Raw genomic sequence first — 105,678 nt, forward strand, 5'->3', positions numbered from 1 at the left:
GCTTTCGGAATTGCGGCCTTTGCGGTCCTTGCAATCGGTGCGGCCGGCGGTGCCGCGGCAATGAAATTCACCCGGCCTGGCATCGAGCTTGCGCCCTTGACGCCCACCTCGATCTCCAGCCTCAAGGACGATTGGGGCGTGGTGACGCTTAAAGGCAAAGTCACGGAGATCTACGGTAACAAGTTCATCGTTCAAGACGAAACCGGCAAGGCCTTGATCGAGACCGGTCCGGCCGGCGATGACGGCAAGCTCGTTGCTGTCGGCGAACCTGTCAGCGTCCAGGGCCGCTTCGACGACGGGCTCCTGCATGCGAGCTACGTCGTTCATCAGGATGGTAAGACCGACGCCCTTCGCCCGCCGCCTGGACCTCCCCCGCATGGCGGGCCAGTCGCCGATATGTTGCGCAAGATGAAGCCCTAAGCTTCTAAAAACGACGCCTGGCGCGCCGTTGAACCAAAATCACCGGCGCGCGTTATCTGGCGGATTTCCAGGAGTGGACCGCATGATCAAACCTATTGTTCAATTCCTTGCCTCTCCTGGCAAGTCCGTCTTCTTCACCGCATGCGTGGTTACCGCGGCCTTTCAAGGCGGTTCAACAATCGCAGCCGATGCCGCCGCAGTGCCGGTAACCGCAATCGCTGCGCGGACGGGAACGATCGACCGCGTCATCAATGGCATCGGAACCGTTGCACCCCTGCAGTCTGTGACGGTCAGGCCCAGGATCGACGGGCAAGTCGTCGACATCTCCTTTGCTGAAGGGCAGATGGTGCAAAAAGGCAGTGTTCTTCTCAAGCTGGACGATCGCGAATTGATCTCCGCTCTCGCGTCTGCAAAGGCGAAAAAGGCCCAGGACGAGGCGCAGCTAAACAGTGCCCGGACAGACGCACAGCGGTACGCGGCACTCGCCGAAAAGGGCGTCGCGTCGGCTTCGACGCTTGAGCAAAAGACCGCGTCAAGTCAACAATATGCGGCGGCCGTCCAATATGATGATGCGCTTATCAAAAGCGCGGAAACCCAGCTCGGGTTTGCCACGATCACCGCCCCCCTTGAAGGACGCACCGGATTCAAGCAGGTCGATGTCGGCAGCGTCGTCAACGCGAGCTCCACGACTGGCATCGTGACGATCACACAGATGGATCCGATCGGCGTTTCGTTCGTGGCGCCGGGCGACAAGTTTGGCGAGATCAGAGACGCTCTGAACCAGGGTATAGCAGAGGTCAAACTGACGAGCACGGACGCCAGCCGCACACTTGCCATCGGGAAACTGACCACTCTCGACAACTCGGTCGATGCCTCGAACGGCTCCATCCATCTCAAGGCGACATTCGACAATGCCGAGGCGGTGCTCTGGCCCGGTCTGCCCGTCGCAACGACGCTCACCGTTGAGAAACGCACTGGTGTCATCGTTCCTGACAAGGCGCTCGCCCGCGGTCGTGACGGGCTCTACGCCTACGTCGTCGGCGCCGGCGGAAAAGCGGTTCGCCGCTCGGTCAAGACCGCCTTCGTCACCGATGCGATGGCGCTGGTTACAGAAGGCATCGGTGACGGCGATCAGGTCGTCATGGACGGCCAGTCGCGCATCGGCGACGGCGCTGTGGTTTCGGTCACCCCATGGACCGGCTCCCCGGCAGGTGAGCTCGCAGACAAGGCAACGCCACAATGATCGATCGCGAGCGTAAGCCCGGAGAATCCGGAGGTTTTTTCGATTTCTTTATCGTTCATCCGGTCGCGACCGGGCTGATTATGTGCGGTATCTTCCTTCTCGGGGCCATCTGCTATCCGTTCATGCCGGTCTCAGCTTTGCCGCAGATCGACTTCCCGACAATCCAGATCGCAGCAAACCTTCCCGGCGCCTCGCCTGAGACCATGGCTGCCAGCGTCGCCCAGCCGATCGAAGACGCGTTGTCGCGCGTCAGCGGCATATCCGAAATGACCTCGAACAGTTCGCTCGGCACGACCTCGATCACGGTGCAGTTTGGCCTCGACCAGGATATCCAAACGGCGGCAAGCGACGTTCAGACGGCAATCAGCGAAGCGGCCGGTCAGCTTCCGAAGGACATGACGTCTCTGCCTACGGTTCATAAGGCGAACCCCGCCGACGCCCCCATCATGCAACTGTCGGCAAGCTCCGATGTTCTAACCTTGCCCGAACTGGATGAGTTTATCGAACGCAATGTGGCATCCAAGATCGGTCAGGTATCGGGTGTCGCTTTTGTGAACATCGGCGGCAAGCAGAAGCCCGCGATCCGGATCGCGGTCGATCCCGGCCGGCTGGCGCAGGCGGATATCACACTCGAGGACGTGCGAACGGCGATCGGCAATCTCAGTCTCAGCGCGCCTAAGGGAAACATCGACGATCCGACCAGGACCTTTCCGATCTACACGAATGACCAGATCGGTAACAGCGCACAGTGGAACGACGCAGTCATCGCGTATAGCAGTGGCGGTCCCGTTCGTATCCGCGATATCGGTCAGGCGGTCGATGGTGCCGAAGACAACAAGATGGCGCATTGGACCAATGGCGAGCGCGGTATCGCACTCGACGTCTTCCGTTAGCCGGGCGCAAACGTCATTGCTGTCGTAAACGCCGTGAAGGAACAGCTCCCGGCGCTTCAGGCGTCACTGCCCAAGTCGATCAAGCTCGAGCTCGTTACTGATCGCACGACAACGATCAGGGCATCAGTCAATGATGTTCAGTTCACGCTGATGCTGACGATCGGACTGGTCGTGGTGGTGATTTTCCTTTTCCTGCGAAACCTCCGCGCGACTGTCATTCCGGTGCTTACTCTGCCGATTGCGCTCGTCGGTGCGTTGGCGCCGATGTGGGTGCTCGGTTTCAGTCTCGACAACCTGTCTCTCATGGCGCTCGTCGTGGCTGTCGGATTTGTCGTCGATGATGCGATCGTCATGCTGGAAAACATCACCCGCCATATCGAAGACGGCGTCGATCCCGGTGATGCCGCCCGCCGAGGGGCACGTGAGATCGGTTTTACCATCGTCTCGATCAGCCTGTCGCTGATCGCTGTTCTCATCCCGGTCCTGTTGATGGGCGGCATCGTCGGCCGCCTGTTCCGCGAATTTGCGATCACCTTGACGGTCGCGATCGTCATTTCCGCCATCGTGTCGCTGACGTTGACTCCGATGCTGGCTTCCAAGCTGATCCGCCCGATCGATGAGCGCCAACGGGGGCGGTTCTATCGCCTCGGAGAAGCGTTCTTCGATCGCCTCACCTCGCTTTATATCGCGAGCCTGAGACCGGTGATCCGCCATAGGATATTGACGCTTGGCGTCTTCATCGCGACGATCGCCGGAACAGCCTATCTGTTCGTTGTTATCCCCAAGGGCTTCTTTCCGGAGCAAGACACAGGTTTCATTGGCGGGCTATCGCAAGCCTCTCCGGATATTTCCTTCTCGGAGATGTCAAAACTGCAGGAGCGGGTCAGCGCCATCATCCTGAAGGACCCGGCGGTCTACAGCGTGTTCATGGACATAGGCGGCGGCAATGGCGGCAACGCGCTCAACCAGGGCCACGTGAACATTACACTGAAGCCATTGGAAAGCCGGGACGCGAGCGCCAGGCAAGTAATTGAACGGCTCGGCCAGGCTTTGAATGCGCAGCAAGGCATCAAGCTTTTCATGCAGTCCGCCCAGGATATCAATATCGGCGCGCGGCCTGCCAAGACCCAATATCAGTTTACCCTTCAGGACGCCGATATCCAGGAGCTTGGTACCTGGGCATCGAAGGTTACCAGCCGCCTTCAAGGCGTCTCGCAACTGCGGGATGTTGGCAGCGACCAGCAAGCCGAAGCGCCCAATCTGTCGATCAAGATCGATCGCGCCGCAGCGACGCTTTACGGGGTCTTGCCCTCCGCCATCGACGACACGCTTTACGATGCCTTCGGCCAGCGGCAGGTCGCGTCCTACTCGACGCAAACGGATACGTTCCGGGTGATCCTCGAAGTCCTTCCCAACCTGCAGCGCGACATTGCAACGCTGGACCGGCTTTCCATTCGTGCCAGCAACGGCACCTTGGTTCCGCTTTCGGTGGTGGCGAAGTGGTCGACGGACGGCGTCTCACCCGTCTCCATATCGCACCAAGGTCAGTCGCCTGCAGTCACGATCTCGTTCAACCTTGCCCCAAATGTCGCGCTTGGCGAAGCGACGCAGGCAATCGAAACGGCAGTGGCCGACATGCATCCGCCGGCTTCGCTGCAGACGAGTTTCTCCGGAAGCGCCAAGGCGTTCAAGGATTCGCTCGGAACCGTCCCCTTGCTGATCCTGGCGTCGCTCGTCGTTGTCTACATCATTCTCGGTGTCTTGTATGAGAGCCTCGTCCATCCGTTGACGATCCTGTCGACGCTGCCATCCGCAGGTCTTGGGGCATTGCTTGCACTCAAACTAGCAGGTTTCGACTTCGGCCTCGTCGCAATGATAGGGGTCATCCTGCTGATCGGCATCGTCAAGAAGAATGGCATCATGCTGGTGGATTTCGCGATCCAGGCAGAGCGGGAAGAAGGTCTCGAAAGCGAGGACTCGATCGTCAAGGCAGCACAGATGCGGTTTCGTCCGATCCTGATGACCACGATGGCCGCATTGCTTGGAGGGCTGCCTCTTGCCATCGGCCACGGATCTGGCTCCGAATTGCGGCAGCCGCTCGGCTACGCAATTGTCGGGGGTCTCCTTGTGAGTCAGTTGCTCACCCTCTATACGACCCCCGTCATCTATCTGCTGCTCGACAAGCTGCGCAAAAATCGTACAGAAACGGCGGGCAGTCAGAGCAGCGCCTCAGCCGCGGCATAGCTTCCAAGCACGGGAACAGATATGAACACATCCTTCTACACCTGTGCCATCGCGAGCGTCACAGCCGCCGGTGTCGTTGTCCGGCCGTTTCGCCAGCCTGAGGCAATCTGGGCCCTTGGCGGCGCTTTGCTCATCCTTCTATCCGGCATCCTCAACCCCATGGAGGTCTGGGCCAGGGCGGCAAAGGGTACTGACGTCTATCTGTTTCTGATCGGCATGATGCTGTTATCCGCGCTTGCCCGGAAAGAAGGGCTGTTCGACTGGCTTGCAGCCGTTGCCACGTCCTATGCAAGAGGATCGCCAACGCGGCTCTTCGCTCTTGTCTATGGTGTCGGCATTCTCGTCACTGCATTCCTGTCCAACGACGCGACGGCCGTTGTTCTCACGCCCGCGGTCTACGCCGCATGCCGCGCGGCAAAAGTCAGGGATCCGTTACCTTACCTCCTGATCTGTGCTTTTGTTGCCAATGCCGCAAGTTTCGTCTTGCCGATATCCAATCCTGCAAATCTGGTGATCTTCGCTGGCGGCGACATGCCATCGCTGTCTCGCTGGATGAGTACGTTCATGCTGCCGTCTATCGCTTCTATCGTCGTGACTTATCTGACGCTCTATTGGTCGCAACGCCGGACGCTCGTCGCTGACACCGTGGACACCGCGATCGCGCGCCCGCATCTCAGCATCTCTGCGCAGCTTGCCGGAGCCGGGCTGGTCGTGACCGCTGCCGTTCTCCTGTGGGCCTCAGCGATGCATGTCAGCCTGGGCCTGCCTACGTTTCTGGCCGGCACGATAACGACGCTGGCCGTGCTCGCCGTTATCCGGCAAAACCCAATCAACGTCTTGCGCGACGTCAGTTGGGGCGTCATCCCTTTGGTCGGCGGATTGTTCGTCGTCGTTGAGGCGGTCAATCATACGGGCGTCGCAACCATACTTGCGGACCATCTCAGGACGCTCGGCGCACATTCCGAAGTGCAAGCAACCGCAGTTGCAGGGACCGGTGTCGCCCTGCTTTCTAATCTCATCAATAATCTGCCCGCCGGTCTTTTCGCCGGAAGCGCGGTCCAGGCTGCGGAGGTCTCCGATCGCATAGCCGGCGCCGTGCTGATCGGTGTGGATCTCGGCCCAAACCTTTCGGTGACTGGTTCCCTTGCGACAATCCTTTGGCTGACGTCATTGCGCCGAGAGGGCATCGAAGTCAGCGCGCTATCGTTTCTGAAAATTGGCGGCGTCGTGATGTTTCCCGCACTGTTGCTGTCGCTTGCCGTTCTCTTGGCCTGATCGGGAGGGGTCGAAAACACCGTGCTGCGGTTGTATCTATTAAAAAAGAGTTTGAGTTCAGAGTTCTCCGCTGTCGCCAATCTTCAACCGATGCCGGAACATTTGGTCACCGATTTGATTATCCCTGCTCCACAAAGGAGGAAATAATCATGGATCATACAAACCACGTACGCCTGACGGCATCCGAGCTGACGCCCGCCGTTCTCGAAGGTGCCACGATCTATGGCGTCGATGATCATAAAGTCGGTAAGATCGATCACATCCATGCCTCTGGCGGCGCCGGCGGATCCGCGGTGATCGATGTCGGCGGGTTCCTCGGGATTGGCGCCAAGCCGGTCGCCGTTCCGATTTCGGATCTCGAGTTTATGCGTGACGAGGACGGCGATGTTCACGCCGTCACCAGTTGGACCAAGGATCAGCTCAAGCAAATGCCTGAACACCGAGACTGAGATCGTCTCGAACTGTTCTCCAGCACCGCAATTGGCGGTGCTGGAGAGATCGCACCCCGATCTAACAGTATCTCGTGCCATGCTCGACAGTTCGGCGACTAGCCTCCGGCTTAGTGAGTTCGTATTTTCCTAGCCGGCAAGTGACGGAGGCAAGCGCGAACGGTACGTCGACCGGGTTTTATAGGCCGGGCGGGAGCCTGCCCCTATTGACGACCCTATAGCCGAGTAAACGCAAACCACGGACAAGCGCAAGTGGTCCCTCTTTTTCATCCACTCTAGTCTCTCCGACACCGTCCCAGTGTCGGCGCTGCCAGCTTTTGAACAAGGTCTCGAACGCTGCATAGTCAGTATCGGACATGGGAAATGGCTCCGGAAAATGCGCGACATAAATTTCGCCGGCGTTCAATGGTTCCCATTCGATGACTATCGCTCTCAACGCGTTAATTTCCCGATTTTTGGTTGGGCGGCTAGCTAAGCTCAAGACGCAGATCTTCCAGAATCGGCCGCTCCCCGCTCAATATTTTGCACTTTGTCCTCTCGCGCGAATCCACCCGGTTGACCACGGGAAAACTAGCCATCGCCCGAGACTTGGGTGGCTAACCAATCTCGCGTTTTACACTGTCTACATAGCAAGCTCGAGGGGCCAGTCTGCCTCGATCGTCCACGCCACTGCGCTTGGCGCCTGGTTGCAGGTACCCACCGAGCCAGGCGAAATCGCCCTTGATCGCTATGCCGAGCTCTTCACGGCCCTCCGAAACGGCGGCCTCAAGGGCACCCTCGCCAGCTTCGGCAATGCCTCTGCGGATCGGCCATGCCCTCTGTCGCAACGCGTCCAAAAGGGGCCACCGGGATTAGCACGACTCACCTGAGGTTCTTGATCTGCGTTGCGATATGAGGATCCCCCGCGCTCCGTACCGCCATCGTCGTCACAACTACTTTTGACAGAGTTTGGACACGTTGCGTTGGAGACCCCGAAGCAGCGCTTGAGCGATCTCATCTTTTAAACCTTGGACGATATCGCCGAACGGGCCACTGGTGCGGATGATCTCGAACGAGCTTTCCGTGGTTTTGCAGGTGGATAGATCGAAATGCAGGCTGACATCAGCTGTCGCCGAAAACCCGCCTTGCACCAAAGTATTGTCTGATGTCTTGCAAGCCAAGGTTCCGCGGGCTTTTGCCTCGGCAAGGTCACCGTTCACCGACATGTCAAGCCTCTCGATCTTCACATAATCTAGCTTGTCGACTCCAACTTCAACGCTGATGCCAAAGCTCGATGCGTTCACCTTAAGCGCCCGGCACGGCTGTGCGTCACCGATCGCTCGCTCCAGCACATTCTCTGCTGCGGCAGGACGCTGTGCAACCATCAGCGCAATTGCTGTAAACACTGCAAAGGCGCCCACCCATCCTGGCATCATTCTTTACCTTCCGCGAGGCTCGAGCCGTAGAACCGGACCCGTGAGTTAATTGCTGCTGTAGAGTTCGGAGCGGAAATCCTCATCCGCTCTTTCGGGAAACAAGTGCCGCCGGGTCTGCCACAGGCCGTCAGCTTGGCGTCGATGCTTCTCGACCAAGTGATTTGTCACGTCAATAAGCGGGCCGCCATCTCGCTCAGCAATGCGGACCGTGCCTCCTTGAGAAAGAAAATCGCAAAACGCCTCGACCGATCTGAGGTGGGCCGTGAGCTCGACGTATCGGTGATCGTATTCTTTCATGACATCCTTCAGCGGAAAAGATCACAAGAGACTTCGGCGAGAAAATGGCTACGCGCTGAGATTTGCGGTTAGGGGTTATCCAGCCGTTCAACCGTCTATGCATCCAGTCCTCGAACTTCCACCCGACTGGCTGCCAGCATCTGGAGGAGCTGTCCAGCGTGATTGGCAGGTCGCGTACTCGCTTGCAAGCGCCGACTTAGACCATTCCGATTCCGTCGAAGTGATCGTGTGACGCCGGATGCGTTGGGAGCGGGTGCTCCTTGTGTTTCATCAGCTTTCTCTAGGCAGCGAGTCTCCATCCCAGCTGGGCTCTACGGTGATTGCCGCCGCCTCTCACAGATCTTTATCGCAATTCCTTAGGCTCGCCACGAACCGACAAGTACCATTCCCTGAAAATCCTGAATGTTACGCGCCACAACTGCTAATCCGTGAACGAGCCCGGTGGCGACGGCGATCGCAGCAGCTTCATTGCGGCGATCAGGAATATGTAAGTGGGCCCACCGCGTAGGGATAGCGCCATCGATCGGTATAACTCGCTCTGAAAACTCCTGCCGAACGCGGCTATCCACCCATGCTCGCAAGTGCGGTCCCAATGCGCAGTCTCGGCGTGGCATGCAGAGTATTACACGCTCAAGTTCTAAATAATTTAATAGATTATCAATTCGCACCGGTTTGCTCAATGCCAATGCTCATACTCTGACGCGCTTCAGAAAGCCTGTCTTCGCACTCCGCCTACCCTGCAATCAAGGATTGCCGTCATGTCGCCAACCATCGAGACAATGGTTTCCAGCCGATAGGGTTTCGCGATGAAGGTTGCGCCGCCAGGCAACTCGTCAGGGCGCAGGCAATGACCTCCTGAAGCGATGATCACCGGAACGGGCATGCTGGTCAACGAGATCATCCTCGCCAGATCGAGCCCGCTCAGTCCACCGGGCATATCGATGTCCGTAACGACGGCATCGATCTTCCGCCGAGCGAGAGCCGCGATTGCCTCAAGCACATTTTCGGCTTCGACAACGTCGTAACCCTCATCCCTAAGGGTGTCTGCCAACATCATCCTGATGAGAAATTCGTCTTCAACGATGAGAACTGTGCGCTGATACATGTCAGTTTCGCTCCGTGGTCACGAGATGAACTCGTAGCGACCCGAAAAGATCGTCTTTCGGACACGAGTATTCGCAGACATATTTAATAAAATACGAATGAACCACAGCTCTATGCCGCGAGCCAGATGGTGGAACGTTTATCGTCTGGTTGGTCAGCCTCGGTTGCTTCCAGAAACCTCATCGGCTGTTCAATATGCGGTCTAGTTCCTTCAACCGGGATAAAAGCAGCCCGGCTTCGGAGGCGAAGGCGGGCCATCAGCCCACGGTTGCTCGAACCTCGTTGATGATCTCGTTCGCAATTCGTGCTGGTATCGAAGCTGCCTTGGCGATCAGCCGCGGCATGCCTAGAAATTCGGGCGCATATTCGAAATAGCTTCGCCTCTCGGTGCCGCGTCACGCCAACGTACCGAGCTTGCGCCACCGCCTTTCCAGATCAATCATCACAGCCATTTGTTGACAGGTTCGAATTTCACGGTTTGCGCGCCCTTTTCGTCAATGGTCGGTCGATGACGTCATCGATGGTTCTGGGCGTCTGCGGGGGAACAACTGGCCGAATTCGACTTCGGTACGCAGCACGAAAGTAATCTTGACCAGGGCTTCGAGCGAGATCTTGCCAACCTCCCCGAAAAGGCGCAGGCCGAAAAGGCCGCCGCGGAGCGCATTTATGGCCTGTCACCACTTGGCGACGGCGTGGAGTTTCGGGAATTGTGGGATGAGTTCGAAGCCGGTGACAGTGCCGAAGCTGTGTTCGCCCAAGGTTTGGACCGATTGCAGCCCGGCTCTTGAACATCCTCAATAACGGGGGAACCTGGGACGAGAGCGGCCTCAACGAGCATACCGTGATGGAGCGGTAGGGTCCTGCGATATCAACGGCCATGCCCGATCTTTGGCCTACCACTGGGTGGTGCGAGACCACGTCATGAGAGGCAGGTCACATTCGGCTTGAGCCCGAATGCTGGGCGACGGTCATGCCAGCAGACATATCAGGCCGCGATCAGCAACATCACATAGGCGACTACAGTCACCATCAATCCGCGGAACGCGAGCGTCACGCAGCGGTACTTGCCGCGAGCGATCGCCGAGAGAATATCGGCGTTGTCGAGATACTCGGCAAAGAGGTAACGCTGGTCGTGGCGCGCAGCCGCTTCCCAGAAAAGCTGCCGGTGTTTGCTCCAGCTTCCCCAGAACATCGAAGTCGACTTGTTCACGTGGCGAGGCAACACAACGAGTATCGCCGATAGAATCGAGAAGACCGATGCCGCAGCCAGAAGCCCGGAGAAAAGCAGCGTCTTTGGATCGCCACCGACATAGCGCGTCCATGTAAAGACGGCCCTGACATCACCCGAGCTGACAAGGAATGCAAGCATGAAGGTGAATATATAAGCCGCCTTCTGATCGGATATCTTGATCTGGTCGTAGAATATATCGTTTATCTTCTTGATATGATCGAAATATTCCGATCCTATGTCTTTCGTCGAAGGAACACTTTCCATCAACTCATTAGCACCTTCAAGATCGCTCACCCAAACATCTCCACCGTCAAGTGTCTCCCTGATATTACACTTAGCCGCCAAAGCAAGATGAGCGGTACAACTTCTATTGACTTTTCGCCACGGCGAGGACAAACGCTTTGCTATGAGGGGTAGCTTTACACATTCCATGTCCGCCATGATGGTGTTGACGGTGGCCGCATCCGTTGCTGCGCTGCCGGCCGGTGCCGAGCCGCTGTCTCGTGCCGAGCCGGCTGCCGGATCGGTGATCGACCGGAAGATGGGCGAGGAAGTCCGCTTCGTCGATCTTTCCAACTGGCAGGATGTCGATCTTCACCAGGATCTGCTTGGCGGCGACATGCTGCGCACCAATGCGACCGGCCAGCTTGCCATACTGTTCGCAGATCGCACCCAGGTGCGCCTAGGCCGCAACTCGGCGCTCCAGGTAAAGCAGATGGCCCGGCAGGGCGACACCGTTCTCAACCTGCAATCCGGAACCATGTGGGCCCGCGCCCAGCGCGGCGGCACGGGGTTGACGGTGGAAACGCCGGCGGCGGCCGCCGCCATCCGCGGCACCGACTGGACATTGACGGTCAAGGGCGACCAGACTTCGCTGATCGTGCTCGAGGGCCAGGTCGAGCTGAAGAACGACTATGGCAGCGTGCAGGTAGCCGAAGGCGAAGGCGCGGTGGCGACGATTGGCCAAGCGCCACGCAAGCTCGTCATCGTCACGCCTGACGATCGCGAGCAGATGCTGTTCTACCTGACGCTGCGCAGCGGCTTCACCTTCATGCCGGCCTCGCCCCTGCCGGTGCAAACGATGCGCCGCGAACGCAGCCGTATCGAGGACAAGGCCGAGGAGGCGCGAAACGCCGAAGACTGGCTGACGCTGGCGGAAATACAGATATCGCTCGACGGCCGGCAGAAGGCGCTGAACTCGCTTGCGAGAGCGCGTGCCTTACGCTTGTCCGCAACACAACGCGCCCGTGCCGATCTCATTGAGGCGCTGATTGCAGGCGGCGAAAAGCGCTACAGCGAGGCGGCGAAACTGTTCTTGAGAGCCGAACGCGGCCTCGATCCGCTCCGCCGCAGCATCGCCGCCTATGGCGGCTACTACGCCCGCTCGCTGCAGGATCCATCCCGCAACGAACATCCACCGGCCAATGTCACCGGCCCCTACGCCGCCGTGATGAAAGCTTATACGGCAGGCTTCCTGGAAGATATTCCGGCTGCGATCGCAACGATGAAGGCGGCCGAAGCGCGCTATCCCGATGACTCGACGCTCCCTGCCCTGCGCGCGCAGCTGGCGCTGCTGATCAACGATCGCGTCCAGATGCACGAGGCGATCGACAGGTCGCTTTCGATCGACCCGGACGATCCGAATGCGCTGCAGGCCCGCGCCCGCATGCGCGCCGATTATCAGGGCGATCTCGAGGGAGCACTGAGCGATCTGAATGCCGCGCTCAAGGTGGCCCCCGGCTCCTCCATGGCCTGGAACGACCTCGGCCTGCTGCAGAATGCCCGTGGTGCAGCGCGCGAAGCCGAAGCGGCGCTGAAACGTGCCATCGAACTCGACCGCGACGATCCGATCGGCCACGCCAATCTAGCGATCCTTTATCTCGACCAGTCGCGGATGAAGGAAGCAAAGCGCGAAATCGATCTGGCGCTCGCCGCCGACCCGGCCTTCGACATCGCCCTCCTGGCCCGCGGCCGCTACTATCTGCAGATGGGCGCGATGGACAAGGCGATCGACGACCTGCTGGCCTCCTCGACCGCCAATCCGGCGCATTCCCAGGCGCAGCTCATGCTCGCTGCCGGTCATTACGAAAAGGGCGACCGTGTTCTGTCCGAACAAGCGCTCGACAATGCCGACAGGCTGGACAGGAACGACCCGGTCATTTCCTCCTTCCGCACAGCCGTCGCCATCGACGACTACGACCCCGATGGCGCGCTGGACTACGCCCAGGAGTTCCTGCGGCGGTCGAAGGCGCGCGGCGGCCATTACGGTTCGCTCGGCGCCAATCAGGATGCCGGCTCAACGCTCAATAACGCCTTCCGCCTGCGCGGATTGAATGCCTGGGGCCGATATTACGGCGATGCGGTCTTCGATCCCTTCGCCGGCAGCGGCTACGTTGACCAGTCTATCCGCGGCAATATTCGGCCCTTCGCCAATACCGAGACTTTCGACGACGAGATCGACCTCTACAAGCTAAACTCCAACAGCTTCTCGGCGCTCTTGCAGGGCCTGCTTCTTGACCCGCACATGCTGTCCGGCCGCTCGCGCTCGGCCAATCTGCTACGCCGGCCGTTCCTCGAAGGCTCGATCGGCGGCGGCGTGATCAACTCTGCAGGCGAAACCAAGCCGATTGGCGAGGCTGAACTGCAGGGCTTTGCCAACGAGCCGTTCCCGGTCAGCGGCTATCTGAACCTGAAGTGGGAACAGACGCCTTACGGCGGTGACTATGGTTCATTCCTGACAACCCCTTTCGCTAGCCCCGGCAGCCTTGATGGGGATATCCGCAGCCTTTCCGGCAACGGCTATCTTACGGCAACGCCAAATCCGGACGACCGGTTCGTGCTTTACGCCAACCACGCCGACAGCAAGCTTGACCAGGCAATCGACTTTCCGGCTGCGGGCTATAACGAGAGCGGTGATATCGATACGAAATCCACAGCCGCGGGTATCGGCTGGAGCCATACGTTCGGCTATCGCAACGTCGTCAATGCCGCATTCTTCTACACGAGCACCGAGCAAAACGTAGAGCAGGAAGTCATTGCCCCACCGCCGCGCATCGCAGACAGTCTGCAGCGCAATTACGTCGCGGCAATCAACCATCTTTACGGCGTCGATGATCTGACCTGGCGCTACGGCGTAGAGGGCGGGTTCGCCGATATTAAAGCCGAAGACTCGCTGCTTGGGACATCGGTCGACGAGCGGATAGGAATCGGCAGAGCCTATGTCGATCTGCTTCACGAGATCACACCGAACCTAAAGGCGGAATACGCACTCTTCGGAACGGCCATAGACGGCGGGTCGACGGATGTGAAGCGGCTTGAGCCTCGCCTGGGCGTTGCCTGGGCGCCGCTCGACGGCCAATGGCTGCGCGCCGCTTTCATGCGGCAAAGCTATGATATGGGCTCCCCGACCTTGTCGCCGATCGGCGTCGTTGGCATTCAACCCAATCAACCTTATTCGGGCATCGACGGATACACCGATACGATCGCGCTTCAGTGGGACGCGCAATGGACTGAACGCTTGTTCACCAGTATCGAATATCAGCATCAGGAAATTCGTGACCTCGATTTGGCCTACCCGGTCGGCGGTCCATTTCTCCCCTATCTTCCGGGTGGCCTGACCATCAGCAAAGCAAATGTCGATCGCGTTAGCGCAACCGCAAACGTCGCCCTGCTTTATGGGTTCGGTGTCTCAGCAACCGTGGCCTATTCGCATTCGAAGAACAAGGATGCCGGCAGCATCGGGTTCGGCGAGGCGCTGCCTTACATTCCGGAGACTAGCGGGCAGCTCGCTTTGACCTGGGTCAATGAGGCCAACGTCAAGGCAACGCTTGCTGCGAACTATACCGGAGAGCGTCAAGGTGATGGCGGCATCCTCGGGCCCGAGGGGCTCGACGACTACTGGACCCTTGATGCCAACCTGATTTGGGAGCCGATCGACAAGCGCTTTGCCCTCGAAGCTTCGGCCTTCAATCTTCTTGACGAAGATTTCGAGGTGGCGCCTGGTGTTCCAGGCTGGGGCCGCGCGGTCAAGGGCAGCCTGAAGATCCGCTTCTGATGCCGGGCAGAAAGACACAATCCACCCGCCCAACCGGCTGGCCCGTCTCCAGCCGTCCGGTCAGACTAGCCGTCCTCGTACTGGTGACACTGGTGGCGATTTCGCTGCTCTCGCGTCTGCCGGCATGGTCGCTGCTGGAGCTCAGGAGCTTCGACTATCTCTCGACCGTCGATGATCCGCTGCCACCCGAGGAAGCGCCTGTGATCGTCGCGATCGACGAGCCGGCACTGGCGCAGATCAACGAACAATGGCCGTGGCCACGCAGTCTGCATGCCCGCCTGATCACCGCCCTGCGGGCTGCGGGCGCAAAGGCTGTCGGGCTTGATATCATCATGGCTGAACCCTCGTCGCCTGATAACGACGGAGCAGTGACCGCAGCTGTCGGCCCTGATATCGTGCTGGCCGGCGACGAGACGCTGATCCAGGCGCCGCAGGCAGACCAGCTCATTCGCACCACGCCGCTGCCTCAATTTACCGCTGCCGGCGCAAGAACCGGAATCGCCTCGATTGATCTCGGCGGCGACGGCATCTTCCGCACCATTCCGTCCTATAGGGACGGATTTGCCGCAACGCTGGCTGCTGCAGCTGGCAGGACGCCAATGAAGATGTCAAAAAATGCGATGATCCAATCCTTCGGACCGTCTCGCAGCTATCCCACCGTGTCCTATTATCAGGCGCTTGACCCACAGAATTTTCTGCCTCCGGATTTTTTCAAGGATCGCGTCGTCCTGGTCGGCCTCAGCCTGCAAAATGCGCCTGAGATCGACAAAGGCGGCGCCGATACATTCGCGACACCCTATACAGTACACACCGGCAAGCTGGTCGCCGGTGTCGAAATCCAGGCGACGATCTACGACAACATCGTCCACGGTTTCTTCATCGAAAAAGCCGGACTACCACTCGTCGCCCTAGTGATCCTTGTGGCCGCCGTGCTTGCAGCTGCAAGCGTCCGGCGCTCGACCAGCTGGCTAGCGATGGCGGCGGCCGTTACTGCCGTCTGCCTTTTCTCGGCCGCAAGTTTCGTAGGCATCCGCTTCGGCCATATCTTCGTTTCGCCGCTCGGCCCGTCAATCGCCTATATCGCCGTCGTCTTCGGCCAGGCGGCATTCGACTTCGCCGAGGAGCGGCGCAACAAGCTGCAGATCACCCGCGCCTTTTCGCAATATCTCTCGCCCGACCTCGTCAAGCGCCTCTCTGAAGACCCCTCGCAGCTTAAGCTCGGCGGCGAGCGGCGAACCCTTTCGATCCTGTTCTCCGACGTGCGCGGGTTCACGACCATCGCCGAGACGCTGAAGGACGATCCCGAACAGCTGACCGCGCTGATCAATCGGCTACTGACGCCGCTATCTGAAGTGGTGATGAACCATGGCGGCACGATCGACAAATATATGGGCGACTGCATCATGGCCTTCTGGAACGCGCCGCTCGACGATCCCGATCACGCGATGCATGCCGTTGTCGCGTCGCTGGCCATGCAGGAGGAAATTACCAAACTGAACCTGGAGCTGGAGGCCGAATCCGCAGCCAGTGGAATGCAGCTGCATGTCCTCAAGATGGGCGTTGGCATCAACACTGGCGAATGCGTAGTCGGCAACATGGGCTCCACCCGGCGCTTCGACTATTCCTGCCTCGGCGACAGCGTCAATCTGGCCTCGCGCCTCGAAGGCGCCTCGAAGAATTATGGCGTTGCATTGCTGCTTGGCGAGACTACCGCATCCCTGGTGAGCGGCCGGTATACGATCGCAGAGCTCGACCGTGTCATCGTCAAGGGCAAGACGGTTCCCGCTCCCGTTTTCACCATCCTGCACCGTGCCGAGGACGACGCACTGGCGGCGCACGCCCAGTTTCTCCAGGCGAAATATGCGGGCGAATTGCGGGAAGACGATCCGCGCTTCGATGCAATGGCCGGGATGATACCAGAGCTATCGGGCTATTACACGATCATGCGCCATGAACGCACTGCACGCGACCGGTAGTCCCGCGTGCGCGTTTGATTTATCGGCTAGCGTGCCACAGCGCCCGCATGGTACTGCCGGCGGCAACCTAAACATGCCCTACTGACAGGTTGAGCGCCCCTGACCCGTTTGCGCGTCGGCCCAAAGGGAAAACCCTCACGGCTGCAACCGCAAGGGTTCTGCTGCGGTTGAGGTCACAGCGCGTGGACGCGTCAGGAGGGCAATTCTAACGACGTCCGCTGCTTACAACCACGATTGCATTCGATGGTTCCAACAAAAAAGCGCCACCTTTTACGGTGACGCTATAGTTGAGGATACAGGAAATCACTCGACAAAGACCGAGAGGTCATCACGACTGAGTACACTCGTGTGTCGAGTGATCAGGGTGAGAACAGTCTCACCTTCTGTATGTTCCTAGGGCTTTGAAAATAAATGGGCTTCGTCGCCATCACGTTTTGCTAAGCCGACGAACACCTCCCCAGCTTCCAACATTCCCATATGATGAGGTCGGCCGGTATTGGTGACGGCCAAACTACTTCTTAGCTTTGGCCGGTGGGACTTGGTCGAAGAGAAGGATCCAAGCAAAGCTCCACGCTTCGATCGTACCGGAGCCGTGGAGAAAATGTGCCGCACCGTTCGCATCTTGGTTTTTCTGGAGGTGGTCGATCAGCTCCTTGGGCGAGGAAAGTCCGGGCAGGGTCATGAGAGAAAGGGAATGCTCGATTTCATCAACATCACCCAGCCCGACGATTGGCGACGAACCCGGCGTCATTAAAGTCCAACTGTACTGCTTCATTCCCTGCTCACCAAGACCTACTAAGGCCCGCCCCTCTCACAGTGGCGAGCCTATCGCCAACAGCCGACCGCGTCCGTTATGAAACGATTTACCCACCTCAAACCGTTTGGATGATTTGGCGTTTCCAAAGCCAATCACCCACTTCAGTGTTGGCTGCGATCTCGGCATGGCCACTGACGCAAATCTAATGATTCCGTGGAGGGAAAGCGTTCGCAAACCTGTCCGCCGACCAGACTGCGCCTCCGTCTGCAAAAGCTCGTTCTTCTTCGTCCGACAGCAGGTGTCAAGGTTTGGATCTGAGACTGGCGCCGACACGGTTCAGCGACGGCAGCTCGACCTTAACGCGAAGGTCCTTGTCGCGCCACTCCCGGCTTATTTTGCCACCAAGTTGCTTTTCCAGCACGGCGCCAAGCAAAACAGTGCCGAAGCCTTTCCGCGGCGTAGCGCCGTTCTTGATGCCCTGTTCGCGCCACTCAATAACCAGCCCATTGTCGGAGTGTCGCCAGGTGACAGTCAGGCTGCCCTCAGGATGCGCGAGCGCTCCATGCACCGCAGCGTTTGCGGCAAGCTCATGCATTGCCAGGCCGAGTGGCTGGACCGACGGCGCGGGGATCATGACCGACGGACCGCTGATCTCGATATGCCTATCCCCGTAAACACTGATCTGCAGCGATATGATGTCGTGGAGCGAGGCCTCCTGCCACCCATTCTCGGCGAGCAGCATGTGGGTTCTGGCAAGCGCCTGAACCCGCTGCTGAACGGACGCGGCATAGGCAGCGGCGTTGTCGGAGCGTGTCAGGCGCACTATGCTATCGACGATGGCCAGCACGTTCTTCGTTCTGTGGTCCACCTCCAGCAGCAAACGGTGCTCTGCCTCTTCGAGCGTCTGGACCTTGCGGTATTCGGTGACGTCGATCTGGGACGCAAAATAATAGGCTAGACGACCATCGTCGTCCCTGATGGGGCTGAGATGAAGCTGGTTCCAGAAAGCGCTTCCGTCCTTCCTGTAATTGAGGATTTCGACTGTGCCCTCGCGCTCCGCGCCGATGATGGCCCGTATCTGGGCGATAGACTCTCTCGATGTGTTTTCTCCCTGCAGAAGCCGACAGTTCTGTCCCACGAGATCTTGCGCGTCATACCCGGTGAGGTGAAGGAAAGCTTCGTTTGCGAGAACAAGTGGGTAGTCGGGCTGACGGGCATCCGCGACCACAATAGGCATTCGCGTGCGCTGAAACGCGAAGGCAGCGAGCTCCTTGTGATCGACCATCCCTTGTGTGGACGCCGCGGCCGGCTTGTCCCCATGAATGTCTGACGGCTTGGCTTCAATCACGGCTCACCCTGTGTGCTCACTGGATTGTAACAACGCCGAAGCCAGACGAATGTTTCGCCGAACCCGACATCGGGCAGCGTCTTCAGATCCGAGGCCGCACCACAGATCGGATCACTCGATCTATTTTCCGTGATGTCTTACGGCTTCGAATAGGAAGCCTCGTGACGGGGATGGCCGCAGGTTAGCGGCAATGACGGTCATCATGAGCAAGAGGATCGAGATGGTGACTAACACGATCCTCATCGGATTCTTCTCTTCCGTATGAACTACTGCGCTCGCGGGTTCCACCATCGCGCCTTATCCGCCCATTCACGGAAAGCTTGCTTTGTCACTGGAGTTCGAGCCTTTGAAGAAGAATTCGATCACCACGAATTCGATCGGATCTGTAGTGTCACACACGTCCAGGCAGCAGCGACGTCTCGGAACTGGATCTTTCTCTGGAAGTTAAGTGGCAGGGCCGCCTTACCGACTACTGCGTCGATATCAATCAGGCATAATCATGAAGCTGCGCCGTATCGTCATCATCAGCGACTATCAGGACGGAGCGTTGGGTGATGACGACATTCCGTCCGTAAACGCATATCGCGACCAATGGCTGAGTGGGTCGAGAGGCTGCTTCCCCAAGCCGGTTGCGAACCTTGGAGCCGTGACGGTCGATGGAGGATATCTTGAACGGTTACCCTTGGCCGCACTCAAGGACGGTCTTGTAGATTGCTGTGAAATCTGGACGCACTGGCGTGGCAATGCGCCGCCACCAGACTGGACAACAGGTAGTCGATTTCTTACGCGCCGTGCGTTTCGCATGAACGGACCGGAAGCCCCATTCGCATCGAACGATATGCTCGGGCATATTGCGGCATTTGGGCCACCGGACATTCTGTGCGTGTGGGGCCTTGGTGTCTGCGAAGACATTGTTCTTGCCTGCCAAGACAGCTTCAAGATCTACAATTCTATCGATGCACCGGCGCTTCGGGTGCCCTCGGAGGTGAGCCGTCATTTCGATCTCGTGTTGACCGGCGCCGAATGGCAGTCGGACGTGGTGAAAGCCCGTCATCCAGCAATGCGGACGGAGGTTATGCCGGTCGGTCCGGAATTCGCCTCCGAGGTGACATTCCGCCCATTAAACCTCCCGAAGACGCACGACATAATCTACGTGGCAGCCGCGCAGCACTACAAACGACACGATATCCTGTTCGACGCGCTCGCGCGGCTTCCAAGGTCGCTGCGCGCGTTGTGCGTATCCGGCTATGGCGAACTCGTCCCGGAATTGCGCAACCACGCACAACGGCTGGGCATTGACGTCGAGTTCGTCGGACCGCCCGGAGTTCCCTCCGACGAGGTTAATCGCCTGATGAACCGGGCACGGATCGGCGTTGTCTGTGGTATAGACGACGGAGCGCCGGCAATCCTGACGGAATACATGCTGGCAGGCATTCCGGTTCTGGCCAACAGCGAGCTCTGCTGCGGGCTCCAGTACCTGACCCCGGAAACTGGTCGCACGGCGTCCGCGATGGACTTTCACGAGGGTATTCTCGACTTGCTTGAATGTGCAGACACGTTGCGTCCTCGCGGCGTTGTGCTCGCTCGCTGGACCTGGCCGCATAGTGCGCGCAAACTCAGGCAATTGATCAAAGACACCGAAAACTGACGCCCATTTCGCCCGACGGAACTTTCGCAAGGAACCGAAGTTGGGGTTATGAAGGAACGAGGTGTTTGATGGACGTGTTGAATTCCACATTGCAGACGCCTGAACCCTGCGCTTCCCGTAACCCTCCCCTTGTTTGTTTTTCCCACCTTCGATGGGATTTCGTGCTGCAGAGACCGCAGCATCTGATGCAGAGATTTTCTCGCGACCGCGAGGTCTTCTTCTTCGAAGAATTCATCCCGACCGACCACCATCTTGCCTATCTGGAAATCCACCCTTTCGTGGATACCAACGTCAAGGCTGTCCGGCCGCGGATACCGCATTGGTGGAGCGAGGCTGAGCGGGAAAACGCGCTCGGTGAACTTCTTGACGAGTTGATTGCGCTAGGCGGCGGACGCCGCCCCGTCCTTTGGTTCTACACACCCATGATGTTCAGCTTTGCTGGACATGTGGATGCCGAAGCAGTGATCTACGATTGCATGGACGAACTGGCTAATTTCAAGTTCGCGCCGCCCCGGTTGAAGGAATCGGAGGATGCGCTGATCGCCCGCGCGGATGCCGTGTTCACCGGCGGTATCAGTCTCTACGAGGCGAAGAGGCACCGGCACGACAACATCCATGCCTTCCCCTCCAGCGTCGACGCGCATCATTTCCGCAAGGCCCGCGAGGTACAGGCGGACCCGGCAGATCAGGCCGCGATCCCGCATCCCCGGCTCGGCTATTATGGCGTGATCGACGAGCGGCTCGACCTCGACCTGATCCGCGAGACGGCAAATGCCCGGCCGGATCACTCGTTCGTTTTCCTCGGTCCGGTAGTCAAGATTTTGCCCGAAGATCTGCCAAAGGCAGCGAACATTTATTATCTCGGGCAGAAAGCCTATCAGGATCTCCCGGCCTACCTGTCCGGTTGGCAGGCGGCAATAATGCCTTTTGCGCTGAACGAGGCAACCCGCTTCATCAGTCCCACCAAGACACCCGAATATCTTGCGGCTGGACGGCCGGTGGTGAGCACCCGCATTACAGACGTGGAACGCAGCTACGGCGATGTCAAGGGCGTTTTCCTAGCCGATGGCGCTGTCGCGTTTGCGCGAGCCTGCGACGCCGCGCTGACGCTTTCGCGTTCAGGTGACGCATGGAGGAAGGCAGCGGATGCCACACTTGCCAGTTCGTCCTGGGATGCCACCTTTCGCTCGATGTCACATTTCGTCGAGCAGGCGGTGGCAGCCAGATCCAACCCGCCTGCCGTTTCGAGGGAAGCTTCGTTCGCGTTTCACCGCAGTTCGGTTCGTCGGGGCTACGACTACCTGGTAGTTGGCGCCGGCTTTGCCGGATCGGTGATGGCCGAACGTCTCGCCAGCGACGGCCGTTCGGTCTTTGTCTGCGATCGGCGGCCGCATATCGCTGGAAATGCCTATGATCATCGCGATGAGGCGGGCATACTCGTGCACAAATACGGCCCGCATATTTTCCATACCAACAGCGAGGATGTGTTCGCCTATCTATCCCGGTTCACCGCCTGGCGGGGCTACGAGCATAGAGTGCTGGCGCAGGTTGGCGATCTTAGGCTGCCCATTCCCATCAACCGCACGACGCTGAACGGGCTGTTCGGCCTCAACCTCTCGAACGAGACAGAGGCTGCGCAGTTTCTGGCAAGCCGCGCCGAACCCTGCGACCCGATCCGCACATCGCGAGACGTGGTTGTGTCGCAGGTTGGCGGCGAGCTATACAGGACCTTCTTCGAGGGCTATACGCGCAAGCAATGGGGTCTTGACCCTTCCGAACTCGACCGTTCCGTCACGGCACGGATTTCGACCCGCACCAGCGACGACGACCGTTACTTCCTTGACACGTTTCAAGCGATGCCGCGCGACGGATATACGCGGATGTTCGAGCGCATGCTTGACCACCAGAACATCACGGTCTTGCTCGACACCGACTACGCCGACTTGCGTAACGACGCCTTGGCGAAACACACGATCTTTACCGGTCCGATCGACGAATACTACGATTTCTGCTTCGGGCACCTGCCCTATCGCAGCCTCGAATTTCGGCACGAAACGCATGACGCACGACGACTTTTGCCCGTCGGGGTAGTCAACTATCCTTCTGAAGACGTGCCTTACACTCGCATAACCGAATACAAGCATCTGACCGGTCAGGTTCATCCCAAAACGAGCATCAGCTACGAGTTCGCATGCGCTGAAGGTGATCCCTACTATCCGATCCCTAGATTTGAGAACCAGACGCTTTACCGGCAGTACGAAGCCCTTGCGCGGGTGCAGAGCGACGTCACGTTCGTGGGCAGGCTTGGCACCTACAAATATTACAACATGGATCAGGTTGTTGGACAGGCCCTTGCGACGCACCGGCGCTTGCAGAAGCGGCTGGGACATAGCGTCATGGCGGATTCGCGGCTTGACTAGAAAAGCACACATCGTTCTGGCGACGGATAGTCTCGATCCGTCGGGAATGGGCGAGCACATGCTCGCACTTGCGCGCGGCTGCGCCCCCGAGTGGGATGTGACGATTGCCCTGATCGGGGAGGACCGCAATGGTCTACTGCCCCGCGCCGCGCGTTTCGGCATTAGGATACGGCTTGCCCGCGATGAAGAAGATTTCTCAGACTGGCTCTCTCAGGCCGGTAGCGATCTCCTTCATGTTCATGCTGGAATAGGCTGGGAAGGACTTAAGCTCAGCGCCATTGGCGCGGCAAAGGGCATTCCGGTCATCCGCACCGAACACCTGCCCTATCTTCTGACCGACGATCGGCAACAAGAGGACTATCGCCTTGCGTCGCAAAACATCTCCCATCACATCGTCGTTTCCGACGCTTCGCTGGCCAGCTACGCGGCACACATTGCAACGGACCGATTGACGGTGATCCGCAACGGCATCTATGCGCGTGAGCCAATCGCAGCAGCGATGGAACTGACACGAAACGTCGCATCCGACAATGCAGTTGTTCTGCTGACCGTAGCGCGACTGACCGCGCAAAAGGATCATGCGACCTTGCTGCGCGCCCTGCCGCAAGTCTTGAGGCGGCATCCCTCCACCATGCTTCTGCTGGCAGGAGCGGGCGAGGAACAGGAGACCCTCACGGCGCTTGCTGAAAGTCTCGGCGTAGCCGCCCATATCCGTTTTCTGGGCCAGCGTGCAGATGTTGCCGAGCTCTTTGCATGCAGCGATCTCTTCGTCCTGCCGTCACTGTTCGAAGGGCTGCCGCTCGTCGTGCTGGAAGCGATGTCGCTTGGTACGCCTGTGGTCGCGACGCGTATCGGCGGCACCCTGGAGGCGCTCGGCGAAGAACACCCGTTTTTTGCAGAACCAGGCGATGTCCAGTCGCTGGCCGATACCATCATTTTGGCGCTTGCCGATCCGATTCGGCTGGCTGGCGTCGGCGCCGCCGCGGGAGAACGCTTCCGACAGCTCTTTTCTGCCGATCGGATGGCGGCAGAAACCGGCGCGATTTACGGCCGTTTTGTCGGAAAAACAGGCCCAACGCTAAAGGATCTCTCAATGCAAAAGACACGTCTGGCCTTTATCGGCGTCGGCGGCATCGCGCACCGACACCTCGATATCATCGCCGGCTTCGACGACGTCGAACTGGTCGGCTTCGCGGATCCCGATCTCGGCCGGGCGGATGCGGCCGCGATGCGGTTTGGCGCCAAAGCCTTCTCCCATCATAAGGAAATGCTGGACGCGGTCAGTCCGGACGCCGTGTATGTCTGCGTCCCGCCCTTTGCCCATGGCGAACCGGAGCGCGCGCTCGTCGAGCGGGGAATTCCGTTCTTCGTCGAAAAACCGGTGGCGCTCGATCTGGCAATCGCGGAGGAAATTTCGGCGGCCGTGACCGCCCGGGGTCTGATTACCGGCGTCGGCTATCATTGGCGCTATCTGGACATCGTCGACGAAGCGCGCGGCCTGTTGAAGGAAAATCCCGCGCAACTTTTGTCTGGCTACTGGCTGGATTCCACACCGCCGCCGCAATGGTGGTGGAAGGAAGATAAGTCGGGCGGACAGATGGTGGAGCAGACGACCCATCTTCTCGATCTCGCGCGATTTCTGGTGGGCGAAGTCACCGAAGTTTACGGGCGTGCCGGGCATCTCGACCGGACCGACTTTCCAGATCTCGACGTGCCAACGGTGACGACTGCCAACCTAACCTTCGAAACCGGTGTCGTTGCAAACATTGCCTCCACCTGCCTGCTCGGATGGAACCATCGCGTTGGTCTGCACATCTTCGCAAACCAACTGGCGATCGAGTTGTCCGACCGTGAGATCATGGTGGATGTCGGCCGAGGACGTCCGGTGCGCGGGGCCGATGGCGATCCGGTTTGGCGCGAGGACCGAGATTTTATCGACGCAGTGCGCGGCGGCGAAAACCGGATCCGTTGTCCCTATGCCGAAGCGCTGACGACGCATCGGCTGGCACTTGCCGTGGTTTCCTCGGCAAAATCAGGTCAGGTCGTCAAGCTCCATCCGCCGCGCACGCAAAGACCCAACCCGGCTCCGCTGCAATTCCAGCCTCGCCCAGAACCGCTGCCACCCGAACTGGCGCCGGGGCACAGAAGGATTCGCTCCCTTGGCGTCGAGGCACCGGGCCGCCCGTATTTCTTCGAATATGAGGAAGGGCCGCCGGGGAATGGCGAGGTTCGCCTCGACACCGTCTACACCGGCCTCTCAGCTGGGACAGAATTGACCTTTCTCAAAAACACCAATCCCTATTTTCGATCGCGTTTCGATGGGGAGCGCGGCGCTTTCATCGAGAACGAGGCGGACCTGCACTTCCCGGTGCCATTCCTCGGCTATATGGAAGTTGCGCGCGTATCGGAATCGCGCGCGCACGGCTTCTCAGACGGGGATGTGGTTGCCACGACCTATGCCCACAAGTCCGGGCACACCGCCAACCCGTCCAATGACCTTCTGGTGCCGATGCCGACGGACATCGATCCACTGCTCGGCGTGCTTGTCGCGCAGATGGGTCCAATCTGCGCCAACGGCATATTGCATGCCGACGCTGAGGCTTTCGGAGGCCACGTGCCCTTCCTTGGCGCAGGTGTGAAGGATCGCCCGGTCATCGTTATCGGCGGCGGTACGGTGGGCCTGATGACGGCGCTGTTTGCCCGCGCGCTCGGTGCCTCGGACGTGCTCGTGACGGATCCTTCCGAGTTTCGCCGCGGCAAGGCGGAGGCGATGGGACTGATGGCGATGACGGAGGATCAGGCCTGGCAGCATGCCAAGGCGCGCTGGCATGACGGTGCGATGGGCCGCGGCGCCGACTTGGTATTCCAGACCCGGGCGCAGTCCGCGAGCCTGCATACCGCGCTAAAGGCCCTGCGACCGCAGGGCACCGTGATCGACCTCGCCTTCTACCAACGCGGCGCCGAGTCGCTCCGACTTGGCGAGGAGTTTCACCACAATGGCCTAAACATACGCTGTGCTCAGATCAACCGCGTGCCTCGTGGACTAGCCCCGCTGTGGAACCGCCAACGGCTTGCGCTGGCAACTGTCGATCTTCTCCGACGTGATGGTAGCGCGATCCGTGAGCACATGATCACCCATGTCATTCCGATGACCGACGCGCCGTCCTTTTTAACCGACCTCATCGAAAACCGGCCGGATTTCCTGCAGGTCGTCTTCCAGGTAGGCGAATGACAGAGGAAGCCGCGCCGATCCGCATCCTGTTCGTATTTGCTTGGTTGGTGGTCGGCGGCGAGGAAACCGAGGTGCGACTGCTGGCCGGAAATCTCGACCCGCGGCGCTTTCGCATCGACGTGGTCGCCTGCTTCCGCAAGCCGGGCATGCCGGAGCAGACGCATGAACAACTGGCCGCGCTCGGCGTCGATGTCGATACGACACCCTACGAACTGTCGTTCGATGCTACCGTCGACTACCTGGCGGCCAAGATCCCTTCCTACGATATCGTAGTGTCATGCCAGAACGTCGCCGATATCTATCCGGCCCTGGAACGGCTGCACCTGCGCCCCCCGCTTGTCGAACATGGCGGACTCGTCTCCGAAGCCTTGGCCGGACCAAAACACCTGACGAGCCGATATATCGGCGTCTGCCGTTCGATCCGCGACGCCGCGGCTTCACATATGCCGGGGCGTGAGCATCACGCGCTCGAGATCCCGTCCATGGTCGATCTGGCGGGTTTCGACCCGTCGTTGCGTGGGGCGACCCGGCGGGGGCTTGGCATCACGGAAGACCAGACGCTGATCGGTTGGGTCGGCCGGCTCGACCCCAAGAAGAATGTCGAGGATTTTATCGAGGCGGCCGCCCTTGTCGCCCTGCGTGACGGCCGGGCCCGCTTTGTGATCGTCGGCGGCCCGGACGCCTTCATGCCGGAGCATGCTGACCAACTTAAGGCGCTGGCACAGCAGCGTGGACTAGCAGCGAAATTGATGTTTCTCGGAGACCGGAAGGATGTTCCCGAGCTGCTATCTGCCTTCGACATCTTCGTTTGGCTGTCTCGCGGCGAAGGTATGCCGCATGTGATCGCCGAGGCCGGGGCCGCCTCTCTTCCTGTCATCGCAACGCCCGACAACGGCGCGCTGCAGCAGATCGAAGATGAGATTTCCGGTCTGTTTGTTTCTTACAGCGATCCTGAGGCCGTGGCGAAAAATATCGCCCGGCTGATCGATGACCCTGCGCTGCGGCGGTCGCTTGGCGCTGCACTGCGGGATAGTGTCAAGGAGCGCTACGCCACGGAAGCGGTGGTCCCCCACTGGAGAAAACTGTTTTCCGACGTGCTAGCAGAAAGGGTGCCGTCGGGGCCAACCGGCCTTTTTCAATCCTTCCTGCAGGGCGGATTCGAATGCTCGAGCCACCGGCTTCGTCCCCGAAAGGACGAGCAGGTCGGTCGCCGGCTCGACATGCTTGCGGCCATCGGCCACGACCGCCATGCCGCGCAGGATTATCGTCAGCTAGCGGAGTTTGGCATTCGTACAGTGCGCGACGGCTTTCGCTGGCACCTGATCGACCGGGCCGGTCACTACGACTGGTCAAGCATGAGGCCTATGTTGCAAGCGGCGCAAACAACCGGCACGCAGGTGATCTGGGACTTGCTCCACTATGGCTGGCCCGACGATCTGGACATCTGGTCACCGGGCTTCGCTGACCGTTTCGCAAGGTTTGCGGGCGAATGTGCCAAAATCGTTCGAGAAGAGTGCGACACGGTCCCATTTTATTGTCCCGTCAACGAGATTTCTTTCTTCTCATGGGGCGGTGGCGACGCCGGGTATCTCAATCCCTTCGCGAACGGGCGTGGGTTCGAGCTGAAGGTGCAACTGGCACGCGCCGCGATCGCTGCCATGGAAGCGATCCTCGCCGCAGACGGCCGGGCGCGTTTCGTCCATTGCGATCCGGTGATAAACGTCATCACTGACCCATCTCGTCCATGGGAACGGGGCGTTGCCGAAAGTCATCGGCAATCACAATTTCAGGGATGGGACCTGATCTCAGGCCGCCTCTGGCCGCAGATCGGCGGCCAGGAGCGCTATCTCGATGTCATCGGGGTCAATTACTACTTTAACAACCAGTGGATCCATGGCGGGCCGCCGATCGACATCGGTCATCATCTTTATAAGCCGTTTAGCAATATCCTGATCGAGACCTATGCCCGCTATGGTAGGCCTTTGATAATCGCAGAAACGGGCATCGAGGGTGAACGTCGCGCTGCGTGGTACAGCTATGTTTCTTCACAGGCGCGCTTGGCGATGAGAGCAGGCGTGCCATTGGAAGGGCTATGTCTTTATCCAATCGCCGATCATCCGGGATGGGACGACAATCGTATGTGTCAAAACGGACTGCTGTCTGCAGAGGTGTCGATCGGAGGACGGCAAGCCGATGCGGCGTTGTCTTCAGCGATCCGGCGAGACGGGCCGATTTCGAACCCGATCATAACGCAGGCGGCCAGGTTAACAGGCCTGTAAGCAATCACTCAATGAGAAATGTCTGGGTATAAAATTTGGTCACTGGCGCGGGAATTGTGGCAGGATATCCATGCTCGATGCCAAATCAGTCAGTCTGGGACGCGTGAGACCTTCGCCTTAAGAATCAATCCTCCAATTTCGACTGCGCGATAATGACTTCCAAGGCGGGGCTTTGAACCGAGACGCTTTCAGAAACCGAAAGTTTAGGCCTTGTGCATCGATCTGTTTGGTCCGGCCGCCTCACGAAACTGGAAGCGGGCCGTACGCGGCTAGACACTTAGACAACATCAAACGGCCGCATTAACGAGATACATGATGAGCGAACTGCGATGCCGCGCCGAGGCGGCGATGCCGATGACAAGTTAGCCCGCACTTAGCGGTCGAAGTTCCCCGAAATCATTAAGTTTATGGAGCAAGCCCTGTAAGGGCTTGAATTATTTTTTCGAGATCACCAAGCCGAAACTCCCCTTCGTCGGCCAGCCGACCGGCACGCGCCAGCATGGATGCCACCGCAACAACCAATTCGCAGAGCCTGATGAGGCGATACGAGCAGTATATGCTTCTGGCGCGAGAGGCCGCCCAGACCGGTGACCGGATCGAGGCCGAGAACCTCTCTCAGCACGCAGAACATTTTTATCGCACAGCCGCCCTGCAGAGAGCTGGCCAGCCACAATGAACACGAAATCGATGTACACCGCTCCTGAGACCGGGGATGAAAAGGCGTGGCTTAAAATCCTTGCAAAATATCGCACGTCGCATGCCGGCCGGAGCATGTTTGAGCTGTCGGTCACAGCCATCCCGTTCGCCGCCTTCTGGACGCTGACCTGGTTGGCGGTCCACTACGGCTTCTGGTGGGGCTTGATCCTGACCATGCCTGCAGCGGGATTTCTGCTGCGGCTATTCATGATCCAGCACGATTGCGGCCACGGCTCCTTCTTCGCCCGGCGGCACTTCGATGACTGGACAGGCCGTGTTCTTGGCGTCCTTACACTGACCCCCTATGATTACTGGCGCAGGGCGCACGCTGCGCATCACGCGTCAGCCGGCAATCTCGATGAGCGGGGCGTCGGGGACATCACCACTCTCACTGTGACGGAATATTATGAACGGTCTCGGTGGGGACGGGTCGGCTATCGCCTCTACCGGCATCCACTGGTGATGTTTGGCATAGGCCCGGCTTGGCTCTTCTTGTTTCAGCAACGACTGCCGGTGGGCATGATGCGCAAGGGCATGCTGCCATGGGTGTCGACGATGGCCACCAATGTCGCAGTTGTTGCGATCGCCGCGCTCCTGATCTGGGCGATCGGCCCTGTCTCCTTTCTAATCGTCCACCTACCGATTGTCCTTTTGGCGGGTTCGATTGGCGTCTGGCTATTCTACGTGCAGCATCAATTCGAGGAGACACACTGGTCGAAGGAGCCGGAATGGCAGTTTCCAAAAGCCGCCCTACACGGTGCCTCGTACTATGATCTGCCGCGTCCTCTGCGCTGGCTGACTGGCAACATCGGCATCCACCACGTGCACCATCTCTCAAGCAAGATCCCCTACTATCGCCTGCCGGAGGTCGTACAAAACCACCCGGAACTCGGCGAAATCGGCAGGATCACGCTGGGGCAAAGCATAAGATGCGTAAAGCTCGTCCTGTGGGACGAAAGTAATCGGCGCTTGATCTCCTTTCGTGAGGCAGCCGGTATCGCACGGGTCGCTGAGAAAGCTCACTGAGTTCTGCCCACTACAGATCACGATATCTTTGCAAAAAAAATTGTGCGGCGCAGCATTCGTACCCATATACGAACCAATGTCCAATGGTGGGCAGAGGAGACGGACGTGATCCAGCAGAAGAATTCGCGCCAGCTGATCGAGCTGAAGAACTTCGGTTCGAACCCCGGCTTGCTCAAGTGCTGGCTTTATCTGCCGACCATCCTTGCTCCCAAAACGCCGCTCGTCGTCGTCCTGCACGGATGCACGCAGAATGCGGCGACCTATGACTACGGTTCCGGCTGGTCAAAGCTGGCGGAAGAAAAAGGGTTTGCGGTCCTGTTTCCCGAGCAGCAGCGGGCGAACAATGCCAACCTGTGTTTCAACTGGTTTGAGCCGGGCGATATCCGGCGCGATGCGGGCGAGGCTCTGTCAATCCGTGAGATGATCGGCCACGTCGTTGTGTCGCACGGGATGGATCCTGACAAGGTCTCCATCACCGGACTGTCGGCCGGAGGCGCGATGGCGAACGTCATGCTGGCAGCCTATCCCGAATTGTTTGCGGCGGGCGCGATCATCGGCGGGCTCCCTTATGGGATCGCTTCAGGTGTGGGGCAGGCCTTCGAGCGGATGCGTGGCCATAAAGCCCCGAGCGTCAGCCAGTTGCAATTGGCCTTGACGACTGCGGCAATCAAGCTGGGGGACTACCCACGTATCTCCGTGTGGCACGGTTCACATGACCAGACGGTGAAGCCAGTCAACGCAGAGCAGATCGTCCAACAGTGGGCCGGCGTGCACCACGTCTCCGGCGCACCTGATATGATCGAAACCATCAATGGCCATAGTCGTAAGGTCTGGCTAGATGGACGCGGCAAACAGGTCATCGAGGTCAATCTCATCAACGGCATGGCCCATGGTGTTCCTTTGTCATTTACGGCTGAAGCTCCACTGGGAAATTCCGGGCCGTTTATGCTGGAGGCAGGCATTTCCTCGACCGCACGTATTGCCAGGTCTTGGGGTCTTGCCGATGATGCTGATGTCGCCATCGCGGAAGGCGCATACGAGCCTGGCCTGGAGCACACAGCCGCGCCCTCAGGCATTGAAGCTGTGATCGCCAAGGCAATGGCGTATGCAAAACCCGGCCCGGCTCGCGATGCCGCAGGTCGCGACGAACAAGGTGTCGGCAAGGTGATCAACGATGCGCTTCGTGCAGCCGGGCTGATGCGTTAATTGAACTGGCGCGGCGTGCAGAAGACAAGCTGTTGCCCCAGGTCAAGGGCGGGGGTTTTGCCGTCAACTTTTCAGGGGTTTGCTCTTCATGCCGATGCTTGGTATTCGTCACCGTACTACCTACAATTTTCGACAGACCGTATCGTTGTCGACGCACCGCCTTATGCTCAGGCCGCGCGAGGGCCGCGAGCTCAGGCTGCTGAGCCATGAAATTTCCACTTCCCCCGAGGCTGAGCTAAGCTGGTCGCACGACGTATTCGGCAATATAATCGCTTTAGCGACATTTCAGACGCCCAGCGATAGCCTTGTTGTGGACAGCTCGGCGACCGTGGATTTGAAGGCACCGGCGTGGCCCGTGTTCGACATCGCGGCTTCGGCGATCAACTATCCCTTCCTCTACCCAGAGAGCGATTGGACAGACCTTGGAGCGCTAACCGTTCAGCGCTATGACGATGCCAAGCACCGCCTCGCGACATGGGCGCGCGGCTTCGTCGCCGGCAGGCCTACGGATACACTGTCGCTCCTCAAGGATATCAGTCTGGGTATCGCATCGGCCATTTCCTACCAGAGCCGGGAAGAGGAAGGCACGCAGGCGTCGCTGATCACCCTTGATCGGCGTTGGGGCTCCTGCAGGGACCTTGCCGTGTTATTCGTGGAAACTGTCCGCAGCCTGGGCTTTGGCGCCCGGATCGTCTCAGGCTATCTGTTCGATCCGGACAGCTCCCTCTCCGGTTCGACGGACTATGGATCGACGCACGCCTGGGCAGAGGTCTTCCTTCCAGGCGCTGGCTGGATCACATTCGATCCGACGAACCGCAGTATGGGCAGCGCCAACCTGATCCCGGTCGGCGTGAGTCGCGACATCGCCCAGGCCGTTCCGGTTTCAGGGAGCTTAGCGGGCGCGGCGGACGCGTTCCGGTCGATGGACGTGACCATCGAAGTAAAAGCAATCGTCTCGGCATAGGCCAGGCGGCACGAGAACGATCGTATTGGCTTGGCTGATTTTGAGCCTCGCCCACCCTTCACTCTTGATGGAGACCGAAACCCTGGCCCATCTATTTGCTGACTGTCATGGACTGAGAGGCGGGGGATCAGTGCCTTCGCTTAGAGGAAGCAGCTCCTTTCGCGGTAGCAGCATTGTGATACCATCCAAGCGTTCTAACGCGCGCTCTCCAAGCTCAGACGCTCCAATAGTGAAAGCACATCAATCACCGGCTCGGGCGGCAATTGCGGCGGCACGAAAGCCGGTACTTTATTTAAGCAAGGCGCATTTCATTTAATTAAGCGACGAACTTAAATATTCGCGTTTAATTAATGTGGGGACATCGAAACGTGACCAGCTGCTGGCGGCGTGAAGCACTCGGCCCACACGCGTCCTCCATCGGCCGGTAGGCTTTCTCAGGCGCGATCATAGGTGAACGACGTCAGCAGGGTCGTGACGAAGTTACTTGCCCGTTCCTTGACCAAGACTTCCGTCCATTCATCAGTGCCGCGCAGTCTGAGGTCAGAGTGGATGCTATCCACCGCTGCCTCCTCGATCCGTTTGATAGTGTCTTGAACGCTGCCTCGCCCCCAGAGTGATACATGTCACGGATGACCATCCGCAAAATTTCCTGGATCGCGATCCGCCAGGGACGTGTTGATCGCCTGGAGCTCATTTTTATCCGGTACCATGGATGCTCCTATGATGGTCGTGGTCTCACGTTGCCATCGAGATGAGCAAGGCGAAGGGTCAATCGCTCGATGGCGGCGAAGAATTACGCTCGTCTTGCCTTCCGATTGGCGTAGCGCTGATCGCGTTCGGCCTTTCGCTCCGCTTCGTCATTGACGACCTTCGCTATGCGGTCGGCATCAGCAAGTGCAGCCGCATCCGCCGCAGTCTGCCGATCTACTGCCTCGGTTGCGAGCCGGTCACGTTCTTCCACCTTCAAGCGCTCACGTTCGAGACGGCGCATTTCCCGGGCAGAAGCAATCGCGCTGCCCGTTCTTCCCGTTTGGCGACCCTGGCGGGCGTATCTGTGACCTGTGCGGCACGGTAGGCGTTGAGAAGGGCTTTTCTGGCATCCGCTGCTGCGGTGCGCCGGTCAACAAGGTCAGTGGTTTTAGGCTTCTTCAAATTTCATCCTCATGAGGTTGTTGCCGGTTGATCATTTAGATCTGGCGCGCTTCGCTAGAACAGCGGAGGTCGCGCGCGGCGCGATCTCCCATTTCCTTCGCCAAGCGCGCTTCGCGAAGCCTCAATGTCTTCGCATCGCGGGCCTTATCAATGGACTGAACCTCTTCCACCGCCTTGTGCTTCGCAAAAAATTGCGTCTGGGCGTTGCCAAAGGCGATCTCCGCCTGCTGGCGGGATTTGCTAAATCTCTCTGTCACGTGGTTCCGATCAACGCCCGATGGACGGGCGAAAAAGAAAAGGCCAGGCAGAACGCCTGACCTTGAATTGATAACGTGCCTTCGGCAGTGCCAGTACATCCGTGGTCAAAGGCAAGCAGATATCGATTAAGCGTTCTGCAGATTGCAGGCCGACATCTTGCCCGACTTCATGTCGCGCTCGAGTTCGAAGCCGATTTTCTGGCCTTCGACGAGTTCGCGCATTCCGGCGCGTTCGACGGCAGAAATGTGGACAAAAGCGTCAGCGCCGCCGTTGTCAGGCTGAATGAAGCCGAAGCCCTTGGTGGAATTGAACCTTTTACTCCGCCTGTGGTAATGATGAAACCCTTTCAAAGCATAGAGTGGGACCGCAAAAGCAACGCTTCGCGGACCGTTGTAACGAAAGGAAAATGATTTTCTTGGAGTTATGCGCTTTATTGATCTGCATGCTCTTTCCGAGCGCGCCTGATGGTTTCGATCATACGGTCGAGCTGCTAGTGATCTCTGCTTTGTCTACAGATGTCCGATATGACATTTATTTTGCTAGAGCGGGAACATCGTCTCGTACAGAAAGTTGGCACCCCGACTGGCCCTCAATATTCCTGTATCGCGGGGGACTTTCACTAGGGGCCCGCCTGAACCCTGAGCAGGCTCCTCTTTATCTCCGCGAGGTTGGCCTGTGCGCTACCATTTCCACATCCTGCACCTCGACCACACAATTGAAGACGAAGACGGCAGAGAATTCACGACATTTCTCGAAGCGCGCAATGCCGCCGAGAATAGTCTCAATGGGCTCTTGGTCGATGCGCTGGGCAACGCGCGTCGCTGGACGATCAGCGGCATACAGATATGCGCGGACCGCAGGGAGGTGGGCGTTGTACGGGTCGATGCTGTGATTGCAAAACTGTTTCGTGATAGATGATCAAGCACAGCGGGCAAGTGGGGCTCACCTTGTTCGCCAATCCAAATGAGTTGTTGCGTTCGCAGTAGACAAGCCTAGGGTAGTTCGGTCGGCAGCCACGTAATCGGGCACTGCCGCTTGAGAGCGCAGTGCTCCCGCCCCAACTTGGGGAGAAGGACAATGCTCCTTACTGATCGGCTAGATCACAACGGCAGATTTTCGTCCTATGATCTCGATCGCTTGAAACTCGAGTTCGACAACTGGGAGATCCGGGCCTTTAAGCCAGCTCGGCAACAGCTAAGCGCAGACGGCTGGATGTTGATGTTTTGCGAGCCTGACACGTTTTCTCACCTCGACACCGGCACCTCGCCGCCACACACATTCATCGAGACTTCAGCTAAGCGGGATACGGGCGGTGTCTCTTTGTTTGGTCGCGCGGGGCGGCAACGACGTTGCGAACCGACCAAATTGGTTTGAATGAACATGAAGTGCGTTCGGTACAAACTAAAAAATCTGAGATTTGCGGAGGGCAAAGCCGCGAAAGTGGATGAGTGGCTAACCAAACAGGAAGTGATTGTCGCCAAGTTGCGGGGCAACGGCCAACCCGTTGACCTGGACGAAGAGCTGCTGCTGCGGCTCTACGACCTCAAGCGCCGTACCATCGATCGCTTGAAGCAAATCGAAGCGGCGCTAGACGCCAAGTCATAACGCTAGGGCAACACTGAGGCGACAATCTAACCAAGAGCGGGAGGTTATTATGGACCTGCGACGAATGACCGAAGAGGCGTGTATATCATTTCTCGAAAGGCACGCCTTTGGACATCTCGGATGTCTGGGGGAAGACTACCCATATGTGATCCCTGTTCACTACGCATATGATGCCAACAAGGTTTTTATGTTCTCGATGGCGGGGAGGAAAATGGAATACCTCCGGCGCAGACCGCTTGCGAGCCTGCAAGTTGAAGAATTGGCGAATGACAGAAATTGGACAAGCGTTCTTGTTCAAGGCCACTTCGATGAACTGCCGGACACGCCCGAGCGGCGCAATGAACGTATTCATGCGTGGTCCTTATTGCAAAAACGCCCATTCTGGTGGGAACCCGGGACGTTCGAGCTAAGCGCGGGCAGAGAAACGGCTAGCGGCGGTCCGATCTTCTTTAGCTTGTCGCTCGACGTGGTGTCCGGGCGCCAGTCGAACGCGGCACCTGGGAGTGGGCACGTTGGATAGCGGCGTTTTCAGCCCTGAGTAAGCCGCGCGAAGCCGGCATTAATCCGAAGGCTGGACAGAGCAGTGCTTGAAACATGGCCGCGGTTGGAAACGTGCCATCGGAAGTCTGGCTTCGATGACGTGTCTTGTGCTGATTCAATCTCGAGCGTTTATTCCCGGAACTCTAGGCCAGTGCGCGCAACCGTACCGATGCCAATGAAAATTCCCCGACTTGATCTTGAGCCTGTCGATGTGACCGTGGGAAGGAACATATTGCGTGGAGCGAAAGCCGGCTTCATAGTATCTCGCGGATCCGGACCGTCACCATGGACGAACTGGTCACCGCGGCAGGCCGGCAATCTGAACGCCCCATCCCGATCCGCCAGGACGACCAGATCATTTGAAAAGTGGACAAAAGCAGGAAACGTAAATTCAAACCGAAAAGCCGCCGTATCAAACGGCGGCTCTCTTTCCACGACGAATTCGCATCTGCAGTCCTTCGTTTCAAGTTCCGATGGACGCTTGTCCGCGCCGCGACCGGGTGCCGGTTACCAGTGGGATTGACCTGCAACCGCTACGAAAGCAACAAGACCAGCCAACGGCGAGGGTTCTTGCGAAAGGACGTCATAAGCGCAGGGTGCAGCAAAGATGATAGCCGCCAATGTGCCCAACGGGATATGTCTCATCAAAATCTCCTGGGTGTCGGCTCAAACGACTGTCAGAGTAACGTTGATGTTGCCGCGCGTTGCCTTGGAGTAGGGGCAGGTCTGATGAGCTTCGTCGACGATCGCCCGAGCGAGCTCCGGCTCCAGACCCGGCAGGCTAATATTGAGGCGGGCCTGCAGGAAATAAGCATCGCCCGTCATGCCGAGATCGACTTCCGCATCGACGGCGGTATCGGCGGGAAGACGGAGCTTGCGCTTGCCGGCGGCAAGGCCCATCGCGCCGATGAAGCAGCCCGACCATCCGGCTGCGAAGAGCTGTTCGGGATTGGTTCCCGCATGGACGCTGCCCGGAGGCGATAGCTTCACAACGAGCTGCTCATCGCTGCTGCGGGCTGAGCCATCGCGGCCGCCGGTGGTGCGGGTCTTGCCGGTATAGAGAACATTTTCAATCGTGATCATGGGAGCACTCCTTGGTTTGATGCCGCGACCTGCGACATCTGGTGACGGAGTGGTTTTGACCCTTTGACGTATCCCCTATGTTTCTAAAATCGGCCGGACTGTATCAAAGCGTACCGTCGGCAGATCTCGACATTTTCGCATACAAAGCAGGAAGAAATCAGTTGGCCCGAATGTTGACTTCGGCTGCCAAGCCTCCGCCGTCACGATTGTATATCCGGACGGAACCGCCGATTGCCGCCGCCAGCTGCTGGGCGATGGCCAAGCCGAGCCCTGTGCCGCCAGTCTCGCGATTGCGGGACTGCTCCAGCCGGAAAAACGGCTGCATGGCAGCTTCCAGCATGGCATCCGGGATACCGGGACCACGATCCATCACCGTGATGGCAATCTCACCCTCTTTCTTCCGCTCGACGCTGATTTCGGCGCTACCTGCAAATTTCAGCGCATTGTCGATAAAGTTCGTGAGAATGCGGCGAAGAGCATGCGGTTTGGTCGAGGCAATGCCCTGCACGAGACCGGCAACGCTGACGGCCTTGTCCATGTCCTGGTAGTCGTAGGCGATGCTGTCGATAAAGGACGAGAGATCGATGCGCGAAAATTTCTCGCCATTGCCATGCGCACTGCGGGCGTAGGCGATCCCATCCTGAACGAGCCGCTCGATTTCACCCAGATCACGGACCAGTTTGTCCCTCTCGGGGGAATCGTCGGCCATGTCGGCGCGCAATCGCATACGCGTGATCGGCGTCTGCAGGTCGTGTGATATCGCCGCAAGGATCTGCACCCGCTCTTCGAGGTAGTGGGAAATTCTTTCACGCATGGCATTGAACGCACGTGCCGCATGCGCCACTTCGCTCGGACCCCGCTCGCTGAGCGCTGGTCCCTTCTCGTTGGGATCAAGCGCGTCGGCGGCGGCGGCAAGCGCAGCCAGCGGGCGGATCGCCTGACGCACGGCGACCCATGTGCAAAGCACCAGGAGCACCATCTGGATTGCAAGCACATAGGGCAGCCATGCCGCGAGCGGCATCGGAGGCCGCGGCGTAATATCGATCGTCAGAGGACTTCCGTCGCTCAGTGTCAGATGCGCCTGCAGGCGGCTGATATCGCCGGGGATCGATTCCATGCGGATCGGATAGCTGCCGCCGATCGCCTCCTGGATTCGACCGCCGATTTCCTTACCCTTGCTAGAATCGTCCGGCACGCCCTGTAGTCCCGGCCCAAGCTCAAAACGATAGTTGCCGCGGCTTAGTCGGTCGAGCAGGTCGGCACGCTGATCCGCCGGCAGGCGGTCGAGAACAGCAATTGAGGTTGCGACGTCGCTTTCCAGTGTGCCAAGCATGACAGCCTTGGCCGACATGGAACGCTCGACGAACAGGACCGTGAACGACAGGCCATAGGCAACAGCCAGGCCCAGCAACAAAATAACGAAAAGCCGAGCCCGCAGGGTGCTCGGCCAAAATCCGGAGCGAATAGCAACAGCTGCACTCATGATCTGGCCTCTTCTATCGCCACCGGAACAGCAAAAACATAACCTTCGCTGCGCACCGTCTTGATATAGGTCGGCTCACGCGCATCATCGCCCAGCCGCTGGCGAACGCGGCTGACAAGCAGATCGATCGAGCGGTCGAAGAGTTCGGCATCGCGGCCTTGGGTCAGGTTTAACAGCTGATCGCGGTTAAGCACCCGTTGCGGATGATCGATGAAGACGCGCAGTAGGCGGTATTCGGCGCCGCTCAATGCAATCTCGGTCCCGTCCTTGTCGAGAAGGTGCCTTCCGACCGTGTCGAGGCGCCAGTCGCCGAAACGGAGCCACTGTCCGGCCTCCGAAATCTGCAGGTTCGGCGGTAGCGCACGGGTGCGACGCAGCACAGCTTTGATGCGCGCCAGGAGTTCGCGCGCCGCAAACGGTTTCGGCAGATAGTCGTCGGCGCCCATTTCGAGACCGATGATCCTGTCCATTTCATCGCTGCGAGCCGTCAGCATCAAGATCGGCGTCGCCTTGTGCTTGCCGGCGCGCAACTCGCGGCAAAGCACGAGCCCGTCATCGCCTGGCATCATGACATCGAGCACTATCAGATCGACCGTGTTGCCTTCCAGAAAACTGCGCATCTGGCGTCCATCGGCCGCGACGGACGTACGAAGTCCGCTCTTCGTCAGATAGCTCGAAACCAACTCGTGGATTTCACGATCGTCATCAACGATCAGGATGTGGTCGATATGCTCCATGTTCGAACTTCCGGGTCCTTCTATCGGTCAGGCGAATGGCAGACTCGCCGCTTTCTCTTTTGACTGTGAATCGGCAGCCGCGAAACAGACAATTCTGTACACGGCTGTCAGGACAGGTTTTAGAAACGATCGACGTCCAGAATGGCCTGGGCAAAGGCCTGTGGTGCTTCTTGCGGCAGATTGTGGCCGATGCCGCCCGATATGGTGCGATGCTCGTATCTACCGGTGAACTTTTTGGCGTATGCCACAGGGTCCGGATGCGGCGCGCCGTTAGCGTCGCCCTCCATGGTGATCGTCGGTACCGTGATGACCGGGAAAGCAGCAAGTTTCTTTTCGAGTTCATCATACTTCCGCTCGCCATCGACGAGGCCAAGCCGCCAGCGGTAATTGTGGATGGTGATGGCAACATGGTCGGGATTTTCGAAGGCCTTGGCCGAGCGATCGAAGGTCGCTTCGTCGAAATCCCACTGCGGCGAGGCGAGCTTCCAGATCAGCTTGGCAAAATCGTGCGTATTCGCGGCATAACCTTCGCGGCCACGCTCGGTGGCGAAATAGAATTGATACCACCAGGAAAGCTCGGCCTGTGGTGAGAGTGGCTTCTTGTTGGCCTCCTGGCTGCCGATCAGATAGCCGCTGACAGAAACCAGCGCCTTGCAGCGTTCCGGCCAGATCGCAGCCAGGATATCGGCGGTGCGGCCGCCCCAATCGTAACCGCCGATGACGGCGCGCTCGACCTTCAGCGCATCCATAAAGGCAATGATATCGGTGGCTATTGCGGCCTGCTGGCCGTTGCGCGGTGTATGGGCAGAGATGAATTCGGTCGTGCCATAACCACGCAAATAGGGGATCAGCACCCGGTAGCCGGCATCGGCGAGCACGGGAGCCACATCAACGAAACTGTAGATATCGTAGGGCCAGCCATGCAGCAGCAGCACGACCGCGCCATTGGCGGGACCGACCTCGGCGTAGCCGACATTGAGCTCGCCGGCCTTGATCTGCTTCAACGCCGCGAAAGATTCGTGCGAACCGGCCTTGACGGCCGGTGCGGCTGCCTGGGCGGCAGCAGCACTGCTCAGGCCGAATTCGACCGCTGCCATTGTCATTGCGGCAAGACCAAAGAAGTGACGGCGCTGAAGATTGATTTCGCTGGACATTGTCTCTCTCCGTTTCGAGTTAGTGACATGGAGAAAACAACCGGCATGTATCCCGAGTGTTTCCGATATCCGCTATTATTGCGTACGGATGTAGCCTCCGGCCTGCGGGATACATTCTGATACAGTTGGCTGCCTCCTCAAACGGAATCTGCTCCATCTGCTTCAGCAGGGCTGCAGACAGGCGCTCTTCCTACACTTCGGTACATATTGCCTCCAAACCGGACACATCCGAGATACATCGCCTCGATCAGATTGGCGTAGTTGCTGGTCGGGCCACATCGCCGTCCAGAGCCCGATCACCCGGTTTCAAAGGAAACGATGATGACACTTCTTATCATTGCCTACCTCGGAGGGGTGCTGACCATATTCAGCCCCTGTATCCTTCCCATCCTGCCTTTCGTCTTTGCCCGCGCCGGGCAGCCTTTCGTGCGCAGTACGCTGCCGATGCTGATCGGTATGGCCACCACCTTTGCGTTTGTGGCGACCCTTGCAGCCATCGGCGGAAGCTGGGCAATCAATGCCAATGAGTATGGTCGCTTCGCCGCGCTCATCCTGCTCGCGATCTTAGGCGTAAGCCTGATTTCGCCACGTGTCGCCAGCTTGATGACCCAACCGGTCGTCGGTTTTGGTAACCGCCTGCTAAACGCTTCCGGTAAGCCCGGTGCTGCACCGACCGCCGGAAGCGCGCTAATCCTCGGCGTCGCGACCGGGCTTCTCTGGGCGCCCTGCGCTGGCCCGATTCTCGGTCTCGTGCTGACCGGTGCTGCCCTCCAAGGCGCCAATCTGCAGACAAGCCTCCTGCTGCTCGCCTACGCAACCGGCGCCGCCACTTCGCTGGCAATCGCGCTTTTCGTCGGTGGAAAAATCTTTGCCCGATTGAAGAAATCACTCGTCGTCAGCGAACGTATTCGCCAGGGCCTGGGCGCCGCCGTCATCGCCGGTGTCGCCGTCATCGCAGTTGGCCTCGACACGGGGCTGCTTTCGCGGCTCTCCTATGCCAGCAGCGCGTCTTTCGAACAAGCGGTTCTGGACAGGCTGAATGTTGAGCCGACCGATGGCATTCCGCCAGAGGTTGCGAGCAACGACAAGTCGATCGGTCTTGCCGATGCGACCAAACCGTTCCGCAGTGATTTGCCTGTTGAAGGCGCCGCACCCTCACTGGATGGCGCCGTCGAATGGCTCAACTCGCCGCCGCTAACGACGGAGCAGCTTCGCGGCAAGGTCGTGCTCGTCGATTTCTGGACCTATTCTTGCATCAACTGCATCCGTACCACGCCGTACGTTCGGGCCTGGGCCGACAAGTACAGGGACCAGGGTCTGGTTGTCATCGGCGTACATGCCCCGGAATTCGCCTTCGAGAAGAAAATCGACAATGTCAAAAAGGCCGTCGGCGATTTCCAGATCAACTATCCGGTCGCAATCGACAACGACTACAGAATCTGGCGCGCATTCGCCAACAGCTATTGGCCGGCTCACTACCTGATCGATGCCAAGGGCCAGATCCGGTACCATCACTTCGGCGAAGGCAATTACGGCCAGACCGAACAGGCAATCCAGGGCCTGCTGCGCGAGGCTGGCAGTGAAATGGCCGAAAGCGCGCCGGTTGCACCTGACGCAAAAGGTGTGGAGGCCAGTGCGGACCTGAAACATGTCCGCTCGGGTGAAACCTACATCGGCTATCAACAGGCCACCAGCTTTGCCTCGAACGAGAGAATGCGTGCGGATGCCAGCAGGGACTATTCGGTCACCGAACCGCGTCTCAACCAGTGGGGCCTTTCCGGTGAATGGACCGTCGGCGCCGAAGAGGCGACCCTCGATCGGGCGGGCGGCAGTATCGCCTATCATTTCAGCGCCCGCGACCTGCACCTCGTGCTCGGCCCAGGGGCAGATGGAAAGCCGGTTCGCTTTCGAGTGACGGTCGACGGCAAGGCGCCCGAGGCCAACCGCGGCAGCGATATCGATGCGGATGGAAATGGCACGGTAACCACGACTAAGCTCTACCAACTGGTGCGCCAGACCGGCGAAGTGGAAGCTCGCACCTTCGAGATCCGCTTCCTCGACCCTGGCGTCCAAGCCTACGCCTTCACCTTCGGCTGAATCCCCACCTAGCCTAAAAAGACAGGAGCACCACCATGAAACGCAACTATTTCTCCACCTTCGCCCTTGCTTTCGTCACCAGCGCCATTGCCTTCGTGGCCCAAGCGGCCGAAGTGAAGAACATCGTCATCGTCCACGGCGCTCTCGGCGATGGTTCAGGCTGGCGCCAAGCAACCGAAATCCTCGAAAAGCGCGGCTTCAATGTCACGATAGTGCAGGAGCCGATCACTTCGCTCGCCGATGATATCGCCGCAACCAACCGGGTCCTCGACCTCCAAGACGGCCCGACACTGCTCGTCGGCCACAGCTATGGCGGCATGGTCATCACCGAAGTCGGCAACAGCCCCAATGTCGCAGGTCTCGTCTATATCGCGGCCTTCCAGCCGGACAAGGGCGAAAGCCTTATCAGTCTCGCGAGCTCCAAGCCGGCCGGCGGCATGAATATCCGCGAGACGAAGGACGGCAAATATCTCTTTCTCGATCCAGCCGCCTTCGCCAACGACTTCGCTGCCGACCTGCCGAAGGACGAGACCGCTTTCCTGGCAAAATCACAGGTCTTCGCATCCAAGGACGCCTTCTCCGCAAAGGTCGGCGATCCCGCATGGAAGACCAAGAATAGCTGGACGGTTGTTGCCACCCAAGACCGCTCGATCAATCCTGATCTCCAACGGGACATGGCAAAGCGCGCCGGAAGCGATGTGACGGAGATCCAGGCAAGCCATGCCGTGTTCGCATCGCAGCCTGAAAAGGTTGCCGAGGCTATCGAAGCCGCGGCGCGGCAGATTGGCGGCCAATGAACAACAGCACTCGCGACATCCCCCAACCTTCAACATAATTAAAAAGGAGATAGCCATGAAAAAATTACTTGCAACGGTCGCCGTCCTATTGTTCGCAAGCATTGGAGCGGCATCATCGCCTGCATTCGCCGAAGAGCCCTTGCGACGCACCGATCTTATTAAGAACGACATCGATGTGCCTGGCCACGCGGTCGTGCAGGTTCGTGTCGATTTCTCGCCCGGGGTGTTGGCCGTCAGGCATTCCCATCGCGGTGAAGAAATTGCTTATGTGATCGAAGGAACTCTCGAATACACATTAGACAGGCGCGCGCCGGTCACCCTCTCTGCCGGTCAGTCGCTATTCATCCCGACCGGCGTTGTACATTCAGCTCGAAACGTCGGCACCGGCAAAGCATCAGAGCTCGCAACCTATATTGTGGAATACGGAAAGACCCTTGTGGTTCAGTCGAAGTGATGAAGCAGCGCCGAATGCGTGGGAGCTTTGGCTTCCCGCGCATTCGACGAGATGCGTTGGCTATGTCCGGCAGTTCCAGGAGACTAACAGTCGTTCACCCACTTGCAGTACCTGTTTCAGCGACAAAATCGAATATCGGGTATGCCGACATTCACTCGTACGCTTAATCACACCAATCTCCACGACTTGCGGAAGGTCACGTGTCGCTAAGCGCGGCCTGGTCTAACGGGCAGACGGGGCGCCGGCTTTTAGCCGGTATCTCGGAATACGCCCCATGGCAACTGCTCTGATGGCCTACAGACGAAGTCTTTGGATCGATTATATCCGGGCGCCACCTGTGGCATCAATGATCTGCCCGGTCGTCCAGCGGGCATCGTTCGATGCAAGGAAAGCGATTACATCTGCAATGTCGTCAGGACGGCCGACACGCGAGAAGACCGATAGTGCCTCGGCGCCGGCGCGGGCATCCGGTGACGCCAGCCATTCGGCATTCATGTCGGTTTCGGTAACCCCTGGCATGACCGCATTGACGGTGATCCCACGGACCGCGAAGTCGGGCGCCAGTGCGAGCGTCAGGGTCTCCAGCGCGCCTTTAGAAGCAGCATAGGCCGGGTGGGTGGGTGCTGCGATCCGGGTGAACCCTGTGGAGACGTTGATGATGCGGCCATTGTTGCGAATATGATCCGCTACCGCCTGGATCAGGAAGAATGGCGCCTTGTAGTTGATAGTCATCACCTCGTCGAAGACAACCTCGCTAGTCTGTTTCAACGGGACCGCAGGCGCAATGCCCGCATTGTTGACGAGAATATCGAGCCCGACCGATCCCGTTTGCGCACGCGCCGCGTCGCTGAACTGTGTCCAGAGGCTGTCGGCCGCCTCCTTGCCCTGGCGCAGATCGGCCTTTACCGCGACGGCCTTGACGCCGAGTTCCTCGATCTCCCGCACGGTGGCCTCGGCAGCATCCGGATTGGCAGTGTAGTGCACACCGATCAGCGCGGCACCTTTATTAGCAAAGGCGAGCGCAACCGCCCTTCCGATCCCCCGTGAGCTTCCGGTGATAAGCGCTATCTTGTCTGCGAGTTTCTTGGACATGGTCTACTCCGTTGCCAAATAAAATAGTGATCGCTATATTAAGGTTGCAAACACACCTGTCAAGATTTAAATAGGGACCACTATTTTAATGGAAGAGCCGGTTCGTAAACGAGGAAGGCCCCGCGTGCTCGACCGCGACACCGGGCTCGACATCGCCGCACGCCTGTTCTGGGAACGAGGCTACGAAGGGACGTCGACCGCCGACCTGACCAAAGCAATGGGGATCAACCCGCCGACGCTTTATTCAACCTTCGGTTCGAAAGAGGAATTGTATCGCCAGGCGCTGGATTTCAGCATCGCCCGCGAAAGCGGTTGCCGCGGGGAAATCCTGGCATCCGCCCTGCCCGCTTATGAGGCACTCGGTCGCTACCTTTACAATATTGCCGATGGCGACACCCAGCCGGACAAGCCCGCGGGCTGCATGGTCTCCACCGCAGTTCTGCAGCATGCGGAAGAAAATGCCTCAGTCGCTCGAATGACGGCAGCCCTTCGAGAGGCATCGATGCAGGTTCTAAAAGCCCGCTTCGATCGCGCCGTCAGCGATGGCGAGCTGCCAGCCGGGACTGATACCGACACGCTGGCACGCTTCTATGGAGCGATCATTCAGGGCATGTCGGCCCAAGCCTGCGATGGTGCTTGCAATGCGCTTCTGAAACGGCTGATCGACGTCGCCCTGACAGCCTGGCCCGGAAAACGCACGACCGTCACTGGAAGCTCAGATTGAAGACCCGTCAGCCACTTATTGTCACCGCGAGGATAGCCGAGAGGGATATCGAGCCGTTCGATCGCCTTCGGCAGAGACATTTTCCGCCGGACCGCAATGTTCTCGGCGCGCATCTGACAGTGTTTCACAGGCTGCCAGGCGAGTATCGTGACAGGATCTGTAAAACACTTACTAACGTTGCGGCGCAGGCGAGAGTAACGACAGCGACGGTCAGCAGCCTCCGACACCTCGGCGCAGGCGTCGCCTTCGTCCTCACATGCCCAGAGTTGGAGGACATCCGAGCAGGACTGAAGGCCGAGTTCGTCGCGTGGCTGGGCTCGCAGGACATTCAGACCTGGCGGCCGCATATCACAATCCAGAACAAGGCGCCGAGAGCAACCGCCGACGCGCTCTATCGCGACCTGACCACGAGCTTAGAACCCCACACCATTGAAATCATCGGCCTCGAGCTGTGGAACTATCTTGGCGGACCGTGGGAGCATTTGGAATTTTTGCCTTTCGACACGCGCCCTTTGGGATAAGGGCAAAACGGCATTTTGCCAATCATGCCCGGAACCGGGCGAAAAACTCTTAAATGTCAGGTCGGCGAATGACTCTCCGGCTTCAGTCAACCCGACCGGAATCACTGATCCCTCGGGCGTGTGGGCATCACGGAAGCGATCACGTCAACCGAGTGCCTCAAGTGTTCTCAGCTTCCTCTTGAAGGGATGTGAACCTTCAACCCGTGCTTCCTTGACAAAACTTGGGTGGGGGTTAGGTTCGAAACGCTCGAAATCCCGAGTTATTTGAGACAAGCTAGACAGGGTAACCAGAGGGAACCATGTCAGTCGTTGTCCGCAACAACGTACATATCCAAGGTAACGGCACGCGGACGATTGTCTTCGCCCACGGGTTCGGATGCGATCAGAACATGTGGAGGTTCGTTGCCCCCGCTTTCGAGTCTGGCTTCAAGACCCTACTTTTCGATCATGTCGGGGCGGGTCACTCAGATCTCTCCGCCTACGATCCGGCAAAGTATTCGAGTTTGTCCGGATACGCTGACGACGTCGTCGAGATCGGCCGGGAGATAGGACTTTCCAACGCGGTATTCGTCGGCCATTCCGTGAGTGCGATGATCGGGGTGCTTGCGTCGCTGAAAGCGCCTGACCTTTTCGAGAGCCTCATCCTTGTGGGCCCATCCCCGCGGTACATAGACGACGCCGAATACGTTGGGGGCTTTGGGCCTGCGGAGATCGAAGAGCTATTGGAATTCCTGGATGACAATCACATGGGATGGTCCGCGGCAATGGCGCCTGCGATCATGGGCAATCCAGACCGACCAGAGTTGGGCGAGGAACTGACGAACAGCTTCTGTCGAACCGATCCGGAGATCGCCAAGGCGTTTGCCCGTGTCACCTTCACCTCCGACAATCGCGCCGACCTTCCGGATGTAACGGCCCGGACACTCGTACTTCAAAGCCGCGATGACATCATCGCTTCCGAAGGCGTAGGTCGTTATGTGCATGAGCAGGTACCGGGCAGCCAGATTGTTCTTTTGGACGCGACTGGACACTGCCCAAACCTGAGCGCGCCTCGCGAAGTGATCGCCGCGATCCGTGACTTCCTTTGAGAACCTTGATGGATTCTGACCGCGACACGCAGACGGAAGATCTGGAAGACCTCTACGAGAACGCCCCCTGCGGGTATCTCTCGCTCGGGCCGGACGGCCGTATCATCAAGTCCAACAAGACGTTATCGAGGTGGTTGGGTATTCCGGCGCAAGATCTCCTCGGAAAACGCATGCGCGACCTGCTGAACATAGCCGGCCGCATATTCTACGAAACCCACTTTGCGCCACTTCTTCGACTGCAGGGTCATTTCGACGAGGTCGCGCTCGATCTCAAATTGCAGGATGGGAGCAGGTTTCCCGTCATCGCAAACGCAACGGAAAAGCGCAACGCCGACAACGAGCTTCTCTTCACCCGCGTGATGCTCTTTCGGGCAATCGAGCGGAGGCGCTACGAACGCCAGCTCGTCGATGCCCGTGCGGCGGCGGATGCCGCGGGCGCAGAAATGCAGATAAAACTCGATACTGAGCACAGGAATGCCGAACTCAGAGAACAGTTTATTGCCGTTCTAGGCCACGATCTTCGAAATCCGCTCGCATCGATCAGCGCCGCAAGTCGCCTTCTTCGAAGGGAAACGGCGACGGCAAAGGCAACCACGCTACTCGACCTCATGCAGGGTAGCGTCCAGAGGATGTCCGATCTCATCGACAACGTGCTTGATTTCGCGCGGGGTCGCCTCGGAGACGGAATAGGTCTGCAGATCAGGCTGGAAGAGCTTGCCCCGATCATTCTCCAAGTTATCGACGAACTCCGTTCCAGCGATCCTGATCGCATCATTGATGCCGACATCAATCTCGATCAGCCTGTCGCATGCGATGGAGGACGAATAGGTCAAATGGTATCCAACCTGGTCGGGAACTCAATCACCTATGGGCAGGTTGATGCACCAATCAGGATATCCGCTGGTGTGAGCGGTGAGAACTTTCAGATCTGGGTAGCAAACCAGGGCACGCCGATTCCCGAGGACGTGCAGGCGAGCCTTTTTCAGCCCTTCATCCGTGGGGAGGCTAGCGGCAATCGTCAGGGGCTGGGCCTCGGCCTTCATATCGCATCGGAAATCGCTCGCGCTCACGGTGGGAGGCTGGACGTTGTGTCTGATGCCATCGAGACACGCTTTACCTTCACGATGCCGCTTGCGGAGATCGCAAATTTCGAAGTCCGATAGGACAGCGACCCGCCTGCGCTGGGTTGTGGCTCGGCCGCCCGCAAACGGCCGAGTGTTGGTCAGGCTGCCTTTTCGGCGTTCTGATTGACCACAGCGGTGGCGATCGACGTCAGGGCAAGGTCTGTGGCCTGCTCTTCGTCGAGGGTCGTCTGCAGCAGCTTGGCTGCGTCCTTCATCCCAAGCTCGAGCGCCCATGTGCGCAACGTGCCGTAGCGCGACATCTCGTAATGCTCGACTGCCTGTGCAGCTGCGAGAAGGCCGGCGTCAAGAGCTGGTGTGCCGGCATACTCCTCCATAACCTCAGAACCTTCCTTGACAATGCCCATCATGGCATCGCAGGTCTTCTGTTCCGGCTTCTTTCCGATGATCTTAAAGACCTCCTCGAGACGTTCGATATGAACCTTGGTCTCTCCCAGGTGCTTGACGAAGGCGTCCTTAAGCTGCTTGCTCTGGGCTGACTTCTCCATCTTGGGAAGCGTGGCGACAATCTTGTGTTCGGCGAAATAGACGTCTTTCAGGGTGTCGTGAAAGAGGACGTCAAGCGTTTTGGATTCCTTAGCCATGATATCTCCTTGGGGTTCTGTATCTCTATTGCGGATTCACTGCCTCGTCAGGGTGTCAGTCGAGGCTGTCGATGAGGCTGCGATCGCGCATCGAAGGCGCTGCGGGAACGTCATGCGATCGGTCAGAGAGACTTTCTTCGATCGCGACTATCGCGACCGTGACCTATGAACCGACCCCAAGAGGTTAAGTTCCACGCATGGCAGCATTTATCGGCCTCACCCTGATTAGACCCCGTCCTTCCCGCGCCATCCAGAAGCACGCGCAGACCTTTGGCCGTTGTACATCGGAACCGAGAGGGATTTTTGCCTTTTGACATTCGCCCGCCTCGGCCAGATTGAGGGCGCCTGAAGGCGTTAAAGGCGCCAAGGCGATCACAATCGCGGATGGGATGGTGGAAAAGATCCCAAGGGCTGGCTCGCAATACAGGAGCCCCACCAAGGAGAGGAGCGGCGCACGGCTCGACGGCGGGAAATCATATCCGTTACGCGTCCCGGCGAATGCTCCAGTGAAAGATTCCGGGCACCACGGTCAACAACGCGACAACTCGCTGCTTGAGCATACCCTGAATGGAGGGGATAGATTGATGAGCCTCAATCGACCCGGCGCGGTCGTCATTGACGAGCGGGCAAACAGGGCTCGCTTCCCCTCATGCAGGAATCGTCGCAACGTATGTCATCTATCGTGCGGAGGTGAATGCGTGAGCACTTTATAGAATTATACCGTGCCAATCGAAAAAGGTCATTGGATTCGTTGACTTACCTAACGTAGGTTCCGTCCATATCCATGATACGTTCATGGTAATCCCTTAAATGCATTAGCAACTGCACATTTTGCAGCGCAGTTGCTCTCAACTTCTCGGAACTGAGGCTTTCCCTCCACGCTTTTGTCCGTTACCGTGCATATAGACCGATGGCGACATTTGTTTAGAGGTCATTATGCGCTCTCCAAAAGCCCGATGATGACATCGACCAAGTTTGAAATACGATGAGTGTCACTGCCATCGTATGGGATCGTCCGCTGTTAGCCCTGAACCAACCGAGCCTGCGGCGGGCGGTCCTTTAAAGAAGAGAGCCCCACGACTGTCGCCGCGACAGTTCTCTGATGGGGTCATCACAGGCGGCAGTGGCTTCCCTAATCACCGAATCGCACCGTGCGAACTTAGGCCGCTTTGCGGCTCGCTCGTATTGCTGCATCAATTGCCATTTGGATCAGGTAGACGACAAACGGTTGGTTCGTTAACTGAGCGAGTTTCCTCGCTGCGTTTAAATGATCTACGAGGTGAGTTGCTAACATCGACGCCTCCATGAGTAGGCGTATTACTGTTTGCTCACGAACCTTAACGCGCAATTACGGATAGGGTTTCTGTCCGATAGCGTGCAAAACATTGTAAACGCGGAACTATTCTGTTTGGATTTGCATTCCAACGCGATGAGGTATTATTTTGATATTCGCGAGGGTGATGACCTCGAAGAAGACGTTGAGGGCATAGACTTGCCTTCATCTGATGCCGCCCACAGCGAAGCACTTGCTGCAGCTCGTGACATGGTGGCTGAGTACGTTCGCTATGCAGTGCCGATTGACGGCATGACATTTGTAATCCGCGACGAGCACGGTAAGGTCGTCGGTGAAGTGCCATTAATGTCAGTGGTGAAATGACTACGGCTTACCGAACAGGGCGGCTTTTTGATACGCGGCGCTAGGTAGAGCTTTCCGTCTCCCCTACCCTACCTCGCGAAACCTCCTGCTGCCTCCTTCATTTGAAACAGTCTCAACATTTCAAGGCACTACTGGTCCGTGGAAATTGAGGTTTACTCCCTCAGAGATGAAGAAGCCCATCTATGATTTTATGAGTCCGCCAGATCGGCGGAGCGCTTTCCGTGGCCGGCAGCAGAGCGATATGCGGCGAAGGCTTCGCGGCACGTCCCTTTCGTTACAGCCATCACGATGGGGTCAAGACGCGCGGTAGAGATCCCTGCGAGTTTCTCGTTGCCGGCTGGAAAAAAGCAACACAGCGACGACACAGCATGACGGAATAGCCTCTTACGCGTCGCTGGCCAGAGAAAGTCTCAGGATTTCCTGTCCGCCTGGGGACCGTCTTCCTGGGGAGTGCGCCAGGATCCTTGATCAAGAGATGGAGCAGCTTGGCCGGCCATCTCTTTTATCGCAAGAGCCCAGTGCTCCAGAGCTTTTCCGGTGGGGCACCCCTCGCGCTCCCATATGGCATAGGCGCGAGCTCGAAGCTGATCGTCACGGGAGCGCTGCATGGCGTGTTCCTTATGTTGAACTTGATGAGTCGACTTGCGGAGTACGGCGCGTTCTAGGGCTCATGGGGGCTCATGACATTGGATGCGGCAACATCGACGCGGCCACCTCCACATCGGTGCGCATCGCATCGGGCGATTCTTTGAGCACACGGATGTCGGCGCCTAGAGCGGCCGCCGCATCCTGCCTTCTTCAAGTAAAGCAGCGTGTCATGCCCACCCGCTGTCGCCCCCAGCGATCCCCGCATACGATGCAGGGTTCGCTTGTCCATCGCGCTCACCGTCCGCTTTGACTTACGAACAAGCTCAACGAGGTCCTTATCCTCCGTCCTCCATATTGGCAGCGCAGCTCGGAACATTACGATCTGTTCTTCGATGTCATCCATTTGAGGTTGTTCCATGACGGCCATCTATGCGATACTTGAGGGGAGGTTTCACTGATTTCAAAAGGTACAGGAAAGATCTCTCGGGCCTCAGTTTCGGCGAAGTTCAATTCGGCTGGTTATGACCGGCTTGCCTGTCTTCGAATCCGTATCAATGGTGGTGAGACGCATTCCGGATGAGCCGATTTTTTCGATAGTCATCTGCGCTTTCCTGTCGCCGTTAACCTCCTTCGCCCAGGTGATGCCGAGGTTGATGGTGTCGCCAGAACGTTGCCCACCAAGACCGGCCGTTCCCGTGCCCGCGCCGACATAAGAGCCGGAGTAGCGGCCACCGTTCGCCTTGAGGTCTGCGGATATGACCCGCGAGAAGATGGCAAGGCTGGTGCACTTGCCACCGAGGGCTAATGAATTGGTGCTGGTGTTGGACCTGAAGCGGCAGGTGACATTGATGGTCGGGGCGTTGATACGGACCTTGACGGTTCCTTTGCCGCTCCAGTTTCCAGAAAGAGATTCCAAAAAGGCCGCCTCGTCGGCATGGGCAACACCGCCTGACAAAAGGACGAGCAGTGCGATCGCAGTCGCTAAGGACTGGGTGAGGTGTCGATGCATGGAAATTCTCTTTCGTACCGCGTCCGATGCTAGGTCGGCATGTGCTGGTCACAGAGGAAGGTATGACAGCAAACCTTCTCACCACGTCTTTGTTCCCTGCAGCAGAATCCAACTGCGAATTTTTAAAAGAGCGGGTCTGCATTTCTTTGGGCATCGCACGCGTTCAAGCCGTCGGCTAGCTCCTTCGCATCGACCTTGCTCAGTTGAACGAAATCTCTGCCGTTGCTTGCCGCTGGCAGTCCCGTCGTTGTGTCTACGATCTTCAAAGCCCCAGCGTGATCCTTGCTTACGGCGTAGCGCTCGCTCGTGCGTACGCTCGAATGGAAGAGAGGATCATAGTCATCGTTGTTGAAACTAGAAGACATCCGAGACCACCGTACCGATCAAAATCACTCCCGCCATACCGACGTACATGCTCCATAGGACAGCTATAACCCGTGGATTCGTCTGCGCTCGCAATGTGCGGTCATCTATCGGAGCATGGCGTGCTGAGACGTCTTTGAACCTAGACATTTTACGTTTTCGGCCCGTCTTTCGAAGGTTTTTCTCTGGCGTCGCGAAAGCCTTTTTCTGCCTGATCCTTCAATTTCTCACTGGCTGTTGGGGTCGGTTCGTGCCGCGTCGGTGGTCTGGTCGGGGTTTTTATAGGTCATAGCGTCATCCTCGTTGCACAGCGAACAACCAAGGGGCGGTATAGTTCGCTGAGTTTGATCGCCATTCTGGCACGGCGTCGACAAGGCTGCGCAGGTGTCGCCGGGAGCCACGTGGAGGGGCTGGACGTTCCAGAGTTGAGGGTTCAGGTTCGATGCCGACCATACGCTCATGATTCAGTGCATGACGATGTCATCGCTTCGTACGATAGGACGGGTTGAGTAATGACCGCAGTCTTCCTTCAAACTCCCGCGAGCGTTCAAAGTCCGGTGCTGGACTGGATAGACAGGGCGATTCGTCCGGCCATCGGACAGGTGCCAGTCATCCCGCTGCTTCAGAAATCGCTCCTAAAGCAACCCCATAGAGCGGGGGATCTGGAAAGTCAGTTTTATGCCAATCCGCAAAATTTCCTGGACCGTGACATCAGTTGACACAGTCAGTTCGCAATGGCACGTACGGCCATGATCAATCGTCAATCCCGCAACGTTTCACTTACGCCCGAACTTGAGGGTTTCATCAATCGATGCCTCGCATCCGGCAACTTTGCCAATGCCAGCGAGGTCGTGCGCGCGGGCCTTCTCGCCCTTAGGGACGTGGATGGGAAGCCGAAGCCAACCCCTGCTACCGGCTGGCCGATTGGCGGCGGGGAATGTGGCAACCTCATCCGAACTAAGGAATGGGCCAATCACATCCTTGGCGCGGTTGAGGAATGGTCTGCGGAATTGCGGGCGACAGTCGCCAATATTGTAAATTCACCGGTTGCCAAGGTGCTCATGTGGGGCGCTGATCACATCATGCTTTACAACGATGCCTACCGGGAGATCGCAGGGGAGCGTCATCCAATGGCATTGGGCACGCCCGTTGCAAGCGCCTTCCCCGAGGTCTGGGACTGGAACCGGCCGATTCTGCAAGGCGGCCTGAACGGCAAAACCGTGGTTCATCGTGATCAACCGATCGTTTTTCAGCGACCGCATGGTCCTCAGACAATGATGCTCGACCTCTTCTACACGCCTGTCTACGACGCAAACGGTTCGGTGGGCGGGGTTATGTGCACGATCGTCGATAACAGTGCGAAGGTTACCGCGGAGACCAAGCTTGCTGCCCGCGAGGCCGAGCTGCGTCGGGTCACAGACGCCGTTCCAATGCTGATCTCCTACGTGGATCGCGACCACATCTATCGCTTTGCAAACGCCGCTTACCGAGACTGGTTTGATATCGATCCGCAGTCGATGGTCGGACAGCACGTAGAAAGTATGATCGGCAAACAGGCTTACGCCGACCGAAAAGCCTCGATCGATCGTGGATTATCGGGCGAGACATTTTCAGCTGAAACGACTATGCCGCGTGCAGACGGTACACTGCGGCGCCTGGAAGTGCGGTATGTACCGCATGTCGAGCCCGATGGTTCGATACCGGGCGTCCATATCCTCGGCATCGATGTGGAGGAGCGTGCGACCCGCGAGGCCGCCATCGCATTCAGCAATGGGCGCTTCCGCACCGCCATGGACGCGGTCCACGGGATCCTGTGGACTAATAGCGCCGATGGCCGCATGGTCGGGGTACAACCCGGATGGGCCGCCCTCACCGGGCAGACGCAGGATGAGTATCAGGGATACGGCTGGTCGAGGGCGGTCCACCCGGACGATTCTGCTGGAAGTGTGGAGGCCTGGCAGCGGGCGGTCGCGACGAAGACCATGTTTTTATACGAGCACCGGGTGCGCAGGCATGATGGCGCTTGGCGCCAGTTTGCGGTACGCGCCCTTCCTATTCTCGACAAAACAGGCGAGATCGTCGAATGGGTCGGCGTGCACACCGACATAACGCATCAAAGGGCAGCCGAAGCTGCGCTGCGGGAGCAGGCAGATACATTGGCGCAGCAGGTCCGGCATCGCGAACGAGCTGAGGAACAACTACGGCAGCTGAACGAAACGCTTGAGGCCCGCGTTATCGCTGAAATCGCCGAGCGCCGGCAGGCGGAAGTCAAGCTTGCGCAATCTCAGAAGATGGAGACCGTTGGCAAACTGACGGGCGGCGTGGCTCACGACTTCAACAATTTGCTGCAGGTGGTATCGGGAAATCTTGCACTGCTTGCGAAAGACATCGCCGGCAATGAGCGTGCCGAGAAACGCGTGTCGAATGCAATGGCGGGTGTCAGCCGCGGCGCCAAGCTCGCAAGCCAGCTGCTTGCCTTTGGTCGGCGTCAGGCACTTGAGCCCAAGGTCGTGAACATCAGCCGCTTCGTACAAGGCATGGACGACATGCTGCGCCGGGCGATTGGCGAGGCTGTCGAGGTCGAAACCGTCGTGGCGGGTGGGCTGTGGAACACGTTTATCGATCCTGCCCAGATCGAGAATGCGCTCCTCAACCTCGCCATCAATGCGCGTGATGCGATGGACGGCCAGGGCAAGCTCACCATCGAACTGTCAAACGCGCATCTCGACGAGCTTTATGCGCGAACGCACGATGAAGTAACGCCCGGTCAGTACGTCCTGCTGGCCGTCACAGATACGGGAACCGGCATGTCGCCGGAGATCATCGACAAGGTCTTCGAACCGTTCTTTTCGACGAAAGCCGAGGGCAAGGGTTCCGGCCTCGGGCTTTCGATGGTCTACGGCTTCGTCAAGCAGTCAGGCGGTCATGTTAAGATCTATTCCGAAGTCGGTCACGGCACGACGATCAAGCTTTATCTTCCCAGAGCCCTCCAGGCCGAAGACATGGAAGTGAACGTCGACAACGGCCCGATAGCAGGTGGCACGGAAACCGTCCTCGTCGTCGAGGATGACGAAGAGGTGCGGGAGACCGTTGTCGCCCTCCTTGCAGACCTCGGCTATCGTGTGCTGAAGGCGGTCGATGCCGCCAGCGCGCTTAACGTGATCGATAGCGGCATACCCATCGACATCCTGTTCACGGATGTCGTCATGCCCGGCAATTTGAAAAGCCCTGAGCTGGCGCGCAAGGCCAAAGAGCGCCTCCCCGAGATCGCCGTGCTGTTCACATCGGGATATACCGAGAATTCCATCGTCCACGGCGGCAAGCTCGACGCCGGCGTCGAGCTTCTTTCGAAGCCGTACACCCGGGATGCCCTGGCAAAAAAGTTCAGGCACGTCATCAACAATCAGCGACAGAAGTCGGGTGCTGCGCCCTCCCCGGCTCCAAAAGCCCCTGAGACTTCGTTGCCCGAACCATCTGCACAGCTAACGATCATCCTGGTTGAAGACGATCCGCTGATCCGGATGAACACGTCCGATATCCTCAAGGAAGCAGGCCACATCGTGGTCGACGCGGGAAGCGCCGAGGAGGCTATGGCCGCGCTGGAAACGGTTCCCTTCGACCTCCTGGTAACCGACATCAGCCTTCCGGGCGCCTCGGGCAAAGTTCTTGCGGAGCGGGCGCGCGCCTTGCGGCCTTCGTCGAGAATCATATTCGCGACCGGTGACGCCTCGGCCGTGCGGGCTTCCGACGGGGTCGTTCTCAGCAAGCCCTACGATGCCGAGCAACTCAACCGGGCGATCCTGCCAAGAGACGCAATCTCCAAGTCGCTTGACCAAGAAGACGAAGTGGACGCGACGAAGTAGGTTTCACGGCGCGCGGCGTGACGTCAGGCACGGCAGCTCAATATGCATCGACGCACTCTGCAGCGTCTCCTTATTCGGGGAAAGCCCAAAACATGAAGCGCAGTTGAGATAATGGGAGTGCTGTGGATGAGGCTGATCCGAGCGCCAAGTTAATCGTAGAACAATAGCCTGCAGAGCCGCTAGCGGCGGGCTCGCGCTGACGCGACGTGGAGCTTTACGGCGAGACATAGCCGGCCGCATCTCTTCTCGAAGCGGCCGGCGTCTGATTTTGAGACTATATGTCTCAATGTAGCGGCGCGAATTTTCGAGTTATCAGTTATGGTGGCCGTCAAGCGTGCACACGGTTTCTGTGCCTCTTAGACCGAGCCATTTCCCTATATGCAAGATACATCGGCCCCTACCATACGATGGTCACCTATGATCCAAAGACTGCGTTAAAGCAGACCGCCGATATATAAGTGACAGTGACAGAGCGCTACGGAAGCCAAGATTGGGCTCTCGCGCTGCCAACTCCATTGGAAAAGCCCGCGACCAGCGCGGGCTGAGGTTTAAGCCGGCCCTCAAAATCGAGCCTTGTCGACGACTTTCTTCACCGCTTCCCTCGCGTCGCCCCTGGCGACCTGTGCCTTCACCTTGGCTTCCTGAAGAGCACCCCTTTGCCTGTTCCTCATAGTTTCCTGCTGCCTTACCTGCAGGCTGGACTGCCTTCCCAAAACAACTTCGTCGGCGGCGCCTTCAATTTCGTTGGAGGCGCTACCCATTTGAATCTCGTGCTGTTTACGCTAAACGCGACATTTTTCGATTGTTTCGGCATGGCATGAGCCGGGATCAAGCAGATTCACGATGCCGGGCGGACTATCATTCTGGATATGACCTGGCAACCGGATGCGATTGAGCGGGCAAGCTCCAGCGCGAGGCCCTCGTCGGCGCGAGTCGACACGCATCCTGCGAGGACGACATAAGGTCCGAGAATAGACGCTGTGATCCGGGCGCCGGCAATTCGCCGATCCGCCGAGATGGCAGCCTCTACAGACGCTTTGGTACTGAGGCTCGAAAGACCAGCACCGTGGGAACCGGGATGCCGACTGTCGAATGCGTCGAAGTGCATGATCATTCGAAAGCGCCTTTCGGATCAGGAAGGTTATGTCAGCCTCGGATGTGGCTCGTAGCCTTGCGCAGCTTCAACTGCGAAATTCCAGCGGCTACGTTTAGTCCGGTGCCAGCTTCGGCGCTCAGCGGCTGAAGCGCAAAGTTTTTGGCATTGCCACCGACGAGCGCATTAGCGCCAAGACCCAATCCTACAGATGCGCTGGCAGAGGCGCCGACGTAAGTTCCGGCAAGGGCGCCATCGCCGACGCGGGTCGGGGTCGTATTAACAACCAGCCAACTCATGTATCGTTTGCCGGTGATACCAACATCGATCCCGAGCCTTCCGATCGATCCAGTGTAGCGCTCGACTTTTCCGGTACGTTGCTTGAACGAGCACTCAAGCGTACGGCTTGATCCGATGACGAGGCCGACGCCGCCGGCGACTTCGCAGGACAGTGTCCCCAACCGCTCTTTGGGCTCCTGCGCGACGAGCTGCTTTGAGTGTTGCGGCGCATGATGCTTGGTGACCGCTCCCGCGGATCCTGCGAAAGCCAATGTAAATGCGGCGAACGTTGCGAGAGTACGTTTCATCTAAAGCTCCTGTGGACTTTGATCTATCGGCGCCGTAACGCGCCGAACGCGCAATAGTTCAATGTTTTGGTGCGCACCCAAAGATATATTCAGCATGAGCCGGCTGAGACAGCTGTGATTTCTCGCAGCGTTGGCGTTCAGCTTACGACTTGACTACGTTCCGCGCTCATCTCTCGCCGCGGTGTGCATGCAAAAGGTCTTTCCCCCATGGCTCCTTTGTGGGTTGCATTTCGAAGCTACTTCCATCCCCAACCCGGAACCTGACACCGCGGGCGCGGCGGTCGCCAGCGCTGCTGGCGTAAGCTTACACAGTGGCTTCGTCGTCTCATCTTCGCACTCGATTAGACCGGCGTCACAGGCAATGGTGGCCGTCGTGAGTGTTGACCGTGAGTTGAGCCAGTCAAGGCATTGAAATTTGGCGACCGTTTCCCTGACCGAATTCCTGCATCCAGTTGGAACCAAGATCGTTGACGTTGGTTATTCAGTTTGCAACGCATCAATCAAGTGTTGTCTCTACTGTCACCCTGGTTCGCCGGGGCGCCCTATTCGGATGATCCTCATGAAATTGAATTTAGTCTGCTTGCTAATCGTGGTGGCAGTCGCAGGCTGTACAAACCGAAGTCACTCAGGCACCATGAGCGACACCGAGCTCTCTCTTCGAAACACTCCTCAATACGGGCGCGCCATCGGGCCTCAGCTTGACGCCCAACACGTGAGATGAGACGATCTAGTCGTCGATCGCTATCCAGGCGAAATGCCATTCGTCAGGCTCGCCAAGTGCATGATTGTACCCGCCGTGCCAGTGATATGCTGCCTCGCCCTCAGTTCGTCGATCAATCAAGCTGCTGAGGGGATTCCTAGAAGCTGACATCGATGAATAGCGCCCTCGACCTCCTCGAGCGAGCCGATCCCGACATTGGGAACATTGCCCGGTCTCATCAACGTCCAACTGTATTGCCGCATATCCTCTCCTTCGATGAAACGAAGGGGCCTTCGACCTTCACGTCTGCGAGCCTCCGGCCTCTCGGGCACCGCGTCACAGTTAGGCGAGCAACGCGACCGCGCACACAATGCCGGTGAAAAGCGGAAGTTCCGCGCATGGGACAATTGGATATCTTTGCCGGCTCTTTCCTTCGGGAAGATCATGCATAGCTAGTTCATGTCGTTTTTGACGAACTTTTCATAGGAATTGCAACTTACATGGGTGCATCTGTTTTGATCGGAATTCTGATCGCGTTTCTTGTTATTATTTTCGTACTGTACCTGGTCCAGCGTTTGCCCATAGACGGCCGAATGCGCCAAATTGTTCAGATCATCGTTATCATTATCGGCATCATATCGCTCCTGAAGTACCTCGCGGATTGGTAGCGCTGGGAATCGTTGCCAACATAATGCATATGGTTATCTCTATCTAACGGTCTCGTAGCCATATACCGCTGGCCCATCAGCATCAGCTCGTCGAGCTCGCGTCGGCGGGCTTTTGATTTGTCAAATCCATTTCGGACGAACTGAATGGGCAGCTAAGCCGACGAAGCTTGGCAACTCATGGAAACATCGTCTTCACTCTGGGTGTTATGTTGGAAAACAATCATGTCGGCATCGCGGACGCATACGCTGAAGGAAGAACTATCAGACTCAATTCCTTGGGAAAGCGGGGCGGCGCGCGCCTGCGTAACGGCATCCACGGAACAATTTCGAGTCTGCAGAGATGCAGACGCGGTTGAGTCGGCCGGTTAGATGCTTATTGCTATCCAGGAGCGACTTGGCGAAAGAGACATACCCGACTGGCAATCATTGAAGGTCATTGCCGAAGAGGGGGCTCGCTCCTGCCGCCACCGTAAAGAACGCGCCACTGAGAGTGTCTGAGGCGAAGCGGTATTGAGGAAATCACATCAGGATAAAACATACTTTCCTCATGAAATTCGCTCTTGGCTTGGCCGCGTTCCCATTGAACGTGGCCCTCTTTTGCCAGCGTCGAGTGATCGCCTTGAAAAGAGACATTCAAAAAAAGCGACTGTCCTTGAGTTCCAAATCACGCGTGGAGGCGCGGAGCTCCACTCACACCCGCTAGCAGTGTTGTCCGTTGTCGTCGCCGTCTATCGCGTTGGAACTCAACAATCAGTCCAGCTGACGGCGAGGCGGTAAGCGCCCGTTTTCGGGACCCGGGGAGCTTGATACAAAGCACCTCAAACTCCTATTTATTTCTCCCCGAGCACATTGTTCACGAGTGGTGTCGGCTGGAACCAGGCCCTGGCAACGCTCTCTGCACGGTGTAAACTTTATTGCTCCTTAAGCAAAGCGGGCCTGCCGTCAGCCGAGAGACCGCGATGTCATCGTGAGCTGCATTTGCTCTACACGACGTATATCTTTCACGGTTCGATCGTCCATCGACCCGCGCATTCATCAGCGATCTCGCAGCTGTGTTGGATCCCGCCGACACCAAATGTAACACTCGAGCAGTGGCCTGAGCGGGAGTTTTCTCCCGCTTGGCTGGCTTAGAAGCTCTTCCGGAAACCGAACGTAACAGCATCGCTCCGGAAATCGGTACTGGAAGACGTTCCATCTCGAGCTGTGAAGTCGAAGTTGTCCGCAGCCGTGAACCTGTACCCGATATCGAGCGTCGTGTTGTCGAATAGCGAGACGTTCGAGAACAAGCCAAGTCCCTGCAAATTGATGCCAACCCCGGCATCGAGGTGATATGCAAACGCCGTGTCGCTGTCATCCATCAATGTTCCTACACCCCCGACGCCTTGCTTGCGCAGATCCACGTTTATGAAGCCGACGCCGCCGCCGACATATGGGATGATAGCGCTCAAGGCCCCGTCGGTAGCGAGCGGAACATCGACGTACCCGTTGACATAACCCTGAAATGTCCTTGCATCGCCGTATGAATTGATGCCACCCAACCCGACGCCGCCGACGCTATGTTCGTCGACGCTGGCAGTACCATAACCTAGTTCAAGCTCGAGTCGGGGGGATACAAAACCATAAGCTCCGAAGTCATAACCTGCACGAAGTGCGCTGTAATAGCCAACATCGTAGTCCGTTCTGACCGTCCCGCCGGCGAAATCGAAACTTGTGTCGTCCAGAAAATTCACGGAACTCAGCGAACCGATGTAAAATCCGGAGGTCGACTGAACCGAAACGGCCTGCTCAACGGGCGCAACCAAATCCGCAGCGAAAGCCGATGACGTTGAAGAAACCATAACGGCGAAAAGTGCGGCTGAAATTTTCATGGTAGACCTGCGCTCCATGCCATCGAAACAATCGATAGCTCCTGACGCAACAACTAGGAGAGACGCGGTCTCCGACCAGATCAGCGAGGTTAAGTGTTCGTCCTTCGGAAGTGGCCGTGACAAAAAGGCAACGCCGAATACGCCGGGACGCGACGGGCTTTGCCGCACTATTGTGTAGGAAGACCACTGCTACGATACCTAAACGATCCCTCCACCTGAGTTTCGGAGGTCTGGTCGGGGAAGCGATGTCCGCGCTGAGAATGATAAAGGAAGACATTGCTACCGGCCGCTGGCTACTGAGGCTGCGACGGCGCCCTCCTCACGATTGTGGCAGTAGCGCTAGCTAGAAGTTGGGCCGTGCGATCTGAGAGCTTTTGGAGGGGGCGGCAACAATTGCAGCCCGAAGTGATAGCCTAGCGCCACGCCGATATGTTCCGACTGGCTTGAATTTTAGCGGAGCTTCAATCCTTTCGCCGCCCGCTCTGCGATTGCAGATGTCGGTTTGAACGTGCCGGGCCTGGGTAACCCGCCTCGATTCTCTGGTAGAACAAAAAAATGGCGGGCTTTGGCCCGCCATATGCCCTTACATCTCCACTTTGTTGTGGTCACCCAGATCAGGTCTGGTACTGCTAACGGCTGCAGCCGCCATCTTGATATAGCTAATCAGAGTCCCTGGACTATCCCAGTACTCAGCCGAACTAGGCGTGACCTTCAGGATCCGGATCGACGGATCGTCAGCGCTATCCCACCATGCCTTCGCGGGCGTCGACCACAGTTCATGGATCTTCTCGCGATCGTTCAGCACCCGGGCGACCCCGGAGATAGACACATATTTCTGCCCCTTTGCGTCGGCAAATGCCAAGCAGATGTTAGGATGCTGCTCGACTTCCTCGTCCTTGTGACTCTCGACATCGGTCAGGAAGTAGAAGGCGTTTTCAACTCGCTCGCCATGTGCTGACATTGGCCTCGCCTTCAACTCCGCGCCGGATTGTGTCGTCAGCATGCAGAAGCCGATTTTTTTGGCAAGGTCCCATACCTTCTCGTTGTCGTGTTCGATATTCGCCATGCGTGTTTCTCCTAAACGGTCTTAGAAAACGACCGATACCGGGCGAAGTTCCACACCGTGCGCTTTGGCGTTCATCCGATCGATGCACGATGACGGGCAAGCGATTGAAATGAACGCAGGCCTCCACAGCCGGCGAGCGGGAGGCTGTGGCAACTCTCAATACCCGCGACGCCAGGCCTCAACCTTCTGGCCGCCGAACAGACGGTGCGTCGGCATTTGGAAGATTAGTAGGGTTGGAGCATGGGCAGTGCCGATGACTGTCCAGCCTGTCAAGCTGGCTTAAGTCCAACTCAATACCGAGCGAAGCGATGTTCTGCTGCAACTGCTCGACCCGGCTTGCGCCGATCAGTACTGACGAAACGCCCGGTCGGTCGGAAAGCCATTTCAGCGCCACCTCGGCCGGCGACCGCCCGGATTTCCGACGCCATGGCTTTCACCACATCGACGACATCAAAATTACGCTCGGTGAACAGCATACCACCAAATGGGTTATCGCCGTTCAGTCAGCCGTCACTTTGTGACCGTCAGAACAGCGTGCATGCCAGCCTCGTAATGACCCTTGATGTTGCACAGCAACGGGTAGGAGCCCGAAATGAGATTGGCCTTCAAGCGGCCGTCAGTCTCTGGCTTCAATCCGAGACTTCGCCCAGGCTCTTGAGTTTGGACTCATCCACTCTGTGCTTAGCCGTGACGACCGGGATAATCGTATCGGCTGACTTCAGCTTGACGAGAGCCATCTCGTGCTCCTCAGTCATGGCGTCATTGTGGACCACAAACGTCATTTCTCCCGACTTGATCGAAGTTGATCAATGAACACCGTCATTGGACCGCCGCCCTCTCCGTCTTCGGTGACCTTCACAGTTGGCGCGGCAAACGATGAGACGGATGAGCAGAAGATAGCGAGAACAGTTACAGCCTAGGTTTTGGCAGGCATTCCAGATTGACCTCATAGGTAAAAGCTTGCTCACGCCTATAGCGGCATACTGACAGTTTCCTGAACATGTTAAGCGACGCCGAAAACAACTACCATCATGGGCTGAGCAACGCCTATCGCTCGCGTTTTAGCTGTAAGCATTTGATTTTGCTTTACCAAGCTAGTTAGCTAGAGCTTAAAAGGCGACTGCTAAAACTCGCACATGTTCCTCTTGGTACCGTCCGGCATGATAACGACAATCAAGCGCATTCTTTCATGCCGCTCCGGCAATTTCGGGTTGCTCACGGCAGTTCTTTTCATGCCCCTGGTCGGCGCGGCGGGGATGGCTATCGACTTCTCGCATGCGTTGGAAATCCGCACGCAACTCTTTGACGCGGCCGACGCGGCTGCCGTCGGAGCGGTAGCGGCGAAATCCCTGGCGGTTACCCAAGCCATGGCGATGCCGGCTGACGGCTCCATATCGGTTGGCGAAAGCGAAGCACGCAAACTTTTCGCCGGCCAGATGTCTGGGGAGGCTGCTACGCTTCCAATGGATCTGTCGGTGACGGTGACGCGCAATCTGAATAAGGTGACCTCAAACATAGCCTTCAAGACGTCGATACCCACGTCCTTCATGGCCATGTTTGGTAAAACGAGCATCGACATCTCGGGGACCGCTAGCGCGGAATATCAGACGGCATCATTTATGGATTTCTATATCCTTATCGACAACACTCCGTCGATGGGTGTCGGCGCCACCGCGGCTGATGTCGCCAAGATGCAAGCCAACACGACCGACAGCTGCGCATTCGCCTGTCACGATATCGCGAGCGGCAACAAGAGCTATTACAATCTCGCGAAGACACTCGGGGTAACGATGCGTATAGACACTGTTCGCCAGGCGACCCAGCAGTTGACAACAACCGCAAAGAGCACACGCGTTGCCAGTAACCAGTTTCGAATGGGTGTCTACACATTTGGCACTAAAGCCGAGGATGCTAAACTCACCACCATTTCGAACCCGACCTACGATCTGGATCAAGTTCGATCCTACACCGATGCCGTTGACCTGATGACTATCCCAAGCCAGGGATACAACAGCGACCAAACTACGAGCTTCGACAGTGCCCTGACGCAGATGAACACGATCATCACGCTCCCGGGGAGCGGGAACACCTCTGCGGACCCCCAGAAGATCCTGTTCTTCGTAGCCGATGGCGTCGGCGACAGCTACAAGCCATCTTCTTGCACGAAGAAAACGACCGGTGGCCGCTGCCAGGAACCTATCGATACGAGTTTTTGCGCTCCGTTGAAGGCACGCGGTGTGAAGATCGCCGTCCTCTACACGACCTACTTGCCGCTTCCAAGGAACAGCTGGTACAACACTTGGATTTCCCCGTTCCAAAGCCAGATTTCCAACAAGATGGCGGAATGCGCCTCACCCGGACTTTACTTCGAAGTAACGCCAACTGACGGTATCGCGGATGCGATGAAGGCTTTGTTCCTAAGGGTCGTTAAGCAACCGCGTCTGACATCTTAGAAACTACAACACTTCATCGACAAGCCGATGTCGATCCGCCACCGCGCTGCCAGTAGGTAGGAGTGGCAGCGTCAGGCAAAGCCCCACATACCGATGTCCTGCGCTTCAACGGCAAACGCGTACGCTCTCGGTGTGGTACCCGTCGTCATAGCTGCCCTGGACAGACTGGCCCTGATACCAGCACTGTGGCGGCGGCGGTAAATAATAGCGCGGCCCGCCATTATCGATTGCGCTGCCGATGAGGCCACCGACAAGGCCTGCAGCTATACCGCCCGCAATCAGTCCGCCGTAGTCGCGATGGTGATGATGGCGGTGCCACTCCGGCGGAGGACCTCCCCAATCTCGATCGTCATGCCAGCCCCGTCCGTCGTACTCCTGTGCCCCGGCTGTCCCAGCAGCGAGCGACACGGGGGCGGTTATCGCGGCAAGGAGAAGTGTCGAGACGATGACTTTCCTGAACATTATTCTGCTCCATAGACCGGTCGAACCCAAGCTCAGTGCGATGGACATTCCGGAATGACTGGCATTATGGCATTGTGCGCTGAATGTCGGTTGAATGCCCTGTTAAAGGATCTGTCAGAATGACATCACGACCGCTTCCGGGCATCGTCCAATCACAACAGACGCACCAGTTACTCAAAAAGAGAAGTTTGACTCTTTCCACGTGATCTGGGTGGAAGCGGCCCTGTCAGGGGAGGCGATCGGCGCCAATAGACAAATTCGTCCCCCTGCCCCAGGATCAGTCAGCAGCTTTTCCGACGGTATCTGCCACGAAAGCGCCGCGCTCGCCCATAGGCTTTGGCATGCCCGTCGTTGAGTCACGAAAGGTTTGGTGTTCCAGCTCCGCGTTGAGCTCGGCGCCAACGATCAGAATGACTACCGATATCCACACCCAAACCATCAGACCAATAAGGGCGCCCAGCGCGCCGTATGTAACATTATAGTTGGCGAAATTCTCGATGTAGAAGGAAAACAGCATCGACGCGGCGAGCCATAGCGCAGTGCTTAAGACAACACCCCAGCTTATCCACTTGAGCCTTGCCTTTTCTCGGCTTGGGCCATACCGGTAGATAACCGCGATGCCGCAGGCGACGAAAACCAGAATAAACGGCCAACGGGCGAAGCGGGCTAGTAGCTCCTGCCATCGTTCAAGCCAAAGATAGGCAAGAGCCGCGGGCATGACTCCAATCGCTGCGATGAGGACAATTGCGATCATCAAAGCGCCAAAGGTGAAGGCAAGAGATAAGAGATTGAGACTTATCCAGCTGCGTTTCTCGTCCTCCTGATAAGCAACGTTCATTGCGTCGAACAGCGCTTTCATGCCGCTGTTGGCGCTCCAGATCGCAACCACCAAGCCCGTAATAAAGGCCAAGCTAAGACTAGAGGTTTTCTGCTGGGTTAAGGCTGTCAATTGGTTGAGAATGAGATCGAACGACCCAGGGGGAAAAACGCCGGCAATAAAGCTGATATGGTCCATAATCGTCATTGGATCCGCGACGAACCCATAGAGCGCGACTAGTGCCCCCAATGCCGGAAATAGTGACAGCAGCAGGAAATACGTCACACCCGCCGCGATCAACGTGACGCGGTCGGCCATAACCGATTGGACGACTCGCCAGAATACATCCCTCAGACCTTTTGCTGGGATTTCATTTGGGGAATTGGCCTTGCGTCCTCGACCTGCCTCAAATTTCTCCGCGGTCTCCCTATTGTTCTCTTTACGCATCGCTGGTGCTCCCCGATCCCATTGGTGCCACAATCCTGGCGCCCGAAAAAGTCACTTCGAAGATGTGCAAACCCCGCGGGTTGTCAAATCGTGATGGGGAGCAAATTGAGAACAGGCAATTGTGGGAGATCATTAGATGTTCGAGCTTGCGGTGGACTGGACGCGGGTCCTCGGCATGATCGGTGATATCATCAAGGGGACTTCAAACACCCGACGCCAGTTTGCCAAACTTCGTGTTTGGATGGGTGCGTATGGAGAAGAACTTCAATCGAACATGGTATGCAATTACAGCCATGCTGATAAGCTCGACCTGACGCAGCTCGTGCGCGCCGACAAGCCTTCGCTTCTGGCCCGTGCTCCGCACGAACTGAAGCTAAGTTATACGTTCCGAGGGCAGACACACACACGCTGCAAGACTATCTCGACCGCAATCCCACGTTCTCTTGGCTTAGGATGACACGATATGCGGCAACCCATCTCGTCTTGGTGCACACCGCAGTCCGACTGAAGCCGACGGGTGAGGCTGGTGACAAGGAAGTGGTAGCGCTCTTGCATGCGCTCCTTCAGCAGGCAGATGCTATGTGGTAAGATTATAGCCCGAAACCATGTCTCTACCTCGTTCCAAGGCTACCACGTAATCAGTGGTGCCTTGCGCAGCCAGCTATCTACGGCGAGTTGCTGCACGACGAACGCGGCGACATCGGATCGGGCGATGGTGCCGCCATGGACGCCGGACAGGTCTGTCAACGCCTTGATGCCGCCGCGCGCCGGCTTGTCATTGAGCACGGTCGGGCGGACGATGGTCCAGTCGAGTGTGCTGGCTCGGATGGCATTTTCCTGACGGTCCTTGTCTTCGTAGACCCTGCGCAGCATCAAGGGCAGGAATAGCCGGTCGAAGAAAAAGCCGCCATGGCCGCGGCTGTCGCCGGCGCCGAGGCCAGTGATGCACACCAGACGACGGATGTTCTGCTGCTCCATAACACCGACCAGCTCCCGCGTCGCCGTCGAGAGTAGGGTCACCTCCTTGAACGGGCTCATGGCCGTACCCAAAGAAGAAACGGCGGCATCACAGCCGGCAATAGCGCGGGTCAGCGCGGCGGGATCGCGGGCATCGCCTTCGATCAACTCGGAGTCGGCGAGATCCGCAGCTTTTGCCTTAGAGCGGACGAGGGCAACGACCTCGTATCCCTTTGCTATGGCCTTGCCGACGATCAGCCGGCCGGTGGCGCCGGTCGCGCCCAATACCAGAATTCTCATGTCAAATCTCCGAAGTGGTGATGTAATTCGTCCATAAATGGGTTGTGCAGCAAATCCCCGATGGCGTTAGCCAATCCAACGTGCCGCGGCCTCCGCCGTATCTTCAGGACGGGTGTTGAATGCGATCGCTGCCTTCGGTGAGCCTTGGTGGATCGCGTTGACGACCTTCTCGAAGAACGGAAGCCCTCTGGGCGGGAGGCGCAGCCCGCCACCGATCACGACGCAATCATAGTCCACACTCGCCAGCTTCGCGGCCAATGTTGCAATGCCTGTGTCGTCGGGAGCGATCATGCATATATCGGCGTCCCAACCGCGCTCGGTCATGGTCGTCTCTGCGAGGTCGATGCCCGCCTGGATTTTCTCAGCGTTGAACCCCGGTGGCAAAGAGGGATCGGAGAAGTCGACGGTTTCAGGCTTCTGGCCTACGAACAATACGCGAGTCATGATCAGGCACCTTTGGATTAATTTGAGGAAACGAGGACATCGGCCGCGGCATCCAGCCGATCGCGGAGGAAATCACCGATGGCATTCAGGGACTGCTCGGCAGCGCAAAACTGGCCGAGGGAGGACTGGAAGACATGCGCCATGCCCTCCCAGACCGATAGCATCACCTCTGTGCCTGCCGCTTGTGCCCGTTCCAAGTAGCGTGTGGAATCGGTGAACAGCACTTCGTCACCGCCGACATCGATACGAATAGGCGGCAAGTCCTTGAGCTGGGCATGGAGCGGCGACGCCTTGGGATTCCTGGCGTCCTCGCCCTGCAGATACATCTCGGCGAAGCCCTCAAGCACGCCGCGCGTAAAAATTGGATCCGCCTCCGCTCGCGTCTCCAAGCTCTCGCCTGTGAGCGCGAGGTCGGTCCAGGGCGACATAACGGCTGCACCGGCGGGCTGCACCAAGCCATTTGTCTTGTCGGAGGCGAGGATCGACAGCAGCGCCAGCGTCAGACCGCCACCCGCCGAATCCCCAACGACCACGATCTGCTCAGCCCCGTCCGAGACCATGCCGCGATAGGCGGCGACCGCATCGTCGATCGCGGCCGGAAACGGGTGCTCGGGTGCCAGCCGGTAGTCCGGGACGAAGGCATCGGCGCCGACGCGCACTGCGATCTGGCCGACGAAGCCGGTAAACGCCTTGGCCGAGCCGAGCACGTAGCCGCCGCCGTGAATATAAATAATGCGGGCTCCGGGTCGAGCGTTTGACACTCGGAGCCAGAGGCCTGCAATCCCCCCGACCGTCGCGGCCTCGACCCGGACATCAGGAGCTGCTGGTGTTGCGGCAAACATGGTGTCGAACATCGGCCGCGCCTCCGGGCCGAGCTTTTCGCCCTTGTGTGCGGATGCTGCCTTTCGCATCGCGGCCATTGCCGGAACGTCTTCGGCCAGGAGAGGTTGGATCGTCAGCATGGCAGATCTCCTTCATTGGGAGGATTGGGGATGGGCACGTTCTCAGCCCTTCGCCCACTGGGCAGCGGCATCCCGGGTAAAAGCAGCATATGACCGCGGCGCGCGACCGAGGAGAGTGGTCAGGCGGGCGATATCGTCAGCACCCGCCACGGCACCTTCCGTCTGATAGCGGCTGAACATCAGACGCAAATCGAGCGCATGCCAGGCGGGCAGCATGGTCTTGGTGCGCTGTTCCGTAGCGACGAGATCGTCGCCGCCATAACGGATCGCCCGACCGAGGGCTTCGCTCCAGATGGTGGCGATCCCTTCGCCAGTCAGGCTGTCCGGACCAACGAGGGCGTATGTCTTGCGGCCGAGTGGCGTCGGGGCCTCTTCACGGCGGACCAGCTCGATCGCCGCGGCCTCGCCGATATCGCGGATATCAACCATCGAGACACCCTTGTCGCCTATCGGCGAGCCGTAGACGCCGTCCTTCAGAAGTCCGTCCTTCTGGCGAAGATCGTTCTGGATGAAATAGGCGGGACGCAGAACTGTCGCGGGTAGGTCGAGCGCCTCGATCATGCGCTCGACCGTGTATTTGCCGGCAAAATGCGGTACGTCGGCATAGGCGTCGCCGCCGAAGACCGAGAGATAAACGATACCTTTGACGCCGGCCTCGCGGGCGACCGTCAGCGTCAGCATGGCCGGGGTAAGTTCATCGGCGACATTCGGGGCAAGCACGAACAGCGTGCTGACGCCTTCGAGTGCCGTGCGCACCGGGTCCGGATCGGCGAGATCACCGCGAACTGCCGTCACGCCGGCGGGAAGCTGTGCCGTCTCCGGTGAGCGCGTCAGGGCACTAACGTCGGCGTTGCGGGTTTGAAGATGGGCCAGAACCTGTGCCCCGATGGTTCCTGTACTACCTGCCACGAGAATGGTCATGTCGAAATCTCCGTAATATTCGTGTGTGCATCTGTTGAGAAGAAAGATAACCGTTTCATTCCTGCCGAGAAGATGCCAAAATCGAGATGGATCGTCTCCAATATGGAACACCACACATGGATCTTCAGGCGTTATCCGACTTCGACCTTGTCGCTGCCAATGGGGGATTCGGGCGCGCGTCCCGCGTCTCGGGCCGCTCAAAGGCCACCTTGTCGAGGCGCGTGGCCGAACTGGAGGAAAGCCTCGGCGTAAGGCTGATCGAGCGCGGATCGCAGACTTTGCGACTAACGGATGAAGGACGGGCGCTGCATGAGCGCACGCATGGACTGCTGAGTGAAATCGCGGAAGCCGGTGAGGCGGTTGTGCTAGGCGCATCCACCCCGAGGGGCAGGCTACGGGTGAGCGCGCCGGTGGTCTTTGCTCATGTCGCTCTGCCCCGGATCGGCGTGAGGTTCGCCTTGGCCTATCCGGAAGTCCAGCTCGAAATCGTCGCCGAGGACCGCAAGGTCGATCCGGTCGAGGACGGTTACGATCTGATCATCCGGATCGACCCGTCTCCGGACGAACGCCTCGTCGGCCGCCGCTTCCTCAACGATGAACGCCTGATCGTGGCGCCACCCGGAATGCCGCGCCCTGTTGCAGGCGCGGATGGCGAGGAAACTGTCGTGAGGGCGGTTCTGCTCTCCGCGACACCGCCTGGGACCCTCTGGCGGATAGGCTCCGACGCCGACATCGTCTTGCGGCCGGACCCGGTTCTCCGCCTCTCTTCCTTGCTAATGGTGCGCGATGCCGTGCTAGCGGGTGCCGGTGCAGCTTTGCTGCCCAAACTTCTCGTTGCCGAAGACATCGAAGCCGGGAGGCTTGCCTATTGGGGAACGCGCACCGGGCCGCCTGTGGAGATCTGGGCGCTACAGAGCTCCCGCCGCCTGATTGGCGCAAAGGTGCGGGCATTTCTCGAGGTGGTCGGGAGCGCATTTCCGGAGAAGACCTTCGTCTGAGCGGCGAATCGGGTACCGTGTGTCAATTCACTACCGCCAATGCGTCGCGCATGTTGCCGGGATGGCTTGACCTGTGAAAAGGGCCGGTTTCAAGTGACAAATGGTTGGATAGCGAAGCTGCGAGAATTCTCAATCCACACGTAGGCACAACTGAAGGTCGAAAACTGCCGGGGCCCGACATGTGTGAACCGTAATTCGGCAAAGGTGTCAGGCTGTCGTCAAGTGCGACATCGGCAAAAAAGTCACCCATCAGAAAGAAGCCCCGCCAGGGTCTACAATGTCCTGGCGCTCTGGCGCACCTTGGCGCTTTCGTCGTCAAGCACGAATGGCCGCGCGTGACATGCGAAATAGGCAAGATTGTTGAAAGCGACGGCTGCAACAGGCGTGCTATTAACTGCATGTTCAAAACTCGCCATGGCAACGTTAGAGAGAGTCTCCCGCCCGATCTTCAGAAGCCATCGGTCAAGCGCGCCCGTGAAAAGGCGGAAGGTGTCCGTCGCTCGCGCAAGCTATCCAAGAAAAAGCTGGATCGAGAAATGGGCGTTGTCCCAGTGAAGAAGCGGCCTGCTAGATAGTTGCAAGCGCTATCTGGAGCGAAGCTGCCGGCGCTGACCAGCACGGATCAACCACCCGTAACTGACTTCCAGTAAACCGCGAAGCATCGCTAGGCACTTGGTTTAGTTGACGGGCGGTAGATTATGCAATGACCACCCGCAAAGCCGCTACAGCGCGTTGGGAGGCGCGTTAGCAAGCGACTTTCTACTCAAGCTGACCATTCGCTAGCGGCGTCGCCGCCAACGCGGGCTTTTTACTAATCGCGGAGACGGGCAGGTATACGCAAGGGCCTTCCGACCGGGGTGTGATAATGGGCCTGTTTCCGCACGTACCGCACAATGCGAGATGGCTCGTGATGCATATCCTCAAACGGGCCGGCTCGTATGAACCGGCCCGGAAGGTCCGACTTCTGTCGGAAGCATCGTATTGGAACGATGCAGGCTCAACGGCACCGTGCTTCGTATTTGCGGCCGTACTGATCACGATAGATGCAGTAGCCGCGGCGCTCCGTCGACCGTCCTATGAGCGCGCCGGCGACGCCGCCAGCTACAGCACCCACTGCCGCGCCTCCCCAACTGTTGGTGACTGCACCGCCGATGATTGCTCCGGTTCCGGCGCCGATTGCCGTGCCTCTTTCGGTTGGCGTACACGCTGCAAGCATTGATGCCGATGAAATGGCAATAACAGCCATTGAGATCGCTCTGGACATTCTGAACTCCCCTGTTTCTTCGCCTTTGAAGGAAACCGCAAAGGTCGAAGTGCCTCAAAAAGATCCTGGCTCGGCATTTGTTCCAATTTCATGAGTAATAAAGCGTTATCACCTGCACTTGCGGGTCTGCGGGCGGCCCGCGGCAGCCATAACGGCTGCGGCCTGCAAGGCGTCAGATTGGCAACCGGAACACACGAGCGTCTCACTGCCCTCTTCCTATAAATCTCTGCCGTATGGGAGCGTTCCTTCAGGAGCTCGCGCGGCTTCTTCCTCCAAGCGGAACAACTTGGCCGCCCAACGGTTGTCAGCTGCAGTGTCTCATCATGCACGCTGCGAACAAGGGCTCCGGCGCGCCTCCCCCAGTTGCCTGCCGGGGCCTTTTCTACACGCGGAGGCGAGCGGCGGCCAAGTATCGTGATTTGCACACCGACTGAAAGCAGCCTGCAGCACTATTGTTCGATGGGATAAGAACCATGGAACTGTAGGCTCAAGCAGAGCTAACCCGTGCTTTGCGCTACGCGCGACCGCTTTGCCTTTCGTTTCGCAGTCGCCGTAGCCTGGGACCTCTTAGGCTTGCGGTGGGCGTAGCAACGGTCGCGTCCGGCCTTTCGGAGAGCCTCGTCTTCGACCAAACGTGAGATAGTGGTGTTCTCTGCATCATGCGTAATTCTGTTTACGCGATCCCCGCCACGTAGACAGCTGCACCTCAGGTCTGGCGACTCAAACAGGTCGCGACTTGTCGTCGTCCTGGCGCCGCTGGATGAACTTAACATAGAGAAACCGGTCCCATCGGGGGCCGAGAACGTCATCTTTACTCAGCGACCTTGATCGCCGAGATCGAGTTCCGTGGGTGGATGGACGACTACAACTTGCGCCATTTAACCTATGAAGGCTTGAGAGAGATCCAGGTCAACGCCGTCGTATTCGACATGGCTGTGCACAGACTCCATGACAGAAACGGCCGATTATTCGGTGCAGGCCTTTGCGACCGCGGTAGGTGCGTCCGCCATAGCGAGATAGGCGCCGCTGAGCATCACCATGATACCAATGATATCTAGCAGTGTAACCTCCTCGGCGAACAACATCGCTCCAAGCGCCACGGCGATGACAGGCGATACAAACGCATAGCTTCCTGCCCTTGAAGCTCCGACATCTCTTAGCAGGCGCATGTATGTGGTGTAACCAACCAGCGAACCGAAGACGACTAGGAAAAGCCAGCTCATCCAGGCGATCGAGCCCCAATCTCCTGAAAGTGCTGCCAACGCACCGGTTTCAAAGATCATCGCCATGACGACGAGGCCCAGCCCCCCAACAAATGTCGTGATCCCTGCGATCAACAATGCCGGATAGGCGCGAAGGAGCGGGCGGGCGAGGACCGATCCGTAGCCGTAGGTGAACGCCGCCGACGCCACCGCAATGCCACCTAACAGATTTGCGCCCGAAAAGGCCTCCGGCTTAAGCAATGCAGCAACTGTCGTGGATGGCCAAAACAGGACGACCAGGCCGGCAACTCCCAGCCCTAGGGCGATGATCCGCCGCACACTCAAAGCCTCTTCACGCAGCAACAGGGCAAAGCACAGGAGGGCAATCGGCGTTAGTGACATTTCCAAGACCGCTGCAGTGCCGGTCTCTATATACTGCATGCCCCAGAACAGTGGCCCGTAGCATAGGGTAATCATAAAGATGCTCACCGCGAAAAGCCGAATAAAGTCCTTGCTCCGGACAAGGGCGCCTTCGCCTTTCGCCAGAGCATAAATGAGGAGCAAACCACCAGCCGCGGTAAAGCGTGTCCCCGCAAACACCAGCGGCGACACGACCTCGATACCAGTTTTCATACCAATCCAAGTACTCCCCCAAATGAGGCAGAGCATAAGGAATCGGACCTTGTTCGTGTCTAGACCGGCGACCATCGCGCGTCCTCGCATGTAACGGTTAAAAGCTTTTTATACCGTTACAACACGCCCTTGCTCAAATCGTTCCCTGATACGATATTGGCGTTATGGAGACGTTCAAAACCATTGACGACATCAGTCTGCTCGGCGGCCACGTAGCGCTCGACTTTGTCAATACGATAGACAGTCGCGGCGAGAGGTGGGGCCCAGATTTCCTCACGTCGTTTGGGGATCTGGTCGGTTGGGCTCTTCGCGCCGGTCTGGTGGATCGATCTGAACATAATGTCTTGCTAGACAAGGCGGCAAACAACCCTGGTGTGGCGGACGCAGAACTCGAGAATGCCAAGATCCTTAGGGAATCCCTTCACCGTATATTCAGCGCGGAGGCCCAAGAGACGGCTTGTGATCAACACGATCTCGACCACCTGGGCTCCGCTTGTCGACTCGCAGCCGGGCAACGAAGCCTGCGAAAAGGGAAGGACGGCGTTACCTGGAGCAACGCACCTGCCATGTCGATGACTGCCATCGCAGAGCGGATCGCGCCTTTGGCAGCGGATCTCCTGATATCGCGGCAGCAGCGCCGCGCGGTACGGATATGTCAGGGAAGAAACTGCGGTTGGCTATTTCTAGATCAGTCTCGCGGCGGTCACCGGCGGTGGTGTTCGGACAAGACTTGTGGCTCGGCTGCCCGAGTGCGGAAATTCCGGGCAGAGCGCGTCGATTAACGAGCCACGCCATTAACTGGCAGCTGAAGCTGTTGGCCGTTGACCGATTATATTCGTTCGACCACGACGGAATCTGCGCTGCGCAAACTTGGGGCATCACAGACGGCTTCAATATTGTTCCCATCTGGATCGAGCACGAAAGCTGCATAGTATCTGTCGTGGTATGGCCGCAGACCGGGCCCTCCATTGGAACGGCCTCCGGCTTCGAGCGCCAGCCGGTGAAACGCGTCGACGTCTTCTCGCGAGCGAGCCTGAAACGCCAGGTGGATTCGCGACACGTAATCGTCGGCAGCATCCACAAAGATTTCATCGATCACAAAGTGGTCTGCCCCCTCCCCGAAAACGCCCTCAAGATGAAGCGCATCACAGATCGCGCGATAGAACCTCCGGCTGGCCTGGAGATCTGAGACCCGAAGATGAATATGATCGATTACCCGACCCAAATGATACATCGCAATTCTCCCGCGACCGCAAATCAAATACCAAGTGGTAAGCCTTAAATCCTTTGACGGTTCCCCAGAGCTGGCGGATGCCTTGGCGGCTGAGTGGCTCTGGTAAGGCATGGCGATGCTGCCACCTGGCTGCATCGCACCCATCGTAGGTGTCGCGCTAGAGCACCCAGCCGCCATCTATCGTCAAGCTGGAACCGGTCATGTAGGAGGAGCCAGGGCCGGCGAGATAGGCTACGAGCTCCGCGATTTCGGACGGATGAGCAACGCGCTTCATGGGGCTACGCTCGGACAGGTACTCCAAAGCGCCAGCATTCATGTCAGTGTCGGTCGGGCCGGGCTGCACGTTGTTCACGGTGATGCGTCGCGGTGCGAGATCGAGCGCCAATCCTTTGACCATTGCCGCGACAGCCGCCTTTGTGAACTGGTACACGCTTGTTCCCTGCATACCGGTCCGCTCGGCGGTATTGGAGCCGATCGTAATAATCCGGCCACCATCCTTCATTCTCGCCGCCGCAGCCTGGATCGCGAGAAACACGCCGCGGATATTGACATCGATCATGAGATCAAGCTCCTCAAGCGAAACTTTGTGGACCGTGTTAGTGCGAAGAATGCCAGCGTTCACAACGACGGCGTCAATTGCGCCCAGCCTTTCCACGGTCGTACGTACCGCTGCTTCAATGGCCTGTGGGTCCGCACTGTCCGCCTGGATCGCGATGGCACGCTGTCCGTCGGCTTCGATCTCCGAAACGAGTTCTGAGGCGGTGTCTGGCCGCGACACATAGGTAAAGGCAACGTCAAAGCCATCCTTGGCAAGTTTGCGGGCCGAAGCAGCACCTATTCCGCGCGCGCCTCCGAAGACGAGAGCGGTTCTGGGTTCGTTGACCGTCATAAGGTTCTCCATTTTTGATACATCAGTCCATAATTATTCGAAAAGTACCCGCTCCGATCACAAAGCGGGTCTTACGGCATCAGGCGATAGGTTGCGAACCGCGCCATCGCTTTTAACTCCTTTGCAGATGCACCGCCACGCGCGGCAATCTGCAATCCCGTCATTGTCATAACAACGAAGGCGGACGTCTCGGCGGGATCGAGCTTGCGAGCAATCTCCCCGCGCTCTTGGCCTTCGACAATCCTCTGCGCGACATGTCTCATGAGCATTTCGCCCGACGCCTTGCGACGAAGGTTGAGGTCTGGATCCGTTGTTCCGAATTCACCGACAGATCCTACGCCCATGCAGCCCAGCGCCCGTTCACGATCGTCTTCTGGCGCAAGACCTGCCAAGAGATTTTCTATTCCTTCAATCGGACTGCCGTAAGAAAGTCTGCTCAAATGAGCCGTCCCTATCCGCTGCAGGTAGGAACCGAACGCTTCAAGGTAGAGGGTCCGCTTATCACCAAACGCGCCATATAGGCTCTGCCTGCCAATGCCCATCGCTCCACATAGATCGTCGGTGGACGTTGAAGCGAACCCCTTCGCCCAAAACACCTGCATTGCTTTTTCTAATGCCGCGTCGCGGTCAAATTCTCTAGGTCTCGCCATGGCATGATAGTTAGCTATTATGGACTGATCTGTCAATAACACTCTAGAGGCTGCCGCTTGTCTTCGGTCTCCAGCGATGCCGTCCCATCAGGGTTGCAAACGGCTGGCCTGTCAGCGCACACAAGTGTTGCCCGCTTGCCATAAGGCGAAACCGCCCAAATCCATCTCACTGGAAGGCGAATTGGGAAAGCCGGCGTCGGCCGAGCAGTGAATGCCATTCGCGCTCATCATGACGTCAAAAGCTTTGAACACTGCACAACCGTAACACGATATAGCCCATTAGCGTCGGCTGATGAGCCGGGCAGCTTTATTGGTCATGGAACTTGCCGCTTATCCTGTCGTTTTCCAACACGTACCGTCAAAACGCTTCCAAGAAAGATGCCTTTGAACTGCGGCTCGTACGCTTGCAGGGACGGGCACGCAAGAGGAATGATCATGTCAGACATCACTGACCAGTCCCGCAAAACCGTCCCCGCACCCAAAGATCAGCATTTGCGCGATATGGCCGATTGCATCCGCTTTCTGTCGATGGATGCGGTTCAGGCGGCCAAGAGCGGTCACCCGGGCATGCCGATGGGCATGGCGGATATCGCAACGGTGCTGTTTTCCGATTTCTTGAAGTTTGACGCCGCCGATCCGCATTGGTTCGACCGGGATCGCTTTCTCATCTCCAACGGCCATGGGTCGATGCTGCTTTACAGTCTGCTCTACCTGACAGGCTATGAAGATATGAAGATCGAGGAGATCAGGCGCTTCCGTCAGATCGATAGTCGGACCGCTGGCCACCCGGAGTATCATCATGCGACCGGTATCGAGACCACGACCGGACCGCTTGGCCAAGGGCTGGCCAATTCGGTTGGACTGGCGCTTGGCGAGCGGCTCCTGAACGCTACTTTCGGCGACGATCTGGTTGACCACAACACTTATGTTTTTGTGGGTGATGGCTGCCTGATGGAAGGGATCAGCCATGAGGCGATATCGCTGGCCGGTCATCTGAAGCTCGGTAAGCTCATCGCTTTCTGGGACGACAACTCCATATCGATCGATGGTGCGACAAGCCTTGCCGAATCCGAAAACCAGCCAGCTCGCTTTCGGGCAGCCAACTGGCATGCCCAGGAGATCGACGGTCATGATACCGATGCCATTCGCGCCGCGATCATTGAGGCACAGAAAGTGAAAGACCGCCCGTCGCTGATTGCCTGCAAGACCGTCATTGGGTTCGGGTTTCCGACCAAGGCAGGCACCCAGAAGGCCCATAGCGACGCGCCGGGTGAAGAGGAGATCGCCGGCGCCCGCGACATTCTCGGCTGGAAAGCGCCGCCTTTCCAGATCCCTAACGATTTGCTCGCCGCCTGGCGCAAGATCGGTGCGAAGGGTCGCACGGAACGGGCGGTCTGGGCAAAGCGGGTTGATGAAAGTGAAAACCGCGATTTTGAGCGGCGGATGAAGGGCGAACTATCGCAGAATTGGCGCTCGGCCATCGCCGCCGCCAAGGATGAGCTCGTCGCATCCGAGAAAGATCTGGCAACCCGCCAGGCAAGCGGGATTGTGTTGAACCACCTGTTCGATGCGATTCCTGAACTGCTTGGCGGTTCGGCGGATCTTACCCCATCCAACAACACTAGGGCAAAAAACCAGGCGGAAATCACGCCCGGCAATTTCGATGGTTCATATATTCATTACGGCGTACGCGAGCACGGCATGGCGGCCGCAATGAATGGTTTGGCGCTCCATGGCGGTCTCATCCCGTATGGCGGGACGTTTCTGACATTTTCCGACTATTGCCGTCCTTCGATCCGCTTGGCTGCGATGATGGAAATCCGTTCGATCTTCGTCATGACCCACGATTCTATCGGGCTTGGCGAGGACGGGCCGACCCATCAGCCGATCGAGCATCTCAGCGCGCTCAGGGCGATCCCGCGGCTTGCCGTCTATCGACCAGGAGATCCGATCGAAACGGCAGAATGCTGGGAGGCAATCCTCGATACGCCGCGCGAAGCGGCGCTGATCGCACTCTCGCGACAGCCTATGCCCCTCCTGCGGCGGGACCCGTCCTCAGAAAACCATGCGGCGAAGGGCGGTTACGTCCTGCTTGAGGCTGAAGGTGGACAGCGGCAGCTGACAATTTTCGCAACAGGGTCCGAGCTTCATTTGGCGGTCGAGGCAAGGGATGTCCTGCAAAAAGACGGGATAAGGACAGCTGTCGTTTCGATGCCCTGCCGTCTCGTGTTCGAGCGACAAGATCCGAGTTATCAGCATCAGGTCCTTGGCGTGACGCGAGCGCGTGTCGCGGTCGAAGCGGCTGTCCGCGATTCCTGGGACCGCTATCTTGGCCTCGATGGCGAATTCGTCGGCATGCATGAGTTCGGCGCCTCGGGCAAAATCGGCGACGTCTACAAGAAGTTCGATATCACAACAGATGCCGTCATACGCGCAGCCAGGAAAACATTGGCCCGCGTCTGACTGTCCAGGCCACAACGCCGAGGTTGAATGGCAGGCAAGACCTACTGGGACCTGCCTGCCGCCGGCCAATCGTTCGAGGGCTCGTCGATCTGACGATCGGACCTGTCGTCCACAGGATCACGAAGCTGGGTGGATTCCTTTTCGATCATGTAGATCACCGCGGATCGCTCGGCGCCCTTGGCGACGAGCTCCTCGACCAGAGCAAGAAGCTTTGGCTTGACCTCTTTTAAAATGTTTTGATTTTGGTTCATTGTTTCCTCCCACGTGCGATCGGCATTTAGCAGATACTCCTTAGCATCTTAGCCAAAGCTCTTTCCGGCATTCGCATCCTCCGCCAGGACCAGGCTCGCTGGCGGTGCACCGCTGTCGTCCCCTTGGATGATTGCCGAGACATAGACCAGCGCATTCTTCATGCCGTTCATCGTGTAAGGCTTTTCGATTGCTCCAAGGGCACCGGCAAAGTCTGGTGGGATTCGCTTGATGTTGCCGCTGACGAAGACATAGGGGATGCCGGCCGCCGCCAGCTCGCGCCCGACATCAATCCCGGTTGGCCCATCCATCAGGTGAATGTCGACGAAAGCGAAATCTGGCTTCGCCTTGCCGATCTGGTCTCGGGCCTGGGCACTGCTCATGGCGAGCCCCGTGACCTGGTGACCCGCCATCTCCACTTCGCTTTCGAGCTCCATGGCGAGCAACATCTCATCTTCCACGATCATGACTTTCAATGCGCACTCTCCTGATGGTCGCCGACAAGCAGCACCACATCGACGACCGTCTTGCGGCCGTCCTGTTTCCGTTGGATATCAGCGCCCAGCTGCAAGGCTGATGCTTCCAGCAACAGTTTTCCGAGCTGAGCGCTCTCACGATCCGGCTCGACCGGTTCCGACGTGTCTTCGACGCGGATCAGGAAATGACCGTTGAGGCGCCGGACGACAACATGAATATCTCCGCCACCGTCGCTCAAACCACGGCGAACGGCGTCCCCGACCAGCTCGTTGACGATTAGGGACAGCGGCGTCGCCTTCACAGCCGGCACGAGAAGCGGGGAGAGATCCAGAGATAGAAGAATGTCCTTTCGGCCGGTTGCATCGACCAGATCGGTCACCAGTTCACGGGTGAACTCCGACATGTCGAATTTCGAGACGTCGTCGAGCGTGAATAGCTTGCGTTGGACCGTGCTGAGAGCCTCGATGCGGTTAAGGACCGACATAAGCGTTTTCCTCTGCAGATCGTCCGTCGTTATACGCGCCTGCATCTTGACGATCGAGGCCATGGTCAAGAGGTTGTTCTTCACCCGGTGGTCGACCTCGTGAACGAGCAGGGTACGGGCCTCCAAGGCTGCGCGAAGATTGGCCGTGTGTTTTGCAACCTCCCCCTCGGCCTCGTGACGAGCCGCCGCCAAGTCCGCCTCGCGGCTCTTGACCGTTGTGAAATCCACCTGGGAGGCGAAGAAATAGATGATTGACCCAGCCTCATCCCGTACGGGGCTGATGAAGACGGCGTTCCAGAACGTGCTGCCATCCTTTCGATAGTTCAGAATGTCGACGGCCACATCCCGGCCCGCCACGATGCTGTCGCGGATTTTGGCGACTGTCTCCCGGTCCGTTTCCGACCCTTGCAGAAAGCGACAATTCCGGCCGATGATTTCGTCGTCGCTGTAACCGGTTAGCTTCCTGAATGCATCGTTGCAGAAGATGATCGGATTATCAGGCTGGCTGGGATCCGTGACGATCATTGGCATGCGCGTAGCCTTGAACGCCGCCGCAAACGGGTCTTCGCTGACGTGCCCGGCGACCAGGCGGTCTCCGGCGCTGCGCGCATCCCGCCGATTTTGATCCTTTTCCTGCATTGTGATCCTGATTGTGTTAACCGACAACAGAAGTCGCGGCGGCTGAATTCGTTCCTGCCAGTCATTTTATAGGGTGCGGTAGCAACACCGCCCCGATCTCACACACGACGCCGGCAGCGTCATAAATGATTGCCGACGTTCCGTTGAGCTCCGCCGCCAGCAAGCGCTCGACCAGGCGAGATCCAAAGCCCTTCTTGTTCGGTTGAGCGACCGTCGGCCCGCCCTTTTCCTGCCAGCGGAGGCTGAGAGCCGAGGTTTCGGGGTCATAGCTCCAGATGATCGACACCCGTCCGGTTGGAGTAGATAGGGCTCCATATTTGGCGGCATTCGTTCCGAGCTCGTGCAAGGCGAGCGACAATGTCGCAACTGCCTTTTGAGGCAGGAGAACGGATGGACCGGAAATGGTGAATCGCTCCGGCGGGTAAGGCGCAGTGGCCTGCTCGACCACCGCGACGAGGTCCGCGCTCTGCCAGTCACCTTCGGCAAGCAGATCATGAGCGTGGGCCATTGCCGAGAGGCGCGCTTCGAACGCAGCGATCGCAGCTTGTATGTCAGTCGCCTGCGCGACGGTCTGACGCGCAATGGCAATCACCGTTGCAAAAACATTCTTCACGCGGTGATGCAACTCACCGATCAGAACCGCCTGAAGCCGGGCGGCTTCTATTTTTGCGGAGATATCATGGGCAATTTTCGAGGCACCAATGATCTTGCCAGCCGGGTCATAGACCGGTGAGACACTGAGCAAAATGTCAACCAGATGGCCGTCCTTGCGGCGACGCTGTGTTTCGTAGGCCTCTATCACGAAACCGGCTTTGATCTGCTGGAGCATGCCCGGCTCTTCGTCACGCCTGTCTTTTGGTACAAGCACCAGGACAGACTGACCCACAATCTCCTCAGCAGTGTAGCCATAAAGCTGCTCGGCACCACGGTTCCAGGCCGTAATCGTCATGTCCAAGTCGATCGCAAGGATCGCGTCGTTGGAGGAAGCAATGATAGAGGCCAGGCGCCGCTCGGCTTCCTGAGCCTGCTTGCGTTCAGTGATATCAACCGAGACAACGGCAACCTGATGGATCTTCCCCTCGTCATCCCGCAAAGCGGAAACCGTATTGTTCACCCAGACGAGGCTACCGTCCTTACGAACATAGCGCTTCTCCATGTCGAAGCTTTGGCCGGTCTCGGCAAGCCGGTTGAACAAACGGGTTTGCTCGGGCATGTCAGCGGCAAAGGTGATGTCGACGATGTCCTTCCCGACGAGATCCTCCTCTTCATATCCGACGATCTCACAGAACCGGCGGTCGACGTGCAGGATCTTGCCTTCCAGTCTGCCCTGACCAATACCAGCTGCAGATTGGGAGACAACCGCCCGGAGCCGTTCCTCGCTTCCCTGCAACGCCTGGTCAGCGCGGACGCGATCAGTTGTTTCGTTGACGATGCAGAAGACCCCGCGAACTGTGCCGTGTTCATCGCGAATGGCCGAATAGGAGATGTCGAAATAGACCGTTTCCGGGTAGCCGTGCCGCTCGATGTAGAAGGGACGATCCTTTGCAGCCACCGTTTCTCCGGTCTCCAACACCCGGCGCAAAAGTGGCTCAAGATCATCCCAAAGTTCGGCCCAGTTCTCTCGTGCGGGCCGGCAAACGCCTTGGGGTGCCGTTGGCCAATCGTCGGAGCGTAGGGTTCGTTGTAAAGCGCGACAAGGTCGGGTCCCCAGAACATCACGATCTGAGCCATCGCTGGCAGCATGATGTCGACGGCGGATTTGAGGCAGACAGACCATTTTGACGGCGGCCCCAGGATGGGACCGTCCCAGTTTCCGCTCTCGATAAGGCGAGAGATCTCGTCGGTCCCTTCGAAAATATTCCCCGCTTCGCTCCTCATTGGTATCCGCTCTACATTCCCATTGCGCCACCGCACCTTGTTCCCAAACTGTCAGTTGGCAGATTTATGGCGCAACCAACTCCCTGCAAGGCCTTTCCTCAATGAAATCAGCGTGAGATGCAAACTCAGGCGTAGGGTTTCTCGTCCGTTTATCAACTCTTATTGGTCTTGACCCCGCACGCCGCATTTCCCATATGGGCGCCGCAAAGAAGGGGGAAGGCTATGCGCGCGTTTCTGGAAACGGCATTCGGACCGATGGAGCTCAAGACAATTGATGAGGCTTTCCAAAATTGGCTGGACGCGCACCGAGTCCTAAAAGGCAGCCCGGAAGCCGAGCTCGCCGCAGCGATCATAATCACCCTTTATCGGGAGGGCCACGATACCCGGTCGGCTCTGGAGATGGCCATGTCTAAGCATCGCGGGCTGAGTGATCTTGCCGGCTAGCGCCAATTCTATTGAGCAACTTCAAGTTTAAGAACATTGAATGTTTCAAACGGCTTAGTGACGGCGCGACTTTCGTCTTCGCTGTTTCAGGTCCATTGTTCAGCAAGACAACGGAAGCCTGCATTTTGCGAAAAAAATTCAACTGCTTGCCGCATTTGGGCTATGCGAAGCTCAAGTGCAGTCCTATCGATCGATGGGGGCAGCTTGGCAAGATCATCGGCAATTATGTCGATCTCTTGCAGGAAGAATGATGGGTCAAAGCGCCGCCGCATTTGACTGCACAAGTCAGCGACATTGCGTGAAGCGTTCAGTGTTGAAGCATAGTCCACTTACATGATCTCGCAGATGTAGCATGGTATATTAAACGAGAAGCGTCCGGCTGCGGACGCAGCCACATAAAGTTTGAAAGGCATAGTCACTCCCTCTTCATTGAGATGAAAAACGGCTCTAATTGCTCCAGGTTCCGAGGTCGGACTTCAGTCCGACATTGCTCAGACCTTAGTCTGACATAGCGTCGAACACGACTCCGAGAGCTAGCCCCCATCGGTGTTGTACCCGTTATTGTCACTTAGAACGAATGGGCGGACGCACTTCGATTCCAGCACATATTGGACCAAGGTCCGGGGTATCCTTCCAGGAACCTTCCGGGCTAATCCAATGCAGTACTTAGAAGAGGTAAATCGTGTTGGATCCGTCGCTAATCGAGCCAGAACAGCACTACTGGGCAATTAAGACAACCCCTGATGCCATTATCGAAGTCGTTTACGTCTCCACAGTATTCGGCAAGGAGCGGGAATATTGGACCGTCGCTCGTTTCGGCAACGAAGCACATTCCATGCTTGAAGAATTCGACTTTCTGGAGATGGTCTCGCGACCAACAGCGAGTGGATAATTCGTCCTGGACCCAAAAAGTCACTCGCCAAGCGGTTGCCGGAACACCAGACCTGCTGGCGAATATCGCGTTCCTCGCGCTTTTGACCTCATCGAGTAGAATGGACCGCAATAGCCTGCGGAATTTGGTCCCGCACTCGCGCAAAAGTGGGCGCACTTGGCGGAATGTGCGCCCTGAGCCAAAAGGAATAAAATTCACGATGGTCAGGCGTGACGTCAAAATCGAGTGTTTTATTCGAACGCCGATTAATACGAGGCCGTAACGAGGACATCGCGCGACGGTGCTTCACACTGCCTGCGTGGTCCTTCGAAAGGCTGATAGCTGTTGTCTTGCGCACGGTAGGACTGGTAGTGTTCGACACACCAACCTGATGCGGCTTGATTTCCTCCTGCACGACCAGCACCGGCCATTGCATTTTGTGTGACAACCTCTTCGCGGCTGCTGCCAGCCTGCTCTGCAAAGGGTGAGGTGCAACTGCGCATCTCGCCGCTGAAGGCGCGGTAGTTATTGGTGGAGGGATTGTAGGAGCGGTAGCGATGCGAGCACCAAGTGAGGTGCTCTGCCGGAATGGCCGGTTCTGCCGCAGAATCCGCGACAGGTTCTGGATCCTGCGTGCGCGCGGCCACGATGACCTTAGGCGCACCGGTCACGTAACTCGAATAAGCTGGCGCGATTCGCTGATAATTCTGTTTACCCGGATCGACGCGAACCGGACCTGTCGTCCAAAGATCGGGCGCGGAAAGATCGGCGAGCTGACGCGTTTCCGATTTCGCCATGACGATGGAGGCCAAAGATGCCGCCACGACACAAACGGCGACGGACGTCACGATACCGAATGTCAGTGATGCGACCGCGTTCATTTGCCAGGCTCCCGCTGCTCGATTGGAACGAATACCCTGCCCTGCTTTTCGTCACCGCGATCGACATTTGAAAGCAGAATGAGGATGCAGCCGGCCATTGCCATCAGTATGGCGACGATCGGAAGAACGACGCTTGCCGATTTCGTTTCCCCGTAGTTCATCTGTCTCTCCATAAGAAAAAAACGGTGGAGCGAACGCCACCAGCTTAGGTTACGGCACCGGCTTCAGGCTGCGCCCCTTGGGCGCCACTGGCGTGCGGCTGTTGCTGCGCAGAACCACCGGACTGATCGGTCTGGGCTGCACCCTTCTTTTTGATGATCGGGGCATCCTTGGCAGTGGCGGACATGAGGCCGATAGACGAAACACCGATCGACAGCGCCGTCACCAGCATGGCAAGGGACTTCTTTTTCATGACCATCTCTCTGGGTTCAGGCCGCACGCGGCCATGCCCCACAAGTGCGGCTGGATTTCGTTTCGTATTGACCAAGGAAGGACGCGGCATCAGCCGCGTCCGGGATCAGGTCAGTTGATGACCTGGATCACCTTGCGGGACGTCGGCTCTACGATGACGCGCTCATCATTCACGACCGCATAGGCATATTTCGGATTTTCGGGGACTGGGGTTACAACGACGGTCTCGGGAAGCGGCTGGCCCACTACCACCCTTTCCTTGACGACGACTGTAGCTGAAGGTGCCGGTGCTTCACGCACATAGGTTACGACCTTCTGCGGCGGCGGATCGATAACCGTTCCAACGACGGCACCGGCCACACCACCGACTGCAGCGCCGACAGGTCCGCCGACAATCGCGCCGGTTACGGCTCCGCCTGCAGCGCCATTGACGGTGGACGACTGAGCGAGTGCGACGCCCGACATGAGGGTCGCGGCCGTAGCCACGCCTACCATAACCTTAGAGAGCATTCTTATTTCTCCTTGTCGCTGAGCGGCCCTTATGACCGCGGCCCCATAATCCGCCAAAGGTATCGCTTGTTCCCGATATCGGACCTCAGTCCGGGGCACCACGGACCATAGTCGGGGGTCGGGAACCGCGGCCATTTTGCCTCGTTGCTACAGCGATGAAGGAGTGCAATTATGAGCATCATCCATAGACCCTCCGCCGGCCCGGTCGCGATCAATGCGTCCGTCATCGCCTTTGTCGCATTCCCGTGCGGCGCACTCTATTTCTTCGGCGCGGCCATGTCGGGCGATACGCAGATCACCAGGAGTGTTGCCGGCGCGGACATCCTCGATACACGCGATGTTCCGAACTAAAGGCACCCGAGATGTCACGCAGCTATCTGGAATTCTTCTAGGGTAGTACCATGTCTGTCGGACACGCAGTCGACAGGTCGCAGATGCATTGGCTCAGCCGTTGGAATGCCCGCTCGTTAGCCTCCCAGTTTTTCATCACTGGGGGCGTTGTCTCGATCATGGCGATGCTGCTGATTGGCATTCTGCTGACACGGCTGATCGAGGATGCGGTGATCCACAATTCCGGTGCAGCGACCGCGCTTTATGTCGATAGCGTCGTTGCTCCACTGCTTCCAGACATGCAAACGGAAACACTTCTCGACGAAGGAAGCGCCCAGGCACTAAACGAGACACTGTCGCAAGGCGCGCTCGGCAAGCGCCTCGTCTCATTCAAGCTCTGGAGCAGCGACGGCACTATCCTCTATTCCAACGAACCGGAGCTGATCGGCCACAAATTCCCGGTCAGCGACAAGCTTCGCCAGGCATTTTCAGGTTTGCTCGTCGCCCGATACGAGGTCGCGAGCGATCCGGAGAGCCAAAAGGAGCGGCAGCTCAGCAAGCCGCTGATGGAAATCTACAATCCGGTGCTGCAGCCATGGTCCGGTCAGCCCGTCGCAGTCGTCGAGTTCTACGAGACAGCTCAGGGACTTGCGGACAGCATCGCTCGCGCAAGACGATGGAGCTGGGCATCGGTCGCTGGGCTGACGGCAATCTTCTTTTTAACGCTTTCGGCGCTCGTTTTCCGTGGTAGCCGGCTGATTGAGGCACAGCGGACCGATCTCCGGAACAAGGTAAAGGAGCTCTCCGCGTTGCTCTCCGAGAAGCTCGCGCTACAGCGTCGCTTGCAGCGATCTTCCTTGCGGGCGGCAACCCTCAACGAAACCTACCTCCGAAGCGTCGGCGCCGACCTTCATGATGGACCCGCTCAGCATATAGCCTATGCCTCCTTGCGGCTCGACAGCGAAATGCTGGTCGACGCCACAACAGACCCTGCTATGCGAGAAAAGGAACTGGCCTGGATCCGTTCGAGCCTCGCCGAGGCCATGAGGGAGATTCGCACGATCTGTCGCGGTCTCGTCCTGCCGGAGATCGAAGGTGTCTCGTTCGAAGAAATCATCGAGCGGGTTGTCTCTGCCCACGAAACAAGAACAGCCAGCGCGGTTGCGCGCAACGTCGAGGATGATCATTCAGACTTATCGGCCGCCGTGAAGATCTGTGTCTATCGCTTCGTACAAGAAGCCCTCAACAATGCCTATCGTCACGGCGGCGGCATCGAACAATCGGTAACCGCACAAGCGCGTGGCAGCGAGGTCCGGATCGAAGTCCGCGATCAAGGGGATGGCTTCGATCCGAATGAGGTGCGGCCGACAAGTCTCGGGCTTGCGGGACTTCGCGAACGCGTCGACAGTCTGGGGGGCGATTTCGATATCAAGACGGGCAGCGCAGGCACTGTCGTGTCGATGACGCTTCGGTTGATGGAATTGGAGGCGGTAAGATGACGGCTATCACAATCGGGATCGTGGACGATCACCCACTGTTCCGCGAGGGCGTCAGCCGTAGCCTTTCGGAGGTCGCTGATTTTGTGGTGATCGGCGAAGGCGCGAGCAGCGATGACGCGATCAGGCTGGCGGCCTCGGATCGCCCCTGCGTGCTCCTACTCGACGTTTCGATGCCCGGTGGTGGCCTGCAGACAATCAGTTCGGTTTTGTCACGAAGTCCGGAAACGCGGGTGCTGATGCTAACAGCATCCGAGGAAGTCGAGACGCTTTCTGCAGCCTTGCAGCGCGGCGCGGCCGGATATGTACTGAAGGGAATTGGATCGCGCGGACTTGCCGAAGCGATACGGGTGGTGATGCGCGGGTCGAAGTTCGTCTCACCCGCAATGTCTGCCAAGGTGATAGAGCGCTCCCTTGGAGCGCATTCCTCGCCCAAGGCCTCGCTGACGCCGCGTGAGCGCGAAGTAATGGGACTCGTCGCTGAAGGTCTTTCCAACAAGCATATTGGATTGCGGCTCGATCTGCAGGAAAAAACCGTTAAGCATCACATGACGCAAATCCTGCTGAAACTCGGTGTCACAAATCGAACAGAGGCCGCCATTAAATGGCGGGATCTAGTCTAGTGAAGAAAACGCGAGAGGCGCGTAACATCTGCCTGCGTCGCGATCCTGTTGCTGATCGTCCGACCCTTCGGATCTTTCATGACATAACGGTTCGACACAATGGTCTCGATAATTCCGTTTCGGTGTCGAATCCGGATTGAGCCATCCGCGCTGCGTGTTGCCTGCACACCATTAGCCGCACTGGTCATCCCCCCGTCAGCGGGCTCAGCTGAAGTTGCCGGACCGCCATTACCCTTGCCATTCCCGCTATTGCCATTGCCATTCCCGCTGCCCGCGCTGGAATTTCCATTTCCGCCGCTGTTCCCACCGCCCTTGCCGTTACCGCCGCCATTTCCATTGTTGCCGCTCTTTGCGAAGGCATCGAGCGTGAGTAACGGTGCGCCTTCAAGCGGAAAAAAAGCGCTGGCCAATCCCGCACCAGCAACGATTTTCAACATGTTTCGTCTCGAGCAACTCATAATTTGCGCCTCCTTTTCAGGATACTACGCGGGACAGGACTTATGAGATTTCTGCCTCCTCCGAAAAAAATCCAAGCCGGCCAGACAATTTCGGCGCCAAACACGGACCAGGATTGCGACGGACATCGAAAGGTCTCGACGCCGTTGACCCATCTTCGGTTTCCTCAAGCGCTAATGTTAGCCCCGGCTGACGCGTAACGAACCGTTCATGACACACTATGATCGCCGAGACACATGCACGCTCTCTTCATTCAATTGATCGCGTGAGGCTCTTGATCACGCATTGAGCAACGCGCCATTGGAATTGATGGCCCTCCGATCTTGGATCTCGCCCCAAGTGAGAAAAGAAGATCGCACGCGACGCATGACGACGACGCTGCTGTTCCCGGGTCGACCGGCAGATGATCCAGGATCGACACTAACAGGGCACCACCAACAACCGCCACTGCTTTAAGCGCCAAACTTATACCGAGCGTTTCGTACGAGACCTCGCAGCCAACCGCAACGCCTCAGCAATACCCTCGGCACCGTCCTTCTTATCGACGATATTAATATCAGGGAGCCCATCGACCAGCTCCGGGTTGCCAGTGAGAAACACGACTGCAACGTCGAACCCTGTCGCAAGGGAACGGGCAATTTTTGGGCCTGATAGACCATCCGCAAGTCGGACATCAACGATTGCCAAATCCGCCTCACGGGCCAGCTCCATAGCCTCGGTCGCTCTTGTCGCGATACCGACGACTTCAAATCCTTCAGCCAGAGCAATGTCTTCGATGACAAGAGCCACATCCGGCTCATCCTCGACAATAAGTACGCGCATACGAGACTCCAGACTGTGACCAGACTTTGGATCCTAACACCAGCCAGCAGCGTCGCACCACGGCACAAGGTCTTATGACTGAAGGATTTTCATTGCGATGCAACGAATATTGATGCCTCATTCCCTGCAAGGCTTGCCAGCATTTCGGCACCGTGCTGTGGTCTACCGAATAGATATCCCTGTCCCGTCTCGCACTGTAGTTTGCGAAGGAGTACGTGTTCGGCAGGACCCTCGACCCCCTCTGCGACAATCTCAAGATTTAGGCCATGGGCAAGCAAGACGATCGCTTTGACGATCTCAAAAACGTTCTGATCCTCGGTCATCCTTCGAACGAAGGATTGATCAATTTTGAGTTTGTCGAGCGGCAGGTCGGCCAGGTAGCTCATCGAGGAATAGCCAGTGCCGAAATCGTCTAGCGCAAGTGATACGCCGGTCGCGCTAACGGCAGCCATCTTCGATATCGACCGGCCACCATCGCTTAGGAATACAGATTCCGTAAGCTCGACGCAGAGGCGGGACGGGGGCAACCCGCTTGCAAAAAGCGCTCGACGTACGTCCGCCTCGACATCCGCTCTTTCGAACTGAATCGGCGACACATTGACCGACACGATCCCTTCCGGCCACAGCATGGCCTCCGCGCAGGCCTCCATCATAACCCATCGTCCGATATCGCAGATCATTCCCGAAGATTCTGCAATGGGAATAAATTCCGTTGGTGCGATGAGCCCAAGCTCCGAATGGCGCCAGCGCAGCAGCGCTTCTGCACCCACGAAGCGGCCAGTCACGAGATCGACCTGCGGCTGGTAAAGAAGAAAAAACTGTCCGTCTCGCAGCGCATTGCTCATGTCGGCTTCGAGTCGTCTGGAGCGCACCTGCTGCAGTGCCATCGCCGGATCGTACATCGACCATCGCTCCGACGTTTTTTTCGCACCGTCGAGCGCGGACTCGGCAGCCCGTAATGAACTCTCGGCACTTTCCAGACCAACCCTTGCGACACCGACGCGAACAGCCACCGACGCTGATATCTCGTCTAATACAACAGGCGATTCGAAGGCGGCGAGGAGCAAGCCCGCGTGAAGAGCCGGGTTGGCATCTTCCCCGGCACTGAGGACAGCGAACAGGTCACCATCTATGCGCGCAAGCAATTCACAGGGAAAAGTGGCGGAGAGCCGTGTAGCGACAGCCTTTAGAAAGGTGTCGCCGACATCGCGACCCAGTGTCGCGCAGATGTCCGAGAAGCGCTCAATGTTCAGAACGGCCACTACGCCGTTGCGCCCTTCGAGACGTGCAAGGAATTCACGCCGGTTCAGAAGCCCCGTAAGTTCATCGCGCTCTGCCATCCGCTTGAGCTTTGCCTCGTACGCCCTGCGAGACGTAACGTCGCGGATAATCATGCAGCCACCGAATGAGCCTCTACCTAGCCTCCCCTGTTCCTCGACTGGTGAAAGGGTGATGGCCACTTCGTAGGTTGTCGAATTGCAGTCATCTTTATGCCTGACGAACTCGATGACGGTGCTGTGGATCCTGCCCGGCTCGCAATTGTATAGAGCTGTAAGACCACGAACTGCGGCAGCAACGGAATGCTCTGAACTTGCCAGCAGATGTGCTCCGGCGCCCACGCGCAGAATCGATTTGGCAGATTCACTGATTTCAGCGATGACCATGTCGCTGGTGAAGGCAACAATCCCATCCGAGCTGTCGGCGATGATCCGCCGCATCAGGCGGCGGGTATTGCGTGCTTCAATATTGGCAAGGGCGGCCAGCATCTGGCCGAGATCGATCCGCTCGGTCAGCGCCAGACCGCCTGCCAGAATAAGCTGCAGCCACGGCACTACCGTCCCGGTGATGATTGCAAAATCCTTCTGGAGAATGAAAGCAGCGACTTCGCCGGCCATTCCCGCGGCAACGGCGAGAAGGCAAAGATTCGCCAGGCCTACCGAACGCGATAACAAGATGGCGACGATAAGCGCGGCCGCAAGGAGTAGCTCCAGCGGCGTCTGATTAAATTCTGTCAGAAGGCGGTCTTGGATCAGTGTCTCCGCTGCAAGCACATGAATGAGCGGACCAGCCAGTGCTGCATTCACCGGTACCGGGAAGATATCTTTAAGCTCGGTCGCAGACGCACCGACCACGACCGAACGCCCTGAAAGTTGGCCGGCCGCAACCTTCCCGGAAAATACATCCGCCATAGAATAGGTGGGCACGCTGGTGGGTTTGATGGAAAAATCAATCAGCCCTCGTCCTGAAGTCTCGGCGCTTCTGGCAAGGGCGGAAGCGGCAGACGGCGTTGCTTCGCCGTTGAATTCGCTGCCGAAGTCGAACTTGCGCACAACGCCATCGGCATCCGTGGTGACGTTGGCAAAGACTGGCCAGGCATTGGAGAGCAGACTGGGAATCGGCTTGGTGACGCTGGTGTTAACCGATGCCGCAGCGATTTGCTGGCGAAAGACCGGCAGCAACACCCCGCTGCCGGCTTGTTCGAGGGCAGATGAAAGCGCGCCATCTTCGGCCGCGTTTGATGGCGTTGAGAAATCGATATCCAAAAAGATATCTGCTGCATCCGCCGCGGTAAGCTTTGCTAGAAGCTTTGCATAGATGCCGCGTGGCCAAGGCCAGACGCCTACCTCGTCAAGCGTTTTCTTGTCGATGGCAATGAAGACGATTTCTCCGGAGGCTTCTCGTGGCGCCCACTCGAAGCGTTGGGCAATCAGGCTGTCATTAAGAGCGGTGATTGCGTTGAGCGTCGGCGCGACGACCGGAAGCGCGAGCATCGCGGCTATGAGCCCCCCACGCAAGGCGATCGGCCCGGCAATTGCGGAGCACATTCTCCGCAGGGAAGAGCCAAAGCTCGTCACTTGTTGTTGCCCTTGCCGCTATTGCCCTTGCCGCCGCCATTGCCACCCCCGTTACCATTGTTGCCTTTGCCGTTGCCCCCAGCGTTTCCGCTGTTCCCATTGCCGTTATTGCCGCTGCTTCCGGCACCGGAACTGCCTCCATTCCCGTTGCTTCCAGAGTTGCCGTTGCTGCTGCCGTTGCCACCCCCATTACCGTTGTTACCGCCGCCGCTCTTTCCACTGTCGTTGCTTCCGGAGCTGCCCTCGCCGGACCTCCCGTTGCTTTGCGCGGCGTTCTTCGCGCTTGCATCATTGCTCGCCTTGGACGACTTGCCCTTGTCATCTGTCGTGACTTCAGCCTGACCTGCGAGCGCTGTCGTCCCCACTGCAGGCACAACTGCAACAGACGGCGCAACCGGGCTAATTGTCGGCCGCGAGTTCGCGCCAGATACCTTCATTCCCGACTTCCGGTTGACGGTGGCACTCTGGCGGGGGCCGACATTGGCCTGCTGGCCGCTCGCGAATGAGGTTACCTGTACCAGCCCACGATCAACGGACACTGAAGCGTTTGTCTTGCCGACGCTGACATGGAAAATTGTGCCCTTCACAACAGCAGCCAGATAAGGTGTCTGCACGGTTGTATGAGGCTGGCTGCGCTTTTCGATCTCAAGATCGAGTTCGCCGATCCGCTGGAGGATGTTGGTCTTGCGCGCGCTGAACAGTCCGCCCGACTTCGTTGTTATTGCAGCCAGGGTGCCTGGCTGGAAGCCGACACTTTCAACACCGCGCACAAGCTGTACCCTTCCGCGAGGGCCCGTCGCGATCCAGGCGCTGTTTGGAACGACGTCGCCTGTCTGCAAGTCCTTCCACGTTGACTGGTCTGTCGTATAGCGTACCTGGCTGCTCGCCTTGGCAACATGCCAATCATCGTCATCAGAGGCATAGGCGGTCAAAGGAAGAAGAAGAGTGACGAGAGCGAAAAGATGAAGAAGAACGCGCATTGATGCCCCATTTGGTTTGGGGTGATTAACGCATTTCTCACTTAAGAATGGTTTTAAAAAACCGGCTAGATTCTCGCGATGATCAATTATCGAAGAATTCGTCAGTGCCATGTTGGCATGCTCTTGCCAATTCGGTCCAACATTGCGTTACGCCGATAGAGTTGACAGCTCTCCAAATACAACGACGTCGTCCTATTGAGGCTTTGGCCTGGCGAATAGGGTTTCAAAGCTGCGGGCAGCCCGGACCAAGATCTGATCCCGGAACTCACGATGGATGAAGCGATCATCCTGGATTGTGGCTTGTCCACGGCAGTATCGTACGCTTCCCGGACGCTGCCGCGCTGTGGGGCCAGCGCATTCAGTTCTTTCATGAACTTGCCAGGTCGGCCGGATCGACGTGGATGTTGCCCCGTTATGATCAACATAGGATATTCCCGAATCAGCGCTTCAACCGCCTGTTCGCGGCGCCATGAGCCTTGACTGGTCACGTGGTGATCAGGCGACGTCCAGCACGATCTTGCCCTGGATGCTCCCCTCGGAAGCCCGACGATGAGCGGCCCATGCCTCGGCAAGCGGATAGGTACTGTCGATCACGACCCGAACGGAGCCATTATCGAGCAGACGGCCAGCCTCCGCCAGTTGCGCTCCGTTCGAACGCACCTGCGTCGTCGAGACGGTGATGTTTCGCCGGGCAGCCTCATCATGGCCGGAAAAGCCCAGCGGGTTTACGAGAAACAGGGCGCCATGCTGCCCGATGCAAGAAAGAAAGCGTTCCATGTTCTCGCCGCCGACGGCATCGAGCACCAGATCAACATCCTTCGCCACGGTTTCGGCAGCCGCCTTCGTGTAGTCGAGGAAAATATCGGCACCGAGATCATTGAGAAGCGCCTCATGCTTGCTGGAAGCAACAGCAATCACCTTTGCGCCTTGCCATTTCGCGATCTGGACTGCGAGATGGCCAACGCCGCCGCCGGCGCCGTTCACCAGCACCGTCTTGCCGTCGAGCGGTTCCGGCGCATGCGCGAAGGTCTGGAACGGGTTCGGCGCATCATGTCCAAGATCGACCAAAAATTGCCAGGCGGTCAGAAGCGACATCGGCGCGCCGGCCGCTTGGATATGATCGATCCCAGAAGGCTTCAGTGCCAAATCCGATGTGGGAACGCGAACGTATTCTGCATAGGCGTTGCTTCCCGTCATCAAGTCATGCGGGAACCGGACCATCGCATAGACCTCGTCGCCGACCTTGAACTGCGTCACGTTTTCGCCGACAGCCGAGACCTCGCCGGAAACGTCGGTGCCAAGGATCAGGGGAAAGCGTGGACTGGGCTGCCATTCCGGCGGCAGCGCCCGATAACCATCGCGCAGATAGAGATCCGGCGGGTTGAGGCTCGCGGCATGGACGCGAACAAGCACGTCGTGCGCCGCGATTTCCGGTAGGGGCGCATCCTCATAGAGAAGGACATCTGGTCCTCCGAATTCGTGCAAACGCGCGGCTTTCATCATTTCAGTCATCGCTACCTCACTTGGATTTCGCTTCCATGAAAGAAAATATGACCAGATGGTTGCATTGATAATGGTTCGAATAGTCGCTTTAATAGTGCCATGAAGGAACAAATAGGAATTGACAGGTTGACAGGGCTGATCGCTTTCGCTCGCGCCGGATCGCTCGGAAGCTACACTGCTGCCGCCCGTTCCTTGTCCATCTCACCATCGGCGGTCAGCAAAAGCATTCAGCGGCTGGAAAAGCAGCTTGGCGTTTCGCTGTTTGCGCGCACGACACGTTCGCTGACCCTGACGGCAGAAGGGCGCGACCTGCATGAGCGTGCGCTAAGGCTTTTGCACGACGCCGAAGACATCGACCAGGCGGCAAAAGCATCGCGCACCGAGCCCGCCGGCACATTGCGGATTGCTGCTTCGCTGCCGATCGGCCTGCATATCATCGCGCCCCTGCTTCCTCGTTTTCGCAGTCTCTATCCCAAGGTGAACATCGATCTGCGTTTGAGCGATCACATAGTGGATCTCATCGAAGGCGGCTTCGATCTGGCGGTGCGCATCGGCGATCTGTCAGACTCGCGCCTGCTCTCGCGCCGCCTCCTACCGCATCGTTTGTGCTGCTATGCCTCACCCGAATATGTGGCGCGGCGCAGCCCGCCGACCCATCCGGACCAATTGGAAGAGCACCAGACGGTCAACCTGCGCTACCAGAGCAGCGGCCAGCTGTTCCGCTGGCCTTTCCGCGTCGGGGACAGGGAGGTGGAGATTGTGCCTTCCTGCGCCATCATCGTGGACGCAAGTGAAGCCGTGATTGCCACGATTGCGGCGGGTGGCGGCATAGGAATGGCAACCAGTTTTATGGCCAGCGCCTGGGTGAGCCGTGGGGCGCTTGTTCCGGTTCTGGCCAACTATGCAGTGAACCGGCACGATATCACGGCGCTGTGGCCAGAGAGCCGAAGGTCGAACCCGGCCGTGCGCGCTTTCGTCGATACCTTAGTGGAGTTGTCGTGACACTGGCAGTGAATGACCGCTACGGGCGCTAGGGAGACCACCGGGTATTTCAAACATTCGCTTTCATCAATCGGCACAACTTCGATGACTTCCGAGACTATCCCCGCATCGCGGCAACCAAAGCCTTGATAGCATAAGGAAGCACACCCGCCTTCACCTTGTGTGCCCCTTCGATCCACGCAACTTTACGGACGCGATCTTGAAACTTCCAAAAGAAGGTACGCTCCGATTGCAGTGACAGATTCAAGCGGACGTTACTCGTCGAGCAGTTCGGCGCAGGGGCGCGGGCTTTGCAAAGCTACAACGGCAGTGCGCGATGGGACGCGAACGGATGGGCTATGCGCACGGCGAAGTATGCTGGACGTCATTCCCGTGTCCCGAAATCATCCGTAGATAAAGGCCGAAAGTTCATCCGGCGTCCCGTCGGGGAATGAGCTTTTCAAATGGTCGAGAAAGGCGGAGACGCGCGCGTTGAGCAGGCGTAGCGAACGATCCGCCTCTCATGCTGCAGCCTGCCCATGATAATTTCGGGTGCATGCCGCATTCCCCTATCGTTCCTGTTCGTCCCGATCGCGTTTTTGCTCGGCCTCGTGCTGAAGCTCTTCCAATCTCGGCACGAGCTGTTTGGCAGGGACGGTTCGATTTTCGCCGCCACTTCCATGCAGCGACGCGTCTTGTTCACCGTAACCATTTGCGCCTCCAGCTCGGTCATCGTCGGCGCGGTCCTTCGCCCGATTGCGCGAGCGCTCGGCCGCTGCGATTGCCACACGCAGTTCTTCGTCAGCCTCTGCAATCTCGCGCAGATAGCTATTGCCCGAGGCGCCGAGCTCGGCTGCCCTCGCCATCTCAAAGTTCAAGCTCGCCTGCAAGGACGCCTTATCGGCTCGAATTTCGTCATCGTCAGCCAATTCGATCCGCTCGCGATAATATTCGACCTCGACCATGATGTTGTTTCCAACCTCGACGGCTTCGGGCCCGTGGCGTGCAACAGCCTCATCCCACTGACGATTGGCGTCGTCCGGTCTGGCCGACCCGCTGCTTGGCGCGCGATCCTCAACCTGCTCCGCCAGTTCCATCATCTCGCGACGAACATCGACGTGCTCCCGGGCGGCCCCGGCAATTTCCTCGAAATTGCTCCGATCATCCCGCGGCATGATCCGCTCCGCCTGGAAAAGGGCGGTCTCAACGCGTTTTTCGTACGCCTCGAATTCCGATCGTGTCATGGTGCTCATGTTTTCGATCTCCGCAACCTCAAAAATACTAACCAATTTGGTTTGGAATTGCGAGCCGTTTTCGCGCTCGCCCGATTGCTTTTCGGCGACGAACTCTCGCCTTCCAAATGCTGTATTAACCCGGAAAATCCTGCTTTTTGCAAATTCAGACGCGCCGATATCGTCACTGTCTCGTGCGAGGTCTTCCCAGGCACCGTGAACTGTTTCAGTATAGGCTTGGCTTTTTGAGGTTCTCGTTGAGGTCACGACCTCGCGCCGTTTTCTATCGTATCGGCGCGCAGCGCTATCGGACGTTCCCACATGCTCGGTGCGGCCTTCCCGGTTGATCGGGCGAACCTGATTTTTGGTATAGGAGGCAGCATTCGCCTGATCACGGCGATCGGTCATTTCCATCCGTATACCATGCTCGCGGGCATGCTGCGCCAAACCTTCGCGCCAGCGCCGGAAAGATGCGATCGATGTCTCGACACGTTCGCCGTCCTCGGATCGCATGGCAACGATTGCGTGAACATGGACGTGCGGTCGCTTACCGCCGGCCGACTCGGTTTTGGGATCCTGACCTGGATCATGAAGAGAGAAAACGTACCGGTGCTGACCAAACTCCGCCGCCAGGAACTCTCGGGCCGCCGCGCGAAAAGCCTCGACATCGGTTCCGGCCCTCGCGGACATGACAAGGTGCATTACATCGCGCGGCTTGCGGCTATGCAGTTCGCCCCTCCACTGCAGTTGCACCAGATCGCCCGCCAGTTTGGCGTCCGTTATCGTCTCCCCGCGATTGTCTCGAACGCCACCGTCAGCTCGCTCGACGAGTTTGCGCAAACGTGCGGTCCCATATTCGACGCCATTGCCATAGCCGGTAAAATGGAACTCGGCCGATCGGCCCCCGTTTTCCGACATTCGCGCCTGAACGATCTCTTGCGCCTTTTCATCAGCTGTCAGCCGCTCGCCGGCCCGGTCTCGCAAGACGGCAACACCATCGATCCGGTAATGGTCCTGACGCTCTTGCACGGCGAATGCAAACGAGCGCTCTCCCAGCGCCGTACTCACGATATCGCGGGCCCACGCGTCCAGCGCCTGCCCTTCATCGGGCCTCCGCTTGACGTCGATACGAAATGTCCCGATGTCGCGGCTCTCGGCACGGTTGCCCATCAGGTGCGCCCAGTCCTCAGAAAGGCCCGCGACCGCCCCCCGGCCGCGCAGTTCTTCGCCCGCCTGATTTTCCATCGCCACATCGCCGTTTCGAGAGATATAGCTCGCCATGGCGCCCAGGCGTCCGCCGCCGCCGAACGATGTCATCTTCACGACCGCGGGCTGACTTCCGCCGGCAAGTCCGGCAAACCGTGTTGCCATCGAACGCGGCGCCGGCCCGGGCCACGCGAGGCCTTCACGTGCGGCTCTCCCGCCGACATTGAGACGGCCGCCAACGCCGCCGCCTGAAGCAACTCCCCGCCGCCGGCGCTCTTCCTCCTCACTGGGAGAATTTCGGCCGATCAACCGCTCGTGCAGGTATGCCGCTCGGCGCTGCTCCCATTCCGCCGTAAAGGCGCCGAGAAAAATTTCCATCAGTCCCGACGTCCAATCCTACGGCCTGGCCGGCTGGCGAGACGCTGCAACTCAAGAGCAAGGCCCGCGACAAGGGGCTGCAGCTCGCGCAGGTCAGCGATGGCGTCTGCCGGAACGGAACGTTGATACGAGCGCCGAACGAGACTGTTGAGGTTCACTCCAATGGCCCGCAGGTCACGATGAAGAAGCTCAAAAACCACCCGATCGTCTTCCGACAGGAACGGTAAGATGCCGGCACCATCAAGCGTCAATGAGCGCATAAACGCCGACACCGACATCTCCGACTGCCTGGCTGCGACTTCGACAGCGGCGAGCTCTGGCGCGGAAAAACGCGCATGGACGACGCGCTCCTTACGCTCCTTGACAGCAGGCACCGCAGGTCGTGACCTTCCATTTTCGACCATGCCGTCGTCTCTTCACGTGTTCGCCGCAGGCGCCATCGGCGGCCCGTCCGCCGATCGTCAGCAAATTTGTATCACAAATTTGCGTATCCTGCCAAACCAATATAACCTATTTCAGTTCATAAAAGCCAAACTTAACCCTGGCACCGTAAAAGCCACATTCATACTCGTAACACTCATCGGAAGTTTGACCCTTCCACATCACATGACCAACTCGTGTGAAACATCGATAGCGTTGCTGGAAAGAGGAAAGTGAAGGTTATATAGTGAAAATTAGGGGACTCATGGGGTGCGGATGATCTTCCACAAGATATGAGACAATGCTTCGAAAGAGTGTCATCGGACTACCTAGTGGATGATCTGGGATGTGATGCACCCAAGCAAAAAGCGACTGGACGTCTGCAATTTTTGACCTAATATAGTTCATGTTTCGAGCATGGCGCCGAAACAGTTCCGTAGCGGGAGAAGGTCATGCCTCGGACCTATGCAGTCGTCAGTAACAAGGGCGGCGCCGGCAAGACAACGATGGCGACGTTGATTGCCGGCGAATACGCTCTATCGGATCAGCGCGTCCTGATGATTGACGCCGACAGCCGTCAAAATCTGGCCGGCTGGTGGAAGCTCTGCCACAGCAAGGGCAATGTACCGGATAATATCGAGGTGACGATTGCGGCGACCCAACGGGCAATCGACGATTTCCTGAAGAAGCTCGCCAGCTTTTTCGATGTCGTCCTGATCGATGCGCCCGGTGTCGATAGCGTGCTGCAGACGACGATCATTCGATCGTCGGACGTGGTCCTTTCACCGGTACAGCCGGGCATCAAGGAAATCGAGGCCGCCGGCCAAACCGTCGCTGAGGTGAACGACATCAACGATCGCCTCGGTTTATCGATCGTGCATATGAACGTGCGCACCCGTATCACGCTGCCCGGCCGCAATCTTGAAGCCTATCGCTACATCCGGCCGTTCGTGGCAGGTCTTCTCGATGCGCACTACCATACGATGCTTCTGGAAACCGAGCTTTACGAACGCAATATCTATCGCGAGATCCAGAACGGCCTCGGGACACTCCAGATGCAGGACGTGACAGACTCAGTCCGGAAGGCGCGTCTCGAAGTAAAGGCGCTGGTCGATGAGATCGACATTCGCCAGGTGGCCGGACCGGCTGAGGCGGCGGCATGAACAAAGGGACGATCGACTTCAAGCAGTTCTCTCTCGCGCCACGCCGAAAGCCTGCAGTTCAGGATACAAACGAAGGCCGGCTTGAGGTTGCCGCTGACGAGCAAGCCGCCGATTTGCACGATCAGGCTCCGGCGCCTCTCGACAATGACCGCGGCCGCCAAACGGTGCTTCCGCGCCTTCCCGAAGACGAGCGGCAACGGCGAAGCGCAAAGCGGGCTGCCGATCAGGACGATACCCGGCGGCGCCTGAAAAGCCTGAAGCGCGCCAAGGACCGCGCCATCAAATTTTACGTCAATGTGCCGCTGGAGCAGGAGATGAAGGCGCGTCTCGTGAGAGCGGCTCATGAAAACGAAGTGAAGATGACGGTTATCATGCAGGCTGCCATTGAAACCTATCTCGAAGACAACGGCTATTGAACAGCAGCATTGGACACGCCGGTCGATCCGGCGTGTCCAGATCAAGCGCGCCGTGGGCCGCCTCAGAATGGCGGCTCGACCTCGATGCGGCCGTCGAGTTCGGCCCAGATGACTTCGCGCTCGGCCAGCGCCAGGTCGAGCTCGGCTTCAAGCGCCCGGCGTTCCCAGGTGGTTTCGGCGTTACGGGCTTCAGCGCGCAGTTCTTGGATATGCTGGTCGATGGTCATCGTCGTCTCCTTGACGTTTGTGGAAGATGACGGCGGCACGCAGGGTGGGGAGAGGCAGGTCCAGGCTCGTGGAACACGACCGGCGGAGCCGGCGCGCGGAGGAACCGATTTTGTCGAAGTGCAGTGAAACGGAACGGCGAGAAAATTGGAGGGGCCGCGCGGCCTTGAGCTGGCTCTTCCCGCCCGGCACAATCGCCCGATCTGAGCAGACAGGTTTCCTTCTCGTTGGGCACCCCATTTTGCATGCCCCTGGCCGCTACGGGCAGCCTTTGCCATGAGACGATTCCGGTTCGATAGTGTCGAATGCGACGAGGATCACCCGGATTTCGCGGGACTGCTGGCCCGCGCCTACCGCGCCAAAGTCCGACCGCTGTGTCTCTGCCGTGAGCAGGCGGCGCCGATGTACATCGCAGATATCGGCAATCAACTGGTCATCAAGCGCATGCCGCTTTCCGGTGAAGGCCATGACCCGGCATGTCCCTCCTATGAACCGCCCTACGAATTGTCCGGGCTCGGCCCGCTGATGGGAGGTGCAATCCAGATGGATGCCTCTCTCGGGTCAGCCTCATTGAAGCTTGATTTTTCCCTTTCCAAGCGCGCCGGGAGCAATCGTCCCGGCGTACCTGAACCTACCGGTGAAAGCGTGAAAGCGGAAAGCAGAAAGCTGTCACTACGCGCCCTGTTGCATTTCCTGTGGCATGAGAGCTGCCTGACCGAATGGACCGCGCGCTGGACCGGAAAGCGCCACTGGTGGCAGGTCTATCATCATCTGCTGGAGGCCGCCGGCAACATGGCGGTGCGCGGCGAGAGCCTGTCGGAGCGGTTGCTCATTCCCGAGCCTTTCAGGGCCGAGGATAAGACAGCGATCGAACACAGGCGGGCGCAGAAGATGGCTGGTCTTTTCCAGCAAGGTCCGAAGCGCCTGATGTTGCTTGTCAGCGAGGTCAAGGAATTTACGGAGACGAGAGACGGCCGGCTCGTGGTGGTCAAGCATATGCCGGGCTTCCGGCTTTATCTTAAAGACACGGCCTGGAAGAGCGTGCAGCGCCGCTTCGAAGCGGAATTTGCTCTCTGGCAAAGCGGGGAAAACCTGCACCTGATGCTGATCGCGACGATCGGCAGCGGCAAAGCCGGGATCGTCACCATCGACGAGATCGCGCTGATGTGCGTCAGTGAACAGTGGCTGCCGATCGAAAATGCTTTCGAGCAAAAACTGGTCGAGCGGTTGACGCGGTTACGCTTGAAGTCGGTCAAGGGTCTGCGTTTCAACCTTGGCCGAAACCGCCCTCTAGCGAATGCGATGCTGCTGGAGACGAGACCGCGGCCGCATGCGCTCTACATCGTTCCGCCGTCGGCCGGCCTTGATTTCGAGGAAGCACTCAAGGACATGATAGAAGCGCGGCCCGATCTTGGCGCCTGGGTCTGGCGCGTGCTCGAGGGCGACATGCCGCCAATCCCGACGTGATCGTGGCGATCACTCGGCCGGCGCGGCTTCAAGGAGACCGTCGTAGACTTCAAGCAGTGCACTCCTGGCCGAGTGCGGCGCCTGCCGCGCGGACGTCATCTTCGGAGCCGTCGAGGGCAGCCCGTGCCAATTCGAAGCCTTCCTCACCGACGATCAGTTTTGCCACCTCGATCGCTCAGAGCCCGAAATCACCACGATTGTCGATCTTGATTGCCTCTTGCACGACGACGCTCACCTTTCTTTGATGGTGAACGGCCTTTAACGGGAGAAAGCGCCGATAGCCAGAAATCATCACCGATGTGAATCGAACCTCAGTGATCGATTCAAAACTCTCGTTGGACGGAGGCGACCCAATTCGGCGACCTTGCCTAAATGCCGAACTATCCATTCCATCTCTACTGCCAGCGCATCGATGCCACCCGCAACATGGCGCGATACTACGCCATCTCCATTCAGCCGACATTGTTCGGCGAGGCCTCGGTCGTTCGTTCATGGGGACGCATCGGCAAGGCGGGCGGCGAGAAAATCGAAGTCTTCGGCAGCGAACGGGAAGCGGCTATCCACTTCCTGGCCATTGCACGCAGGAAGAAGACCAAAGGCTATAAACCTGTTGGTAGTTGTGGAAATCCTCCATTTCCAGCCGCTTTTGCGGCAGCGCGTCAATGACATTAGGCGATGGCGATGGCAGGGATTCCGCATTGAACATGACGCGGAGACAAGACATGACCACTACCAATGAAATCGCCGACAAGATTGCCGGCGAGCACGGCCTGACCAAGGCCCAGGGCAAAGCTATCATCGAGGCGGTCATCGCCTCCATCACTGAAGCTGCGGTTGCCGGCAACGAGACCTCGCTGCCGGGCTTCGGCAAGTTCAAGGTCAAGGCGACGCCCGAGCGCGAAGCGCGCAACCCGTCCACGGGTGCGACTATCAAGGTCGCAGCCGCCAAGAAGCTGAGCTTCCAGCCGGCCAAGGCGCTGAAGGATGCGCTGAACAAGTGACACGCCGAAAGCCCCGCTCTGGATCGAGCGGGGCTTTCGGGTCAAGTCGTCAGCGGCGCGTGCTGCGCGACCAGATAAGCTGCAGGCCTTCCTGCCCCTGGACTTCCGTCAGGGTCGCGTAGATCGGGGCGGGGAAGCTTGGGTCGTCCAGCTTGACCGAGATGTAGTCGCGCTCGGTCTCGCGGGCCTGCTTCTGCCAGCCGGCGCCGAACTCGACATTGCCGGCCAGAACCCTGAAGTCCGGAGCGTCGTCGGAGGAGCGTTCGACCCTGATAATCTTGGCCTTGACGTTGAGGTTGAGGGTCTTGATGGTGCCGGAAAAGCCGTTTTCGGAAGCGGTGAAAGAGCCGATGGTTGCCATTGTCTTGATCCTTTTCAGTTGCTCGGGCCGCGCCCATCGCGGCCTCGATGGCTGTCGATGAGGCCGGAAACGATCGGACCGCACCCCTTGGGGCCGCAACGAAGTGGAGGACGGCAATTAGCCGAGGCTTTCTTGTCTCGCGAGGAATGGCCGCAGATCCGGGGTCCCGACATGACGGGTCATGTGGGGTGGGCGTGGCCAGGGCAAGAAAACGAGCAAGCCGTTGCGGGAAGACGATCGAGCCAAGCCCGCGAGGCGTTTTTTGGTCAGACAAGCCGCATCGAGACCGCAGTGGGCGAGCCGTAGCTTGGAGATGGGCCAGACGATGGCACCGTCAGTGTCCCGGACGGCGTTGCCAAGCATATCCAGTATCACCAATTGAGGGCACCAGAGGCCTGCCGCGTAACTTCGCTCCGATGTGCCAAATAGGAATTCAGGACGGAGCTGACGATATCGGCCTGATGCCGGAAGGCCCGACGGTGCCACCGGCTACGATCGGTTCATCGCCGCCAGCCTGCTGCTTGCGGCTGCATCCTTGACGATGCGTGCGATGTTTTTCAGGACGGCCGGGCTGAAGCTGCCGAGTGGCCTGCTTGTTTCGAAGTCGAAAGCCTTGTCGAGCTCGACGCGGTTATATTCGTCGAGGATTATCCAGCAGGGAAAATCGAGGCCGGCGCGGCGGCATTCGATCTGGCTGATCGGCAAAGACAGGCGATCCTCATGCGGGGCCTGCGAGGTCATGGCGAAGAGGAAAACGGCGCCCGGGACATCGGGCGTCCGCACGACGACGCAGACGGGGCGGGCCTTGCGGCCGCTTTCCTCGCCGGCATCGGCCTGTCGTTTCCAGAGATAATGGAAACGGACGACGTCGCCCGCATCAAACATGATCGTCCTCGAGCAGCGCGTCGAGGCCGGTCATCAGTTCTGCATGGACTGCATCCGGGGCATCGTCGAGGCCGTAGGCGAGCGTGTGCGAGCCGCCCAGGAGGCGCCGATACTGTTCCGCCGTCAGAATGACGAGTTTCTCCTTGCCGCGCTTGGTAAGCGCGACCGGCTCGATCAATGCTGTCTCGAGGATTTCACCGGAGGCCCGGTTCATATCGGAAAACGAAAACTGCTTCATGAGAACCTCCATTCACTTACGTAAAATACGTATTCTAGGTAATTCATGCAAGTCGGCTGCGACAGAAACCGACTTGCAACACGTCATGCCGCCATCTTGGCGGAACCGGGCTGCAACGCATATAGATAAGCCACGGCCCTTTGCGCCTGCGCTGCAGCCTGGACGATGAAGCGTTTGTCGCCGCGGAGCACCTCAAGCCAGGACGCGAGATAGCTTGCGTGGTCGGGCCGCGGCTCAAGGTCCGGGACAATGCCGAGATCGGCGGCGAGAAACGCCGCGCCGAGTTCGGCGATCAGCTCCTCGCGCGCCCGCTCGGAGCGGTCTTTCGCGTAGCCGGAAAGATCGCGGTTCACGCGATGTGATGGCCCCGTCCAGTGGATTTTATGCCGATATCGGCATAAGGCGCATAATGCCGACCGCCGGATTATGCCGATAAGGGTGGGAATGCGCCGACGTTTGCAACGAATTCCGGCGCATCCTGTTCGGCATAATCAGAGTGTTTCGAGGAATGCGAGGAGCTTGTCGCTTGGCTTATAACGCGAAGGTTTTG

Annotated in this window: 97 protein-coding genes and 9 pseudogenes; 49 read left to right on the forward strand and 57 right to left on the reverse strand. The window is 58.2% G+C overall.

What is annotated here, in order from left to right; translation table 11 throughout:
- From AC1DNK_RS26920 to AC1DNK_RS26940, 5 genes and pseudogenes are all read left to right on the forward strand, one after another.
- Positions 1 to 420: hypothetical protein (locus tag AC1DNK_RS26920; RefSeq protein WP_477944156.1), on the forward strand; the 420-nt coding region annotated here is incomplete at its 5' end.
- Between the two features lie 82 nt (positions 421 to 502).
- Entirely contained in the window at positions 503 to 1,663 is a 1,161-nt protein-coding gene (locus tag AC1DNK_RS26925) for an efflux RND transporter periplasmic adaptor subunit (protein WP_477944157.1), read from the forward strand.
- Positions 1,660 to 4,800 (forward strand): annotated as a pseudogene (locus tag AC1DNK_RS26930) (efflux RND transporter permease subunit). Before AC1DNK_RS26925 ends, AC1DNK_RS26930 begins: the two are co-directional and overlap by 4 nt.
- 21 nt (positions 4,801 to 4,821) lie before the next feature.
- Complete coding sequence (locus AC1DNK_RS26935; RefSeq protein ID WP_477944158.1) at positions 4,822 to 6,075, forward strand: arsenic transporter; 1,254 nt, start codon at positions 4,822 to 4,824, stop codon at positions 6,073 to 6,075.
- A 149-nt stretch (positions 6,076 to 6,224) separates the two neighbouring features.
- Positions 6,225 to 6,524 (forward strand): PRC-barrel domain-containing protein, encoded by a 300-nt coding sequence (locus AC1DNK_RS26940; RefSeq protein WP_477944159.1) that lies wholly within the window; start codon positions 6,225 to 6,227, stop codon positions 6,522 to 6,524.
- 932 nt (positions 6,525 to 7,456) lie between these two features.
- Here the strand turns inward: AC1DNK_RS26940 and AC1DNK_RS26945 are convergent.
- The 3 genes from AC1DNK_RS26945 to AC1DNK_RS26955 all read right to left on the reverse strand — a co-directional run bounded on the left by AC1DNK_RS26945 (position 7,457) and on the right by AC1DNK_RS26955 (position 9,341).
- Positions 7,457 to 7,888, reverse strand: coding sequence for a hypothetical protein (locus AC1DNK_RS26945; protein WP_477944236.1), 432 nt, complete (start codon positions 7,886 to 7,888; stop codon positions 7,457 to 7,459).
- Between the two features lie 96 nt (positions 7,889 to 7,984).
- A complete protein-coding gene (locus tag AC1DNK_RS26950) occupies positions 7,985 to 8,236 on the reverse strand; it encodes a hypothetical protein (RefSeq protein WP_477944160.1) in 252 nt (83 codons plus the stop codon).
- A 706-nt stretch (positions 8,237 to 8,942) separates the two neighbouring features.
- Positions 8,943 to 9,341, reverse strand: a complete 399-nt coding sequence (locus AC1DNK_RS26955) for a response regulator (RefSeq protein ID WP_477944161.1) — start codon at positions 9,339 to 9,341, stop codon at positions 8,943 to 8,945.
- A gap of 670 nt (positions 9,342 to 10,011) precedes the next feature.
- Between AC1DNK_RS26955 and AC1DNK_RS26960 the strand changes: the two genes are divergently transcribed.
- Positions 10,012 to 10,128: an HD domain-containing protein gene (locus AC1DNK_RS26960; RefSeq protein WP_477944237.1), complete on the forward strand. Its 117-nt coding sequence runs from the start codon at positions 10,012 to 10,014 to the stop codon at positions 10,126 to 10,128.
- 197 nt (positions 10,129 to 10,325) lie between these two features.
- Here the strand turns inward: AC1DNK_RS26960 and AC1DNK_RS26965 are convergent, their stop codons facing one another.
- Positions 10,326 to 10,865 (reverse strand): Pycsar system effector family protein, encoded by a 540-nt coding sequence (locus AC1DNK_RS26965; protein ID WP_477944162.1) that lies wholly within the window; start codon positions 10,863 to 10,865, stop codon positions 10,326 to 10,328.
- A gap of 112 nt (positions 10,866 to 10,977) precedes the next feature.
- Here AC1DNK_RS26965 and AC1DNK_RS26970 point away from each other — a divergent pair, with 112 nt between their 5' ends.
- Together AC1DNK_RS26970 and AC1DNK_RS26975 are read left to right on the forward strand one after the other, a co-directional pair.
- Positions 10,978 to 14,625, forward strand: a complete 3,648-nt coding sequence (locus AC1DNK_RS26970) for a FecR domain-containing protein (protein WP_477944163.1) — start codon at positions 10,978 to 10,980, stop codon at positions 14,623 to 14,625.
- Positions 14,625 to 16,601, forward strand: coding sequence for a CHASE2 domain-containing protein (locus tag AC1DNK_RS26975; RefSeq protein WP_477944164.1), 1,977 nt, complete (start codon positions 14,625 to 14,627; stop codon positions 16,599 to 16,601). The genes AC1DNK_RS26970 and AC1DNK_RS26975 overlap by 1 nt, the downstream gene beginning before the upstream one ends.
- Before the next feature lie 511 nt (positions 16,602 to 17,112).
- On the opposite strand, the gene AC1DNK_RS26980 is transcribed toward AC1DNK_RS26975, so the two are convergent.
- Positions 17,113 to 17,376 (reverse strand): hypothetical protein, encoded by a 264-nt coding sequence (locus AC1DNK_RS26980; protein ID WP_477944165.1) that lies wholly within the window; start codon positions 17,374 to 17,376, stop codon positions 17,113 to 17,115.
- A 283-nt stretch (positions 17,377 to 17,659) separates the two neighbouring features.
- Positions 17,660 to 18,706: a blue-light-activated histidine kinase gene (gene lov, locus AC1DNK_RS26985; RefSeq protein WP_477944166.1), complete on the reverse strand. Its 1,047-nt coding sequence runs from the start codon at positions 18,704 to 18,706 to the stop codon at positions 17,660 to 17,662.
- 499 nt (positions 18,707 to 19,205) lie between these two features.
- Between lov and AC1DNK_RS26990 the strand changes: the two genes are divergently transcribed.
- The 8 genes from AC1DNK_RS26990 to AC1DNK_RS27025 all read left to right on the forward strand — a co-directional run bounded on the left by AC1DNK_RS26990 (position 19,206) and on the right by AC1DNK_RS27025 (position 32,177).
- Complete coding sequence (locus tag AC1DNK_RS26990; RefSeq protein ID WP_477944167.1) at positions 19,206 to 20,354, forward strand: glycosyltransferase family 4 protein; 1,149 nt, start codon at positions 19,206 to 19,208, stop codon at positions 20,352 to 20,354.
- A 68-nt stretch (positions 20,355 to 20,422) separates the two neighbouring features.
- On the forward strand, positions 20,423 to 22,774 hold the full coding sequence (gene glf, locus AC1DNK_RS26995; RefSeq protein WP_477944168.1) for a UDP-galactopyranose mutase: 2,352 nt from the start codon (positions 20,423 to 20,425) through the stop codon (positions 22,772 to 22,774).
- A complete protein-coding gene (locus AC1DNK_RS27000; RefSeq protein ID WP_477944169.1) occupies positions 22,767 to 26,006 on the forward strand; it encodes a glycosyltransferase in 3,240 nt (1,079 codons plus the stop codon). Before glf ends, AC1DNK_RS27000 begins: the two co-directional genes overlap by 8 nt.
- Positions 26,003 to 28,285 carry a glycosyltransferase family 4 protein gene (locus AC1DNK_RS27005; RefSeq protein WP_477944170.1) on the forward strand — a complete coding sequence of 761 codons (2,283 nt, stop codon included), beginning with the start codon at positions 26,003 to 26,005 and terminating at the stop codon, positions 28,283 to 28,285. The genes AC1DNK_RS27000 and AC1DNK_RS27005 overlap by 4 nt, the downstream gene beginning before the upstream one ends.
- A 499-nt stretch (positions 28,286 to 28,784) precedes the next feature.
- A complete protein-coding gene (locus tag AC1DNK_RS27010) occupies positions 28,785 to 28,961 on the forward strand; it encodes a DUF4167 domain-containing protein (RefSeq protein WP_112386791.1) in 177 nt (58 codons plus the stop codon).
- Positions 28,958 to 30,007 (forward strand): fatty acid desaturase, encoded by a 1,050-nt coding sequence (locus AC1DNK_RS27015; protein WP_477944171.1) that lies wholly within the window; start codon positions 28,958 to 28,960, stop codon positions 30,005 to 30,007. The genes AC1DNK_RS27010 and AC1DNK_RS27015 overlap by 4 nt, the downstream gene beginning before the upstream one ends.
- A gap of 105 nt (positions 30,008 to 30,112) precedes the next feature.
- The gene (locus AC1DNK_RS27020) at positions 30,113 to 31,213 is read left to right on the forward strand and encodes an extracellular catalytic domain type 1 short-chain-length polyhydroxyalkanoate depolymerase (protein WP_477944172.1); all 1,101 of its coding nucleotides are present in this window, start codon (positions 30,113 to 30,115) and stop codon (positions 31,211 to 31,213) included.
- Positions 31,214 to 31,301: 88 nt separating this feature from the next.
- Positions 31,302 to 32,177, forward strand: coding sequence for a transglutaminase family protein (locus AC1DNK_RS27025; protein ID WP_477944173.1), 876 nt, complete (start codon positions 31,302 to 31,304; stop codon positions 32,175 to 32,177).
- Between the two features lie 150 nt (positions 32,178 to 32,327).
- On the opposite strand, the pseudogene AC1DNK_RS27030 reads toward AC1DNK_RS27025, so the two are convergent.
- From AC1DNK_RS27030 to AC1DNK_RS27050, 5 pseudogenes are all read right to left on the reverse strand, one after another.
- Positions 32,328 to 32,464, reverse strand: a pseudogene (locus AC1DNK_RS27030) (Fic family protein); the annotation flags it as partial.
- 147 nt (positions 32,465 to 32,611) lie between these two features.
- Positions 32,612 to 32,887 (reverse strand): annotated as a pseudogene (locus tag AC1DNK_RS27035) (hypothetical protein).
- Between the two features lie 83 nt (positions 32,888 to 32,970).
- Positions 32,971 to 33,329, reverse strand: a pseudogene (locus AC1DNK_RS27040) (DUF6481 family protein).
- 31 nt (positions 33,330 to 33,360) lie between these two features.
- Positions 33,361 to 33,586: pseudogene (locus AC1DNK_RS27045) on the reverse strand (hypothetical protein).
- Positions 33,587 to 33,712: 126 nt separating this feature from the next.
- Positions 33,713 to 33,921, reverse strand: a pseudogene (locus tag AC1DNK_RS27050) (cold-shock protein).
- A 341-nt stretch (positions 33,922 to 34,262) separates the two neighbouring features.
- On the opposite strand from AC1DNK_RS27050, the gene AC1DNK_RS27055 reads away from it, so the two are divergent.
- From AC1DNK_RS27055 to AC1DNK_RS27070, 4 genes are all read left to right on the forward strand, one after another.
- On the forward strand, positions 34,263 to 34,505 hold the full coding sequence (locus AC1DNK_RS27055; RefSeq protein WP_477944174.1) for a DUF6894 family protein: 243 nt from the start codon (positions 34,263 to 34,265) through the stop codon (positions 34,503 to 34,505).
- A gap of 159 nt (positions 34,506 to 34,664) precedes the next feature.
- Positions 34,665 to 34,961 carry a hypothetical protein gene (locus tag AC1DNK_RS27060; protein ID WP_477944175.1) on the forward strand — a complete coding sequence of 99 codons (297 nt, stop codon included), beginning with the start codon at positions 34,665 to 34,667 and terminating at the stop codon, positions 34,959 to 34,961.
- Positions 34,962 to 35,192, forward strand: a complete 231-nt coding sequence (locus tag AC1DNK_RS27065) for a hypothetical protein (RefSeq protein ID WP_477944176.1) — start codon at positions 34,962 to 34,964, stop codon at positions 35,190 to 35,192. It begins immediately after the preceding gene.
- A 49-nt stretch (positions 35,193 to 35,241) separates the two neighbouring features.
- Positions 35,242 to 35,712, forward strand: coding sequence for a pyridoxamine 5'-phosphate oxidase family protein (locus tag AC1DNK_RS27070; RefSeq protein WP_477944177.1), 471 nt, complete (start codon positions 35,242 to 35,244; stop codon positions 35,710 to 35,712).
- Positions 35,713 to 36,398: 686 nt separating this feature from the next.
- Here the strand turns inward: AC1DNK_RS27070 and AC1DNK_RS27075 are convergent.
- The 4 genes from AC1DNK_RS27075 to AC1DNK_RS27090 all read right to left on the reverse strand — a co-directional run bounded on the left by AC1DNK_RS27075 (position 36,399) and on the right by AC1DNK_RS27090 (position 40,189).
- Entirely contained in the window at positions 36,399 to 36,815 is a 417-nt protein-coding gene (locus tag AC1DNK_RS27075; RefSeq protein WP_477944178.1) for an organic hydroperoxide resistance protein, read from the reverse strand.
- A 157-nt stretch (positions 36,816 to 36,972) separates the two neighbouring features.
- Positions 36,973 to 38,298 (reverse strand): ATP-binding protein, encoded by a 1,326-nt coding sequence (locus tag AC1DNK_RS27080; protein ID WP_477944179.1) that lies wholly within the window; start codon positions 38,296 to 38,298, stop codon positions 36,973 to 36,975.
- Entirely contained in the window at positions 38,295 to 39,035 is a 741-nt protein-coding gene (locus AC1DNK_RS27085; RefSeq protein WP_477944180.1) for a response regulator, read from the reverse strand. The genes AC1DNK_RS27080 and AC1DNK_RS27085 overlap by 4 nt, the downstream gene beginning before the upstream one ends.
- Positions 39,036 to 39,154: 119 nt before the next feature.
- Complete coding sequence (locus tag AC1DNK_RS27090) at positions 39,155 to 40,189, reverse strand: alpha/beta fold hydrolase (protein WP_477944181.1); 1,035 nt, start codon at positions 40,187 to 40,189, stop codon at positions 39,155 to 39,157.
- 321 nt (positions 40,190 to 40,510) lie between these two features.
- Here AC1DNK_RS27090 and AC1DNK_RS27095 point away from each other — a divergent pair, with 321 nt between their 5' ends.
- The 3 genes from AC1DNK_RS27095 to AC1DNK_RS27105 are packed head-to-tail and all read left to right on the forward strand — an operon-like array spanning position 40,511 to position 43,537.
- Positions 40,511 to 42,286, forward strand: a complete 1,776-nt coding sequence (locus AC1DNK_RS27095) for a cytochrome c biogenesis protein DipZ (RefSeq protein WP_477944238.1) — start codon at positions 40,511 to 40,513, stop codon at positions 42,284 to 42,286.
- Positions 42,287 to 42,321: 35 nt separating this feature from the next.
- Positions 42,322 to 43,083: an alpha/beta fold hydrolase gene (locus AC1DNK_RS27100; protein WP_477944182.1), complete on the forward strand. Its 762-nt coding sequence runs from the start codon at positions 42,322 to 42,324 to the stop codon at positions 43,081 to 43,083.
- 55 nt (positions 43,084 to 43,138) lie between these two features.
- On the forward strand, positions 43,139 to 43,537 hold the full coding sequence (locus AC1DNK_RS27105; RefSeq protein WP_477944183.1) for a cupin domain-containing protein: 399 nt from the start codon (positions 43,139 to 43,141) through the stop codon (positions 43,535 to 43,537).
- Between the two features lie 318 nt (positions 43,538 to 43,855).
- Here AC1DNK_RS27105 and AC1DNK_RS27110 read toward each other — a convergent pair whose 3' ends face one another.
- Positions 43,856 to 44,629 carry an SDR family oxidoreductase gene (locus AC1DNK_RS27110; RefSeq protein ID WP_477944184.1) on the reverse strand — a complete coding sequence of 258 codons (774 nt, stop codon included), beginning with the start codon at positions 44,627 to 44,629 and terminating at the stop codon, positions 43,856 to 43,858.
- 88 nt (positions 44,630 to 44,717) lie between these two features.
- On the opposite strand from AC1DNK_RS27110, the gene AC1DNK_RS27115 reads away from it, so the two are divergent.
- From AC1DNK_RS27115 to AC1DNK_RS27130, 4 genes are all read left to right on the forward strand, one after another.
- Positions 44,718 to 45,353: a TetR/AcrR family transcriptional regulator gene (locus AC1DNK_RS27115; RefSeq protein ID WP_477944185.1), complete on the forward strand. Its 636-nt coding sequence runs from the start codon at positions 44,718 to 44,720 to the stop codon at positions 45,351 to 45,353.
- Positions 45,350 to 45,874 carry a 2'-5' RNA ligase family protein gene (locus AC1DNK_RS27120; RefSeq protein ID WP_477944186.1) on the forward strand — a complete coding sequence of 175 codons (525 nt, stop codon included), beginning with the start codon at positions 45,350 to 45,352 and terminating at the stop codon, positions 45,872 to 45,874. The genes AC1DNK_RS27115 and AC1DNK_RS27120 overlap by 4 nt, the downstream gene beginning before the upstream one ends.
- A gap of 299 nt (positions 45,875 to 46,173) precedes the next feature.
- Complete coding sequence (locus AC1DNK_RS27125; protein ID WP_477944187.1) at positions 46,174 to 46,962, forward strand: alpha/beta fold hydrolase; 789 nt, start codon at positions 46,174 to 46,176, stop codon at positions 46,960 to 46,962.
- 8 nt (positions 46,963 to 46,970) lie between these two features.
- Complete coding sequence (locus AC1DNK_RS27130; protein WP_477944188.1) at positions 46,971 to 48,125, forward strand: PAS domain-containing sensor histidine kinase; 1,155 nt, start codon at positions 46,971 to 46,973, stop codon at positions 48,123 to 48,125.
- A 59-nt stretch (positions 48,126 to 48,184) separates the two neighbouring features.
- Here the strand turns inward: AC1DNK_RS27130 and AC1DNK_RS27135 are convergent, their stop codons facing one another.
- A complete protein-coding gene (locus tag AC1DNK_RS27135; RefSeq protein ID WP_477944189.1) occupies positions 48,185 to 48,688 on the reverse strand; it encodes a YciE/YciF ferroxidase family protein in 504 nt (167 codons plus the stop codon).
- 1,408 nt (positions 48,689 to 50,096) lie between these two features.
- Here AC1DNK_RS27135 and AC1DNK_RS27140 point away from each other — a divergent pair.
- Positions 50,097 to 50,345 (forward strand): DUF6894 family protein, encoded by a 249-nt coding sequence (locus AC1DNK_RS27140; protein WP_477944190.1) that lies wholly within the window; start codon positions 50,097 to 50,099, stop codon positions 50,343 to 50,345.
- A gap of 410 nt (positions 50,346 to 50,755) precedes the next feature.
- On the opposite strand, the gene AC1DNK_RS27145 is transcribed toward AC1DNK_RS27140, so the two are convergent.
- Together AC1DNK_RS27145 and AC1DNK_RS27150 are read right to left on the reverse strand one after the other, a co-directional pair.
- Positions 50,756 to 50,953, reverse strand: a complete 198-nt coding sequence (locus AC1DNK_RS27145; RefSeq protein ID WP_477944191.1) for a DUF2934 domain-containing protein — start codon at positions 50,951 to 50,953, stop codon at positions 50,756 to 50,758.
- A 470-nt stretch (positions 50,954 to 51,423) separates the two neighbouring features.
- Positions 51,424 to 51,942, reverse strand: a complete 519-nt coding sequence (locus tag AC1DNK_RS27150) for a hypothetical protein (protein WP_477944192.1) — start codon at positions 51,940 to 51,942, stop codon at positions 51,424 to 51,426.
- 875 nt (positions 51,943 to 52,817) lie between these two features.
- On the opposite strand from AC1DNK_RS27150, the gene AC1DNK_RS27155 reads away from it, so the two are divergent.
- Complete coding sequence (locus AC1DNK_RS27155) at positions 52,818 to 53,024, forward strand: hypothetical protein (protein WP_477944193.1); 207 nt, start codon at positions 52,818 to 52,820, stop codon at positions 53,022 to 53,024.
- Positions 53,025 to 53,039: 15 nt separating this feature from the next.
- Entirely contained in the window at positions 53,040 to 56,168 is a 3,129-nt protein-coding gene (locus AC1DNK_RS27160; protein WP_477944194.1) for a PAS domain-containing protein, read from the forward strand.
- 560 nt (positions 56,169 to 56,728) lie between these two features.
- Here the strand turns inward: AC1DNK_RS27160 and AC1DNK_RS27165 are convergent.
- Both AC1DNK_RS27165 and AC1DNK_RS27170 read right to left on the reverse strand, forming a co-directional pair.
- On the reverse strand, positions 56,729 to 56,929 hold the full coding sequence (locus AC1DNK_RS27165; protein ID WP_477944195.1) for a CsbD family protein: 201 nt from the start codon (positions 56,927 to 56,929) through the stop codon (positions 56,729 to 56,731).
- Between the two features lie 385 nt (positions 56,930 to 57,314).
- Entirely contained in the window at positions 57,315 to 57,848 is a 534-nt protein-coding gene (locus tag AC1DNK_RS27170; RefSeq protein WP_477944196.1) for a DUF992 domain-containing protein, read from the reverse strand.
- 1,200 nt (positions 57,849 to 59,048) lie between these two features.
- On the opposite strand from AC1DNK_RS27170, the gene AC1DNK_RS27175 reads away from it, so the two are divergent.
- Positions 59,049 to 59,216, forward strand: a complete 168-nt coding sequence (locus AC1DNK_RS27175; protein ID WP_477944197.1) for a Thivi_2564 family membrane protein — start codon at positions 59,049 to 59,051, stop codon at positions 59,214 to 59,216.
- A 1,127-nt stretch (positions 59,217 to 60,343) separates the two neighbouring features.
- Here AC1DNK_RS27175 and AC1DNK_RS27180 read toward each other — a convergent pair.
- From AC1DNK_RS27180 to AC1DNK_RS27190, 3 genes are all read right to left on the reverse strand, one after another.
- The gene (locus tag AC1DNK_RS27180) at positions 60,344 to 61,084 is read right to left on the reverse strand and encodes an outer membrane protein (protein ID WP_477944198.1); all 741 of its coding nucleotides are present in this window, start codon (positions 61,082 to 61,084) and stop codon (positions 60,344 to 60,346) included.
- 583 nt (positions 61,085 to 61,667) lie between these two features.
- On the reverse strand, positions 61,668 to 62,150 hold the full coding sequence (locus AC1DNK_RS27185) for a pyridoxamine 5'-phosphate oxidase family protein (protein WP_477944199.1): 483 nt from the start codon (positions 62,148 to 62,150) through the stop codon (positions 61,668 to 61,670).
- Between the two features lie 178 nt (positions 62,151 to 62,328).
- Positions 62,329 to 62,544 carry an aldo/keto reductase gene (locus AC1DNK_RS27190; RefSeq protein WP_477944200.1) on the reverse strand — a complete coding sequence of 72 codons (216 nt, stop codon included), beginning with the start codon at positions 62,542 to 62,544 and terminating at the stop codon, positions 62,329 to 62,331.
- Here AC1DNK_RS27190 and AC1DNK_RS27195 point away from each other — a divergent pair.
- Positions 62,459 to 62,671 carry a hypothetical protein gene (locus AC1DNK_RS27195; RefSeq protein ID WP_477944242.1) on the forward strand — a complete coding sequence of 71 codons (213 nt, stop codon included), beginning with the start codon at positions 62,459 to 62,461 and terminating at the stop codon, positions 62,669 to 62,671. The genes AC1DNK_RS27190 and AC1DNK_RS27195 overlap by 86 nt on opposite strands.
- Here the strand turns inward: AC1DNK_RS27195 and AC1DNK_RS27200 are convergent.
- Positions 62,661 to 63,048: pseudogene (locus tag AC1DNK_RS27200) on the reverse strand (copper resistance protein). The gene AC1DNK_RS27195 and the pseudogene AC1DNK_RS27200 overlap by 11 nt on opposite strands.
- Before the next feature lie 262 nt (positions 63,049 to 63,310).
- Between AC1DNK_RS27200 and AC1DNK_RS27205 the strand changes: the two are divergent.
- Positions 63,311 to 64,603, forward strand: coding sequence for a TadE/TadG family type IV pilus assembly protein (locus AC1DNK_RS27205; RefSeq protein ID WP_477944201.1), 1,293 nt, complete (start codon positions 63,311 to 63,313; stop codon positions 64,601 to 64,603).
- Between the two features lie 739 nt (positions 64,604 to 65,342).
- On the opposite strand, the gene AC1DNK_RS27210 is transcribed toward AC1DNK_RS27205, so the two are convergent.
- On the reverse strand, positions 65,343 to 66,329 hold the full coding sequence (locus AC1DNK_RS27210) for a YihY/virulence factor BrkB family protein (protein WP_477944202.1): 987 nt from the start codon (positions 66,327 to 66,329) through the stop codon (positions 65,343 to 65,345).
- 136 nt (positions 66,330 to 66,465) lie between these two features.
- On the opposite strand from AC1DNK_RS27210, the gene AC1DNK_RS27215 reads away from it, so the two are divergent.
- A complete protein-coding gene (locus AC1DNK_RS27215; RefSeq protein ID WP_477944203.1) occupies positions 66,466 to 66,786 on the forward strand; it encodes a hypothetical protein in 321 nt (106 codons plus the stop codon).
- 170 nt (positions 66,787 to 66,956) lie between these two features.
- Here AC1DNK_RS27215 and AC1DNK_RS27220 read toward each other — a convergent pair whose 3' ends face one another.
- From AC1DNK_RS27220 to AC1DNK_RS27235, 4 genes are all read right to left on the reverse strand, one after another.
- Positions 66,957 to 67,586 (reverse strand): NAD(P)-dependent oxidoreductase, encoded by a 630-nt coding sequence (locus AC1DNK_RS27220; protein WP_477944204.1) that lies wholly within the window; start codon positions 67,584 to 67,586, stop codon positions 66,957 to 66,959.
- Between the two features lie 66 nt (positions 67,587 to 67,652).
- Positions 67,653 to 68,030, reverse strand: a complete 378-nt coding sequence (locus tag AC1DNK_RS27225) for a hypothetical protein (protein ID WP_477944205.1) — start codon at positions 68,028 to 68,030, stop codon at positions 67,653 to 67,655.
- Positions 68,031 to 68,047: 17 nt separating this feature from the next.
- Positions 68,048 to 68,992, reverse strand: coding sequence for an alpha/beta hydrolase (locus tag AC1DNK_RS27230; protein ID WP_477944206.1), 945 nt, complete (start codon positions 68,990 to 68,992; stop codon positions 68,048 to 68,050).
- Between the two features lie 42 nt (positions 68,993 to 69,034).
- Positions 69,035 to 69,913 carry an NmrA/HSCARG family protein gene (locus AC1DNK_RS27235; RefSeq protein ID WP_477944207.1) on the reverse strand — a complete coding sequence of 293 codons (879 nt, stop codon included), beginning with the start codon at positions 69,911 to 69,913 and terminating at the stop codon, positions 69,035 to 69,037.
- A gap of 116 nt (positions 69,914 to 70,029) precedes the next feature.
- Here AC1DNK_RS27235 and AC1DNK_RS27240 point away from each other — a divergent pair, with 116 nt between their 5' ends.
- Entirely contained in the window at positions 70,030 to 70,911 is an 882-nt protein-coding gene (locus AC1DNK_RS27240) for a LysR family transcriptional regulator (RefSeq protein WP_477944208.1), read from the forward strand.
- Between the two features lie 997 nt (positions 70,912 to 71,908).
- Here the strand turns inward: AC1DNK_RS27240 and AC1DNK_RS27245 are convergent.
- Complete coding sequence (locus AC1DNK_RS27245) at positions 71,909 to 72,157, reverse strand: YMGG-like glycine zipper-containing protein (protein ID WP_112390668.1); 249 nt, start codon at positions 72,155 to 72,157, stop codon at positions 71,909 to 71,911.
- 836 nt (positions 72,158 to 72,993) lie between these two features.
- On the opposite strand from AC1DNK_RS27245, the pseudogene AC1DNK_RS27250 reads away from it, so the two are divergent.
- Positions 72,994 to 73,107 (forward strand): annotated as a pseudogene (locus AC1DNK_RS27250) (non-homologous end-joining DNA ligase); the annotation flags it as partial.
- Positions 73,108 to 73,140: 33 nt separating this feature from the next.
- On the opposite strand, the gene AC1DNK_RS27255 reads toward AC1DNK_RS27250, so the two are convergent.
- The gene (locus tag AC1DNK_RS27255; RefSeq protein ID WP_477944209.1) at positions 73,141 to 74,100 is read right to left on the reverse strand and encodes a DMT family transporter; all 960 of its coding nucleotides are present in this window, start codon (positions 74,098 to 74,100) and stop codon (positions 73,141 to 73,143) included.
- Positions 74,101 to 74,126: 26 nt separating this feature from the next.
- Positions 74,127 to 74,348 carry a hypothetical protein gene (locus AC1DNK_RS27260; RefSeq protein ID WP_477944243.1) on the reverse strand — a complete coding sequence of 74 codons (222 nt, stop codon included), beginning with the start codon at positions 74,346 to 74,348 and terminating at the stop codon, positions 74,127 to 74,129.
- Here AC1DNK_RS27260 and AC1DNK_RS27265 point away from each other — a divergent pair.
- Entirely contained in the window at positions 74,247 to 74,792 is a 546-nt protein-coding gene (locus AC1DNK_RS27265) for a CGNR zinc finger domain-containing protein (RefSeq protein ID WP_477944239.1), read from the forward strand. The genes AC1DNK_RS27260 and AC1DNK_RS27265 overlap by 102 nt on opposite strands.
- 47 nt (positions 74,793 to 74,839) lie before the next feature.
- Here AC1DNK_RS27265 and AC1DNK_RS27270 read toward each other — a convergent pair whose 3' ends face one another.
- The 3 genes from AC1DNK_RS27270 to AC1DNK_RS27280 all read right to left on the reverse strand — a co-directional run bounded on the left by AC1DNK_RS27270 (position 74,840) and on the right by AC1DNK_RS27280 (position 76,819).
- Positions 74,840 to 75,421 (reverse strand): VOC family protein, encoded by a 582-nt coding sequence (locus AC1DNK_RS27270; protein WP_477944210.1) that lies wholly within the window; start codon positions 75,419 to 75,421, stop codon positions 74,840 to 74,842.
- Positions 75,402 to 76,133: an SDR family NAD(P)-dependent oxidoreductase gene (locus tag AC1DNK_RS27275; protein ID WP_477944211.1), complete on the reverse strand. Its 732-nt coding sequence runs from the start codon at positions 76,131 to 76,133 to the stop codon at positions 75,402 to 75,404. The genes AC1DNK_RS27270 and AC1DNK_RS27275 overlap by 20 nt, the downstream gene beginning before the upstream one ends.
- Positions 76,134 to 76,204: 71 nt before the next feature.
- Entirely contained in the window at positions 76,205 to 76,819 is a 615-nt protein-coding gene (locus AC1DNK_RS27280; RefSeq protein WP_477944212.1) for a TetR/AcrR family transcriptional regulator, read from the reverse strand.
- 399 nt (positions 76,820 to 77,218) lie between these two features.
- On the opposite strand from AC1DNK_RS27280, the gene tkt reads away from it, so the two are divergent.
- Positions 77,219 to 79,246, forward strand: a complete 2,028-nt coding sequence (tkt, locus tag AC1DNK_RS27285; protein ID WP_477944240.1) for a transketolase — start codon at positions 77,219 to 77,221, stop codon at positions 79,244 to 79,246.
- 41 nt (positions 79,247 to 79,287) lie between these two features.
- On the opposite strand, the gene AC1DNK_RS27290 is transcribed toward tkt, so the two are convergent.
- The 4 genes from AC1DNK_RS27290 to AC1DNK_RS27305 form a co-directional block, all read right to left on the reverse strand.
- On the reverse strand, positions 79,288 to 79,497 hold the full coding sequence (locus AC1DNK_RS27290; protein WP_477944213.1) for a hypothetical protein: 210 nt from the start codon (positions 79,495 to 79,497) through the stop codon (positions 79,288 to 79,290).
- A gap of 48 nt (positions 79,498 to 79,545) precedes the next feature.
- A complete protein-coding gene (locus AC1DNK_RS27295; RefSeq protein WP_112390651.1) occupies positions 79,546 to 79,971 on the reverse strand; it encodes a response regulator in 426 nt (141 codons plus the stop codon).
- Complete coding sequence (locus tag AC1DNK_RS27300) at positions 79,968 to 81,095, reverse strand: PAS domain-containing protein (RefSeq protein WP_477944214.1); 1,128 nt, start codon at positions 81,093 to 81,095, stop codon at positions 79,968 to 79,970. Before AC1DNK_RS27300 ends, AC1DNK_RS27295 begins: the two co-directional genes overlap by 4 nt.
- A gap of 61 nt (positions 81,096 to 81,156) precedes the next feature.
- Entirely contained in the window at positions 81,157 to 82,872 is a 1,716-nt protein-coding gene (locus AC1DNK_RS27305; RefSeq protein ID WP_477944215.1) for a PAS domain S-box protein, read from the reverse strand.
- A 323-nt stretch (positions 82,873 to 83,195) separates the two neighbouring features.
- Here AC1DNK_RS27305 and AC1DNK_RS27310 point away from each other — a divergent pair, with 323 nt between their 5' ends.
- Positions 83,196 to 83,417, forward strand: coding sequence for a hypothetical protein (locus AC1DNK_RS27310; protein ID WP_477944216.1), 222 nt, complete (start codon positions 83,196 to 83,198; stop codon positions 83,415 to 83,417).
- An 86-nt stretch (positions 83,418 to 83,503) separates the two neighbouring features.
- Here the strand turns inward: AC1DNK_RS27310 and AC1DNK_RS27315 are convergent, their stop codons facing one another.
- Positions 83,504 to 83,746: a hypothetical protein gene (locus AC1DNK_RS27315; RefSeq protein WP_477944217.1), complete on the reverse strand. Its 243-nt coding sequence runs from the start codon at positions 83,744 to 83,746 to the stop codon at positions 83,504 to 83,506.
- Between the two features lie 353 nt (positions 83,747 to 84,099).
- On the opposite strand from AC1DNK_RS27315, the gene AC1DNK_RS27320 reads away from it, so the two are divergent.
- Positions 84,100 to 84,309 carry a hypothetical protein gene (locus AC1DNK_RS27320; protein ID WP_477944218.1) on the forward strand — a complete coding sequence of 70 codons (210 nt, stop codon included), beginning with the start codon at positions 84,100 to 84,102 and terminating at the stop codon, positions 84,307 to 84,309.
- Positions 84,310 to 84,554: 245 nt separating this feature from the next.
- Here the strand turns inward: AC1DNK_RS27320 and AC1DNK_RS27325 are convergent, their stop codons facing one another.
- The 4 genes from AC1DNK_RS27325 to AC1DNK_RS27340 form a co-directional block, all read right to left on the reverse strand.
- On the reverse strand, positions 84,555 to 85,169 hold the full coding sequence (locus AC1DNK_RS27325; protein WP_477944219.1) for a BA14K family protein: 615 nt from the start codon (positions 85,167 to 85,169) through the stop codon (positions 84,555 to 84,557).
- Complete coding sequence (locus AC1DNK_RS27330; RefSeq protein ID WP_477944220.1) at positions 85,166 to 85,330, reverse strand: hypothetical protein; 165 nt, start codon at positions 85,328 to 85,330, stop codon at positions 85,166 to 85,168. The genes AC1DNK_RS27325 and AC1DNK_RS27330 overlap by 4 nt, the downstream gene beginning before the upstream one ends.
- A gap of 44 nt (positions 85,331 to 85,374) precedes the next feature.
- Positions 85,375 to 85,581: a hypothetical protein gene (locus AC1DNK_RS27335; protein ID WP_477944221.1), complete on the reverse strand. Its 207-nt coding sequence runs from the start codon at positions 85,579 to 85,581 to the stop codon at positions 85,375 to 85,377.
- Positions 85,582 to 85,691: 110 nt separating this feature from the next.
- Positions 85,692 to 86,090, reverse strand: a complete 399-nt coding sequence (locus AC1DNK_RS27340) for a DUF1236 domain-containing protein (protein ID WP_112390657.1) — start codon at positions 86,088 to 86,090, stop codon at positions 85,692 to 85,694.
- A gap of 171 nt (positions 86,091 to 86,261) precedes the next feature.
- Here AC1DNK_RS27340 and AC1DNK_RS27345 point away from each other — a divergent pair, with 171 nt between their 5' ends.
- The 3 genes from AC1DNK_RS27345 (at position 86,262) to AC1DNK_RS27355 (ending at position 88,539) form a co-directional block, all read left to right on the forward strand.
- Positions 86,262 to 86,441, forward strand: a complete 180-nt coding sequence (locus AC1DNK_RS27345) for a hypothetical protein (RefSeq protein WP_477944222.1) — start codon at positions 86,262 to 86,264, stop codon at positions 86,439 to 86,441.
- Between the two features lie 83 nt (positions 86,442 to 86,524).
- Positions 86,525 to 87,919, forward strand: a complete 1,395-nt coding sequence (locus AC1DNK_RS27350; protein WP_477944241.1) for a sensor histidine kinase — start codon at positions 86,525 to 86,527, stop codon at positions 87,917 to 87,919.
- Complete coding sequence (locus AC1DNK_RS27355) at positions 87,916 to 88,539, forward strand: response regulator transcription factor (RefSeq protein ID WP_112515344.1); 624 nt, start codon at positions 87,916 to 87,918, stop codon at positions 88,537 to 88,539. The genes AC1DNK_RS27350 and AC1DNK_RS27355 overlap by 4 nt, the downstream gene beginning before the upstream one ends.
- Here the strand turns inward: AC1DNK_RS27355 and AC1DNK_RS27360 are convergent.
- The 5 genes from AC1DNK_RS27360 to AC1DNK_RS27380 form a co-directional block, all read right to left on the reverse strand.
- Complete coding sequence (locus AC1DNK_RS27360) at positions 88,536 to 88,976, reverse strand: hypothetical protein (protein WP_310300729.1); 441 nt, start codon at positions 88,974 to 88,976, stop codon at positions 88,536 to 88,538. The genes AC1DNK_RS27355 and AC1DNK_RS27360 overlap by 4 nt on opposite strands.
- 484 nt (positions 88,977 to 89,460) lie before the next feature.
- Positions 89,461 to 89,817: a response regulator gene (locus AC1DNK_RS27365; RefSeq protein WP_477944223.1), complete on the reverse strand. Its 357-nt coding sequence runs from the start codon at positions 89,815 to 89,817 to the stop codon at positions 89,461 to 89,463.
- Between the two features lie 89 nt (positions 89,818 to 89,906).
- Complete coding sequence (locus tag AC1DNK_RS27370) at positions 89,907 to 92,588, reverse strand: EAL domain-containing protein (protein ID WP_477944224.1); 2,682 nt, start codon at positions 92,586 to 92,588, stop codon at positions 89,907 to 89,909.
- Between the two features lie 80 nt (positions 92,589 to 92,668).
- Positions 92,669 to 93,763: a FecR family protein gene (locus tag AC1DNK_RS27375; RefSeq protein ID WP_477944225.1), complete on the reverse strand. Its 1,095-nt coding sequence runs from the start codon at positions 93,761 to 93,763 to the stop codon at positions 92,669 to 92,671.
- A gap of 384 nt (positions 93,764 to 94,147) precedes the next feature.
- Positions 94,148 to 95,164, reverse strand: a complete 1,017-nt coding sequence (locus AC1DNK_RS27380) for an NADP-dependent oxidoreductase (RefSeq protein ID WP_477944226.1) — start codon at positions 95,162 to 95,164, stop codon at positions 94,148 to 94,150.
- Between the two features lie 90 nt (positions 95,165 to 95,254).
- Here AC1DNK_RS27380 and AC1DNK_RS27385 point away from each other — a divergent pair, with 90 nt between their 5' ends.
- Positions 95,255 to 96,157, forward strand: a complete 903-nt coding sequence (locus tag AC1DNK_RS27385) for a LysR family transcriptional regulator (RefSeq protein WP_477944227.1) — start codon at positions 95,255 to 95,257, stop codon at positions 96,155 to 96,157.
- 548 nt (positions 96,158 to 96,705) lie between these two features.
- On the opposite strand, the gene AC1DNK_RS27390 is transcribed toward AC1DNK_RS27385, so the two are convergent.
- Both AC1DNK_RS27390 and AC1DNK_RS27395 read right to left on the reverse strand, forming a co-directional pair.
- Positions 96,706 to 98,952 carry a relaxase/mobilization nuclease domain-containing protein gene (locus tag AC1DNK_RS27390; protein ID WP_477944228.1) on the reverse strand — a complete coding sequence of 749 codons (2,247 nt, stop codon included), beginning with the start codon at positions 98,950 to 98,952 and terminating at the stop codon, positions 96,706 to 96,708.
- A complete protein-coding gene (locus tag AC1DNK_RS27395; RefSeq protein ID WP_442210524.1) occupies positions 98,952 to 99,356 on the reverse strand; it encodes a plasmid mobilization protein in 405 nt (134 codons plus the stop codon). The genes AC1DNK_RS27390 and AC1DNK_RS27395 overlap by 1 nt, the downstream gene beginning before the upstream one ends.
- A gap of 468 nt (positions 99,357 to 99,824) precedes the next feature.
- Here AC1DNK_RS27395 and AC1DNK_RS27400 point away from each other — a divergent pair, with 468 nt between their 5' ends.
- On the forward strand, positions 99,825 to 100,535 hold the full coding sequence (locus AC1DNK_RS27400; protein WP_112390672.1) for a ParA family protein: 711 nt from the start codon (positions 99,825 to 99,827) through the stop codon (positions 100,533 to 100,535).
- Positions 100,532 to 100,951, forward strand: coding sequence for a hypothetical protein (locus AC1DNK_RS27405; RefSeq protein WP_477944229.1), 420 nt, complete (start codon positions 100,532 to 100,534; stop codon positions 100,949 to 100,951). Before AC1DNK_RS27400 ends, AC1DNK_RS27405 begins: the two co-directional genes overlap by 4 nt.
- A 62-nt stretch (positions 100,952 to 101,013) precedes the next feature.
- Here AC1DNK_RS27405 and AC1DNK_RS27410 read toward each other — a convergent pair whose 3' ends face one another.
- Positions 101,014 to 101,178: a hypothetical protein gene (locus tag AC1DNK_RS27410; protein WP_477944230.1), complete on the reverse strand. Its 165-nt coding sequence runs from the start codon at positions 101,176 to 101,178 to the stop codon at positions 101,014 to 101,016.
- A 274-nt stretch (positions 101,179 to 101,452) separates the two neighbouring features.
- Here AC1DNK_RS27410 and AC1DNK_RS27415 point away from each other — a divergent pair, with 274 nt between their 5' ends.
- The 3 genes from AC1DNK_RS27415 to AC1DNK_RS27425 all read left to right on the forward strand — a co-directional run bounded on the left by AC1DNK_RS27415 (position 101,453) and on the right by AC1DNK_RS27425 (position 103,644).
- The gene (locus tag AC1DNK_RS27415; RefSeq protein ID WP_477944231.1) at positions 101,453 to 102,643 is read left to right on the forward strand and encodes a DUF1173 domain-containing protein; all 1,191 of its coding nucleotides are present in this window, start codon (positions 101,453 to 101,455) and stop codon (positions 102,641 to 102,643) included.
- 372 nt (positions 102,644 to 103,015) lie between these two features.
- Entirely contained in the window at positions 103,016 to 103,309 is a 294-nt protein-coding gene (locus AC1DNK_RS27420) for a WGR domain-containing protein (RefSeq protein WP_477944232.1), read from the forward strand.
- 38 nt (positions 103,310 to 103,347) lie between these two features.
- On the forward strand, positions 103,348 to 103,644 hold the full coding sequence (locus tag AC1DNK_RS27425; protein ID WP_477944233.1) for an HU family DNA-binding protein: 297 nt from the start codon (positions 103,348 to 103,350) through the stop codon (positions 103,642 to 103,644).
- 49 nt (positions 103,645 to 103,693) lie between these two features.
- Here AC1DNK_RS27425 and AC1DNK_RS27430 read toward each other — a convergent pair whose 3' ends face one another.
- From AC1DNK_RS27430 to AC1DNK_RS27445, 4 genes and pseudogenes are all read right to left on the reverse strand, one after another.
- Positions 103,694 to 104,005, reverse strand: coding sequence for a DUF736 domain-containing protein (locus AC1DNK_RS27430; RefSeq protein WP_112390678.1), 312 nt, complete (start codon positions 104,003 to 104,005; stop codon positions 103,694 to 103,696).
- Between the two features lie 489 nt (positions 104,006 to 104,494).
- Positions 104,495 to 104,890, reverse strand: coding sequence for a hypothetical protein (locus AC1DNK_RS27435; RefSeq protein ID WP_477944234.1), 396 nt, complete (start codon positions 104,888 to 104,890; stop codon positions 104,495 to 104,497).
- Complete coding sequence (locus AC1DNK_RS27440; protein WP_477944235.1) at positions 104,883 to 105,128, reverse strand: type II toxin-antitoxin system Phd/YefM family antitoxin; 246 nt, start codon at positions 105,126 to 105,128, stop codon at positions 104,883 to 104,885. The genes AC1DNK_RS27435 and AC1DNK_RS27440 overlap by 8 nt, the downstream gene beginning before the upstream one ends.
- 83 nt (positions 105,129 to 105,211) lie before the next feature.
- Positions 105,212 to 105,508, reverse strand: a pseudogene (locus tag AC1DNK_RS27445) (zincin-like metallopeptidase domain-containing protein); the annotation flags it as partial.
- Positions 105,509 to 105,678 lie beyond the last annotated feature (170 nt).

Source organism: Rhizobium sp. 01N424, from assembly GCF_056399485.1.

Excerpts from the sequence above, each read along its gene's own strand:
- AC1DNK_RS26925 (WP_477944157.1), top strand. The coding sequence starts at position 503 with ATGATCAAACCTATTGTTCAATTCCTTGCCTCTCCTGGCAAGTCCGTC.
- AC1DNK_RS26935 (WP_477944158.1), top strand. The coding sequence starts at position 4,822 with ATGAACACATCCTTCTACACCTGTGCCATCGCGAGCGTCACAGCCGCC.
- AC1DNK_RS26940 (WP_477944159.1), top strand. The coding sequence starts at position 6,225 with ATGGATCATACAAACCACGTACGCCTGACGGCATCCGAGCTGACGCCC.
- AC1DNK_RS26945 (WP_477944236.1), bottom strand. The coding sequence starts at position 7,888 with ATGGTTGCACAGCGTCCTGCCGCAGCAGAGAATGTGCTGGAGCGAGCG.
- AC1DNK_RS26950 (WP_477944160.1), bottom strand. The coding sequence starts at position 8,236 with ATGAAAGAATACGATCACCGATACGTCGAGCTCACGGCCCACCTCAGA.
- AC1DNK_RS26955 (WP_477944161.1), bottom strand. The coding sequence starts at position 9,341 with ATGTATCAGCGCACAGTTCTCATCGTTGAAGACGAATTTCTCATCAGG.
- AC1DNK_RS26970 (WP_477944163.1), top strand. The coding sequence starts at position 10,978 with ATGAGGGGTAGCTTTACACATTCCATGTCCGCCATGATGGTGTTGACG.
- AC1DNK_RS26975 (WP_477944164.1), top strand. The coding sequence starts at position 14,625 with ATGCCGGGCAGAAAGACACAATCCACCCGCCCAACCGGCTGGCCCGTC.
- AC1DNK_RS26980 (WP_477944165.1), bottom strand. The coding sequence starts at position 17,376 with ATGAAGCAGTACAGTTGGACTTTAATGACGCCGGGTTCGTCGCCAATC.
- AC1DNK_RS26990 (WP_477944167.1), top strand. The coding sequence starts at position 19,206 with ATGAAGCTGCGCCGTATCGTCATCATCAGCGACTATCAGGACGGAGCG.
- glf (WP_477944168.1), top strand. The coding sequence starts at position 20,423 with ATGGACGTGTTGAATTCCACATTGCAGACGCCTGAACCCTGCGCTTCC.
- AC1DNK_RS27005 (WP_477944170.1), top strand. The coding sequence starts at position 26,003 with ATGACAGAGGAAGCCGCGCCGATCCGCATCCTGTTCGTATTTGCTTGG.
- AC1DNK_RS27010 (WP_112386791.1), top strand. The coding sequence starts at position 28,785 with ATGGATGCCACCGCAACAACCAATTCGCAGAGCCTGATGAGGCGATAC.
- AC1DNK_RS27015 (WP_477944171.1), top strand. The coding sequence starts at position 28,958 with ATGAACACGAAATCGATGTACACCGCTCCTGAGACCGGGGATGAAAAG.
- AC1DNK_RS27025 (WP_477944173.1), top strand. The coding sequence starts at position 31,302 with ATGCCGATGCTTGGTATTCGTCACCGTACTACCTACAATTTTCGACAG.
- AC1DNK_RS27060 (WP_477944175.1), top strand. The coding sequence starts at position 34,665 with ATGCTCCTTACTGATCGGCTAGATCACAACGGCAGATTTTCGTCCTAT.
- AC1DNK_RS27065 (WP_477944176.1), top strand. The coding sequence starts at position 34,962 with ATGAACATGAAGTGCGTTCGGTACAAACTAAAAAATCTGAGATTTGCG.
- AC1DNK_RS27070 (WP_477944177.1), top strand. The coding sequence starts at position 35,242 with ATGGACCTGCGACGAATGACCGAAGAGGCGTGTATATCATTTCTCGAA.
- AC1DNK_RS27075 (WP_477944178.1), bottom strand. The coding sequence starts at position 36,815 with ATGATCACGATTGAAAATGTTCTCTATACCGGCAAGACCCGCACCACC.
- AC1DNK_RS27080 (WP_477944179.1), bottom strand. The coding sequence starts at position 38,298 with ATGAGTGCAGCTGTTGCTATTCGCTCCGGATTTTGGCCGAGCACCCTG.
- AC1DNK_RS27085 (WP_477944180.1), bottom strand. The coding sequence starts at position 39,035 with ATGGAGCATATCGACCACATCCTGATCGTTGATGACGATCGTGAAATC.
- AC1DNK_RS27090 (WP_477944181.1), bottom strand. The coding sequence starts at position 40,189 with ATGTCCAGCGAAATCAATCTTCAGCGCCGTCACTTCTTTGGTCTTGCC.
- AC1DNK_RS27095 (WP_477944238.1), top strand. The coding sequence starts at position 40,511 with ATGACACTTCTTATCATTGCCTACCTCGGAGGGGTGCTGACCATATTC.
- AC1DNK_RS27100 (WP_477944182.1), top strand. The coding sequence starts at position 42,322 with ATGAAACGCAACTATTTCTCCACCTTCGCCCTTGCTTTCGTCACCAGC.
- AC1DNK_RS27105 (WP_477944183.1), top strand. The coding sequence starts at position 43,139 with ATGAAAAAATTACTTGCAACGGTCGCCGTCCTATTGTTCGCAAGCATT.
- AC1DNK_RS27110 (WP_477944184.1), bottom strand. The coding sequence starts at position 44,629 with ATGTCCAAGAAACTCGCAGACAAGATAGCGCTTATCACCGGAAGCTCA.
- AC1DNK_RS27115 (WP_477944185.1), top strand. The coding sequence starts at position 44,718 with ATGGAAGAGCCGGTTCGTAAACGAGGAAGGCCCCGCGTGCTCGACCGC.
- AC1DNK_RS27125 (WP_477944187.1), top strand. The coding sequence starts at position 46,174 with ATGTCAGTCGTTGTCCGCAACAACGTACATATCCAAGGTAACGGCACG.
- AC1DNK_RS27130 (WP_477944188.1), top strand. The coding sequence starts at position 46,971 with ATGGATTCTGACCGCGACACGCAGACGGAAGATCTGGAAGACCTCTAC.
- AC1DNK_RS27135 (WP_477944189.1), bottom strand. The coding sequence starts at position 48,688 with ATGGCTAAGGAATCCAAAACGCTTGACGTCCTCTTTCACGACACCCTG.
- AC1DNK_RS27145 (WP_477944191.1), bottom strand. The coding sequence starts at position 50,953 with ATGCAGCGCTCCCGTGACGATCAGCTTCGAGCTCGCGCCTATGCCATA.
- AC1DNK_RS27150 (WP_477944192.1), bottom strand. The coding sequence starts at position 51,942 with ATGCATCGACACCTCACCCAGTCCTTAGCGACTGCGATCGCACTGCTC.
- AC1DNK_RS27155 (WP_477944193.1), top strand. The coding sequence starts at position 52,818 with ATGACCGCAGTCTTCCTTCAAACTCCCGCGAGCGTTCAAAGTCCGGTG.
- AC1DNK_RS27160 (WP_477944194.1), top strand. The coding sequence starts at position 53,040 with ATGGCACGTACGGCCATGATCAATCGTCAATCCCGCAACGTTTCACTT.
- AC1DNK_RS27165 (WP_477944195.1), bottom strand. The coding sequence starts at position 56,929 with ATGGGTAGCGCCTCCAACGAAATTGAAGGCGCCGCCGACGAAGTTGTT.
- AC1DNK_RS27170 (WP_477944196.1), bottom strand. The coding sequence starts at position 57,848 with ATGAAACGTACTCTCGCAACGTTCGCCGCATTTACATTGGCTTTCGCA.
- AC1DNK_RS27175 (WP_477944197.1), top strand. The coding sequence starts at position 59,049 with ATGGGTGCATCTGTTTTGATCGGAATTCTGATCGCGTTTCTTGTTATT.
- AC1DNK_RS27180 (WP_477944198.1), bottom strand. The coding sequence starts at position 61,084 with ATGAAAATTTCAGCCGCACTTTTCGCCGTTATGGTTTCTTCAACGTCA.
- AC1DNK_RS27185 (WP_477944199.1), bottom strand. The coding sequence starts at position 62,150 with ATGGCGAATATCGAACACGACAACGAGAAGGTATGGGACCTTGCCAAA.
- AC1DNK_RS27195 (WP_477944242.1), top strand. The coding sequence starts at position 62,459 with ATGTTCTGCTGCAACTGCTCGACCCGGCTTGCGCCGATCAGTACTGAC.
- AC1DNK_RS27205 (WP_477944201.1), top strand. The coding sequence starts at position 63,311 with ATGATAACGACAATCAAGCGCATTCTTTCATGCCGCTCCGGCAATTTC.
- AC1DNK_RS27210 (WP_477944202.1), bottom strand. The coding sequence starts at position 66,329 with ATGCGTAAAGAGAACAATAGGGAGACCGCGGAGAAATTTGAGGCAGGT.
- AC1DNK_RS27215 (WP_477944203.1), top strand. The coding sequence starts at position 66,466 with ATGTTCGAGCTTGCGGTGGACTGGACGCGGGTCCTCGGCATGATCGGT.
- AC1DNK_RS27220 (WP_477944204.1), bottom strand. The coding sequence starts at position 67,586 with ATGAGAATTCTGGTATTGGGCGCGACCGGCGCCACCGGCCGGCTGATC.
- AC1DNK_RS27225 (WP_477944205.1), bottom strand. The coding sequence starts at position 68,030 with ATGACTCGCGTATTGTTCGTAGGCCAGAAGCCTGAAACCGTCGACTTC.
- AC1DNK_RS27230 (WP_477944206.1), bottom strand. The coding sequence starts at position 68,992 with ATGCTGACGATCCAACCTCTCCTGGCCGAAGACGTTCCGGCAATGGCC.
- AC1DNK_RS27235 (WP_477944207.1), bottom strand. The coding sequence starts at position 69,913 with ATGACCATTCTCGTGGCAGGTAGTACAGGAACCATCGGGGCACAGGTT.
- AC1DNK_RS27240 (WP_477944208.1), top strand. The coding sequence starts at position 70,030 with ATGGATCTTCAGGCGTTATCCGACTTCGACCTTGTCGCTGCCAATGGG.
- AC1DNK_RS27245 (WP_112390668.1), bottom strand. The coding sequence starts at position 72,157 with ATGGCTGTTATTGCCATTTCATCGGCATCAATGCTTGCAGCGTGTACG.
- AC1DNK_RS27255 (WP_477944209.1), bottom strand. The coding sequence starts at position 74,100 with ATGCGAGGACGCGCGATGGTCGCCGGTCTAGACACGAACAAGGTCCGA.
- AC1DNK_RS27260 (WP_477944243.1), bottom strand. The coding sequence starts at position 74,348 with ATGTTCAGATCGATCCACCAGACCGGCGCGAAGAGCCCAACCGACCAG.
- AC1DNK_RS27270 (WP_477944210.1), bottom strand. The coding sequence starts at position 75,421 with ATGGCGGCTGGGTGCTCTAGCGCGACACCTACGATGGGTGCGATGCAG.
- AC1DNK_RS27275 (WP_477944211.1), bottom strand. The coding sequence starts at position 76,133 with ATGACGGTCAACGAACCCAGAACCGCTCTCGTCTTCGGAGGCGCGCGC.
- tkt (WP_477944240.1), top strand. The coding sequence starts at position 77,219 with ATGTCAGACATCACTGACCAGTCCCGCAAAACCGTCCCCGCACCCAAA.
- AC1DNK_RS27290 (WP_477944213.1), bottom strand. The coding sequence starts at position 79,497 with ATGAACCAAAATCAAAACATTTTAAAAGAGGTCAAGCCAAAGCTTCTT.
- AC1DNK_RS27300 (WP_477944214.1), bottom strand. The coding sequence starts at position 81,095 with ATGCAGGAAAAGGATCAAAATCGGCGGGATGCGCGCAGCGCCGGAGAC.
- AC1DNK_RS27305 (WP_477944215.1), bottom strand. The coding sequence starts at position 82,872 with ATGGTCTGTCTGCCTCAAATCCGCCGTCGACATCATGCTGCCAGCGAT.
- AC1DNK_RS27310 (WP_477944216.1), top strand. The coding sequence starts at position 83,196 with ATGCGCGCGTTTCTGGAAACGGCATTCGGACCGATGGAGCTCAAGACA.
- AC1DNK_RS27325 (WP_477944219.1), bottom strand. The coding sequence starts at position 85,169 with ATGAACGCGGTCGCATCACTGACATTCGGTATCGTGACGTCCGTCGCC.
- AC1DNK_RS27330 (WP_477944220.1), bottom strand. The coding sequence starts at position 85,330 with ATGAACTACGGGGAAACGAAATCGGCAAGCGTCGTTCTTCCGATCGTC.
- AC1DNK_RS27335 (WP_477944221.1), bottom strand. The coding sequence starts at position 85,581 with ATGAAAAAGAAGTCCCTTGCCATGCTGGTGACGGCGCTGTCGATCGGT.
- AC1DNK_RS27340 (WP_112390657.1), bottom strand. The coding sequence starts at position 86,090 with ATGCTCTCTAAGGTTATGGTAGGCGTGGCTACGGCCGCGACCCTCATG.
- AC1DNK_RS27345 (WP_477944222.1), top strand. The coding sequence starts at position 86,262 with ATGAGCATCATCCATAGACCCTCCGCCGGCCCGGTCGCGATCAATGCG.
- AC1DNK_RS27350 (WP_477944241.1), top strand. The coding sequence starts at position 86,525 with ATGCATTGGCTCAGCCGTTGGAATGCCCGCTCGTTAGCCTCCCAGTTT.
- AC1DNK_RS27355 (WP_112515344.1), top strand. The coding sequence starts at position 87,916 with ATGACGGCTATCACAATCGGGATCGTGGACGATCACCCACTGTTCCGC.
- AC1DNK_RS27360 (WP_310300729.1), bottom strand. The coding sequence starts at position 88,976 with ATGTTGAAAATCGTTGCTGGTGCGGGATTGGCCAGCGCTTTTTTTCCG.
- AC1DNK_RS27365 (WP_477944223.1), bottom strand. The coding sequence starts at position 89,817 with ATGCGCGTACTTATTGTCGAGGATGAGCCGGATGTGGCTCTTGTCATC.
- AC1DNK_RS27370 (WP_477944224.1), bottom strand. The coding sequence starts at position 92,588 with ATGCTCGCGCTTCCGGTCGTCGCGCCGACGCTCAACGCAATCACCGCT.
- AC1DNK_RS27375 (WP_477944225.1), bottom strand. The coding sequence starts at position 93,763 with ATGGCACTGACGAATTCTTCGATAATTGATCATCGCGAGAATCTAGCC.
- AC1DNK_RS27380 (WP_477944226.1), bottom strand. The coding sequence starts at position 95,164 with ATGACTGAAATGATGAAAGCCGCGCGTTTGCACGAATTCGGAGGACCA.
- AC1DNK_RS27385 (WP_477944227.1), top strand. The coding sequence starts at position 95,255 with ATGAAGGAACAAATAGGAATTGACAGGTTGACAGGGCTGATCGCTTTC.
- AC1DNK_RS27390 (WP_477944228.1), bottom strand. The coding sequence starts at position 98,952 with ATGGAAATTTTTCTCGGCGCCTTTACGGCGGAATGGGAGCAGCGCCGA.
- AC1DNK_RS27395 (WP_442210524.1), bottom strand. The coding sequence starts at position 99,356 with ATGGTCGAAAATGGAAGGTCACGACCTGCGGTGCCTGCTGTCAAGGAG.
- AC1DNK_RS27400 (WP_112390672.1), top strand. The coding sequence starts at position 99,825 with ATGCCTCGGACCTATGCAGTCGTCAGTAACAAGGGCGGCGCCGGCAAG.
- AC1DNK_RS27405 (WP_477944229.1), top strand. The coding sequence starts at position 100,532 with ATGAACAAAGGGACGATCGACTTCAAGCAGTTCTCTCTCGCGCCACGC.
- AC1DNK_RS27410 (WP_477944230.1), bottom strand. The coding sequence starts at position 101,178 with ATGACCATCGACCAGCATATCCAAGAACTGCGCGCTGAAGCCCGTAAC.
- AC1DNK_RS27415 (WP_477944231.1), top strand. The coding sequence starts at position 101,453 with ATGAGACGATTCCGGTTCGATAGTGTCGAATGCGACGAGGATCACCCG.
- AC1DNK_RS27420 (WP_477944232.1), top strand. The coding sequence starts at position 103,016 with ATGCCGAACTATCCATTCCATCTCTACTGCCAGCGCATCGATGCCACC.
- AC1DNK_RS27425 (WP_477944233.1), top strand. The coding sequence starts at position 103,348 with ATGACGCGGAGACAAGACATGACCACTACCAATGAAATCGCCGACAAG.
- AC1DNK_RS27430 (WP_112390678.1), bottom strand. The coding sequence starts at position 104,005 with ATGGCAACCATCGGCTCTTTCACCGCTTCCGAAAACGGCTTTTCCGGC.
- AC1DNK_RS27435 (WP_477944234.1), bottom strand. The coding sequence starts at position 104,890 with ATGTTTGATGCGGGCGACGTCGTCCGTTTCCATTATCTCTGGAAACGA.
- AC1DNK_RS27440 (WP_477944235.1), bottom strand. The coding sequence starts at position 105,128 with ATGAAGCAGTTTTCGTTTTCCGATATGAACCGGGCCTCCGGTGAAATC.